This is a genomic window from Congregibacter litoralis KT71 (assembly GCF_000153125.2).
Classification (GTDB): domain Bacteria; phylum Pseudomonadota; class Gammaproteobacteria; order Pseudomonadales; family Halieaceae; genus Congregibacter; species Congregibacter litoralis.
Genome location: NZ_CM002299.1, coordinates 468,389 through 581,983, shown reverse-complemented (window position 1 = coordinate 581,983; position 113,595 = coordinate 468,389). Strand labels below are relative to the sequence as shown.

General features: G+C 58.8%; 112 protein-coding genes and 1 tRNA gene (2 of these 113 only partly in view). 70 read left to right on the top strand and 43 right to left on the bottom strand.

Annotation, left to right across the window (positions count from 1 at the left end; translation table 11 throughout):
• The 13 genes from KT71_RS02730 to KT71_RS02675 form a co-directional block, all read left to right on the top strand.
• A protein-coding gene (locus KT71_RS02730) for an adenine deaminase (protein ID WP_023659860.1) crosses the window boundary here: on the top strand, positions 1–533 show its final stretch. The gene continues 1,363 nt to the left of window position 1, outside the view; the window shows 533 of its 1,896 coding nt (coding positions 1,364–1,896); its start codon lies off the left edge, out of view; the stop codon is at positions 531–533.
• An 89-nt stretch (positions 534–622) separates the two neighbouring features.
• The gene (locus tag KT71_RS02725; protein WP_202962384.1) at positions 623–1,708 is read left to right on the top strand and encodes a HupE/UreJ family protein; all 1,086 of its coding nucleotides are present in this window, start codon (positions 623–625) and stop codon (positions 1,706–1,708) included.
• Between the two features lie 77 nt (positions 1,709–1,785).
• On the top strand, positions 1,786–4,029 hold the full coding sequence (locus tag KT71_RS02720) for a PQQ-dependent dehydrogenase, methanol/ethanol family (protein WP_008293014.1): 2,244 nt from the start codon (positions 1,786–1,788) through the stop codon (positions 4,027–4,029).
• Positions 4,030–4,079: 50 nt separating this feature from the next.
• Positions 4,080–4,475, top strand: coding sequence for a nuclear transport factor 2 family protein (locus tag KT71_RS02715; protein WP_008293015.1), 396 nt, complete (start codon positions 4,080–4,082; stop codon positions 4,473–4,475).
• A 25-nt stretch (positions 4,476–4,500) separates the two neighbouring features.
• Positions 4,501–5,478 carry an SDR family NAD(P)-dependent oxidoreductase gene (locus KT71_RS02710; protein WP_008293016.1) on the top strand — a complete coding sequence of 326 codons (978 nt, stop codon included), beginning with the start codon at positions 4,501–4,503 and terminating at the stop codon, positions 5,476–5,478.
• Positions 5,475–6,287 carry an amidohydrolase family protein gene (locus KT71_RS02705; protein WP_008293017.1) on the top strand — a complete coding sequence of 271 codons (813 nt, stop codon included), beginning with the start codon at positions 5,475–5,477 and terminating at the stop codon, positions 6,285–6,287. Before KT71_RS02710 ends, KT71_RS02705 begins: the two co-directional genes overlap by 4 nt.
• Entirely contained in the window at positions 6,259–6,708 is a 450-nt protein-coding gene (locus KT71_RS20845; RefSeq protein WP_023659858.1) for an amidohydrolase family protein, read from the top strand. The genes KT71_RS02705 and KT71_RS20845 overlap by 29 nt, the downstream gene beginning before the upstream one ends.
• A 110-nt stretch (positions 6,709–6,818) precedes the next feature.
• Entirely contained in the window at positions 6,819–7,544 is a 726-nt protein-coding gene (locus KT71_RS02700; protein ID WP_008293019.1) for a hypothetical protein, read from the top strand.
• A 430-nt stretch (positions 7,545–7,974) separates the two neighbouring features.
• On the top strand, positions 7,975–8,127 hold the full coding sequence (gene pufB, locus KT71_RS21300; RefSeq protein ID WP_008293020.1) for a light-harvesting antenna LH1, beta subunit: 153 nt from the start codon (positions 7,975–7,977) through the stop codon (positions 8,125–8,127).
• 10 nt (positions 8,128–8,137) lie between these two features.
• Complete coding sequence (locus tag KT71_RS02690; RefSeq protein ID WP_023659856.1) at positions 8,138–8,281, top strand: light-harvesting protein; 144 nt, start codon at positions 8,138–8,140, stop codon at positions 8,279–8,281.
• Positions 8,282–8,359: 78 nt separating this feature from the next.
• Positions 8,360–9,793 (top strand): PucC family protein, encoded by a 1,434-nt coding sequence (locus KT71_RS02685; RefSeq protein ID WP_023659855.1) that lies wholly within the window; start codon positions 8,360–8,362, stop codon positions 9,791–9,793.
• Positions 9,794–10,303 (top strand): peptide deformylase, encoded by a 510-nt coding sequence (def, locus tag KT71_RS02680; protein ID WP_008293023.1) that lies wholly within the window; start codon positions 9,794–9,796, stop codon positions 10,301–10,303.
• Positions 10,304–10,345: 42 nt separating this feature from the next.
• Complete coding sequence (locus tag KT71_RS02675) at positions 10,346–11,269, top strand: beta-keto acid cleavage family enzyme (RefSeq protein ID WP_008293024.1); 924 nt, start codon at positions 10,346–10,348, stop codon at positions 11,267–11,269.
• 5 nt (positions 11,270–11,274) lie between these two features.
• Here the strand turns inward: KT71_RS02675 and KT71_RS02670 are convergent, their stop codons facing one another.
• Positions 11,275–12,060 (bottom strand): hypothetical protein, encoded by a 786-nt coding sequence (locus tag KT71_RS02670; RefSeq protein ID WP_008293025.1) that lies wholly within the window; start codon positions 12,058–12,060, stop codon positions 11,275–11,277.
• 177 nt (positions 12,061–12,237) lie between these two features.
• Here KT71_RS02670 and KT71_RS02665 point away from each other — a divergent pair, with 177 nt between their 5' ends.
• The gene (locus KT71_RS02665) at positions 12,238–12,750 is read left to right on the top strand and encodes a DUF427 domain-containing protein (protein WP_008293026.1); all 513 of its coding nucleotides are present in this window, start codon (positions 12,238–12,240) and stop codon (positions 12,748–12,750) included.
• A 22-nt stretch (positions 12,751–12,772) separates the two neighbouring features.
• On the opposite strand, the gene egtD is transcribed toward KT71_RS02665, so the two are convergent.
• From egtD to KT71_RS02640, 4 genes are all read right to left on the bottom strand, one after another.
• Positions 12,773–13,750: an L-histidine N(alpha)-methyltransferase gene (egtD, locus tag KT71_RS02660; protein WP_023659854.1), complete on the bottom strand. Its 978-nt coding sequence runs from the start codon at positions 13,748–13,750 to the stop codon at positions 12,773–12,775.
• A gap of 39 nt (positions 13,751–13,789) precedes the next feature.
• Positions 13,790–15,031: an ergothioneine biosynthesis protein EgtB gene (gene egtB, locus KT71_RS02655; protein ID WP_008293028.1), complete on the bottom strand. Its 1,242-nt coding sequence runs from the start codon at positions 15,029–15,031 to the stop codon at positions 13,790–13,792.
• Positions 15,021–15,896, bottom strand: coding sequence for a PhzF family phenazine biosynthesis protein (locus tag KT71_RS02650; RefSeq protein WP_152025159.1), 876 nt, complete (start codon positions 15,894–15,896; stop codon positions 15,021–15,023). Before KT71_RS02650 ends, egtB begins: the two co-directional genes overlap by 11 nt.
• Before the next feature lie 150 nt (positions 15,897–16,046).
• A complete protein-coding gene (locus KT71_RS02640) occupies positions 16,047–16,601 on the bottom strand; it encodes an outer membrane protein (protein WP_008293030.1) in 555 nt (184 codons plus the stop codon).
• Positions 16,602–16,647: 46 nt separating this feature from the next.
• Between KT71_RS02640 and KT71_RS19975 the strand changes: the two genes are divergently transcribed.
• Entirely contained in the window at positions 16,648–16,860 is a 213-nt protein-coding gene (locus tag KT71_RS19975; RefSeq protein ID WP_008293031.1) for a DUF1272 domain-containing protein, read from the top strand.
• 5 nt (positions 16,861–16,865) lie between these two features.
• Positions 16,866–18,518: an acetolactate synthase large subunit gene (locus KT71_RS02635; protein WP_008293032.1), complete on the top strand. Its 1,653-nt coding sequence runs from the start codon at positions 16,866–16,868 to the stop codon at positions 18,516–18,518.
• Here KT71_RS02635 and KT71_RS02630 read toward each other — a convergent pair.
• Complete coding sequence (locus KT71_RS02630; protein ID WP_008293033.1) at positions 18,515–20,746, bottom strand: cation:dicarboxylate symporter family transporter; 2,232 nt, start codon at positions 20,744–20,746, stop codon at positions 18,515–18,517. The genes KT71_RS02635 and KT71_RS02630 overlap by 4 nt on opposite strands.
• Before the next feature lie 40 nt (positions 20,747–20,786).
• On the opposite strand from KT71_RS02630, the gene KT71_RS02625 reads away from it, so the two are divergent.
• Positions 20,787–21,221: a DUF2141 domain-containing protein gene (locus tag KT71_RS02625; protein ID WP_023659852.1), complete on the top strand. Its 435-nt coding sequence runs from the start codon at positions 20,787–20,789 to the stop codon at positions 21,219–21,221.
• Between the two features lie 36 nt (positions 21,222–21,257).
• On the opposite strand, the gene ppk2 is transcribed toward KT71_RS02625, so the two are convergent.
• Entirely contained in the window at positions 21,258–22,037 is a 780-nt protein-coding gene (gene ppk2 / locus KT71_RS02620) for a polyphosphate kinase 2 (protein ID WP_008293035.1), read from the bottom strand.
• A gap of 76 nt (positions 22,038–22,113) precedes the next feature.
• On the opposite strand from ppk2, the gene KT71_RS02615 reads away from it, so the two are divergent.
• Positions 22,114–22,187, top strand: a tRNA-Gly gene (locus KT71_RS02615).
• 4 nt (positions 22,188–22,191) lie between these two features.
• Here KT71_RS02615 and KT71_RS02610 read toward each other — a convergent pair.
• From KT71_RS02610 to KT71_RS02600, 3 genes are all read right to left on the bottom strand, one after another.
• On the bottom strand, positions 22,192–22,647 hold the full coding sequence (locus tag KT71_RS02610; protein WP_023659851.1) for a DUF6265 family protein: 456 nt from the start codon (positions 22,645–22,647) through the stop codon (positions 22,192–22,194).
• Between the two features lie 87 nt (positions 22,648–22,734).
• Positions 22,735–24,279 carry a phospholipase D family protein gene (locus KT71_RS02605; protein WP_202962383.1) on the bottom strand — a complete coding sequence of 515 codons (1,545 nt, stop codon included), beginning with the start codon at positions 24,277–24,279 and terminating at the stop codon, positions 22,735–22,737.
• A 1-nt stretch (position 24,280) separates the two neighbouring features.
• The gene (locus KT71_RS02600; RefSeq protein ID WP_008293039.1) at positions 24,281–26,113 is read right to left on the bottom strand and encodes a DUF3604 domain-containing protein; all 1,833 of its coding nucleotides are present in this window, start codon (positions 26,111–26,113) and stop codon (positions 24,281–24,283) included.
• Between the two features lie 139 nt (positions 26,114–26,252).
• On the opposite strand from KT71_RS02600, the gene KT71_RS20740 reads away from it, so the two are divergent.
• Together KT71_RS20740 and KT71_RS02590 are read left to right on the top strand one after the other, a co-directional pair.
• Entirely contained in the window at positions 26,253–26,615 is a 363-nt protein-coding gene (locus KT71_RS20740; protein WP_023659850.1) for a hypothetical protein, read from the top strand.
• Positions 26,555–26,953: a diguanylate cyclase domain-containing protein gene (locus KT71_RS02590; protein WP_008293042.1), complete on the top strand. Its 399-nt coding sequence runs from the start codon at positions 26,555–26,557 to the stop codon at positions 26,951–26,953. Before KT71_RS20740 ends, KT71_RS02590 begins: the two co-directional genes overlap by 61 nt.
• 7 nt (positions 26,954–26,960) lie before the next feature.
• Here the strand turns inward: KT71_RS02590 and KT71_RS02585 are convergent, their stop codons facing one another.
• Positions 26,961–28,250: a hypothetical protein gene (locus KT71_RS02585; protein WP_023659849.1), complete on the bottom strand. Its 1,290-nt coding sequence runs from the start codon at positions 28,248–28,250 to the stop codon at positions 26,961–26,963.
• Between the two features lie 93 nt (positions 28,251–28,343).
• Between KT71_RS02585 and cysK the strand changes: the two genes are divergently transcribed.
• The 3 genes from cysK to KT71_RS02570 are packed head-to-tail and all read left to right on the top strand — an operon-like array spanning position 28,344 to position 32,566.
• Positions 28,344–29,414: a cysteine synthase A gene (gene cysK / locus KT71_RS02580; RefSeq protein ID WP_008293044.1), complete on the top strand. Its 1,071-nt coding sequence runs from the start codon at positions 28,344–28,346 to the stop codon at positions 29,412–29,414.
• 9 nt (positions 29,415–29,423) lie between these two features.
• A complete protein-coding gene (locus tag KT71_RS02575; protein ID WP_008293045.1) occupies positions 29,424–30,125 on the top strand; it encodes an SIMPL domain-containing protein in 702 nt (233 codons plus the stop codon).
• A gap of 8 nt (positions 30,126–30,133) precedes the next feature.
• Positions 30,134–32,566, top strand: a complete 2,433-nt coding sequence (locus KT71_RS02570; RefSeq protein ID WP_008293046.1) for a putative bifunctional diguanylate cyclase/phosphodiesterase — start codon at positions 30,134–30,136, stop codon at positions 32,564–32,566.
• A gap of 8 nt (positions 32,567–32,574) precedes the next feature.
• Here KT71_RS02570 and KT71_RS02565 read toward each other — a convergent pair whose 3' ends face one another.
• The 5 genes from KT71_RS02565 to KT71_RS02545 form a co-directional block, all read right to left on the bottom strand.
• A complete protein-coding gene (locus KT71_RS02565) occupies positions 32,575–34,785 on the bottom strand; it encodes a xanthine dehydrogenase family protein molybdopterin-binding subunit (RefSeq protein WP_008293047.1) in 2,211 nt (736 codons plus the stop codon).
• Positions 34,778–35,317, bottom strand: coding sequence for a (2Fe-2S)-binding protein (locus KT71_RS02560; RefSeq protein WP_023659848.1), 540 nt, complete (start codon positions 35,315–35,317; stop codon positions 34,778–34,780). Before KT71_RS02560 ends, KT71_RS02565 begins: the two co-directional genes overlap by 8 nt.
• 98 nt (positions 35,318–35,415) lie before the next feature.
• Complete coding sequence (locus KT71_RS02555) at positions 35,416–36,030, bottom strand: START domain-containing protein (protein ID WP_008293049.1); 615 nt, start codon at positions 36,028–36,030, stop codon at positions 35,416–35,418.
• A complete protein-coding gene (gene yghU / locus KT71_RS02550) occupies positions 36,027–36,869 on the bottom strand; it encodes a glutathione-dependent disulfide-bond oxidoreductase (RefSeq protein ID WP_008293050.1) in 843 nt (280 codons plus the stop codon). Before yghU ends, KT71_RS02555 begins: the two co-directional genes overlap by 4 nt.
• A 134-nt stretch (positions 36,870–37,003) precedes the next feature.
• Positions 37,004–37,822 (bottom strand): PaaX, encoded by an 819-nt coding sequence (locus KT71_RS02545; protein WP_008293052.1) that lies wholly within the window; start codon positions 37,820–37,822, stop codon positions 37,004–37,006.
• Between the two features lie 84 nt (positions 37,823–37,906).
• On the opposite strand from KT71_RS02545, the gene KT71_RS02540 reads away from it, so the two are divergent.
• The 4 genes from KT71_RS02540 to KT71_RS02525 all read left to right on the top strand — a co-directional run bounded on the left by KT71_RS02540 (position 37,907) and on the right by KT71_RS02525 (position 43,757).
• Positions 37,907–38,845: a fatty acid desaturase family protein gene (locus KT71_RS02540; protein WP_008293053.1), complete on the top strand. Its 939-nt coding sequence runs from the start codon at positions 37,907–37,909 to the stop codon at positions 38,843–38,845.
• A 210-nt stretch (positions 38,846–39,055) separates the two neighbouring features.
• On the top strand, positions 39,056–41,047 hold the full coding sequence (locus KT71_RS02535; protein WP_023659846.1) for a sodium-translocating pyrophosphatase: 1,992 nt from the start codon (positions 39,056–39,058) through the stop codon (positions 41,045–41,047).
• A 47-nt stretch (positions 41,048–41,094) separates the two neighbouring features.
• Positions 41,095–42,441 (top strand): amidohydrolase family protein, encoded by a 1,347-nt coding sequence (locus tag KT71_RS02530; protein ID WP_008293055.1) that lies wholly within the window; start codon positions 41,095–41,097, stop codon positions 42,439–42,441.
• 2 nt (positions 42,442–42,443) lie between these two features.
• The gene (locus tag KT71_RS02525; RefSeq protein WP_008293056.1) at positions 42,444–43,757 is read left to right on the top strand and encodes a nucleobase:cation symporter-2 family protein; all 1,314 of its coding nucleotides are present in this window, start codon (positions 42,444–42,446) and stop codon (positions 43,755–43,757) included.
• On the opposite strand, the gene KT71_RS02520 is transcribed toward KT71_RS02525, so the two are convergent.
• Entirely contained in the window at positions 43,732–44,301 is a 570-nt protein-coding gene (locus tag KT71_RS02520) for a phosphoribosyltransferase (protein WP_008293057.1), read from the bottom strand. The genes KT71_RS02525 and KT71_RS02520 overlap by 26 nt on opposite strands.
• A 190-nt stretch (positions 44,302–44,491) precedes the next feature.
• Between KT71_RS02520 and KT71_RS02515 the strand changes: the two genes are divergently transcribed.
• Genes KT71_RS02515 through KT71_RS02490 form a run of 6 tightly spaced genes read left to right on the top strand, consistent with a single transcriptional unit; the run spans position 44,492 to position 48,434 of the window.
• Positions 44,492–45,634, top strand: a complete 1,143-nt coding sequence (locus KT71_RS02515) for an amine dehydrogenase large subunit (protein ID WP_008293058.1) — start codon at positions 44,492–44,494, stop codon at positions 45,632–45,634.
• Positions 45,635–45,637: 3 nt separating this feature from the next.
• Positions 45,638–46,174 (top strand): MauE/DoxX family redox-associated membrane protein, encoded by a 537-nt coding sequence (locus KT71_RS02510; RefSeq protein ID WP_023659845.1) that lies wholly within the window; start codon positions 45,638–45,640, stop codon positions 46,172–46,174.
• A complete protein-coding gene (locus tag KT71_RS02505; RefSeq protein WP_008293061.1) occupies positions 46,164–46,772 on the top strand; it encodes a thioredoxin domain-containing protein in 609 nt (202 codons plus the stop codon). Before KT71_RS02510 ends, KT71_RS02505 begins: the two co-directional genes overlap by 11 nt.
• Positions 46,769–47,368: a methylamine dehydrogenase light chain gene (locus KT71_RS02500; RefSeq protein WP_008293062.1), complete on the top strand. Its 600-nt coding sequence runs from the start codon at positions 46,769–46,771 to the stop codon at positions 47,366–47,368. The genes KT71_RS02505 and KT71_RS02500 overlap by 4 nt, the downstream gene beginning before the upstream one ends.
• 32 nt (positions 47,369–47,400) lie before the next feature.
• On the top strand, positions 47,401–47,823 hold the full coding sequence (locus KT71_RS02495; protein WP_008293063.1) for a c-type cytochrome: 423 nt from the start codon (positions 47,401–47,403) through the stop codon (positions 47,821–47,823).
• Positions 47,820–48,434, top strand: a complete 615-nt coding sequence (locus tag KT71_RS02490; RefSeq protein ID WP_008293064.1) for a phosphoribosyltransferase — start codon at positions 47,820–47,822, stop codon at positions 48,432–48,434. Before KT71_RS02495 ends, KT71_RS02490 begins: the two co-directional genes overlap by 4 nt.
• Before the next feature lie 84 nt (positions 48,435–48,518).
• Here the strand turns inward: KT71_RS02490 and KT71_RS02485 are convergent, their stop codons facing one another.
• Positions 48,519–51,788, bottom strand: coding sequence for a WD40/YVTN/BNR-like repeat-containing protein (locus KT71_RS02485; protein ID WP_008293065.1), 3,270 nt, complete (start codon positions 51,786–51,788; stop codon positions 48,519–48,521).
• Between the two features lie 236 nt (positions 51,789–52,024).
• On the opposite strand from KT71_RS02485, the gene KT71_RS02480 reads away from it, so the two are divergent.
• Both KT71_RS02480 and KT71_RS02475 read left to right on the top strand, forming a co-directional pair.
• Positions 52,025–52,999 carry a HupE/UreJ family protein gene (locus tag KT71_RS02480; RefSeq protein WP_040362658.1) on the top strand — a complete coding sequence of 325 codons (975 nt, stop codon included), beginning with the start codon at positions 52,025–52,027 and terminating at the stop codon, positions 52,997–52,999.
• A gap of 67 nt (positions 53,000–53,066) precedes the next feature.
• A complete protein-coding gene (locus tag KT71_RS02475; protein WP_023659842.1) occupies positions 53,067–54,995 on the top strand; it encodes a DUF3604 domain-containing protein in 1,929 nt (642 codons plus the stop codon).
• Between the two features lie 4 nt (positions 54,996–54,999).
• Here KT71_RS02475 and KT71_RS02470 read toward each other — a convergent pair whose 3' ends face one another.
• The 4 genes from KT71_RS02470 to KT71_RS02455 form a co-directional block, all read right to left on the bottom strand.
• On the bottom strand, positions 55,000–55,506 hold the full coding sequence (locus tag KT71_RS02470; protein WP_008293068.1) for a DUF4124 domain-containing protein: 507 nt from the start codon (positions 55,504–55,506) through the stop codon (positions 55,000–55,002).
• Between the two features lie 601 nt (positions 55,507–56,107).
• The gene (locus KT71_RS02465; protein ID WP_023659841.1) at positions 56,108–58,300 is read right to left on the bottom strand and encodes a hypothetical protein; all 2,193 of its coding nucleotides are present in this window, start codon (positions 58,298–58,300) and stop codon (positions 56,108–56,110) included.
• A 24-nt stretch (positions 58,301–58,324) separates the two neighbouring features.
• Complete coding sequence (locus KT71_RS02460) at positions 58,325–59,881, bottom strand: arylsulfatase (RefSeq protein WP_023659840.1); 1,557 nt, start codon at positions 59,879–59,881, stop codon at positions 58,325–58,327.
• A 109-nt stretch (positions 59,882–59,990) separates the two neighbouring features.
• Positions 59,991–62,690 carry a M14 family zinc carboxypeptidase gene (locus KT71_RS02455; RefSeq protein ID WP_023659839.1) on the bottom strand — a complete coding sequence of 900 codons (2,700 nt, stop codon included), beginning with the start codon at positions 62,688–62,690 and terminating at the stop codon, positions 59,991–59,993.
• Positions 62,691–62,806: 116 nt separating this feature from the next.
• On the opposite strand from KT71_RS02455, the gene KT71_RS02450 reads away from it, so the two are divergent.
• Genes KT71_RS02450 through KT71_RS02430 form a run of 5 tightly spaced genes read left to right on the top strand, consistent with a single transcriptional unit; the run spans position 62,807 to position 66,289 of the window.
• On the top strand, positions 62,807–63,349 hold the full coding sequence (locus tag KT71_RS02450) for a nuclear transport factor 2 family protein (RefSeq protein WP_202962381.1): 543 nt from the start codon (positions 62,807–62,809) through the stop codon (positions 63,347–63,349).
• Positions 63,350–63,354: 5 nt separating this feature from the next.
• Positions 63,355–63,927, top strand: coding sequence for an acyl-CoA thioesterase (locus KT71_RS02445; RefSeq protein ID WP_008293075.1), 573 nt, complete (start codon positions 63,355–63,357; stop codon positions 63,925–63,927).
• A gap of 3 nt (positions 63,928–63,930) precedes the next feature.
• Complete coding sequence (locus tag KT71_RS02440; RefSeq protein WP_008293076.1) at positions 63,931–64,119, top strand: CPXCG motif-containing cysteine-rich protein; 189 nt, start codon at positions 63,931–63,933, stop codon at positions 64,117–64,119.
• The gene (locus KT71_RS02435; RefSeq protein ID WP_008293077.1) at positions 64,116–65,324 is read left to right on the top strand and encodes an NAD(P)/FAD-dependent oxidoreductase; all 1,209 of its coding nucleotides are present in this window, start codon (positions 64,116–64,118) and stop codon (positions 65,322–65,324) included. Before KT71_RS02440 ends, KT71_RS02435 begins: the two co-directional genes overlap by 4 nt.
• A complete protein-coding gene (locus tag KT71_RS02430) occupies positions 65,321–66,289 on the top strand; it encodes a nucleoside hydrolase (protein ID WP_008293078.1) in 969 nt (322 codons plus the stop codon). The genes KT71_RS02435 and KT71_RS02430 overlap by 4 nt, the downstream gene beginning before the upstream one ends.
• Here KT71_RS02430 and KT71_RS02425 read toward each other — a convergent pair.
• The gene (locus tag KT71_RS02425) at positions 66,269–67,111 is read right to left on the bottom strand and encodes a 2OG-Fe(II) oxygenase family protein (RefSeq protein ID WP_008293079.1); all 843 of its coding nucleotides are present in this window, start codon (positions 67,109–67,111) and stop codon (positions 66,269–66,271) included. The genes KT71_RS02430 and KT71_RS02425 overlap by 21 nt on opposite strands.
• Before the next feature lie 47 nt (positions 67,112–67,158).
• A complete protein-coding gene (gene tsgA, locus KT71_RS02420) occupies positions 67,159–68,343 on the bottom strand; it encodes an MFS transporter TsgA (protein ID WP_023659838.1) in 1,185 nt (394 codons plus the stop codon).
• Between the two features lie 127 nt (positions 68,344–68,470).
• On the opposite strand from tsgA, the gene KT71_RS02415 reads away from it, so the two are divergent.
• Positions 68,471–69,325 carry an SDR family oxidoreductase gene (locus KT71_RS02415; RefSeq protein ID WP_008293081.1) on the top strand — a complete coding sequence of 285 codons (855 nt, stop codon included), beginning with the start codon at positions 68,471–68,473 and terminating at the stop codon, positions 69,323–69,325.
• A gap of 60 nt (positions 69,326–69,385) precedes the next feature.
• Here the strand turns inward: KT71_RS02415 and KT71_RS02410 are convergent, their stop codons facing one another.
• On the bottom strand, positions 69,386–69,973 hold the full coding sequence (locus tag KT71_RS02410; RefSeq protein ID WP_008293082.1) for an HD domain-containing protein: 588 nt from the start codon (positions 69,971–69,973) through the stop codon (positions 69,386–69,388).
• A 208-nt stretch (positions 69,974–70,181) separates the two neighbouring features.
• On the opposite strand from KT71_RS02410, the gene KT71_RS02405 reads away from it, so the two are divergent.
• From KT71_RS02405 to KT71_RS02395, 3 genes are read left to right on the top strand one after another with little or no spacing between them, the layout of a single operon-like run.
• On the top strand, positions 70,182–71,072 hold the full coding sequence (locus KT71_RS02405) for a DUF1295 domain-containing protein (RefSeq protein WP_008293083.1): 891 nt from the start codon (positions 70,182–70,184) through the stop codon (positions 71,070–71,072).
• 6 nt (positions 71,073–71,078) lie between these two features.
• Positions 71,079–71,999 (top strand): lysophospholipid acyltransferase family protein, encoded by a 921-nt coding sequence (locus KT71_RS02400; protein ID WP_008293084.1) that lies wholly within the window; start codon positions 71,079–71,081, stop codon positions 71,997–71,999.
• Positions 71,996–72,658: a DJ-1/PfpI family protein gene (locus KT71_RS02395; RefSeq protein ID WP_008293085.1), complete on the top strand. Its 663-nt coding sequence runs from the start codon at positions 71,996–71,998 to the stop codon at positions 72,656–72,658. Before KT71_RS02400 ends, KT71_RS02395 begins: the two co-directional genes overlap by 4 nt.
• 9 nt (positions 72,659–72,667) lie before the next feature.
• On the opposite strand, the gene KT71_RS02390 is transcribed toward KT71_RS02395, so the two are convergent.
• On the bottom strand, positions 72,668–73,477 hold the full coding sequence (locus KT71_RS02390; protein ID WP_008293086.1) for a polysaccharide deacetylase family protein: 810 nt from the start codon (positions 73,475–73,477) through the stop codon (positions 72,668–72,670).
• A complete protein-coding gene (locus KT71_RS02385; RefSeq protein WP_008293087.1) occupies positions 73,474–74,409 on the bottom strand; it encodes an ELM1/GtrOC1 family putative glycosyltransferase in 936 nt (311 codons plus the stop codon). The genes KT71_RS02390 and KT71_RS02385 overlap by 4 nt, the downstream gene beginning before the upstream one ends.
• A gap of 69 nt (positions 74,410–74,478) precedes the next feature.
• Between KT71_RS02385 and KT71_RS02380 the strand changes: the two genes are divergently transcribed.
• A complete protein-coding gene (locus KT71_RS02380; protein WP_008293088.1) occupies positions 74,479–75,417 on the top strand; it encodes a patatin-like phospholipase family protein in 939 nt (312 codons plus the stop codon).
• On the opposite strand, the gene KT71_RS02375 is transcribed toward KT71_RS02380, so the two are convergent.
• Positions 75,414–75,830: a YidB family protein gene (locus KT71_RS02375; RefSeq protein WP_008293089.1), complete on the bottom strand. Its 417-nt coding sequence runs from the start codon at positions 75,828–75,830 to the stop codon at positions 75,414–75,416. The genes KT71_RS02380 and KT71_RS02375 overlap by 4 nt on opposite strands.
• 192 nt (positions 75,831–76,022) lie before the next feature.
• Between KT71_RS02375 and KT71_RS02370 the strand changes: the two genes are divergently transcribed.
• The 6 genes from KT71_RS02370 to KT71_RS02345 all read left to right on the top strand — a co-directional run bounded on the left by KT71_RS02370 (position 76,023) and on the right by KT71_RS02345 (position 82,609).
• A complete protein-coding gene (locus tag KT71_RS02370) occupies positions 76,023–77,846 on the top strand; it encodes an alkyl sulfatase dimerization domain-containing protein (RefSeq protein ID WP_008293090.1) in 1,824 nt (607 codons plus the stop codon).
• Between the two features lie 32 nt (positions 77,847–77,878).
• Positions 77,879–79,216 (top strand): MFS transporter, encoded by a 1,338-nt coding sequence (locus KT71_RS02365; protein WP_008293091.1) that lies wholly within the window; start codon positions 77,879–77,881, stop codon positions 79,214–79,216.
• 37 nt (positions 79,217–79,253) lie between these two features.
• Positions 79,254–80,033, top strand: coding sequence for a trans-aconitate 2-methyltransferase (tam, locus tag KT71_RS02360; RefSeq protein ID WP_008293092.1), 780 nt, complete (start codon positions 79,254–79,256; stop codon positions 80,031–80,033).
• Between the two features lie 79 nt (positions 80,034–80,112).
• On the top strand, positions 80,113–80,943 hold the full coding sequence (locus tag KT71_RS02355) for an ion transporter (RefSeq protein ID WP_023659836.1): 831 nt from the start codon (positions 80,113–80,115) through the stop codon (positions 80,941–80,943).
• Positions 80,940–81,380, top strand: coding sequence for an acyl-CoA thioesterase (locus KT71_RS02350; RefSeq protein WP_008293094.1), 441 nt, complete (start codon positions 80,940–80,942; stop codon positions 81,378–81,380). The genes KT71_RS02355 and KT71_RS02350 overlap by 4 nt, the downstream gene beginning before the upstream one ends.
• Positions 81,377–82,609 carry a hypothetical protein gene (locus KT71_RS02345; RefSeq protein ID WP_008293095.1) on the top strand — a complete coding sequence of 411 codons (1,233 nt, stop codon included), beginning with the start codon at positions 81,377–81,379 and terminating at the stop codon, positions 82,607–82,609. The genes KT71_RS02350 and KT71_RS02345 overlap by 4 nt, the downstream gene beginning before the upstream one ends.
• Before the next feature lie 33 nt (positions 82,610–82,642).
• On the opposite strand, the gene KT71_RS02340 is transcribed toward KT71_RS02345, so the two are convergent.
• Positions 82,643–83,200 carry a DsrE family protein gene (locus KT71_RS02340; protein WP_008293096.1) on the bottom strand — a complete coding sequence of 186 codons (558 nt, stop codon included), beginning with the start codon at positions 83,198–83,200 and terminating at the stop codon, positions 82,643–82,645.
• Positions 83,201–83,309: 109 nt separating this feature from the next.
• Here KT71_RS02340 and KT71_RS02335 point away from each other — a divergent pair, with 109 nt between their 5' ends.
• Positions 83,310–84,224, top strand: a complete 915-nt coding sequence (locus tag KT71_RS02335) for an alpha/beta hydrolase (protein WP_202962380.1) — start codon at positions 83,310–83,312, stop codon at positions 84,222–84,224.
• A gap of 22 nt (positions 84,225–84,246) precedes the next feature.
• Positions 84,247–84,753 (top strand): hypothetical protein, encoded by a 507-nt coding sequence (locus KT71_RS02330; protein ID WP_008293098.1) that lies wholly within the window; start codon positions 84,247–84,249, stop codon positions 84,751–84,753.
• A 31-nt stretch (positions 84,754–84,784) separates the two neighbouring features.
• On the opposite strand, the gene soxB is transcribed toward KT71_RS02330, so the two are convergent.
• The 8 genes from soxB to soxC form a co-directional block, all read right to left on the bottom strand.
• Complete coding sequence (gene soxB, locus KT71_RS02325) at positions 84,785–86,548, bottom strand: thiosulfohydrolase SoxB (RefSeq protein ID WP_023659834.1); 1,764 nt, start codon at positions 86,546–86,548, stop codon at positions 84,785–84,787.
• 73 nt (positions 86,549–86,621) lie between these two features.
• Complete coding sequence (locus tag KT71_RS02320) at positions 86,622–86,933, bottom strand: hypothetical protein (protein ID WP_023659833.1); 312 nt, start codon at positions 86,931–86,933, stop codon at positions 86,622–86,624.
• Between the two features lie 25 nt (positions 86,934–86,958).
• Entirely contained in the window at positions 86,959–87,795 is an 837-nt protein-coding gene (gene soxA, locus KT71_RS02315) for a sulfur oxidation c-type cytochrome SoxA (RefSeq protein ID WP_023659832.1), read from the bottom strand.
• A 19-nt stretch (positions 87,796–87,814) separates the two neighbouring features.
• Positions 87,815–88,126 (bottom strand): thiosulfate oxidation carrier complex protein SoxZ, encoded by a 312-nt coding sequence (gene soxZ / locus KT71_RS02310; protein ID WP_008293102.1) that lies wholly within the window; start codon positions 88,124–88,126, stop codon positions 87,815–87,817.
• A 24-nt stretch (positions 88,127–88,150) separates the two neighbouring features.
• Positions 88,151–88,603, bottom strand: a complete 453-nt coding sequence (gene soxY, locus KT71_RS02305) for a thiosulfate oxidation carrier protein SoxY (RefSeq protein ID WP_023659831.1) — start codon at positions 88,601–88,603, stop codon at positions 88,151–88,153.
• 25 nt (positions 88,604–88,628) lie between these two features.
• Positions 88,629–89,006 carry a sulfur oxidation c-type cytochrome SoxX gene (soxX, locus tag KT71_RS02300; protein WP_023659830.1) on the bottom strand — a complete coding sequence of 126 codons (378 nt, stop codon included), beginning with the start codon at positions 89,004–89,006 and terminating at the stop codon, positions 88,629–88,631.
• A gap of 11 nt (positions 89,007–89,017) precedes the next feature.
• On the bottom strand, positions 89,018–89,968 hold the full coding sequence (locus KT71_RS02295) for a c-type cytochrome (RefSeq protein WP_023659829.1): 951 nt from the start codon (positions 89,966–89,968) through the stop codon (positions 89,018–89,020).
• Positions 89,952–91,262 carry a sulfite dehydrogenase gene (gene soxC, locus KT71_RS02290; RefSeq protein ID WP_008293106.1) on the bottom strand — a complete coding sequence of 437 codons (1,311 nt, stop codon included), beginning with the start codon at positions 91,260–91,262 and terminating at the stop codon, positions 89,952–89,954. Before soxC ends, KT71_RS02295 begins: the two co-directional genes overlap by 17 nt.
• A 112-nt stretch (positions 91,263–91,374) precedes the next feature.
• Between soxC and KT71_RS02285 the strand changes: the two genes are divergently transcribed.
• Positions 91,375–91,680 carry an ArsR/SmtB family transcription factor gene (locus KT71_RS02285; RefSeq protein WP_008293107.1) on the top strand — a complete coding sequence of 102 codons (306 nt, stop codon included), beginning with the start codon at positions 91,375–91,377 and terminating at the stop codon, positions 91,678–91,680.
• A 177-nt stretch (positions 91,681–91,857) separates the two neighbouring features.
• Positions 91,858–93,225, top strand: coding sequence for an OmpP1/FadL family transporter (locus tag KT71_RS02280; RefSeq protein ID WP_023659828.1), 1,368 nt, complete (start codon positions 91,858–91,860; stop codon positions 93,223–93,225).
• 262 nt (positions 93,226–93,487) lie between these two features.
• Here the strand turns inward: KT71_RS02280 and KT71_RS02275 are convergent, their stop codons facing one another.
• Positions 93,488–94,456: an MBL fold metallo-hydrolase gene (locus tag KT71_RS02275; protein ID WP_023659827.1), complete on the bottom strand. Its 969-nt coding sequence runs from the start codon at positions 94,454–94,456 to the stop codon at positions 93,488–93,490.
• Between the two features lie 96 nt (positions 94,457–94,552).
• Between KT71_RS02275 and KT71_RS02270 the strand changes: the two genes are divergently transcribed.
• The 4 genes from KT71_RS02270 (at position 94,553) to KT71_RS02255 (ending at position 98,181) form a co-directional block, all read left to right on the top strand.
• Positions 94,553–95,086, top strand: a complete 534-nt coding sequence (locus KT71_RS02270) for a YeeE/YedE thiosulfate transporter family protein (RefSeq protein WP_008293110.1) — start codon at positions 94,553–94,555, stop codon at positions 95,084–95,086.
• Entirely contained in the window at positions 95,086–95,616 is a 531-nt protein-coding gene (locus KT71_RS02265) for a YeeE/YedE thiosulfate transporter family protein (RefSeq protein WP_008293111.1), read from the top strand. The genes KT71_RS02270 and KT71_RS02265 overlap by 1 nt, the downstream gene beginning before the upstream one ends.
• Before the next feature lie 108 nt (positions 95,617–95,724).
• Positions 95,725–97,539 (top strand): cation:proton antiporter, encoded by a 1,815-nt coding sequence (locus KT71_RS02260; RefSeq protein ID WP_008293112.1) that lies wholly within the window; start codon positions 95,725–95,727, stop codon positions 97,537–97,539.
• Between the two features lie 90 nt (positions 97,540–97,629).
• Positions 97,630–98,181 (top strand): HNH endonuclease, encoded by a 552-nt coding sequence (locus tag KT71_RS02255; protein ID WP_008293113.1) that lies wholly within the window; start codon positions 97,630–97,632, stop codon positions 98,179–98,181.
• 18 nt (positions 98,182–98,199) lie between these two features.
• On the opposite strand, the gene gcvT is transcribed toward KT71_RS02255, so the two are convergent.
• Positions 98,200–99,312, bottom strand: coding sequence for a glycine cleavage system aminomethyltransferase GcvT (gene gcvT, locus KT71_RS02250; RefSeq protein WP_008293114.1), 1,113 nt, complete (start codon positions 99,310–99,312; stop codon positions 98,200–98,202).
• Between the two features lie 106 nt (positions 99,313–99,418).
• On the opposite strand from gcvT, the gene KT71_RS02245 reads away from it, so the two are divergent.
• Positions 99,419–99,937 (top strand): shikimate kinase, encoded by a 519-nt coding sequence (locus KT71_RS02245; RefSeq protein WP_008293115.1) that lies wholly within the window; start codon positions 99,419–99,421, stop codon positions 99,935–99,937.
• Positions 99,938–100,353: 416 nt separating this feature from the next.
• On the top strand, positions 100,354–100,572 hold the full coding sequence (locus KT71_RS02240) for a PA3496 family putative envelope integrity protein (protein WP_023659826.1): 219 nt from the start codon (positions 100,354–100,356) through the stop codon (positions 100,570–100,572).
• A gap of 181 nt (positions 100,573–100,753) precedes the next feature.
• Here the strand turns inward: KT71_RS02240 and KT71_RS02235 are convergent, their stop codons facing one another.
• Entirely contained in the window at positions 100,754–101,593 is an 840-nt protein-coding gene (locus KT71_RS02235; RefSeq protein ID WP_008293117.1) for a hypothetical protein, read from the bottom strand.
• Positions 101,594–101,597: 4 nt separating this feature from the next.
• A complete protein-coding gene (locus tag KT71_RS02230; RefSeq protein WP_008293118.1) occupies positions 101,598–102,944 on the bottom strand; it encodes a glutamine synthetase family protein in 1,347 nt (448 codons plus the stop codon).
• 184 nt (positions 102,945–103,128) lie between these two features.
• Between KT71_RS02230 and KT71_RS02225 the strand changes: the two genes are divergently transcribed.
• The 5 genes from KT71_RS02225 to KT71_RS02205 all read left to right on the top strand — a co-directional run bounded on the left by KT71_RS02225 (position 103,129) and on the right by KT71_RS02205 (position 108,848).
• Positions 103,129–104,409 (top strand): NAD(P)/FAD-dependent oxidoreductase, encoded by a 1,281-nt coding sequence (locus KT71_RS02225; protein ID WP_008293119.1) that lies wholly within the window; start codon positions 103,129–103,131, stop codon positions 104,407–104,409.
• Complete coding sequence (epmB, locus tag KT71_RS02220; protein ID WP_008293120.1) at positions 104,406–105,443, top strand: EF-P beta-lysylation protein EpmB; 1,038 nt, start codon at positions 104,406–104,408, stop codon at positions 105,441–105,443. Before KT71_RS02225 ends, epmB begins: the two co-directional genes overlap by 4 nt.
• Before the next feature lie 217 nt (positions 105,444–105,660).
• Positions 105,661–106,419, top strand: coding sequence for an outer membrane beta-barrel protein (locus KT71_RS02215; protein WP_008293121.1), 759 nt, complete (start codon positions 105,661–105,663; stop codon positions 106,417–106,419).
• 32 nt (positions 106,420–106,451) lie between these two features.
• Entirely contained in the window at positions 106,452–108,005 is a 1,554-nt protein-coding gene (locus KT71_RS02210; protein WP_023659824.1) for a tetratricopeptide repeat protein, read from the top strand.
• Positions 108,006–108,029: 24 nt separating this feature from the next.
• On the top strand, positions 108,030–108,848 hold the full coding sequence (locus KT71_RS02205) for an SDR family NAD(P)-dependent oxidoreductase (protein ID WP_008293123.1): 819 nt from the start codon (positions 108,030–108,032) through the stop codon (positions 108,846–108,848).
• A 116-nt stretch (positions 108,849–108,964) separates the two neighbouring features.
• Here KT71_RS02205 and KT71_RS02200 read toward each other — a convergent pair whose 3' ends face one another.
• Both KT71_RS02200 and KT71_RS02195 read right to left on the bottom strand, forming a co-directional pair.
• Positions 108,965–109,369: an SgcJ/EcaC family oxidoreductase gene (locus tag KT71_RS02200; RefSeq protein ID WP_008293124.1), complete on the bottom strand. Its 405-nt coding sequence runs from the start codon at positions 109,367–109,369 to the stop codon at positions 108,965–108,967.
• 44 nt (positions 109,370–109,413) lie between these two features.
• Positions 109,414–111,075: a SulP family inorganic anion transporter gene (locus KT71_RS02195; RefSeq protein ID WP_008293125.1), complete on the bottom strand. Its 1,662-nt coding sequence runs from the start codon at positions 111,073–111,075 to the stop codon at positions 109,414–109,416.
• A gap of 141 nt (positions 111,076–111,216) precedes the next feature.
• Here KT71_RS02195 and KT71_RS02190 point away from each other — a divergent pair, with 141 nt between their 5' ends.
• From KT71_RS02190 to KT71_RS02175, 4 genes are all read left to right on the top strand, one after another.
• Positions 111,217–112,146, top strand: a complete 930-nt coding sequence (locus KT71_RS02190; RefSeq protein WP_008293126.1) for a hydrogen peroxide-inducible genes activator — start codon at positions 111,217–111,219, stop codon at positions 112,144–112,146.
• Between the two features lie 128 nt (positions 112,147–112,274).
• Positions 112,275–112,814 (top strand): hypothetical protein, encoded by a 540-nt coding sequence (locus tag KT71_RS02185; RefSeq protein ID WP_008293127.1) that lies wholly within the window; start codon positions 112,275–112,277, stop codon positions 112,812–112,814.
• Between the two features lie 48 nt (positions 112,815–112,862).
• A complete protein-coding gene (locus tag KT71_RS02180; protein ID WP_008293128.1) occupies positions 112,863–113,573 on the top strand; it encodes a crotonase/enoyl-CoA hydratase family protein in 711 nt (236 codons plus the stop codon).
• Positions 113,573–113,595: the start of a tRNA-(ms[2]io[6]A)-hydroxylase gene (locus tag KT71_RS02175; RefSeq protein ID WP_008293129.1), read on the top strand. Its footprint extends 601 nt past the window's final position; only the first 23 of its 624 coding nucleotides appear in the window; it begins with the start codon at positions 113,573–113,575; its stop codon lies off the right edge, out of view. The genes KT71_RS02180 and KT71_RS02175 overlap by 1 nt, the downstream gene beginning before the upstream one ends.

The window sequence follows — 113,595 nt, the reverse complement described above, 5'->3', positions numbered from 1 at the left end:
ACACGCTCGCCGTCACCGACGGTGAACTGCACGCCGACCCTTCACGGGGCATCAGCAAAGTCGCCATGATTGATCGCTATCACGGCGATGCGGCACTCTCCACCATGTTTTGGCGTAACGTGGGACCAGTCTCTCCCCGCTCCGCCCTGGCCAGCTCCCAATCCCATGATCTTCACAACATCTGGGCCCTGGGCAATGACGATGCGGCTATGGCGTTGGCGGCAAACACCGTCGCCGAGATGCAGGGTGGCTGGGCGCTGGTGCACGATGGTGTTGTCGTCGCCAAGGTTCGTCTGGAAGTTGCGGGCCTGGTCTCCCAGCGCTCCGTCACGGAAGTAGGCGCCGAAGTAGAGGCGCTCTTCAATGCCGCTGATCAGATGGAGTGGATCGGCAATCCGGGTTTGCCGGAGCGCATGCGCTTTGCGTTTTTAACCGCATCGCCCTGGAAGTGGCAATTGGTAGCGCCCTACGCCGATAACCCCGGCGGACTCGTGAACATCACTACCGGCGAGACACACCCCGTCGCCTGGTGATGCGCCTGGTCCCGTTTCTGGGGCAACCTCTTGCTCTATTGCTCGCTCTGCTTCTCGCAGCAGGCAATGCCCAAGCGCATCTGCTAAACATGTCCCGATCCTCGGTGTCCCTGGAGGCAGATGGCAGCATCACCGCCGAGCTCACCCTGGACCTGCTGGCAACCGCCGGCAGTCGCGAGTCCTACTGGTCCTGGAGTCAGAAAAGCCAGCCCCTCGCCGACAGTACCATCGCTGCAGCCCTGGCGCCCCTCCCGGCAGCCCTGGCGCTTACCGCTAATGGCGAACCCGTCAGCCTCACGCTTGCGGAACTGCGACTGCCCGATGCCTCCCGGGAAGAGTTCCTCGACCCCCTCGGCTGGCCGCGCAGTCAACTGCGGCTTGTGGGTACCCTGCCCGAATCCGTTCGGGCACCGATCACCCTGCGAATTACTTACCTCGAGAACTTTCGATTTGAAGAGCCCATCGCGAACACGCTGATTGATGCGGTGAGTGGTCGTAAGCAAACGCGGTGGCTGGTCACGGGTCAACGCTCCCCCGCCTTTGTGATTCCCAGCATGGACAGCGAGGCGACAGGAGCCGAGCCTACGGTCACCAACAATATGACAGACAACGCTGCAGAAGCCCGAGCCGTGTTTACCGATCTGTTTGTTACCGGGTTCCGGCACATTTTCCCGGACGGTGTGGATCATCTGTTATTCGTGGCTGCACTGTTTTTCGGGTCCGCATCGTTTGCGGGACTCGTGGGCATCGTGACGCTGTTTACCCTGGCGCACTCCCTGAGCCTCGCCCTCACGGCACTGGGTTGGTTCAGCGCACCGGCAGCCATCGTCGAACCCCTGATCCTGCTCAGCATTCTCTGGGTGGCCATCGCTAATCTCCGGGGCCGCGCAAGAGCTCACACCCGCTATCCCCTGGTCATTTTCTTCGGACTCATCCACGGACTGGGCTTTGCGTCAGCCCTGCGCGACATCGGGCTTCCCGCCGACTTTCTTGTCACGGGCCTTCTGGCATTCAACCTTGGTGTGGAGGCGGCCCAGGTGTTTTTCCTTCTCGATCTGGGCATCCTCGGACTGTTACTCCCGCGTCTGCTATCTGGCGACGTGAAATGGAAACAGCTCGGCTCTGCACTGGTCATCATCGCAACCCTGGGTATTGCCGTGATGCGTTTTTTTTAGGGCCGCAGATGGCACTGTTCAAGAGACGATTGTCATCCTAGACTGGCGGTCTAACTAACAATAAGGTCGATTTCACCATGTCCATGTTTTGTCCGTTAACGCCATCCGCCGCTGCCAATCCGGGTGCTTCGGCCTCCACCGGCAAGCAAAGCTCATCCATCGCAAAAACCGCCGCCCTGATTCTGCCGCTTATCGTTATGGGTGGCTGTAGTAAACAGAGCGAGGAGGTTGCCGTTGCGCCCGCAGAGGCTCCCGTTGAGGCCTTTGCAGATGTCACTACCCAACGCATCATCGACACCGGCGCCAGCGAGGAATGGCTGACCTATGGTGGCAGCTACGACGAACAGCGCCACTCATCACTCACGAATATTGATCGTGAAAATGTAGCGGACCTGGGCGTTGCCTGGACCTACGAACTCAAAACCAATCGCGGCGTAGAGGCCACGCCCATCGTGGTCGACGGCGTTATGTACGTCACCTCCGCCTGGTCCCTGGTATACGCCCTGGATGCCGAAACGGGAGAGGAGCTTTGGGTCTATGACCCCGAGGTGGACAAGGCCGTGGGCGTTAACGCTTGCTGCGACGTCGTTAACCGTGGTGTCGCGGTGTATGAGGGACAGGTATTTGTAGGCGTCATTGACGGACGTCTCGAAGCGCTGGATGCCAAAACGGGAGAACGCAACTGGAGCATCGTCACCGTCGATCAGTCCAAACCCTATACGATCACCGGAGCACCCCGCGTAGTCGACGGCAAGGTGCTCATCGGTAACGGTGGCGCCGAGATGGGTGTGCGCGGCTATCTCAGTGCTTACGATGCAAACTCCGGCGAGAAAATCTGGCGTTTCTATACGGTACCGAATCCCAACAAAGAGCCGGACAACGAAATTTCTGACGAGGTCTTTGCCAGATTTGCCAATGACAGCTGGGGCGACGAGGGTCACTGGGTGACCGATGGCGGCGGCGGCACTGTCTGGGACTCCATCGTCTACGATGAGGTCAACGATCAGATCATTTTTGGTGTCGGCAATGGCTCCCCATGGAACCGCGACTTCCGGGATCCCTCGGGCGGCGATAACCTGTTCCTGTCCTCCATTGTCGCTGTCGACGCCGAGACAGGCCGCTACCGCTGGCACTTTCAGACAACTCCCGGCGACAACTGGGATTACACCGCAACCCAATCAATCATCCTTGCAGACCTACCTCTCGGTGAGTCCGGAGCCCCCTTGCGGGTCGCCATGCAGGCACCCAAGAATGGCTTCTTCTACGTCGTCAATGCCGAGACCGGACAGTTCATTTCCGGCAGCGCTTTTGGCCCCATGACCTGGGCGACAGGCCTGGATGAGGCCGGACGTCCCATAGAAGCCGAGGGTGCGCGCTACGGTGCAAATCCCGTGGTGCTTTTGCCGGGACCGCTGGGTGCGCATAACTGGCATCCCATGGCATTTAACCCGACGGAGGGTCTGGCATACATCCCGGCTCAGGAAATCCCCCAGGCCTACGGTGCAGATTCGCGCTACGCAAACAACACTACGGGCTGGAACACCGGTGCAGACTTCGCTGCCTTAGTACCGGCCGAAGTGAGGTCGACAGATATCAAGGCGGCGAGAGCGACCCTTAAAGGTCGGCTCATTGCCTGGGATCCCAAAACACAGCAGCCCCGATGGAGCGTGGAGCATGCCAACGCCTGGAATGGCGGGGTACTGTCCACCGCAGGAGGATTGGTCTTTCAGGCGCGCCTGGATGGAGAATTTTTTGCCTACGACGCAGCGACCGGTGAGGAGCTCTGGTCCTACAACCTGCAGTCGGGTGCGAATGCCGGGCCAGGCACCTACGCCATTGATGGCGAGCAATACGTGGCGATCACCACGGGCTGGGGCTCTGCCTTCGGTCTGACCGCGGGCTTTGCCTATGACGATAAAGTAACGGCCAAGCTCGGAAAAGTCGTCGCGTTCAAGCTCGGCGGCACAGGCGAGATACCCGCCCCCGACCTACCCCTTGTTGACCGCATGACGACAGCGGTTGCTTTCGGCGACGAGGAGACCATCAATGAAGGTCTGGTGCACTACGCGCGCAATTGCTCTGTGTGCCATGGCCCCTTCGCCATCAGCTCCGGCGTTTTACCTGATTTGCGCTGGTCCCCCATCGCTACCAACGCCGAAGCCTGGAAAAGCGTGGTACATGATGGAATTCTCGCAGAGAAGGGCATGGTGTCCTTTGCCGATCACCTCACCGAGGAAGAAATCGAATCAATCCGTGCCTATGTGATTCTGCAGGCAAGAAACGATATGGCTGAGCGCGAGATGGCGTCAGCGACCGACTGAACCCGGATCACAGAACAGCCTGAGCAAACAACGGACATCGGAGAGCCAAGGTGACAAATACGGAAGTCTGCGAAGCCCTGTTTGCTGCTTTTGAAAGCGGCGACCAGGACCGTGCCCGCGCCCTTTGTGCGCCGGACTTAAAAGCCCGACAGAACAACGGCCCGGCCATGAATCTCGACAGCCTCCTGGGCCTGTCGGCGATGATCGTGGGCGCCGTGAAAAACTTTCGCTACGAAGATGCCAAACGCTCTGCAACGGATACGGGCTTTGTAGAGGAGCACAGCGTTCGCGCCACGCTTCCCGATGGCAGCGCACTGGATATGCGGGTCTGCGTGGTCGCCGATGTTGTCGACGGAAAGGTGCAGAACCTTCGGGAGTACCTGGACACGGCCGCTGCGGCATCCCTGATTGAAGCCCTGTCCTTAGTGTCCCCGCCTTCGCCATAGTCCCCAAAAACAGGATATTCCTTGCATGACTACAGCCCAGACGCCCATCGCCTCAGGTTTTGACGGCAACAACACGGCGCTGGAGGTCATCGACGGCATAGACCTCTCGGGCAAGCAGGCGGTCGTTACCGGCGGCTACTCCGGACTCGGCCTGGAGACGACCCGCGCCCTGGCCACGGCGGGCGCGAAAGTGCTGGTGCCGGCACGACGGCCGGAACACGCGAAGGCCGAGCTTGCGGCCTTCGCTGATCTGCCCGGCGAAATAGAGATCGACATCCTCGATCTGGGCGACCTTGAGTCGGTCCAAGACTTTGCCAATCGCTTTTTGGAACGCGGCAGAAGCATCGACATGCTTATCAATAATGCCGCGATTATGGCCTGCCCCGAGACTCGCCTCGCGCAGAACCGCGAAGCGCAGTTTGCAACGAATCACCTCGGGCACTTCGCCCTGACCATGCGTCTCTACCCTGCACTCAAAGCCAGCGGCGGCGCGCGGGTCGTATCCCTGTCGTCCACGGGACACAAACTATCGCCTATCCGCTGGGACGACCTGATGTTTGATGAAGACGAGTACAACAAATGGATTGCCTATGGTCAGGCAAAAACCGCCAATAGTCTGTTTGCGGTGGAATTGGACGCTCTGGGAAAGAGCGATGACGTCCGCGCCTTTGCCGTTCACCCCGGCGGGATCATGACACCTCTGCAGCGTCATCTACCCAGGGAAGAAATGATCGCCATGGGCTGGATCGACGAAGAGGGCACGGTAAACGCTATTTTCAAAAATCCCGAGCAAGGCGCCGCAACCAGCGTCTGGGCAGCTACGGCGCCGGCGTTAGACGCCCACGGCGGCGTGTACTGTGAAGACTGTAACATCGCCGCCGAAACCGTAAAAGGCAGTGATAAGGCGCGTTTCAGCGGTGTCGACGCCCATGCCATAGACTCCGGCGAAGCGAAGAAACTTTGGTCGCTGTCAGAGTTGCTGACGGGAACCTCTCTGGAATGACCAACACAGCGGACCTGACGCGCAGGCGATTTCTCGGCGCCACCGCAGGTGGGTTTGCCCTGTCCCTTGTTCCGGGATGCAGCGATACGATCCCTCCCGGGCGCTACACCCAGGCCGATATTGACCTCCTCGCTAAGCAGCGAATAAAGGAAGCCGAGAAAAAAGGCAAAGGCCCCTATGGCGAACAGCGCTATGCGGGGTATCGCGGCCTGGCGACGCTCCCCTGGTTTGATATCGACGACCGTGGGCAGCTTGTCTGCATCGATGACAGCCTCCCTGGCATCGTCGACGTGCACGCACACCTGGGCATGTCGATTCTCTTCAAGCCTCAATTGGACCTGCAGGCAGCGACACCGCGGACGCGACATCTGCTGGATTGCGACGGGAGCACCCCACCCTGCGAGCTTGATCTGGATATCTACATCAACGGCAATTTCTCACCGGAGGCGCTCAAGGACAACGAGAGAGTACTCACCACCCAGGGCCTCTGGGGCAACGATGTGGTTCGCAGCCACACCATCCCCAATCTCATCGCAGAAATGGATGCCATGGGCGTGGCGCATTCCTTTGTCCTGCCCATTAAGCTGGGACTGCCCTTTGGCGACGACCTGACAGAACAATGGCAAAACGCCATTACGCGGGCAGAGGTGAGTGATCGTCTGACCACCGGCTGCTCCGTACATCCCCGCGATGAGGATCGCGTGGAACAGTTGCGTCGCTATGCCTCCGGGGGCTCAAAGCTCGTGAAACTGCACCCGACGGTGCAAAAGTTCTATCCCGATGATCCCAGCCTCATGCCCCTTTTGTGAAGAAGCCCAGCGCCTCGGCATCGTGGTGTTTTTTCATGGAGGGCGCGCAGGGATCGAGCCGGAGTCCAGCCAGCCTTTTGCCGTACCGCGACACTATGCCCGGGTACTCGAAGACTTTCCGCGCTTGCAGGTGATTCTGGGTCATGCAGGAGCACGGGACAGTGACGCCATGGTCGATCTCGCAGCAAAACATGAAAATGCCTGGATAGGGATCCACGGCCAGGGTGTCACGAGCCTGGATGGGATCATTAAAAAAACGGGCGGGGAACGCCTGCTCTTTGGCACCGACTGGCCCTGGTACCACCTGGGCGCGACCCTGGCCAAGGTGTTGATCACCACGGATAGCCCCCAGCGATCGTCCATACGTGACGCTATTCTTCGCAAAAACGCCGCGACTTTATTTCCTGAATTACTGAGCTAATCTTCTGTGGGAAGCAAAAAAAGTTTTTGTCCAACTTCGGTCCAAATTTTGAAAGCCGGCGTATGCTTCTCTAGAAAGGCAAAACAACCTGCGAAAAGAGGATTCAGGTGATGTTAGTAGCGCGTTTGTATGATGATGAAGGTCGGGCACGAGCTGCAGCACAGGCTCTGGTAGAAGTTGGTTATAGCAGCAACGACGTTGCGGTCATGGAAGGCCCCAAAGCCGCCCCGCAAATGACGGGGGAAGCGAGCGCTGAGGAGGCTCCCGCAGCATCTCCGGACACCCGGGCGGTAAGCCATGCGGTACGTGTGGGCAGCATGCTCGGCGAGCACGCAGAGTTTTACATGAGCCGACTCACGGAAGGGCGCACCCTGGTGATCGCGACGCCTCCCTTTATTGCATCGCGTATGGTCGAGGTGATTCTGGATGAACACGACCCGCTCCCGGACTCCCACGTGCCGGCTCCCGAGCCCTTTGTACCCCTGAGCGAGCAGGCCACTCCCCTGTCCAACATGCTGGGCCTGCCTACCCTGGCGAACGGCACCATGTCCGAGGCCCTGGGTTTCAGCCTGAAGCAGGATGGTCTCAGTCACCTGTCCCGCTGGTTCAAGCCCCTGGCGTCGGACTTCACCTTTTCTTCCATGGTCGGCTGGAAGATCAAGAGCAGCAGCGACACGCCCCTGTCGTCACTGTTGAAGCTGCCCCTGAAGAGCAATCGCCTGGAAGGCAAGAACAGCTCCTTTGGACTGCCACTGCAATCCAAGAGCGACACCCCCCTCTCGTCGATGCTGGGGCTCCCCCTGCTCTCCAAACGGGATCATTACCTGTACAGCTAACAGCGGCAACGCAACAGAAAGTTGCATGGGGCCTTTATGACGGGCTTTCCTGCGGCATCCATGATCGGCACACAAGGCAGTCATGGTCCGCTCACGATCGCTGAAAACAACCCCGGAGCTCTCTCTGACTCCGGGTTTTTTTTATGCATATTCAATCACTTAGCCTCTGTCTATTTCTCTATCGCGCTCTTCGGCATCGCGACGAATAGCCGCGCCGCAACGCTGCTAGCAGCTGCCGCCCGAAAGTTCGCCCCAGGCACCCGTTCCACGCCTTGAGCCCTGCGTCAATGTGTAAGCCAATCTTTACACATACATATGACAAATAATCTTGACAATAGATGAACGACTTCCTAGTCTGATTGATACGGGAAAAGTTGCCTCCGGGGCAATGATCCCGCCATCACTGTGATAGGTAACGAGGTAGCAAAACGTGGAAAACGGAGAAAAGGTGTTCCCCACCGGCTTGACCATCAGGGAATCAGAAGAGGTGCACAAGTACATCATCGATGGTACGCGTGTATTTTTCGTCATTGCATTGGTAGCGCATGCCCTGGCATACACACTAACCCCCTGGTTGGGCTAAGGAGTAAACCATGAATAACGGAAAACTTTGGACTGTGGTGAACCCGACTGTCGGAATCCCCCTGATGCTGGGTGGCGTGGCAGTTATCGCACTCACCGTGCATTTCGCCATCCTGAACAACACAACCTGGTTTGCTGCCTATTGGGGTGGCTGAGATCGCGTGAGCGGTTTTAAACAAAACCTTTCGGGGCGGCTCAGGTCGCCCCGAACTATTTCTAAGGATTGAGTAACGGTGAACCGCTTCGACCGAAAACTCATTTCTCTGTGGTCCTCCTTGGGCTCGCACTGCATGCCCTTTGCAGATGTCGCGACGCCTGACCTGCCCTTGCGGCGGCTTCTAAGACTGTCCCTGTTTCAGATATCCGTAGGCATGGCGATGGTGCTTCTCGTGGGCACGCTCAATCGCGTCATGATTGTAGAACTCAATGTGCCCGCATCCATCGTCGGTGTCATGCTGGCAATGCCCCTGATCTTTGCGCCCCTTCGGGCACTCATCGGCTTTCGCTCAGATAACCATCAGAGTGCCCTGGGTTGGCGCCGCGTACCCTTCGTCTGGAAAGGATCCCTTGCACAGTTCGGCGGCTTTTCCATCATGCCCTTTGCCCTCCTGGTGCTTGCTGGCGAGGGGCTCTCCGGCAGCGTGTCGCCCTGGGTCGGCCAGGTTGCAGCTGCAGCCTCCTTTTTACTGGTTGGTGCCGGCATACATACCGTGCAGACGGCCGGGCTGGCCCTGGCCACGGACCTGACGCCCGAAGAATCCCATCCCCGGGTGGTAGGTCTTATGTATGTCATGCTCCTCGTCGGCATGATGATCAGTGCGCTGATCTTCGGCACGGTGCTCATCGACTTCAGCCCCGGACGCCTGGTACAGGTGATCCAGATGGCCGCTCTCCTCACCCTGGTTCTCAACGTAACCGCCGTGTGGAAGCAGGAAGCCCGACGACCCCAGCGCGGCGCCGTTACCGTCGCGCCAGACCCAAGCTTTAAAGAAGCGTGGCTCAAGTTCTGCGAGGGAGAGCACACCTACCGCAGGCTCGCCATTGTCGGCATGGGCACCATGGCCTTTGGCATGGCGGACATACTCCTGGAGCCTTTTGGCGGCCATGTTCTGAACCTCTCCGTGAGCTCCACCACCCTGCTCACCGCGCTGTTTGCCGTGGGTGGCCTCGTGGGCTTTGGCGCCGCGTCCAAAGCCATCGGCGACGGCATGGACCCTTATGTGGCCACGCGGATCGGGGCCTTCATCGGACTCCCGGCCTTCGCCCTTGTCATCACCGCAGCCCCGCTACTCAATCCCTGGCTTTTTGTTATCGGCAATTTCCTCGTGGGCTTTGGCGGCGCACTCTTTGGCCACGGCACGCTGACATCCACCATGAGTCGCGCCCCCCGGGAACAAGCGGGTTTGGCCCTGGGCGCCTGGGGCGCTGTACAGGCAACAGCGGCGGGTATCGGCGTGGCGATGAGCGGCGTTATTCGTGACACGGTCAACACCCTGGAGGCAGGCTCCCTGAGCGCCGGTGCCAGCAGCGCCAGCGCCAGTGGCTACATGACGGTCTATGGCATTGAGATCGCATTACTTCTTATCACCCTGATTCTCATTGCCCCGCTGCTTCGCCAGGAGCGCTTTGCCGTGAGACAGGGAAGTGCAGCGGAGCATGCCGTCTAAATGGCCATCCTGGATATTATCGAGGTACCCGATGAGCGCCTGCGTGAGCACTCCGAGGCGGTATCGCGCTTTGACGAAGCCCTGCAACAACAGGTCAACGACTTATTCGAAACCCTGGGGCACTCCGGCGCCATTGGCCTCTCCGCCCCTCAGACGGGCATTTTCAAACGCATCATCGTTGTTCACGTACCCGATGATGATTTCGGGGCCCGGGTCTATATCAATCCCGAAATCCTCAAGCGATCCAAGTCCCGCTATGTCGAAGAAAGCTGTCTGTCGGTGCCCGGCATAGAAGGTAATGTCGTGCGCTGCATACGGGTAAAGCTCCGCGCTCAGGATATTCACGGCAAGCTTTGTGAGTTCGACGTCGATGACCTTCACGCCGTGTGCGTACAGCACGAAGTCGATCACCTCGATGGGATTCTGTTCACGGACCGCCTCTCATGGTTCAAGAAACTACGCCTGAGAATGGCGTCGGGCGGCAACACAGGTCTTTCCCGCGCAGCCTGAGTAACGCAAACTGGGCATTCACAAATTCTCTCTGGAAGCCCTATGACCAGCCCCTCGGTAGCGGGAAAACCGCTCATCATTGAAGCCTCCCTGAATGGCGCCGCCAGCAAGGCCCTGAACCCTGCGGTCCCCTATAGCGACGACGAAATCGTTGCGGACGCGGTAGCCTGCATGGAAGCCGGTGCGGCGCTGATCCACAATCACAGCGATGAACCGATCATCGGCGGCTCCGGCGAGCTCGACACAGAGCGCTACGCCCGGCCCTGGCGCAGACTGCTGGCGTTACGGCCCGATGCGATTCTGACCCCCACCATGCCCGTCGGCCAGGAAGGCGTCCCCGTGGAAACCCGCTACAAGCACGTGGAAGAAATGGCGACGGAAGGCTTACTGGCCCAGGGCCTGGTGGATCCCGGCACTTTTAATCTTTCCCTGCTTGATGAAGAAGGTCTCTTTGCACCCAGCGAGTACCTGTATCGCAATGACATGACAGATTCCCGGTACTACGTAGAGGCCTGCAGGCGCCACAACATCGGCATGAGCGTATCGATCTTTGAGCCGGGCTTTTTAAAATTCATCCTTGCCTATCATCGGGCAGGAAAACTGCCCCGCGGCAGCATGATCAAGCTGTACTTCGCCTCCGATGAGCTGCCCTTTGGCATGCCGCCCACGGCCACGAGTCTCGACGCATATCTGGGCATGCTTGGCGACTGGGAAGTGCCCTGGCTGGTATCGAGTTTCGGCGACGACTGCGCAGGCTGCGGCCTCGCCGAGGCCGCCATTGCGCGGGGCGGACACGTGCAGGTGGGTCTGGAGCCCTATGGGGGAGAGCGCACTCCGACCAACGTCGAACTGGTCAAGGAGGTCGTAGAAATTGCCAGGCGCTATGAGCGTCCCATCGCCACCCCCGCAGAAGCCGCGAAGATGCTCGATCTACCCACCTATCCCGTGAGCTTCAGGCAGCACTAGCACCCTTAGGCCAGGCTGATTACGAGGGCTTTCCCCAAAGGACTCAGAGCGACCAGTCCGGCAATACTGTTAAGTACAAAAAGTATGGCAATGGCGGTGACCGTCGCGCGATGAGCCCTGTGGAGCGTGAGGAAGTCATAAACTACGATCGCCAACACCAGCCCGGCCAGACCCAGGGGAATGAGAGGGCCCTGCTCCGTTTCCAGAACCATACGCGAAATTCGCGCCAGCCCCGGGGCAATAATCGACAAGGAGGCAAACATCACATAGCGCTTGTGATGTTCTCGCCGCTCTCGCCAGACAACCGCCATAGCGAGGAGCACAACGAAGCCCACCACCGACGCAATATTGAAGGACAGCAGCGCTGCGGCGAACTCCCCGAAGGGCAAGCCCGAGGCCTGCAGAGGGTTCACGTCTCCCATATCCGACGCGAGAGTGAATCCCCGTTCGAGCTCCCGTCCCACATAGTTCAACGTCGCCATGAGGGCCGCCACCGCCACCACCGCCGCATAGGCCATGAGATAAGGGCCCAGTTTCTGATGAATGACGCGACGCTGGCCTCTGATTAAGGAAGCTTGGAGGCAGAGGATTACAAACCAACCCGTCAGCAAAGCTCCGTGGAAGTGCAGGTAGAGAGGGAGCGGCGCTTCCTCAGTAAAAAAGCGTAAAAAGAAGGACGGCGCAAAGCCGATCACCACAATGCCCAGCAAAGCAAACGCCAGATACTGAAAAAAACGACCGCTTTCGGTTTGCGCAGATTGGGACGGTTGCACAGATTGCGAATGATTCATTGATCAGGCGCTGTCATCGTCAAGCTTAAGGCTCGGGGACTCCCATTCTAATCAAGCTGCGCCGATACCGGGGACGCGGAACCGATAAGGCTAAGCCCCTGTCTGCACCTCTAGTCCTGCAACGATCCCGGATCCCGGAACATCGCTGCGACGGCAAAGAAGCGCTAGAGTAGACGCATGTGGAAATATACCGGCAGTGAACATCCTGACTTCGCCATCGAGCCCGGCCCCGGTCAGGAGTCCGTATGGGACTACCCCCGCCCGCCTATTCTTGTCTCTAGCGATGAGCTTGTTGAGGTGAGCAGCAGGGAAAATCCTATTGCCACATCCCGGAGGGCACTCAGGGTTCTGGAGACTGCGAGTCCACCCACCTACTATTTGCCCGAGGACGACATCGACTGGTCCCAACTCCGGGAGATAGCCCACCGCAGTTTCTGTGAATGGAAGGGACAGGCAAGCTACTTCGCCCTCGCCGATGATCCCCGGGGAGTTCCCGTCGCCTGGCTCTACGCCAGACCCTCAAAAAGCTTTGCCGCCATCGATCGCCATGCGTCCTTCTATCCATCAAAGGTGCAATGCAGCGTTGATGGTGAGCGCGTGCGGCCGCAACCCGGGGAGTTCTACGGCGGCTGGATTACCGACCGCCTGGTGGGACCGTTTAAAGGCGAGCCCGGTACCGGACACTGGTAAGGGTCGGTAACAACTCCGGGGTTTAAGCCGCCGCGCGCAGGTAGTGGAGACTGAACAAGGCCTCGTCATCCTGCCAGGTCTCAGCGATATCGAAACCTCCTGAGCCTGCTAAGGCCGCAAAGCCCTCAAGACTGTATTTGTAGGAACACTCCGTGTGGATGCTTTCGCCTTCGCGAAAGTCAATGCTGCCGCTGGCATGGCTAACCTCTTGGGCGCAATCGCTGACCAGGTGCATTTCTATGCGACGCTGGTTTTCGTTATAGAACGCACGGTGGCTAAAGCGGGACTCATGGAAATCCGCATCCAGAAGTTCGTTCATGCGACGGAGGATATTCAGATTGAAGTCGGCGGTGACACCCGCGCTATCGTTGTAGGCAGCGTTGAGGCGCTCCGTGGACTTGTGGGTATCGACGCCGATAAGCACGCCCCCATCAGGCCCCACCATGTCCCGCAAACTCTTTAGAAAGCGCTGCGCCATGTCAGGCTCGAGATTGCCGATGGTTGAGCCGGGATAAAACACCACCCGCGGCGACGGCGGCAGCTCATCGAGAAAACCCCAACCACTGTTGAAGTCCGCGCACACCGCATGGATATCCAGCCAGGGATATTCTTCCCCCAGGGCCTCGGCGGAATCCTTGAGAAAAGATGCCGAGATATCGATGGGAACATAGACAGAGGGTTTGAGCGTATCCAGGAAAATACGCACCTTCTCACTGGACCCGCTGCCCGGCTCAATCAACACACAATCGGAACCGCAAATCCGGGCAATGGCCTCCCGGTGTTTTTCCAGAATCAGGACTTCCGTACGCGTGGGGTAGTACTCGGGCAAGCGGGTGATTTCGTCAAAAAGCTCGGAGCCGCGCTGATCGTAAAACCACTTGGGATTGACGCTCTTCTGGGGGAGGGACAGCCCTTTGAGTATTTCCTCCCGGCCATCGCCGAGATCCGGATGCTCATCCCGAAAGCTCACACGAGTTACTTTGCCCAACGGTTCGTTCATAACGTTCAGTGGTTCCTTGCTCTGCTTCCGAGGTCAGCGCTATCTGGCGAGACGAATACCGCTGAACTGCCAGCGATCCCGGGGATAAAAAAAGTTGCGGTAGGTCGGCCGCGCCTGACTCGGCGGCGTGACACAGGAGCCCCCGCGCAGGACCCACTGATTGCTCATGAACTTGCCGTTGTATTCACCGATGGCGCCGGCCGAGGCCGCAAAGCCCGGATAGGGACTGTAGGCACTCTGGGTCCACTGCCAACACGCACCATAAAGCTGCTGCAGCTCGGCGCCTTCGGCGGCTTTGGGATGAAACGAGTCCATGGAGAAAGCATTCGCAGCTGTTTCCCGGCTAGCGGCTACCCGTTCCCATTCAGCCTCCCGAGGCAGACGCGCGCCCGCCCAGCGCGCGTAGGCATCCGCCTCGTAACCACTGACGTGACTGACCGGTGTCCCTGCCTGCCGCGGCTGCAAACCCGCCAGCGTGAACTCCAGGGCCTCGCCGTCACGATCCACCCAGTGGAGAGGGCCCGACCAATGGCTCTCCTGCACCGCAGCCCAGCCATCCGCCAGCCACAGCTCCGGACGCTCGTAGGCACCGTCGTCCACAAAGGCCTGATACTCGCCATTGGTCACCAGCCTGTTGGCCAGTTCGAAAGCTTCGAGAAAAACCCGGTGCCGGGGCAGCTCGTTATCAAAGCAAAACTCCTCGCCGCTGTGCCCGACCTCCACAAGCCCTTCTTCGAAGCGCGTCCAGGAAAGAGGCGCCGACGTTTGCTGTGCCTCGATTGCGGCCGGAACATAAGCGGGATACAGCGGATTAGCACTGAGGGAAAATTTCAGATCGGTAAAAAACAGCTCCTGATGCTGCCGCTCATGCTCAATACCCAGCACGGTTCTAGCTAGAATGTCCTTCCCGGAGGCGTCCCCGTCGGCACGCTTGAGCAAAGACAGCATCGCCCGATCTACGTGCTCCCGATAGGCGAGCACCTCATCCAGGGTCGGGCGGGACAGGAGACCACGCTGATCCCGGGGGTGCTGATCACCGATACCGTTGTAATAAGAGTTAAAAAGCACTTCGTACAAAGGCTCCAAAGGCTCGTAGTCCGCAACAAAGGGCTTGAGGAGAAAGGTTTCAAAAAACCAGGACGTGTGGGCCAGGTGCCACTTGGGGGGACTGGCAAAAGCCGCTGCCTGGAGACCGTAATCTTCGACCTCTAAAGGCTCACAAATGGCCAGGAATCGCTGCCGCGTTGCCACAAAGCGATCGGTGATGGATTCACTGCCCACTCCGGGACTCCCCCGCATGTTCCGTAACCCGTCCGCCCACCCAGGTGAGGTCACCGCGGATACGGCTGTGCAACTCGCCACCGTAATGAGAGCACTGCTGCGCCCTCAGCTGGTCACTCAAATCCCGATTTCTCCAGTAAGTGGCAAGCACACGCATGGCTGAACCCGTTGCGGTATCTTCCGGCACGCCATGTTGAGGCGCGAAATAGCGCAACTGTATGTCGAAGTGAGGGTCACTGACTCTTGCGGTCACAATGAGCGCGCGACGGGTGCGGCGATGCAAGGCGTAGCGGGGAACAGATAGACTCCGTAGATCAAAACCCTCGGGCCACTCGAGAATTAAATAGCCGTCATCGTCCCCCGCTTCCGCTGCCCGCCAGGGCGGAACAGAGAAAAACTCGCCAATCCAGTGAGGAACCCGGCAGGCCGCGCAGCTGATGGAGGGGAGGCCAATCCAATACTTATCTTCGTCGGCGTGAAAGGCCGTGCGCAGGCCGTTCATTTCCAGCTGACTCAGGGTCTGACCCTCGCGGAGCCAGGCGGCGCCACTGCACAACATGCCGTGACCGCAGAGCTGGATTTCGCGATCAGCGGGAGACCAGCATCGGAGCGCGCAGACATCATCGTCGAGGCGCCAACTCAGGCACCGGGTGTCACAATCGGGGATGGGCGCTTCCGTCGGCGCCGCGGTGAGAAGGCTCAGCTGGCAGGGATTGCCCCGGGCACCTCCCTCACGAAGGCCACGCCCTCGCACTTCATCGCCGCCAGCGAATGCATACAGAACCAGGCTTGGAGTTTGAGGGTCGATAAGCGCCTTTTCTTTTTTTGGGGCGACATCCAACTGCCGGACAGTTGTGCAAAGCAACTGCGAGCTACCATTCGAAAACTCTAACAGCTTTTTACTGGCAGAGCATGACAATGGGAAGGAAAGAGGATCAGAGCGTCCGGGGGGATCTGCTGTAGCCACTCACAGCCATTCAAAGTGCCGCGACCGCTCTGGCGACCACCCCGTGCCTCAAAAGAAATCGAAGCGAATACCCACACCCACCATCTGGGAATTGATGGTGTTATCGAACTGAAGATACTCGGCGTAGATGTCGACGGTGTCAAAAAAGTCCAGCGCTACGCCGGCGCCGATAAAGGTTTCCGTGTCGTCGTCGGTGCGGGGTATATCGGCAAAACGCGACTTCACCTCTACCGCGGCAAAACCTGCCTTTGCATACACCTCAAAAAAAGGCCCCAGGGGGACATAGGCAACACCGGCCACGGTCAGCGCGCTGGCATCCACGGAGTAGCGGACGTCATCAAGAGTCCCGGACCAGGCACCCAGGTCATAGTATCCCGCTTCTGCCGACAGCATGAGCACATTACTGTCCAGAAACTGGTAACCGATAAAACCCGCCGGCGTGATATCGTCCTCACCACCCACGGAAAGCTCTACATCGGTAAAGTAAGCACCGGCACCCACGTATAGGGAATCCGCCCGGGGAGCGGCGCAGGCCAAAGCAGTAAGCATACCCAGCATGGCAATCCAAAGGGCTTTATCCGTGACTTTGCCTGGCGTGAGCATGACACTTCCTCCTTAACGACGTGATTCCAGTATAAGCGAAGCCACCATGCTTGAAATGAAAAGCGCGTGTGAAAACTGCCAGCAAGCTCTGGCGCAAAAGGCTGAGGCTTACATCTGTTCCTATGAATGCACCTTTTGTAGGAGTTGCACGGACAACTTCGATACCATCTGCCCCAACTGCGACGGCCTGTTAACGCGTCGCCCTCCCCGCCCCGCGCCCAGGGCGGACAGCTCATCCACGGCATCATTGGGAGAATAGAGGGAATGAAAGCTTCAGACTTATTGGTTAAATGTCTTGAAACGGAGGGGATCGAGTACATATTCGGTGTGCCCGGCGAAGAGAACGCTGACTTCATGATGAGCCTGGAGAAGTCCTCGGACCTGCGCTTCGTTCTCTGCCGCCATGAGCAGGGCGCCGCCTTCATGGCAGAGGTTTACGGTCGTCTCACGGGCACGCCGGCGGCCTGTCTCAGCACCCTGGGCCCCGGGGCAACCAACCTGATTACCGGGGTCGCGGACGCCAATATGGACCGTGCGCCCATGCTCGTGCTCACGGGCCAGGGAAGCACAAAGCGTCTGCACAAAGAATCCCACCAGATCATGGATGTGGTGAAGATGTTTGAGCCGGTCACCAAATGGGCGGAGACGGTGGTTCATGCTGACACCATTCCCGAAATCATCCGCAAGGCCGTGCGGGTAGCGCGCACGGAAAAGCCCGGGGCGGTGCTGGTGGAGCTCCCGGAGGACGTCGCAAAACGGGACACGGCGGCAAAGCCCATCTCACCCATCCGCTACCGACGTCCGCAAGCGGCGCCCGAGGCCGTAGAAGAATTAGCGAACCACATTCGCCGTGCCCGGCGGCCGGTCATTCTTGCGGGTAACGGCTGCGTGCGAAAACGCGCATCCAACGAGCTCCGGGAGCTGGTGAGCCTCACGGGTATCGGCGTGCTCAATACCTTCATGGGCAAGGGCGCCGTGGATCCCGACGCGCCGGAGTGCCTGTACACCATCGGCCTGGGGACAAAGGACATCGGCACCTGCGCCATCGACGCCGCGGACCTGGTTATCGCCATTGGTTTTGACATGGTGGAGTACCACCCCCACCTGTGGAACCCCGAGGGTGACAAGCCGGTGGTGAGCATCGACTTTCTTCCCGCCGAGATCGACGAGCACTTCAATCCTCAATGCGAGCTCGTGGGAGACATCGCGGACAACATTGCAGCCCTGGTAAAGGCCTTTAAAGAGGAGGCCGCGCCGGATTTTGATCTGCGCCAACAAGCCGCTACGCGCGGCGATATGCAGGCGGAGCTTTTGGAGCACGCAAGTAACGATGGGGAAGGCCCCGTTAAGCCACAGAAAGTGCTCCACGAAGTGGAAAAACTCTACGGCGACGACGGTCTGCTTTTATCGGACGTGGGGGCCCACAAAATGTGGATTGCACGTCACTATCACTGCAGAACGCCGAACGGTTGCCTTATTCCCAACGGATTCTGCTCCATGGGCTTCGCCCTTCCCGGTGCCATCGGAGCATCCATGGTAGACCCGGAACGCGACATCATCAGCATCTGTGGTGACGCCGGGTTTCTTATGAACGTGCAGGAAATGGAGACCGCCAAACGTCTGGAGAGCAATATCACCGTCATGATCTGGGAGGATCACGCCTACGGACTGATTGCCTGGAAGCAGGACCAGGAATTTGGCCACCACACGGACCTGGCGTTCGGCAACCCGGACTGGCGTCAGCTGGCGGCAGCCTTTGGCTGGCACTATCAGCAGGTCGAAGCCGGCGGTGAGCTGCCGGGAGTTCTTCAGGCGGCCCGGGAACACCGTGGGCCGAGCCTGATCCTGGTTCCCATCGACTATCGGGAAAATCAAAAACTCACGGAACGCCTCGGCGAACTCACCTGCTCGATCTAATCAAGCTCCCATCCCAGCACATCCCGGGCGATGGACCACCGCGGTGTGCCGGGCACCGCCCCTCCGCCGCCGATCCAGTGCTCAAACAGGGCATCAACCGTGCCATCGCGGCGCTTCAGTTTGACCCACTCGTTCACGTAGCGTGCCCAGGGGTCATCCCCCGGAGGCACCATATAACCACCGGTAAGGCGGGCAAGTACCGGCTGCGGCACGACCACGGAGAAGTTGGGATAAAGGAGGGTCCAGGCGGCACCGCCCTCGGCGGAGTAGAGAACCGCATCCAGCTCCGGCGCATTGCCCCGTAAAAACGCCCGGGGACTCTCCACCGATTGGATAGTCGCGTGGGGCAACAGCTCTTTGATCTGTCGCTGAAACGCGGGGTCCCGCTGCACCACGCCAATGGTGAGCGCCCGGCGGGCACTCAAGGCCTCGCTATCGGCAAAGGCTTTTCGCTCATGGTCCGGCACCAGGAGACCCAGGGTGAGCTCAATAGGCTCTCCCGCAAAGCGGTAGTTTCTCAGGCGGTCTGCTGTTCGTCCCAGTCCCGACATCACGATATCAATATGTCCCCGGGCAAGACTGGTGCCGATATCCGGCTCCCGCAAACGCACGAGTTCCAGGCTGACATCAAGATCCCGGGCGAGGGCATTGGCCATCTCCATATCAAAACCGGTTTCTATACCCTGTTGATTGCGAAACGCCCAGGGCAGGGAATCCGGCAGATAACCCACACGCAGGGTGCCCCGCTCGGCGATACGCTCCAGACGCAGAGGCGCATCGTCGGGCGAGACGCTGGGAAGCTCGTCGCTATAGCTGCGAGCCACCACGGGACGCGCCATCCACTGAATCTGCATGAGCTGCTGATCACCGTCGTAGCTGCCCACCACCGTCGCCTGCAGCCAGAAGCGCGTCGCAAACAGGGCGGTGCCGACGGCGAGCACCGTGAGCGCCAGGGCAATGGCCAGTTTGCGGAAGTCGGGACGGAAAACGTTGCGGCGCAGGGCCATCACCACGACGGTCAAAGCGATCAGGTGCATGGCGCCGAGGACCACACGGATACGATCCGTATACACCGTGGACACGACAAACAGCTCCATGACATCCGCCGGCAGCTGAAGCAGATCCAGCAGAAATGGAATGCCGACAATAGGTGCCACAAAGCTGGAAAAGAACGAGGACGCCTCCAGAGACAGGGTGTCCGCAAAATCCAGGGGCCTGCCGAGATACCAGCCGGCAAAAGCAACGAAGGATAGGATCAGGTAGGTGCCGAGATTGGGAAAGGGATAAGCCAGGGGCATGAGGATGCCTGTGCCATGCTCGACTTCTTCATCCAGAAGATCGTGCCGGCGAAACAGCTCCTGCACGTTCTCAATGAGCTGGGGCATGAGCACGATGATTTTTGCTGCGGCAAAAATGGTGATCAATGAATCCCGGGGGACCGTCAGCAACTCTTTTGCAGAAAACGGCGTAACAGCGCTCACCAGTAACGGCAGGGCAACAAAGGTCACCGCTGCAACGAGCAGGGTGTAGCTGATAAGAAATCCCTGCAATCTCCCCAGCTCATCAAGGGACATGGTGCCGGCGGTTCCCGCTGCTATGGCAAAAACACCCGCCGGGGTCAGCTTGATAACCAGCTTGTTGACACGATTGAGCGCTTCCGTCAGGGCGTCGAGTCCCTTCAGCAGCCCCCCGCTGTGCGCGGCACCGCTGAGTCCGATGCCCAGAAGAATACTGAACAGCACCACCGCCGGCACCAGATTGTTCGCCATGGCCGCAAAAGGGTTCGCGGGCACATACAGGCCGACAAAATCGATGGCCTCGGGCACTTCGATGAGCGTCCGGCTAAAAAAACTGGCTGCATCCGCCGGAGGAAACGCCAGGGGGCTGAGCATAAGAATCGCACCGCCACCGAGGAGAAACACCAAAAACACCGCGCAGAGACTGGTCAGGAGACCGCGACTCTCGCTCCAGCTGATACGCCCGAGATTCGCAATGAGAGACAGCATGATGTACGGCAGCACGGTCATTTGCAGGAGGCCGATATACACATCGCCCACGAGGGACAGGCCACCGACGCTTTCGCCAAAGAACAGACCAAGGAACACCCCGGCCAGCAGGCCAAGAAGGATTTTTCGCGTAAAAGTCATGGCGCGATTGTAACCCCAGGCGCGTCGCCATAACCCCGGTTCCATGTCGACGGATAAAAGATGCATGAAACGGCGGCGCATACTACCCTTGTCGTCTGTGGAAGCTTCAAAAGGACCAGGGATGTCAGACAGCACGCACACAAACAAATGGGCGATTGCAATTTTGTGCCTGGGGCTTGTGTTGGCTCTCCCGGGCAGAGCAGACCAGTTGATCGTCGATGTGGTCGGCATCAAGCGCATGGGCGGCGCGATGATGGTAGCGGTGTTCAACTCCCCCGAGGGCTGGGAAGACAGCCAGGGTCCCGTCGCCACCGCCAAAGACAGCGTTGCAGGGCCCAAAGTCCGTCTTGTCTTTCCGGATCTGAGCCCGGGCCCCTACGCCGTCAAGCTGTATCACGACGAGAACACCAACGGCGAGCTGGATACCAATATGCTGGGCATACCCAGCGAGGGTTACGGCTTTAGCAACTATCAGCGGACGCTGGGGGAACCGGACTTCGAAGAATCCATGTTCATGGTGGATGGCGAAACGCTCATCGAAATCACCCTGAATTAAGGCGCTCTCAATACGACCTTTGGCCTTAATACGACCTTAGCCATAGTGATCTTTCACCCAGCGTCGTTCAGCGATGCTGGCGCTGTCGTCGTAGGCATCACTCATGTCCCGCGGCGGTAAATCAATGGGTGGACGATCTTCTTTCTCGTAGGGCACCTGTGACAAAAAGTGGCGGATCATGTTCAAACGCGCCCGCCGCTTGTCGTCGGAGTTGAGAATATTCCACGGCGCGAAGTCCGTATCCGTGGCCCGGAGCATGTCGTCCCGTGCCCGGGAGTACTCATACCAACGCTCCCGGGAGGGTAAGTCCATGGGAGACAGTTTCCATTGTTTGACGGGGTCATCAATGCGATCCTGAAACCGCTGCTCCTGCTTCTCTTCGCTGACCTCCAGCCAGTATTTGAAGAAAAGCACACCGCTGTCCACGATCATGCTGCGCTCAAAATTCGGGCATTCCTGTAAGAAACGCTGGGATTCCTGCTCGGTGCAGAACCCCATGACCCTCTCAACACCGGCGCGGTTGTACCAACTGCGATCGAACACCACGATCTCCCCCGCCGCGGGAAAATGAGAGATGTAACGTTGGAGATAGATCTGGCTTTTTTCGCGGTCCGAGGGCTTGGGCAAGGCCACCACGCGAAAAACCCGAGGGCTTACACGCTCCGTGAGCGCTCGAATACACCCGCCCTTGCCTGCGGCATCACGCCCCTCAAAGACCACGATGACCCGCTGGGCGGTATCCTTGACCCACTCCTGCAGCGCCACCAGTTCGGCCTGCAATTGACGCAATTCGTGCTCGTATTGCTTGCGCTTCATCTTCTCGCCTCCCGGCTATTCATCGGTAGACTCACAGCTGCCTTGTGATTATTGTGTCGGTGTCTGACTCGGCAGCGCGGGTGTAGTTTAATGGTAGAACCTCAGCTTCCCAAGCTGATGACGTGGGTTCGATTCCCATCACCCGCTCCAACTGCTAACGGCAACTTTCCTGGGTAAAAGACAGTCGTCTCCCGCCGTTCAAAAGAGAAATCGCCGCGGTGAGCGCATCGCCCTCCCGTTCATAGACGATACGCTGGGGGTAATCGTGCTGCGGGTTCTCGAAGACCAGTCGCTGCTCGTCACGGTCACTGATCACGAATACAGCAGGGTTCTGACCCGAGGGATGGGCCGTGTAGGTCAACACGCCGCCAACTTCACGGATATACAGGAGCTCATAGAAAGCGATGTCGTTACGCTCGATGGAGGCACTGAAACCCAGGAGAGTGCCGTCCGGGTTTTTCACCCAAACCTCCTTGCTGTAATTCTCAAAAGACTCCCAGCAGCCCACAAGCCAATCGAGGTCCTGGGCGTGGCTCTGTGGGGTCACCAGCGTTGACAGCATCATGAGCAGCGCAGTCACACTCCGGGCCCCGCATTTTCTTTTTGTCATAGCACTCCCCAGTTCGAGTCTGCCTGATTTTGCGCCAAGTCCCCGACCCGACCAATCGTGTTGCAAATGGGGCTTCCTCAGCCGCGACTACATCTGACCCTCAATAGGCAGATGCGCAAAAAACCAATCCTCAAGGCGCTGCATAAAGCTCGCAGCGGGCTGCTTGGACAGCGTCTGCCCCTCGGCAACCCACACCACGCGATTTGACTCGTCCAGCTGCAGACTCCAGGCATTCGCCTGACTCAGATCCGGCTCAACACTCTCTCTGATCCGCTCATTCAACGCTTCGCTGCGGACCAGTAGACCTACCTCAGTGTTGATTCTCATGGAGCGTGGATCCAGGTTCGGGCTCCCCACAAATACCCGGTCTCCATCAATCACCAAAACCTTTGCGTGGAGCGCCAGTGCCTTCTTGTCCACCGGCGAGAGCATATAGCGTGTTCGGTTCCCCGCATCGATGCGCACCTCGTGGAGCTCCGCGCCGTCTTCCATAAGCTCGCCAATATGATTGCGGTAGGCACTGTGCGCCGTGATGTGATTGTTTGAGCGTATGGAGTTAGTGAGGATACGGATGCGCACGCCGCGACGCGCAGCCCGCTCGACGACGGCTTCCAACCCCGGTGATGGTATGAGGTAGGCCGATATCACGATGACCTCCTCCCTGGCGCTGTCAAAGACCTCAATCAATTCCTGCGCCAGCTGCATCGGGGCACTGGATTCTGCCGTGATGTCTGCAGGTGGCGGCGTATCCACCAGAAGCTCCGGCTCCCCGGGCAGGGCGTCTTTTACCGCCGTGCGCCAGCGGAGGAGCAAGGCAGGCTGCTCAGACTCGCTATGCGCCAAAAGCTCCGGATCGCGAATACGCACCGTATCGGAGAGACGTTCGTAATTCGGCCCCCTGTGGGCAAGCGCCTCGATGGGCACGGACCAGAGATCATTCCAGTAGTCATCGAACACCGCGCTCAAACTAGGAACGATGTCACCGCCCACCAGCAGCTCCATATCACGAAAATTCGCCTCCTCATGCAAACCGAAGTACTCATCGGCCAGATTCCGGCCGCCAACAATGGCGACGCGGTTATCTACCAACATGACCTTGTTGTGCATGCGATGGTTGAGGCGATCGAAATCACCGAGGTTCATCGCTTCCCGGGTGGCAAAGCCGTCCTGCCGTCTTTTATACGGATTAAACACGCGGTAGGCGATGTTCGGATGCTCCGCGAGGGCGAGGAGCAGATCGTCCTCGCCCAGAAGGAAGGAATCATCCACGAGGAGCCTGACCCGCACACCACGATCCGCCGCCGCCAACAAATGATTCAGCATGGCAGAGCCCACGCGATCCAGGGACCACAGGAAAGTCTGGAGATCGAGACTCTGCGTCGCCGAATCGATGGCGGTAAGGCGCCAGTCCAGCGCCGTTGCGCCATCGTTGAGGAGGATGTTCCAGTTATCCCTGCGGACTTCTTCCACCTCGGTCCACAGCGGCGCCGTCGCGGGAGGGCTCGCCGTTTCAACCGCCCTCGGCTCCGCCGGCAAAGGTGGAAGAGAAGAAAAGGAGGAGCAGGCCTGCAAGGCTGACACTGCGACGGCGACCACGGCGGATCGCCAGAGATCTACCCCGATCTTGCGCACCTCAGGGCACATACCAGATGGGAGAGCTCCAGGCCCGCTCCTGTATCGTCGAGGGCACGTCATCGAGCAGCGCTTTTCCAAAGCGCACGGCGTCGTAGCTTGTCCATCGCGGCGTGGGAATTTCCAGGGTGCGGGTGTAGTAGAGCGCAGGCTGCGCGGGATCAAAGTCAGGATCCGACCATCGGGCCATGAGCTCGGAAGCACCGATGGTGTTTGCGTAGGTCGCTGTAGCGAGGTCTACGGTGTTGCCCACGGTTACGGTGCAGCGCCCATCGTCATTGATGGGCCGATCATCGGAGACCGCAACATCGTAGATGCGCTCCCGGGTGACTCCCTCGGCGTCCACCCAACCTTTGACAATCTGGATACGATCGAGATTGGCCCCCTCAGGATCTTTCATGGCGTGAACGTAAAACACCGGCGCCTTAGACAGCGCCGACAGTGTGGAACCCATGGGCTGACCGTCGGCGTAGCCTCGGGCCACCAGCTCCCCCGCATCCCTCGGATCGACCGGCAAGCTGGCGCCGCCATAGAAACGGGGCTTTATCCTCGGCCCCGAGGTAACAAAGGTTTCCCGTGCCCGAAGGGCGTCGTAAATATCCTCGCGTGTATTGGCCGTGGCGTACACACCAGTGATGGAACCGGGGCTGGATTCTCGCGCCAGGATCCAGCCGGGAATATCCTCCACCTGGCGGCGTTCAACGGAGCCATCCGCTGCCCCGTGGCTGCCGACGTAGCTATCCTCCGCCACATCACTCGGCGTACCGTTGTGACTGTCCGTACCTCCCACAAAGCCCAGTTTGTAGGGATTGATGCCCAGGCTTTGCTCGTAGCCCAGGCCCTCTATTACCGCTGCCCGGACAAAGCCTGATTTTTCAAAACGGCGCTCACTGTGCGTCTGAATGCTGTCGCCATTCTCAAAATCAGCAAACTCATCCGCCGGCCAGAATTTGCGATGCACCTCGGAATTACCCTTGATCTGCATCATCTCGATCAGCGGCTCGAAGTGGCTGCGCAGACGGGCATATTCGGCATCGATGGGGTCACCCGAGTTATCCACGGGCTCAAACATAAAGCCCTTGCTGGCGTTAGAGTTATGGGGAATTGCCAGGAGAGTCGAACCCAGGGCCTCCTGCTCTCCCATCCAGGCCCACAGGTCTTCCTCGTCCGGTGAGTCAATAGAGGAGAAAGGCAGAGCCGGGACCTTGTCATCCCGGAAGATGACGTTGCGATGCATGTTGCCGCCCTGGGGCGCAGAGGACCACTCGTAAGCAATCAGCGTGGTAAAGGACCCGGGCTCATAGTGCGCATTGGCGGTATCGATCATCAGCTGCCAGGCGCTTTTCTCCGCGAGCTCACCGGGATAGAACGCGGTGTGCTTTGGCCGACCGCCTCGGGAGTTGGCCACCACCTCGCGAAGGAACCACGCTTCCTGCTCCTCATAGGAGCTGAGATTTCTCAGCTCGTCGAGCTTTTCGTTGTCATAGCCGGGTGTCGCCGCTACCTGCGTCGCCTGCATTTCTCCGAGGTACTCCGCGTGATCGGTGACGGCGGCAAAGTCCAGAGGCCGCCCAATGCTATGCGGCTGGCCATTCACGCTCATCGCTTCTCCCTTGGCAAAGCGATAGGCCATGGAGGGCGTAAGGCGCGTCCCGCCGATGTAGGCATCCAGGGAGTAAGAGGTATGCAGGTGCAGTTCGCCAAAGTAAGCCTGTTTGTACTCCGCCGAAGCGTCATGCTCAGCGGCGCCTGCGAACATTGCGGATCCCATCACCACCGCAGTCAGAATTTTGTGGCGCCGCGCAAGCGAACTCAAGGCTTTGGTAGCTGTCATCTTTGAGACCTTTGATGCGGACCACGAGGCCCCGTGCCAGGGGGCCGCCCCTATAAGAAACAGGGTTAGAATATCGCTGTAGCTTGCTGAATGCACTAAGCTGCAATTGCGAATATAGCTTTTTAGGGGTTTACTATCGATGCTTTATCCACGCCCCGACCGCCCTCACATCGAGCAATGGCAGTCTACTGTGGAGCTCCTTGTAGACAGCACCGAGGCCGAGCAAAGCCTGTCACGGGTCGCCTATCCCACCACCACAGAAATCGTAGCAGCAGCGCCGGGCGACAACAGCCTGTTTACCATCGGGCATCGCGAACACCGAAACACCCATCAGTACAGTGAAGCAACCTTACAGTCGCGCCGCACAGTCACCATCCCGGACGCTGATGCGGACGCTCGCTGGGATGGATGCAACGAGCGGCGCAACGGTTATCGCGCCTATTGCGGCACGGCGGCGAACTCTGGCTACTGCTGTGGACCATCGATGAGCTTGCCGCGCTGAATGAGGGGCCTGATAAAGACAGCTTGCTCCGCGCCGTGACCGAGCGGGTGCGCGGCTGCATCCGCCAGTCCGATACCCTGGCGCGGGTCGATGAACTGCGTTTTGCGATTCTGATCGACGACGCCAATGAGTTTATCGCCGCAGCCGTGGCCGACCGGATCCGACGAAACATCCGCCGGGTTTCCCTGGGCAGTGCCGAGGATCCGTCGCCAGGCTTTAGCGTCGGGCTCACAGCCTTTCGGGGTGATGAGAGCTTTGACACATGGACGCAGCGGAGTGAAAGCGCCTTGAGCGCATCCGTGGCTGCGGGACGCAATCAATCCCTGGTCAAAAGCTAAGGCGGTCTTAGTCCAGCAACCGGAGACGTTGCCCACGAAGTTCTCCCGCCGCGCAGGCACCGTCTGCGATGCCAGGTCGTGCATGGGAATCCCGCAACCAGCGGGCAACACGACCTGCCAGTCCACTACTGCCCTCGTCCTCAATCACCGCATCTACCCGGGAAATATCTCCCCGTGCGGATACGCGAAAACCCGCAACGATGCTCGCCTTAACGGCGATGTCCGGGTTCAGGAGTGATGCCCACAAACCTGTGTCTTCCGGCAACAGCGCGGGTCTTGCCAGCTGCTTGCGCAGCGCCTCGCTGCCCTTGCCGGTAGCGAACTCCCAGGCCAGAGCATAGCTATCGCAGGCCTGGCCCCACTTGGCATTCCACTGCTGCCAGTTTCCCAGCCGCAGATACAGACGGGCGCGGGTCAGGGGAGGTTCGTTCTGGGCCTCTTCTATGAGCTCTTCGAGCAATACCCGTCCTTTGCCGTAGGTCAGCATCTGACTACGCTGTAAAAAGTCCGCAGCGGGACTGGCGGCATCGGCGGACAGACTGGACGTCACGGCAAAGTCCGTGCCCAGGAGCAGGTACAGGTTGCGCAGATGACTCACGGACAGAGCCTCGCGAGTGGCGTAGGCAAGGTCATCGCGCTCGAGCTGCGCTTCAAGCATATCCTCGTTGTCATTGAATGCCTCAAAGAAAAGGCTGAGCTCACCGCGGGAGCGCGGATCGATAAAGATAGCCCGCGCCCGGGCAAAGTACGCCAGACTGTCGCGCAGGGCGGCATCGTTGAGCTTCCCCCGTCCCATACCGTGAACCCGGAAAACAGAACGGAGGCTCTGCTGCGCAGAGGCGAAGTCACCGATAGCCTGATAATCATCGGCAAGGGCACGGAGATAGGGAATCTGCGCGGGGCTCAAAAGCCCCTCGTTAACACGCACGATCTGCAGAGCATCGCGGTTGGCTTTGAGAGCCGCCGGATGATTGCACAGGGTGCTGTAAAGCTTGCCCAACTCGCCGATGGGATCCGCCAGGCTCGGACTGTAAGCACCGGCATCGAGCACCGCATCATCCAGACGATCTTTTAGAGCATCGGCGGTTTTGCGCGCGTCGCGATCAGCGCTTTCACAGGCGGCGGCCGGTGGCGTCAAAGCATCGATGACCTGCACATATTTGCGGCCGAAGTATTCCGGGAGATGGGCCCTGGATTCGTGGCCTGTCCCGAGAGCAATAAGAAGCAGACACAGGGGCCACCGGGATCGTCGACCCCGGGCCACACTGGGCTTCCCATTGTTGTAAGCTCTGAACAACTTCTTCGCTCCGGGCTTTGGGCAGAAGACCCGCCGCTTGCGGCGGCAACTTGGCTGGAGCGCACAGCTTACAGACTCAGGGAGAGATTCTCGATGGACATCCGAAAGACCCGGGGCCGCGGCCACCTCTATGACAATGTGCTCGATACCGTGGGCGACACGCCCTGTATTCGCCTCAATCGTATCGCACCGAAGCATGTGGATGTGTACGTCAAAGTCGAAGCTTTTAACCCCGGCGGCTCGGTGAAAGACCGTCTGGCCACCAATATCATTGAGGCAGCCGAGCGCGAGGGCCGCCTGAAACCCGGCCAGACCGTTGTCGAGGCCACCTCAGGAAACACGGGCATCGGCTTGGCCATGGTCTGTGCCGCCAAAGGCTATCCCCTGGTGATCACCATGGCGGAGAGCTTTTCCGTGGAGCGTCGCAAGCTCATGCGCTTTCTGGGCGCTCAGGTGGTGCTGACACCCAAGGAAGAAAAGGGTCTGGGCATGTACAACAAGGCCCGGGAGCTTGCCGAGGCCAACGGCTGGTTTTTCGCCCGACAGTTCGAAACGTCTGCGAATGCGGACATCCATGAGCACACCACGGGACAGGAAATTCTTGCGGATTTTGAGGGAAAGAAGCTGGATTACTGGGTCACAGGCTACGGGACCGGAGGTACGGTCACCGGGGTTGCGCGAGCGCTCCGCGCAGCACGTCCCGAGGTCAACATCATACTCACAGAACCCGCCAACGCTGCCATCGTGGCATCCGGCATCGCCCAGGAACGAGATGACCAGGGCTCACCGGCCGCCAGTCACCCCGCCTTTGAACCCCACCCTATTCAGGGCTGGACCCCGGACTTCATTCCCCTGGTGCTCCAGGAGAGCCTTGACAAGGGGTTTTACGACAAACTGCTGCCCGTCTCCGGCGCCGACGGTATGGCCTGGTCTCGACGACTGGCCGCGGAAGAAGGTATTTTTACGGGTGTCTCCGGTGGGTCTACCGTCGCCATCGCGATGGAGGTAGCTGAGAGTGCACCGGAGGGCTCGGTCTTTCTGGTGATGCTTCCGGATACGGGGGAGCGTTACCTCTCTACACCGCTTTTTGAGGGCATCGCCGAGACCATGACCGACGAAGAAATCGCTCTTTCCCAATCAACACCGGGTTACCAGATTAAGTAAGGGGTCTCCATGAACAACACCATCATCGCCATCGTGATCGCCGCAGGACTGGTCATGGGAGGCGCATTGATTGGCGATGGCCTGGAACGCTTTCGCATGGCGGATCGCAGCATTGTCATCAAAGGTTTGGCGGAGCAGAGCGTCGACAGCGATTACGTCACCTGGCCGCTCACGGTACGGCGCGCCGGGGACAGTTTTCAGGCGGTGCAGAAATCCCTGGCGGCGGACCGCGACAAGCTTGTGGAGTTTCTCCAGGGACTGGGCTTTACCCGCACAGAAATGGAAATTCGTCCTTTGGTGGTCACGGACGCCTACTCACGGGAATATGCGTCGTCGAACAGTCCCACCCGCTACAGTGGTTCCGCTCTTGTCATTGTCAAAAGTGAGCGGGTAGAGGCCGTCGCCTCCGCCGCCCTGGCGACGGACCCCCTCATTGCTGCCGGGGTGCAGTTGGATCTCGGCGGAGGCCCGCAGTATGCCCTGCGCGCCTTTAACGATGCCAAAGGACCACTGCTGAAGGCGGCCACGGAAAACGCCCGCGCCCAGGCGGAAAAATTTGCCCGGGAATCCGGCGCCAGCCTGGGGAGTCTCAAAAGCGCCAATCAGGGTATTATTCAGATCAGCGGCACCGGCGGAAACCCCTACGACAGCGCCTCCAGCCGCGAAAAACGCCTTCGGGTGGTGAGTACTTTCGTTTATTACCTTGATTGAGGGCTTCCGTGGTAGCGGCCAATCTTCAAGTAGACAGTCGGCTTCAGGTTTACGAGATTTGCGATGATGTAAGTCTGGGTCTCGATTTGCAGGGCGACGGGCCAGGCGAGTACGGTGAAGCCTTCCTCAAGGCCCTGCACCCCGAAGACAAAGCCCTTTTTGAGAGACTCATCGTCGGCGATACCGGGTCTTCGCTGGATACTGATACTCACCTTCGTGTGCGCGATGCCAGCGGCCGCTATCGTATATTTCTCGCTAACTTGCACCCAGGTGATGCCCGGTGGGGCGAGGACAATAAACGCCTGGAACTCATAGACCCACGACAAACCGAGAAACCGCGCTACGAACTCCCCGACGCCATGATCCGCACGATCATGACCTCCACGGACGACTACATCTTTTTTAAAGACACGCATCATATGCTCCTCGCAGGGAGTGAGCGCATGGCAACGCTCTGCCAGAGCATCGATCGCTGGGAGGAGTTCGCCGGTAAGGCGGACTACGATGTTTTTCCTGAGCATCTGGCGGATATGTATTACGCGCTGGAGGTCGAGGTCTACGCTGCCAAGGGCATGGCCAAGGCGATCCAGCCCTACACGCATCGCGATGGCAGACGGGGCTGGGTCGATAATCGAAAGTACCCGATTCTGGATCAGGAAGGCAGGCTTCTCGGTTTGTATGGCGTCGCCAGGGACGTCAGCACCGAGATAGACGCCCAGCGCCGTCAGGCTCTGGTGACCAGTGTTTTTGCCAATGCGGCGGAAAGCATTGTGATTCTCAACGGCAACCACGAGATCGTGGATGCTAACAAAACCTTCGAAAGCTTCACCGGCCTTTCCAGAGAAGAGGTGTTAGGGAAGTCCTTAAAAGCCGCAAAGCACGCAAGGGACGATAGCGGCGAATTCGAGGCCTTGTGGGACACCCTGCTCCGCGAGGGATCCTGTTCCGGCGAAGTCACCACCTTTGACGCCAGAGGCCATAAAAGGTCGGAGCTGTGTCGTATTACGGCAGTGATCGACGATCAGGGCGAAGCCCATCACTTTGTATGCCTTTACTCTGACATCACTCCCTTAAAGGAGCACGAGCGCGAGCTGGAGACCATCGCTCATTTCGATCCCCTGACGGGCCTCGTCAATCGCTCGCTGTTTGAAGACAGGCTCTATCAGGCCGTGGCAACGAGTGAGCGTCAGGGGACCTTCCTTGCGCTGGCTTACATCGATCTCGATGGCTTTAAACTCGTGAACGATTCCTTCGGTCATGCGGTGGGTGACCGCTATCTCATTGCAATCGCCGACAACATGAATGAGGCGCTGCGTGACACGGACACCCTGGCTCGCATTGGCGGTGATGAGTTCATCGCTCTGATTAGCGACCTCGATGACCCCGAAGGGTTCGCTCCGGTGGTGGAGCGCCTTCTCCAAGCCACCAGCAAACCGGTGATGCTTGAGGGGCAAGAGATCCCGGTCTCAGCCAGCATTGGCATTGCTCGCTTTCCCCTTGACGGTCTGGAGCCCGGCTCCCTGGTGCGCTGCGCGGATCAGGCAATGTATGAGGCGAAGCGTCAGGGGAAGAACCGCTTCTATGTGTTTGATCGGGGGCTGGTGGGGAACGAAGGGGCAAGCGGAGACGTTCGACGGGCACTGGCGGATGAGGAGTTTGAGCTTTTCTACCAGCCCAAGGTCAACATGCTAACGGGCGAGTTACTCGGGGTGGAAGCGCTGGCGCGATGGAGACATCCCCATCGGGGACTGCTTCAGCCCCCGGAGTTCCTGCCCCTGATCGATCGAGAAAACCTGCAGATTGAATTTGGAGAATGGGTGCTTAGCGAAGCTGTTGAGCAAATACGTCAATGGCGCGGTCAGGAAATCGCCACCCAGGTCAGCGTGAATATCGCGGGTGTTCACCTGCTCCAGAGTAATTTTCTCGAGTCTCTCGGCTCGGCCATCGCCCGGTATCCGGACCTCCTGGCAAAAACACTGGAAATCGAAATTCTGGAAACCAGCGCCCTCAATGATGTTGCCCGCGTCGCCAAAATTATCGAATACGCCCACGCCTTCGGTGTTTCTTTTGCGCTAGACGACTTTGGCACGGGCTTCTCTTCCCTCACCCATCTACGCCGGCTTCCCGTGAGCACAGTGAAAATTGATACCAGCTTTGTGAGAGACATGCTCGAAAGCTCTGAAGACACCGCCATAGTGTCGGCCATGGTGGGGCTGTGCCGGGGCCTTGGTCGTCAGGTCATCGCTGAAGGTGTCAGCACTCCCGCTCACGCCCAGGCCCTGGTCAATATGGCGTGCAACTTCGGCCAGGGCTATGCAATCGCAGCACCCATGCCGGCGAAGGCACTCGCCGGGTGGATAGAAAACTGGCAGCACAGGGGGCTGTGGCGGGATATGGTCGCTCCACCGCTGCCTACCAGCGGTGAATCTGGCACTGCATAAGCAGCCTCTTAAGAAAAGTCACTGAAGTCCTGCTTCGACAGGGGCAGCTCCCTCACCCGCAGCCCCGTGGCATCGAACACCGCATTAACCAGGGCCGGGGCAATTCCCGGCGTACCAGGCTCCCCCGCTCCACCCCAGGCTTCGCCGCTATTAATGATGTAGGTTTCGATAAGGGGTGAGTCGCCCATGCGCACCATGGGGTAATCATGGAAGTTGCTTTGCTTTACGGCACCGTCCTCGATGGTGATTTCACCGTAGAGCGCCGCTGTCAGACCGTAGTTCACTCCCGATTCCATCTGAGCCGTCAAACCATCGGGAGAGACGGCAAAACCCGCATCCACGGCAACGACCACCCGATCCACGCTGATCGCGCCGTCGCTCACGGTCACATCAACGACCTGCGCCACGAGGGAGCCAAAGGACTCCTGCAGGGAGATTCCCCGTCCCCTGCCTTTCGGCAAGGTCTCACCCCAGCCCGCTTGCTCTGCGGCGGTTTGCAGCACCTTTTGGTGCCGGGGCCTGTCCCTGAGTAAGGCCATGCGGTATTCGTAGGGATCTTTACCCGCGGCGACGGCAACCTCGTCGAAAAAAGCTTCGGTGAAAAATCCGTGCTGCGAATGGTCAACGCTGCGCCAGGGGCCAAACGGCACGTGGGTGGGACTCTCCACATGATGAATTTTCTGGGCACCTACGGTGTAAGGAATGGTGGGGGCCTCTACGGGTTCATGCTTCTCGTGATAAACATTTTCCCAGGCGCTGATGTTGCCGCCGTCGTCCAGGGCCGCCCGGAAGCGTGATGCCACCGCAGGACGGTAGTGATCGTGACGGACATCCTCTTCCCGGGACCAGATCAGTTTTACGGGCTCTCCCGCTGCCCGGGCAATCCTGGCGGCCTGCACCGCAGTATCTGAATTTGATCGCCGACCGAAACCACCACCCATGGGGTGCTGGTGTATCTGCACCTGCTCCACATCCATATCCAGGGCGTCGGCAACTTCGTAGCGAAACCCTAGGGGATTCTGTGTGCCAATCCAAACCTCACAGCTGTCGTCGGTGACCCGGGCCGTGGCGTTCATAGGCTCCATGCAGGCATGGGCCAGATAAGGCACCCGGTAGGTCGAATCGAGCGTGGCGGCTGCGCTTGCCAGCGCTCCCTCCACATCCCCATCATCGACATCAGCCTTACTGCTGCCGCCCTCAATGCCCCGGGCAAGATCCTGATCAAATTGTTGAAACAGAGACTCACTGCTCGCGTCATCATAGTCCGTTTGAGACCACTGAACCTTGAGGGTTTTCAGGGCCTCGCTTGCCTGCCAATAGCCATCGGCCACCACGGCCACGGCATCCTCAAGGGACACTACCTGGGAAACACCGGCCATGGACTCAGCTTTACGGGCATCTACGAAAACGAGCTGTGCGCCAAAAACCGGGGCAGCCATAATCGCCGCATGCTTCATGCCCGGGACCTGGGCGTCTATGCCAAAGACGGCCGTGCCATCAACTTTTGCGGGAATGTCACGCCGCGGTGCGCTTTTGCCCATGATTCGGAACTGATCCGGGGTCTTGAGCGTGGGAGAAGCCGACGGCGCAGTTTGCGACGCCGCCAGGGCAAACTCCGCGAAGGGCGCCCGCTTGCCCGTCGTGGTATCAACAATATGCGTATCCCTGGCGTCCAGCTGAGAAGCAGGTACGCCCCAGGCCTCGCTCGCGGCGTTAATCAGCAGCTCGCGGGCGGCGGCGCCCGCGGCGCGTACGCCGTAAACGCCGGTGGTACGAATCGATAGGCTACCGCCGGTAATCTGCATCTTCATGGCTTTGGCCACCTGCAGCATGGCGCCATCGATGGTGGGCACCAGCACCTCGGGGATATCCGCATCGCCAATGAGATAACCCTTACCCAAAGCCCAGTTGGCGTACTCATCGATAGCCGGGGCTTCCATAAAGGCGGTGTCTTCCCAGCGGGCATCGATTTCATCCGCCAGCATCTGGGTGAGGGCATTCTGCGCCCCCTGCCCCATTTCACTGTGGGGTGCGATGAGCGTGATTTTGTTTGATGGATCGATCTTGACCCACATGCTCACCAGAACTTCGCCGTCCTCCGTCACCTCTCCGGCAACTTTTGGTGCACGGTGACCCGGTCGAATCGCGACGCCGACGGCCAGGGCACCCCCCGCCAGTACGCCCGTGGTGATAAAAGCCCGTCTCGTCCACTTACCCATGAGCTTTCTCCCCTACATCGTCTTCCGCATTGACCGAAGCGCCGGGATCAAAACTCTGCACTACGGCGCGATTCTGAGAGGCGGCGTGCTTGATGGCGCTTTTGATGCGCGAGTACATGCCACAGCGACAGACATTCCCCGCCATGGCAGCATCGATTGCGGCGTCATCCGGATTGGGGTTGCTGTCCAAAAGTGCGGCGGCACTCATAAGCTGCCCCGACTGACAGTAGCCGCACTGGGGTACCTGTTTTTCGATCCAGGCCGTTTGCAGCGGGTGGAGGCCCTCACCGGGTGTCCGGTCAGCCAGACCCTCGATGGTGGTGACTTCCCCACCCTCCGCAGCGGACACGGGCGTCACACAGCTTCGTATGGCCCGGCCATTGAGATGCACGGTACAGGCGCCGCACTGGGCAATGCCGCAGCCAAATTTGGTACCCGTCATAGCCAGGTTTTCCCGAAGGGCCCAGAGCAAAGGCATGGCCGGGTCAACATCCAGCTCCCGGTGCTCGCCGTTTACGCGCAGACTGATCATGGTAGGCCTCTTGTCGCTGAGTACGTCTTTTTCTGTGTATGTGCCGGGTAAAACCGGACGCTTGTTTAGCGTGTCTGTCACGCCACCTGTTCGAAAGCTTAGCGCCTATTTGCGAAGTGCGCCTGAAGCGCCTGGAGGGCGCCCTTGGGCGTCCCGATGACTCGGGCGTTCACCAGACTGCCGGGCAGATTCCCGCCGGGCTCCGCATGGAACTCCCAGTGAATCGAAGTACCGCCATCACTGGCGACGAGCTCCCAGCGCCCCGCAGCGGCCTGAATACGCACGGCATCTTTGGACTCTGGCAGCGCATCGGGAGACACTCCCACAATAATGCGCAGGTTCTCGCCATCACGCTCCAGGCGCTGCGTGTAGATGGCATCGCGATCTTTTACGGGCCAGGGCGCGTCGGTGCGCACGTAATGGCTCCAGCTATCGCCCTGCGCCTCAAGACGCCGCGCCTCAATGGTGTTTGGAAACCAATCGGGATAGCTCTCCGTGTCCCGAAGCCGCGCAAGCACTGCTTCGGGAGATGCTGCCACGACGGCCTGAGCACGGAAGGCCTGATACGCAGACTCATCGACGTCGCGTGTGTCGACGCGCACGCCGCCTTCATCAAACTGCGTTTCCCACTCAGCGGACAGTGCGCTGCCCGCCCAGGTGATGCTGAAGAGTAATGCCAGTACGTGGACAAGCATCGGAAGAGCTCGCTTCATCGCTTAATATCCGCGGCGCTGTGCCGCTCGAGAACCTGATCCTCTTCGGGACCCCAGGCACGGTTAACGCAGCGACCCCTCACAACGCCGGGGCGCTCGAAAATCTCTTCGGCCCAGCGAAGCACATGTTTGTAGGACGAGACATCCAGAAACTCTGCCGCGTCATAGAGCTTGCCCATGGCCAGGGCGCCGTACCAGGGAAAGGTCGCAATATCCGCGATGGTGTAGTCGTCGCCGCAGAGATACGCACGGTTCGACAGATTGCGATCGAGCACATCCAGCTGCCGCTTTACTTCCATGGCGTAGCGGTTAATGGGGTATTCGTATTTCTCGGGAGCGTAGGCGTAAAAGTGCCCGAAACCACCGCCCAGAAAAGGCGCGCTACCCATCTGCCACATGAGCCAGGAGTAACACTCCGCCCGGGCGGCGAGATCGTCCGGGAGAAACGCATTAAATTTTTCGGCGAGGTACATGAGCATGGCGCCGCTCTCAAAAAGACGCACGGGCGTGTCCCCGCTGCGGTCCACCATCGCGGGAATTTTTGAATTGGGATTGACGTCGACAAAGCCGCTGCCGAATTGCTCGCCCTCCTGGATATTGATGAGCCAGGCATCGTATTCCGCCTCAGCGATTCCCAGCTGGAGGAGCTCTTCGAGCATTACCGTGACTTTTACGCCATTGGGTGTTGCCAGGGAGTAGAGCTGAAAGGGATGCTCGCCCACGGGCAATTCCTTGTCATGGGTCGCTCCCGCAATGGGTCGATTGATGCTGGCAAATTTGCCGCCGCTTTCCCTGTCCCAGGTCCAGACCTTGGGGGGTTCGTATTGCGTATCGCTCATAATGTGAGGGTATCCCTTTGATTTATCCTGTTTGTCGTGAAAACCGCTGCTCAGCGTCCTCGATTCTCGAGACGGCAGACTTTAGCTTTAGGTTCAGCTTTAACTGCGAACCCCGGACAGCTCCCCTCGACAGCTCATTGAGCCCCGGGGGCCTGAAAGCGTGCCCAGGCATCTCGCCCGAAGGCCTCATACGCTACCATCGTTTCGTGCATTTTTCGTCGCGCGGCAACATCCACCATGGCATCGGGCAACAGGGGGTCGCCATTGATCTGGCGAATGACCGCCTCGCCGAGGAGGAAGGTCTCCCTAGCGAGAGCTTCTTTGCCGGCATCCGTATCATCGGCGTCGCCCCGGGCCATGCTGTCTATCATGGCCTGGGTAAGGACTGCGTAGGCCTCTTCGAGCGCCTGCCGGGGCCAGAGCGCCGCAAGTTCCCGGGTTTCCAGGAGCAGACTGTCTGCACGCAGGATGATCGCCTCTTCTCCAAGCCCCAGCTCCCGAAGGCGCGCCCGGGTTTCTGCCGAGGACTCCCGATAATTTGCCGGGCGACACCAGAGGCCGCTGCGCAGCTCGGCAAATCCCACAAGCTGCAACGCTCTATCCCTGAGCTTTAAGGCGCTTTGATCGCGGCGCCCGAGATGCGCGGTGTGCACCATCAACCAGCGACCATCCCAGGCGCCGACCCGCTCCTCTGCGGACACCCAGCGCCGCGCGGTTTCGCTGAGAACCCTGCCCCGGTCGCCAATGGCATAGCGACCCCGAACCACGCTCCGCAGAAAACCGGCCTTGACCAGACGCCCGAGAGCGACCCGCATCGCCGTGGGATCGATATCAAAGAGCCTGCCCCACTTCACACACTCCCGGGCGCCGATCTCCTTGAGTTCAGGCGAGCTGAGCAGCGATAGCACCAGGCGCTTGGGCGTGGGCCACTTATAGTCTGTCGGATCAAACATGGGCGAAGCTTAGCACCGATAAATATAACAAAAAATTACACATTGTTTATTTTTGTGTTACTTTTGATAAAAGAGGTCGCAAGCATGAAAGCATCGGATTATCTCAGCCGCGAAGAGATTCAGGGCTACACCCGCCGCAGTGACGCCATGGGCCTGTGGCTGATTGTTAAAAGCTGGCTGTTAATCGCGGCAGTGCTTGCCATGGCCGCGCTGTGGACCAATCCCCTGACCATCGTCCTCGCGATTTTATTGCTTGGCGGCCAGCAGCTGGGTTTATCGATTCTCATGCACGAAGCCGGTCACAAAACACTGTTTAAAAACCAGCGCCTGAACCAGATTCTGGGACAGTGGCTGGGTGCCTACCCCGTCCTCGGCGACTGCAACGCCTACGGCGCCTCACACCGCGAGCATCACCGCCTCGCGGGCACGGATCAGGATCCCGATCTGCCCAACTACCGCAAGTACCCCATCGCCGCGGACAGTTTTCGACGAAAACTCCTTCGCGACATCACGGGACAAACGGGCATCAAACAGTTAACCGGACTCCTCAGCGGTGCCGGCAACCGCATCATGATGCGCAAGGGGGAGGGTAACAACGTCCTGCGTCAGGGACTCATCGCCAACGGCGTTCTATTTTGCCTGCTGTGGCTGGGCAATGCGTCATGGCTCTACCTCCTGTGGGTCGCAGCCTATCTCACCAGCTACCCTCTGGTTGCGCGCATCCGCCAGGTGGCTGAGCATGGCAATGTCACGGCGCTTTACGAGCCCGATCCTCGCGGCAATACCCGTACCACCCGCGCCAACTGGCTGGAGCGTCTTGTCCTCTGCCCCCACAACGTGAACTTCCACATTGAGCATCACCTCCTGCCCAGCGTGCCCCTGTGGCAACTGGAAAAACTCCATGACACCCTCACACAGCGTGGCTTTTATGCGGACTATCCCGAAGCCGTGGCCGACGGTTACTGGAGCGTTATCAAGCGTGTGGTGCCGGAACTGGATCGCGGCGCGGCCGCAGCCGCCTAGGATCACTTTCACGGTGTCGTCTTTTCAGACGGCGCCGCCCCACAGCGTCTTCTCGCGGCGTGCTCTTGCGCTGTTTATTCGCGAACTACTCTTACCGCGTCCCTTCATGGCGCTTCTTCATAAATAGTGGACAGGGGAATCAGTTTTCCGCTCGGGCCTCTTCTTTCCTATACTGAGAGTGCATCACAACAATAAGAAGGAGTACGCAACGTGTTTTTTGACTACTTGCTCTATCCCCCGATGCTCGGCGCTGCAGGACTCGTCGCCGCGTTCATCATCTACCACATCATGATTCGCCATAACCACGGCGACGGTACCGTCAAGAAAATCGGCGACCAGATCCACCTCGGCGCGATGGTCTTTATGCAGCGGGAATACAAAATGCTGGCGATGTTTGCCGCCGTGCTGCTGCTGGGCATTTTTGTATCCCCCCTGGGTACGGATACCGCCATCGCCTTCACCGCGGGCGCAATGTCCTCGGCCACCGCTGGCTTCCTGGGCATGTTCGCGGCCACCAAGGCCAATGTGCGCACCGCCGTGGCAGCACATAATCATGGCCAGGCCCAGGCATTGACGATTGCTTTTTATGGCGGCTCTATCATGGGCCTCTGTGTGGCCTCCCTGGGCCTCATCGGACTCGGCAGCCTGTACTACTACTTCGGAGGGGACCCGGAAACGGCGCATGCGATTCACGGTTTTGGCATGGGCGCGTCCGTAGTCGCCCTGTTTTCCCGCGTGGGTGGCGGCATCTTCACCAAGAGTGCCGATGTCGGTGCGGACCTGGTGGGAAAGGTCGAAGCCGGTATTCCCGAAGATGATCCGCGAAATCCCGGCGTCATCGCCGACAACGTGGGGGACAATGTGGGTGACATTGCGGGTATGGGCTCGGACATCTTCGAATCCTATTGCGGCTCCATGATCGCCTGCATCGCCATCGCGTCCACCATGGCCATCGACAAGCAGGCGGAGATGATGTTCCTGCCTCTGGCCCTGGCAAGCATCGGACTGCTGGCATCCCTCCTGGGAATATTGATTGTTCGCGTACGCTCCAGCGCCGCGCCCGAAGCGGCGCTCCGCACAGGGACCCTCATCGCTCCCGCGGTCTTCGCCGGGATGGCCTGGCTGATGATGGACGCCATGGGGCTGAACATGAATATCTGGTGGTCCGTGGTCGCCGGTGCTGTGGGCGGTGTCCTCATCGGCCTCATCACCGAGTACTACACGGGAGGGTCGCCGGTACGCAAAATCGCCAAAGCGGGCGATACGGGCGCGGCAACGGTAATGATCAGCGGCCTGGCCGTGGGCATGGAATCCGTGGTGCTGCCGGTGCTGTTTCTGGCGGCCATCATCTGGGTATCCACGGAGCTTTCGGGCCTCTACGGTGTGGGCATTGCCGCGGTGGGCATGCTGTCCACCGTAGGCATCACCATGGCCATCGACGCCTATGGTCCCGTCGCCGACAATGCGGGGGGCATTGCCGAAATGGCGGGCATGGGCGAAGACACCCGCAAAATCACCGATGGACTGGATGAGGTGGGCAACACCACCGCGGCTATCGGCAAAGGCTTTGCCATTGGTGCCGCCGCCCTTGCGGCCCTGGCGATTATCGCCGCCTTTGTGCAGACGGTGCAGGTCAACAATCCGGGGTTTTCTCTGGAGCTCTCAGATCCGACGGTCCTGGTGGGACTGTTTATCGGCGGCACCATTCCGTTTCTTATCGCATCCATCACCATGACCGCGGTGGGTGATGCGGCCTTTGACATGATCAACGAGATCCGCCGCCAGTTTCACGAAATCCCCGGACTGCTGGAGGGCACAGCGGAGCCGGATACGGCGCGCTGCGTAGACATCGCCACCACCGCAGCCCTGCGGCGTATGATTTTACCCGGTGCCATCGCCGTATCGGCGCCTGTAGTGGTGGGCATGGGTCTGGGCGCGGCCTCTCTGGGTGGCATGCTCGGAGGTGCGCTGCTAGGCTGCGTGCTTATGGCTCTGATGATGGCAAACGCCGGAGGCGCCTGGGACAACGCCAAGAAGTACGTCGAGAAAGGAAATCACGGTGGTAAAGGCTCACCCACGCACTCTGCCTGCGTGGTGGGCGATACCGTGGGAGACCCCTTCAAGGATACTTCGGGTCCGTCCATGAATATCCTGATTAACGTAATGGCAATTGTGAGCCTGGTGATTGCTCCTTTGCTGTAGGAGCCGCTCGGGCGGCACGGGCAATCCAGCAGAGGAAGCTTGCCGCCATGATTGAGGCTGATCTCGCCATTACCGGCGGCGAAATTCTGACCATGACCCCGTCGTCCGAGGCGGGTTTCCTGGCGGTGCCAGACGGCACCGTCCTCGTTTCCGGCAATCGAATACTTGCCGTGGGCGACGCTACAGCCATCGGACCCTACACCGCCGCAAAAACCATCGATGCCCGGGATCAGGTAGTGATGCCCGGTTTCAGCAACTGTCACACCCATATTGGCTCCAACGTGCTACTCCGGGGCCTCAACGAGGATGCCAAGCTCTTTGAATGGCTCCAGAGCATGTGGCGGCTCAAACAGAACTTCGACCATGAGACCCTCCGTCTTGCCGGTCTCGCAGGCCTTGCAGAGATGGCCCTGTCGGGCATCACCAGCTTTAACGAACACTTTGATGCCTACTCCGTCACGCCGGAAATCACGGCTCTGAACACCATCCCCCTGCGCGCCACGCTGGGTTATGGCTTTGCGGATATTGGTCTCTACGGCGATCTTGCGGACTGGTCGTTCGCGGCCCTGGATGGCTTTGGCGACATCGTCGACCGCCACCACAACACCCTGGATGGCCGTCTGCGCGTTGCCCTGTCGCCCCACGCCACCTACTCCTGCACGGAAAAGCTATGGCGCCGCTGCGCCGAGGTGGCGGCAGAGCACGAGCTCACTATTCATACCCATCTTTCCGAGGGACTGCAGGAACATCAGTTTGTCGCGGACCACTATGACCAGACGCCCACGGCCTGGCTCCACAGCATGGGCCTACTGGGTCCTCATCTTACCGCCGCCCACTGCACAACGCTCACCGACGATGACATCGAGCTCATGGCCGCACAGGAAGTTAAAGTTGCGCACTGCCCCATCAGTAACGCCAAGCTGTGTTCGGGGATCATGCCCATCCGCAAGCTCCGATTGGCGGGGGTGACCGTGGGGCTTGCCACTGACGGTCCGGCGAGTCACAACACCCTGGATATGTTCCAGGAGATGAAGTTCGGCGCGATCACCCATAAAAACCACAATCTGGACCCGGAGCTGTTAACGGTGAGCGAAATGCTGGAAATGAGCACCCGGGAAGCCGCCCGCGCCATGCATCTGAATGACGCCGGCACCCTCGCCCCGGGGCAGCTTGCAGATATTATCGTCGTGGATATCAACAAGGCCCACTGCGCGCCCCGCTACGATTCTCAAGCCGCTCTGGTGTATTCCAGTCGCGCCGATGATGTGGTCCACACCATCGTCGACGGGCAAGTGGTGGTGGAGAACGGCGTGCTTCAGGGGCTCGATCTCCCGGCCATGCTGGGAGAACTTCGGGAACGCGCGAGTGATCTTCGCCAGCGAAGCGGTGCCTGAATATGCAGGATAACGACGCAAGACATCCGGTCAACGAATGGCTCCCCCTGCGCTGGACTCTGCCCCTGGGCTTTCAGCAGCTCCTGGCAGCCTACGCAAGCATCATCATCGCACCCCTGGTGCTCGCCAGTGCCCTGGGCTGGCCCCAGGAGCAAACCACGTTTTTATTGGCCTCGGGGTTATTCGGCAGCGGCGTCGCTACGCTCATCCAGTGCCTCGGCATACCGGGCTTGCCCATTGGCACGCGCCTGCCCGTGGTACAGGGCACCACGGTGGCGGTCATACCGCCCCTGATTGCCATCGGCGCCAATGGCGATCTCACGGCCATGTTTGGCGGCACGATTGTCGGTGGCATCGTATGTCTGGCCCTTGCCGGGTCCTGGAGCAAGCTCCTGCGCTTTTTTCCACCTCTGGTGACGGGCACGGTCATCACCGTTATCGGCGTCAGCCTCATGCCGGTGGCCGTCATGTGGCTAAGCGGTGGCCGGGGCTTTGGCGCCCAGGACACGAGCATGGCCGAAGTCAGCCTGGGTCTAGGCACCCTGTTGCTCGTGCTACTGGTAATGCGCTTTGGTCACGACTTTCTGGCGCGCACATCGATACTTGTGGGACTCATCGCCGGCGGCGTTGCCGGCGCGTTTATGGGCATGTCTGACTTCAGCGGCGTCGGCACCGCAAGCTGGGCAAGTATTCCCCTGCCCTTCGCTTTCGGCCCCCCTACCTTCACCGTCGCCGCCTGTGCGGCGATGACCGTCACCATGCTGGTGACCATGGTGGAATCCACGGGAGACTATCTGGCCATCGGTGAAGTCTGCGAGCAGGAAGTAGACGAAAAACGTCTGGCAGCAGGGCTGCGCGCCGAGGGACTGGGCACCATCATTGGCGGACTGTTTAACGCCTTTCCCTTTACCACCTTCTCCCAGAACATCGGCGTGATTCGTGTATCCGGCGTGCGCAGTCGCTATGTCGTCGCCGCCACCGGCGTAATGCTGATACTCCTGAGCCTCGCACCCAAGGCGGCGGCGCTGGTCGCCAACATTCCCACTCCCGTGCTCGGTGGCTGTGGTCTGGTGCTCTTTGGCTCCATCGCTGCCACGGGGATTCAAACCCTGCGCCGCGTTGACTTTGAAAATACGGGGAATGTGCTCACCATGGGCATCAGCCTGAGTGCGGCAATGCTCGTCGTCGCCAATCCCATTTACTTTTCCGCCCTGCCCAAGGCCGTCGCGGACATCCTGAACAATCCCATCACCCTGGGTGCCGTGAGCGCGGTGACGCTGAACCTCCTGTTCAACGGTTCAGGTAAGGCTCAATAATCTCGTAGAGCGCCGGTCGCTCCTTCGCCACCTCCGCAGGGCTCAGTCCCTCCAGGGAATGGGGATACTTCAACCACTGCTCCGTCTCGTGGAGGTAATAATCGGGGACACGATTCGTGAGGTTTCGCGCGGGCTTGAAGTAGGGCACGGCCACGCGGATATCCCTGGGGGTGTTGAGTCGCGCCTTCTCCTCAATGTAGTTAATCACCGCGTCGATGGTGCTGCCCGTATCGAACACGTCATCGACAATGAGGAGCCTGTCCTCATGGGTGAGCTTTTTGATGAGGTAGTTCATGCCATGGATACGGATCTCCGAGGAGCGGCCGTCGATCTCGGGTTTGTAGAGAGAGGTGCGAATGGCGATGTGGTCCGTCTCGATACCGCAGTAAGCGAGAATCTCCTGCACGGCAACGCCCACGGGAGCACCTCCACGCCAGATGGCAATCATCATGGTCGGTTTAAAACCACTGGCTACCACCTCAGCACCGAGGCGAAAGGAGTCTTCCAGAAGTTCCTGGGCGGCGAGATACACTTTTTCTGACATGGGCTTCTCCTCCGCCTGGGCCGGGGCAATGCTGCGGCCTTGCCGTCCCGACAGTCTATCGATGCTTAACGCATTGCGCAGCTGCGGCCCCTTGGTATACGATCAAAACAACCCTCGCGCGGTCGCAAGGTACATATTACTACTACAATCCCGCAAGCCACCGACCGCTTATCCCTCACTGGGAGGTAGCATGAAACACTACCTGGCCGCTGTATTGCTCTGCGTCACGCAGGGCCTGGCAGCACAGCCTTATGGTTCTATCGTCGGTGATGCCCTGAAACTCGGCACACCCAATGACCACTGGTTCTCTGCCCGGGGCAAACAAATCGCCTATCTCATCGATGGCGACAAGGGCAGCGTGGAAGCGACCCTTACCCTGTCCATGTTCTCGCCCGCGATTGAACCTCACCTCGATGCGGGCCGCATTTACTCCTACGGCAGCTTCTACACGCGCACCTTCTATGGTGATCGCACGGATGTCGTGCTGGTCTTCGATCTGGAAAATGCGCTCCCCATTAAAGAAATTGAGATTCCTCCAAAATCCGCGGGCATCGGACACGGTGGCATGATCGGCCTGGTGGAGGAGCGTTTCATCGGTGTATGGAACATCACTCCCGCCATGTCCGTGAGCATCGTAGACACCGCTGACGATCGCTTTGTGGGCGAGATATCCACCCCGGGATGCGCCGGGGTATATCCGGTGGATGCGGGCTTCCTCATGGCCTGTGGCGACGGCCGCATTCAGTACATCCGCCTGGATAGCGTTGGCGAAGAGGTAGATCGCATACGTAGCGAGCCCTTCTTTTCTGTGACTGAGGATCCGGTTTTTGACTACGCGGTGCCGACGCCGGAGGGATGGATGTTCCTCTCCCTGGAGGGCCAGGTTTATGAAGTCACGGTGGCGAATTCCGAAGTGCAGGTCAGCCAACCCTGGTCTATCAATCCGCAGGATGCCGAAGATGCCGTAGACCTCAACGGTGTGCCTATCGACGCGGATGACGATTGGCGCATCGGTGGCCGACAGCCTTTCGCCTATAACGCCGAGGCCGGTCTACTGGTCACGCTCATGCACCAGGGCGGTGGCCAGGAAACCTTTGAAGACCCCGGTACACAGGTTTGGGCATTCAGTACAAAGACGCGCCGCAGGGCCTATGTTTTGGAGCTTGATGAGGAGACCAAGGGCAGTTCCGTCGAACTGACTGCCGATGGTGAGCCGCTGTTGCTCATCGCACCGGCGAACGGGGGCGAGCTACTCATTCACGATGCCCTAAATAGTCGCCTGCTTCGCACCGTGCCCGAGATCAACGCCAGCACGCTGCAAAGGCTGGAGTAAGTGGTGATCGATCCGCTCCTTGAGCTGACCCTCGCGCTTTCGCTGTTCCTGCTGTTTGTCAGCGCCGGTCAGCATAAACGCTGGGAAGCGCGACGATTTCAGGCGCAGTTGGACGCCTATAAATTGCTGCCGGCGAGCCTGTCTCCCATTGTTGCGAAGAGCCTGCCGCTGCTGGAGCTTGCTGTGGCGCTTGCGCTGCTCGTGCCCCTGAGTCGCAGTGCGGCAGCCTTTGCTGCCATGATGCTTCTGGTGATGTACGCGTTGGCCGTGCTTCTAAACCTTGTTCGTGGCCGTCGGGATATTGACTGCGGCTGCGGAGGCACACCGCAGCCCCTGAGCTACTGGCTCGTCTTTCGCAACATCATGCTAGCTGCGGGGGCGCTTATTGTGATGCTGCCGACCACGGAGCGAGCCCTAGGCGCAATGGACGTCGGGACAATGATTTTTCTGACTACGTTGCTGGGACTCTGTTACCTGACCATTGACCAGCTCCTTCAAAACCAGAGCGCCCTCACGGGCTGGAAACCCCATGAGCATTGATTCCCTGGCGGTTGCGGTACTTGTTCTGGGCGTCGTCGTCGCGCTGCTCGTCATCGTAGTGCTGGCGCTGGCACGACAAATCGGGGTGCTTCACACCCGCCTGGCGCCGGCGGGAGCACTCATGAATACCGCGGGCCCGGAGGTGGGCTCTCCAGCCCCCAAACTGTCGCTGCAAGACATCGACGGTGCGGCGGTCACCATCGGGGGTACCACGGCATCGGCGACTCTGCTGTTGTTCGTCTCACCTTCCTGTCCTATCTGCAAAGAACTGGTGCCCGTGGCCTGTTCCATGGCCCGCTCTGAGAAGCTTCGCCTGCTGTTTGCCAGCGATGGGGGGGAATTACCCCAGCATATTGAGTACATCGAAAAAATGGGCATCGCTGACTACTCCTATTTGCTCTCCTCAGAACTTGGTCTCAAGTTTGCGGCAGGCAAGCTTCCCTATGCGGCGCTGATTGATCGTGAGGGCGTCCTGCGTTCCAGAGGTCTTGTGAACAGCCGGGAGCATTTAGAAAGCCTGGTCGAAGCCATGCTGAGTGGCTATGACTCTCTCCAGGACTACCTCGTAAAAGAACAGCAATTGGAGCAAGCCTCATGAGCACGCAGAACCACCTGCTGAAGCAGCTTCTTGACGATATCGATGCCGCCACAACCGGCGCAGTGCGCTTTTTTGCCGGGCGCACGTCCCGCCGCTCGTTTTTAGGCAAGCTCGGTGCCGTGGCGACGGGTATGGGGGCCTTTCCATTGCTCCCCATGGCGCGTGAGGATGCGGGACCCATGCAGCCGGAGAGCGGCAGCAATGCCCTGGCGGCACCGGCAGCCGGCACGGAAGACGCCATCCCCGAGATGGGCGACAATCAAAGCTGCGATTACTGGCGCTACTGTGCATTCAGCGGACAGATTTGCAGCTGCTGCGGCGGCAGCATGACCCAATGCCCTCCGGGCTCAGAAACAGCCAGCGTGGCCTGGGTCGGCACCTGCCACAATCCCCTGGACGGTCAGGACTATCTCATCTCTTACAATGACTGCTGCGGTAAATCCGCCTGCGGTCGCTGTGGCTGCCATCGATCCGAGGGCGATCGTCCGGTTTATTTCCCCTCCAAATCCAACAGTATTCTCTGGTGCTTTGGCTCCAACAGTCACGCCTATCACTGCACCCTCGCAAGAGTCGTGGGCAAGGCCGACGCAGGCTGAGTTGCAGCGCTTTGCCTTTAAACACCTCTTTTTTGGCCGTTCTGCTTGCTGTCCTGTTTACTGCGCTGCTTGCCAGGGCGGCCTCAGCGGACCCCCGGGCTAACTATTTACTGCATTGCGGTGGCTGCCACCTGGAAAACGGTGAAGGCACCCTGCCCGAAGTCCCGGATTTACGCCATGACCTGGACTGGCTCGCGCAAACGGCCGAAGGGCGCTCGTACCTCACCCGCGTACCGGGAGCCTCACAGGTCCCCTTGTCAGACGAGAAGCTCGCCGAGGTTTTTAATTGGATATTTGACACCTTCTACCCACCGGAGAGCGTGATTCCACCCTTTAGCGGCGAAGAAATCTCGCACACCCGGGGCTTACCGCTTTGGGATCCCTTAAGTGCTCGAGACGCCTTGTCCCGTGCGCGATATCAAACGCCTCAGTTAAGTGCAGAATTCACAAAATGACAGAGCAATCCGCCCCGCTCAAAAAAACCTTTGTGGAAGAAGAGTCCCTTCTCCAGGACGCCTACCGCCTCGCGGTGGCGGTGTACGACAGCGGTTTTCGTCCCGATTTTATCGTGGGTGTTTGGCGCGGTGGATCCACCGTGGGTATCTACGTACAGGAGTGTCTTCAGTACCTGGGCGTGAAGACTGACCACATTGCCATCCGAACGTCCTACCGCGGCATGCAAAGCTACATCAGCACGGTGGAAAACCCTGAGCGCATCCGGGTGCACGGGCTCCAGTATCTCTACGAGACCATGAACAAAGACGACAGGCTGCTCATCGTGGACGACGTGTTCAGCAGTGGGCAGAACATAGAAGCGGTGATTCAGCGCCTGCGATCAAAATCCAAGCGCAACATGCCCGATGATGTCCGCATTGCCGTGCCCTACTACAAGCCCGCCAAAAACCGCACGGGACGCGTGCCGGATTTCTATCTGCACGAGACCGACGACTGGCTGGTTTTACCCTACGAGATAACGGGTCTGAGCGAGGCGGAAATCGCCACGCACAAACCCTGGCTGGCGGAGATATTAAAAGGGAGCCAACGGTCTCCCGGTGGCTCCCTCTAAGAACAGCTAATGGCTTTCTTTAAGAGCGGCTAATGGCTCTCTTTAAGACAAGGCAGGGCCCTCGGCGAGGGCTCGCTTTTTTCTTTAGAGAGCGGGTACGGGCTGGCCGGGACCCCAGGGAGCACCCGCGGCCTGCAGCTCCTCACGGAGGGCCGGAATCTCCGATTCCATCACCGCTTTGAGGCGCTCTCGAACCGGCGCGAATACCTCTTTTGCATACTCAAGACTCTGTCGATGCTCTGGCGTCGGGCCATAGCTGGAGCTGGATACGCCGCGTGAGGCGTGGCTCAGCCAGTTGGTAACACGGTGCACTTCATAGTTACCCACCGCCTGGACAGACTTGTTGCCGTTGAGGGCTTTATCAATGTCATAGAGCTCCTGATGCAGACTGTGGAGACGCTGATCCAGCTCACCGGGAGCCACCGCCGTCGCCGCCAGCATCTGCTGCATCGTTGCAATGGTATCCATGGCATCGCCCAGGGCGTAGCGAGCGCCACTCACCTGACCGTAAACCGCGGAGTACTCTTTCCAGAAGGCGTCGACCTCTTCCATAGATGCACCGGCGAGCGCGGGCTCATACATGCGCTCAACCTCAAAGGTGACGGGCTCGTCCAGCAACCGGCTCTCACCGCTCTTGAGAAGCACGAGCTCTGCGCTGTAGGTGCCGGGTCGTACCATAAAGCCCCGGGGAGGAATCCCCTGCCAGTTGGGCGGCGTCTCTACTGAACCGTAGTAGGGATGACGAAGATCCCAGGCGAGACGATGGAAGCCCTTATCCGCGGGGGCATCGAGACGACGAATCACATTGCCGCTCTCATCGCGGATCACCATTTTCAGGGCGGGCGGTGCTTCGCGCCGCTCCGCTTCCACGGCATCCCAGCCTTCAAACTTCACCTGCCCACCGGCTTTGAGGACTTCCTTCTCAGCATCCTGACGGGTTTTCTCCAGCGTTTTGAAGCCATCGGCCAGGTGGTAGGTCAACACCGCACCGAAGGGAGGATTCTCGGCGACGTAGAGGGAGTCACCCTGGGAGCCGCGCTTTCGGGCACCCAGCACCTTGCGGGGGAAGTACCAGTCGGCATCGCGGGGCGCAAACAGAGCCGCCTCCTGACTCAGGGCATCTTCGCTCACCTCGCGCAGGGCGGAATAATCATCCATGACAAAAAAGCCGCGACCGAAGCTCGCTGCCACCAGATCATTCTCCCGACGCTGAATCTGGATATCGCGAATGGGGATGGTGGGCATGCCGGCACTGAACTTCTCCCAGCTCTTGCCGCCGTTGAGCGTCATAAACACGCCGAATTCCGTGCCCGCAAACATCAGCTCTGCACGCTCGTGATCCTGCACGAGACGCCAGACGAGGTGGCGGTCAGGAATACCATCGGTGATGCTGGTCCAGCTGCGACCGCGGTTGCGACTGACCAGAATGTAGGGCTTGAAGTCGCCGTACTTGTGGTTATCCATGGCGACGTACACGGTGTCTGCATCGTGCAGGTCCGCACGGATATCGTTGACGAAAGCGGTCTCGGGCACGCCGGGCAGGGAACCCACCTCTACCCGTCGCCAGCTATCGCCACCGTTCTCGGAAACCTGAATCAGACCATCGTCTGTCGCGGCATAGAGCAGACCCTCCTCCAAAGGCGACTCGGCCAGGGAGGTGATGGTGTTGTAATCCGACATGGCAAACATGTCCCAGGGCGCGTCCCAGCTCCAGGTCTGATCCATAAGCGGCATGACCATGCGGTCTTCATTGCGGGTCAGATCGCCGGAGATCGCGGTCCACTCATCACCACGGTTATCCGATCGCCAGACACGCTGGGAGGCGAAGTACAGCCGCGTCGGGCTATGGGGGCTCACGAGAATCGGCGAGTCCCAGTTAAAACGCTCGGGGGGTTCACCGGGCGCCGGCTGAGGCTGGATAAAAACGGTTTCTCCGGTTTTCATGTCCACACGACTGAGATGCCCCTGCTGGGACTCGGCATAAATGATGTCGGGGTTTCCGGGCTCCGTCGCCGGCTGATGGCCGTCGCCGCCCAGCACCACTTCCCAATCCGCATTGCGAATGCCGTTAACCGTATCCGTGCGCGACGGACCGCCCTGGGTGTTGTTGTCCTGGGTGCCACCGTAGATGTTGTAAAACGGCTCCGCATCATCCAGGGCCAGCTTGTAATACTGGGTCACGGGCAGATTGCTCATGTAGCGCCAGGTCACGCCCAGGTCAAAGCTCTCATACACGCCGCCGTCGGTACCCATCATGATGTAGTCGGGGTCCTCGGGATCGAACACGATAGCGTGCATGTCACCGTGTTGCGTGGGATGGGGCATGGGCTCAAAGCTCAGACCACCGTCTTCCGACTTGAGCACCGTGGGTCCGACCAGATACAGCCGGTCATGCTGATGCATGCTGGCGGTCAGTTCCTGGTAGTAATGCGGCCCGGTTCCGCCGCTCACGGCGTCGGCGCCCTTAACCCAGCTTGCACCGCGATCCTCGGAGCGCCATACACCGCCTTTGCGACGATCCAGCTCGATAGCGGCATAGACAACGTCGGGGTTCTGCAGAGAGATAGCCAGACCGATCTTGCCCATATTGCCCGTGGGCAGCCCCTCAGTCAGTTTGGTCCAGGTTCTTCCCCCATCCAGGGAGCGATGAAGCCCGCTCTCAGGGCCACCGCCCATATAGGCGGCGACCGTGCGCTGATGCTGCCAGGTCGCGGCGTAAAGAACATCGGGATCCCGGGAATCGATCACCACATCGGTAACGCCGGTCCACTCTCCGCCACCCAGAGTCTTTTCCCAGGTCTGGCCGCCGTCGGTGGTCATGTACAGACCTCGGTCACCGCCCTTGGTCCACAGGGGACCCTGCACGGCAGCCCAGACGGTATCGGAATCCTCGGGATGCACGATGATGGTGGAGATGTGCTGGGAGTCGGGAAGACCCATATTTGTCCAGGTCTCTCCCCCGTCGTCGGAGCGGTATATGCCGTCACCAAAGCCAATGTGGCGACCGCCGTTGTTTTCGCCGGTGCCTACCCAAACCGTGTGCGGATTGCTGGGGTCGATGGCCAGGGCGCCGATGGAGTAGGCGCTCTCGTCGTCAAATACCGGGGTGAAGGTGACGCCGGCGTTGCTGGTCTTCCAGACGCCACCGGAAGCCACACCGACGTACCAGGTGCTGGAATCCGTGGGGTGACGGGCGATATCGCCGATACGGCCGGACATAAAGCCCGGTCCGATGTTGCGCCATTCGAGGCCATCGTAGGCCGATGTCGCTGCACCTCCCTCTGCGCCAAGAGCAGACCCTGCCATGGACAGGCTCAGGCCCACGCTCAATACGGTACTCAATAATTTCTTCATGCCGAAAAAGGTCTCTTACGGAAATTCGGCCCGCAAGACTAACAAAGCGTGATGGCGACGTCTTCTCTGCACAGGAACCGAGACCCGGGCTGACGACAAGGCGCGGAGCCGCTAGACTCCCAAGTCTCATTTACTTGTGGCAGTGCTGCATGCCGACTTTTTTTGTTATGCCGCAGGCGCTTTTGTTTGAGCCGCAGGCGCTATTACCAAAGCCGGGTACACTCGCACGCGGGCTCATGGTTCTCTGCTTTCTGCTTTTGAGCCAGGGGGCGGCTGCGGATATTTTCCGACCTGCTTATCTCGAGCTCTCGCAGCTGGATGCCGAGCGCTATGAGGTGCTATGGCGAGTTCCGGCCCTTCCGGACAATCGACGTCTGGCGGCGCGGCTCGTGTTTCCAAAAAACACGGAACGCGTCGGCGAGTCACGTAGCGCCATTATCAATAACGCCTGGGAAGAGCGCTACGAGATCAAGGCCGCCGGGGGCCTCACGGATCAAGAAATCACCATCGATGGCATTCTTGGTGGCGCCACGGACGTCATCGTACGCATTGAGCGCCTGGACGGCACCACGCAACTCGAGCGACTGCAGCCCGCTGAGCCGCGGTTTACGGTGACCGCTTCGCCGGGCCCGGGCGAGGTAGCCCTGGCCTATTTCCTATTGGGCGTCGAGCATATTCTCGGCGGCATCGATCACCTGCTCTTTGTGCTGGCACTGCTGCTCCTGGTCAGCAATCTGCGCCGCCTGGTCTTGACCATCACGGCCTTTACCGTGGCGCACTCCATCACCCTGGTCTGCGCGACCCTGGGTTGGATCCGTCTGCCGGGCCCACCCGTGGAGGCGGTGATTGCGCTCTCCATTGTGTTCGTCGCTGCGGAAGTCATCCATGAGCAGCAGGGGCGCGCCTCTATCACGGCGCGGTCGCCGTGGATCGTGGCCTTTGGCTTTGGTCTTCTGCATGGCCTGGGTTTTGCCGGTGCCCTGCAGGAAATCGGCTTGCCCGACACTGCGATACCCGTCGCGCTCCTCATGTTTAATGTGGGCGTCGAGGCAGGCCAGCTTTTGTTTGTCGGGGGCGTTGTGATCTCAGCCACCTTGCTAAGCCGCGTAGCGCAGGTACCATCGGCACTGGTAAAGCGCGTTGTCAGCTACGGTATCGGGAGCATTGCAGCGTTCTGGACCATCGAGCGGGTTGCTGCTTTTATCCCCTGAGCGGCGCCTCCTAAAAAATAAGAATTCCGCGGCGTGGACCAGCGCCGCAAGAAAAAGGATAGCTACCATGGCCCCAGGAATTTCAGCGGCTTCCAAGACCCGACGGCGCCTCGCCACCGTGCTTCTCTGCGGCGCAGTCAGCGCTGCCACGAGCGCGCTTACCGTCGCTGCCGAGGCTGATACGCCCTACTCCCCCTATGTGAGCGAGAGCCCCCAGCGCCAGGTCTATTTTGGCGATACCCACGTGCACACGGGGCTGTCCGCCGATGCCGGGGGCTCCGGTACGCGACTTATGCCTGAAGATGCCTACCGCTTTGCCCGGGGTGAAGAAGTGCGCTCCAACACCGGACAGCCGGTAAAGCTCAAACGTCCCTATGACTTTTTTATGATCACGGACCACTCTGATGGCATGGGGCTGATATCCGATCTATTGGAAGGCACACCCAATGTCATGGAAGATCCCTCGGGTCGGGCCTACCACGAGGACTTTAACGCCGGCGGTCAGCAGGCCGCCGATGCCATGTTCCGTCTCATTGCGCAGTTTGCCCAGGGTGAAACACCGCCGGCACTCCTCTACCAGCCCGGCGTTCCCGCTTACCGGGCGGTTTGGGAGCGCCTCGTACAGGCCGCCGAGGAATTCAACGATCCCGGACAATTCACCACCTTCATCGCCTACGAATGGACCTCGCTGGTGAAAGGCAACAATCTGCATCGCAATGTGATTTTCCGCGATGACGCCGACAAGGCCCTGGAGGTGGTTCCCTTCACCATGATGCCGCCCATCGGCAGCCAGAACCCTCAAGACCTCTGGGCCTGGATGGCCGCCTATGAAGAAGAAACCGGTGGCGACGTGACGGCGATTCCCCACAATGGCAATCTATCCAACGGCATGATGTTCCCGCTCCGGGATGATTTTGCCAACGGTAAGGAGCTTGACGCCGCCTACGCAAAGAGCCGCATGACCTGGGAGCGTCTCTACGAAGTCACGCAATACAAGGGTGATGGTGAGGCCCACCCTTTGCTATCGCCCGATGACGAATTCGCGGACTTCGAAACCTGGGACTTCGGCAATCTGGATGTATCCGAGAAAAAGACCGACGCCATGCTGCCGGGGGAATACGCGCGCTCGGGTCTTCTGCGGGGGCTGCAGCTCCAGCAAACCCTGGGCGTCAATCCCTACCAGTTCGGCTTTGAAGGTGCCACCGATACTCACACGGGTCTCTCCACCACCGGCGAGGATAATTTCTTTTCTAAATTCACTACTGTGGAGCCCGATGGAGAGCGCATGACCCACGCTGGAAGCAGCAATCCCGATATCGGCATCGAGGGTTACACTGGCGCCATGTATAACGCCGCAGGCCTGACCGCGGTATGGGCCGACGAAAACAGCCGAACAGCGATTTTTGATGCCATGGAGCGTCGGGAAACTTATGCCACCACGGGCACCCGCATCACCCTGCGATTTTTTGCGGGTTGGGACTTCGACGAAGAAGACGCAAAAGCACCGGATCTCGCCCGGAGGGGCTACGCAGGTGGTGTGCCCATGGGCAGCGAACTGCCCAGAGCCGACGGTGATGCACCGCGATTTTTGATTTCCGCCCTTCGCGACCCCATGGGCGCCAATCTGGATCGCGTGCAGGTAGTGAAAGGCTGGGTAAACAGTGACGGCGAAGCGCAGGAGAAGGTCTACAACGTCGCCTGGGGCGGTGACCGGAGGGTGGATGATGAAGGCAAGCTACCCCCCGTCGGCAATACCGTTGATCTGAGCGTTCCGACCTGGAGTAACAGCATCGGCGTCGGAGAGCTCTCCACCGTCTGGCAGGACCCGGACTTTGACGCCTCGGACGCTGCGTTTTATTACCTTCGGGTGCTGGAAATACCCACGCCGCGCTGGACTGCCTACGATGCCGTACGTTTTGGGGTAGAGGTGCCGGAGGGCGTACCCCTGATCACTCAGGAGCGCGCCTACAGCTCGCCGATCTGGTATACACCCTAAACTCCTAGCGCCGCGACGACACAATGGGTCGCATGAGCTGAGAGTTACCCGGCTGCATCACGGACCAGCCGGGGACGCTTTGGGGTTCTGGCAGAGGGGTAGGACGAACCGGCTTACCCGGCCGATGTGGCGGTCGCGGGCGGGGTAAGAAAGGACGTCCAGAACCAGGCCAGTAACTGTTCTGCCAACCGGTAGTCATAGAACCCGTGGCCGGCTGAGGAGCGCTGGTTTGCGCAGCTGCCTGCTGAAGCTCCCTCATCTCCGCACGGTGCTTTTCCCGCTCCCGACGATCATTCGCCATGCGATCGGTGGTGTCACGCATCGCCGCAAGGCGCTCCTCAAGCACGTCGTCCTCTGCCGCGGGCGGCACATCAATGGTCATCACTTCGGCAGGCCCGGTTTCCGGAGGGCTATCACTGAATGTCGTGACGCCATCTTCCACCGTTTTATAAACCGTCTGCGCAGAAAGCACCGGCGACAGCAAAAGGGCAAGAACTAAGATTCGCTTCATGGACTGAGTATAGGACAGCTATGATTCAATCCAAGTCACGCCTGACGGGGAGGAGCCCTGTATGGATACACCCCTGATCATCATCGTCGCCGGAGCGACCTTCGTGTTTTTTGGATTGCTTACTTATAAGGCCTGGTGGTTTATTCGTAAGGTGCAGAACGCTCCGGAGGGGACGGACCCCTCCCGGGCGCACGGCGTCGAGGAAGCGCCTTCTCCTAGAGAAGCTCAAGGAGAGCCAGAGCCAGACCCGCCACGACAATAGCCGTAACGAGGCGGCGCAGAAGCACCTCTCGATCAAAACCATGGGAACTACGCATCGCGATGACTCCCTGTTAAATGATGAATGTCACAAAAATAAAAGTAGGCCCGGAAGCCCCAGAATGTGGGGACCTTCCGGGAAGCCTTTGATTTCTTTAGCTTTAATGTACTGCACAGTGCCAAGTCTGAAGTGATTGACGATGTGTATACGACACCATCCCAATAGGGGATTACCCTCTCCTAGGCGCCCGCTCAAAGACGCTCCCAAAGGCTCCCTCTCGGAGGCTCCCACTGCGACCACCGTAAACCGTGAGTAGGAGCGTCCGACATCACCGCATGAGCGCTAACGCCGTCGTCCGCGACGCGCTCGCTCTCGCGACCCGCCCATGTTCCGCGCACGATGGGCACGATCCATTTGCTGTCGGTTAAAGCTATTGCTTGAGCTACTGCGTTGCTTTGTCATATCCCGCGTCGATGTTGCCCGCGAGCCACTGCGATCACTGCGGTTGTTCGCCGTGCTGCCGAGCTTAGTGCTCAGATCCTTGCCCGCAGTCTCGCGATTCCACTGCCCCTTGTCCCGGGACTCCCAGCCATTGTCGACGCGGCGGGCCACATTACCCTCCCGATCCGCAAAGACATTGTTCGCCCGCTGGGTCGCCGGTCGAGCCTGCTTCAGCTGATCCCGCTGGCGCTGGTTGGCCAGACGGTCTCGATTCTCCGGGCGCTGATAGAGATTATTTTTTCCGCCCCGGTCGCCCAGAGACAGATTGTTGTCGCCTATGCGGTTTTTAATCTCCGTGCGATTGCCGATATTGATGTTGTTGCCGATGTTGATATCACCGGTATTAATCACCACGGGTCGCCGATAGCCGCCACCGTACCAGCCTCCACAGCAACCCCAGGGCCGGTAAGCACCGCCGTAACCACCACCCCAGCTCATGCCGATGCTCATAAAGCCGTTGCTCCAGCTCATGCCAAAGTTCCACCCGGTCCAGGGGTTGTAGCCCACATGGAGGCCCCAGGTCGGCGGACGGGGGTAGTAGTAACGACCCCAGTACGGCGGGTAATACCAGCCGGTGCCATAGACGGGCACTCCGTAATAGGGATAGGACCACATATAGCCCGGTGTATAGCCCACATAGACTACCTCCGGCGTGGCCTCATACACGTGGACATGGGTGACGTTATAAACCGGTGAGCTGGGCGGGATCTTGGCGATCTCGCTCTCGGGCACGCTGTCTGCAACGGTCCAGGGCCCCGTGGGCGTTGCGGCGACAAACCAGACGCCGTCGTCCACCGCGTAATACTTTCCATCGATGCGTAGTACCTGCGCGCCGGTATTCACCGCGTAGGCAACGACAGTGCCTTTGATGTTTTCAAATTTGGGGTCCCCGTCGTACTCCACCGTCAGACTGGCTTCAGAGCGGACAATAGCGGCGGTTTGCGGTATCGCCGCATCCAGCATGGCCTGTTCTGCTTCGTCGGTGCCCGCCACCGAACTTCGAAGGCCACCGATATCAGAGTCCGGCGGTATCTTTGCGAAGGCGGGAGGCAGCTCCGTCGCGGGGACAAAGGTCCAGGGGCCTTCCTGAGACTTGGAGCGGAACCAGCGCCCCGACAGCAGTAGGTACATATTGTTCGTAGGAAGATCGCGGAGCCACGGCGTCTCGGTATTCTTGACGTAGAGAATCTCGCCCCCGGTCAGGGCCTGCCAGTCGGGCTTGCCATCGGTGACCACCAATTCCGTAGGCTCCGTGGCGGCAACAATCGCAGGCACGCGATCGCTCGTTGGCGCGTCATCCATAGCACCGCTCTCCGCGACGGCCTTGGCCAGATCCTTCGGCGGCGCCTCCGTCAAGTTCCAGGGCCCCAGGGGATCTTTGGCGGCGTACCAATAACTTCCGTCACTGAGATAAGCGGTTCCGGACTTATCCCGGGCGACTAAAAACGGCGTATTCAGGGCGCGCTCGTAGGGGGAGTTCTCTACGGCCTCGAAACGGGGATTTCCGTCATACATGAGGAGTACGGCGAGTTCTTCGGAGAACAAAATAACCGGGGGATCGTTCTTCAGGTCTTCGAGACTCTGCCGCTCGATATCCGCCGTCTCCAGGGAGGCCGACAGGCGCTCATAGCTCAACGTCAATCCGTGATCAGGGAAGGCTTCCTGCACAACCTGCATGAGGCGCTGCTCCCCCGCATCTTTGGAGTCAGGCCAGGTCGCCTTGGTCACCCTGATGTCCAGGATATCCACGGTGCCCGCATCCAGATCCGTCGCTATGCGCGACTCAAACCACATGGCACCGAAAATCGGCTCCTCCCGGTCTGGCAGCTCAATGGATATCGCCGTTCGCGCACTGAGCTTGTCGCCTTTAAGAGCTTCCGGTTGCGGCTGATAGATCACCAGCGTGCCTTCCGGCCCGGTAACTTCCTTGGGCCAGGAAAGCTCCTGGGCGGTCACAGCCGCCGACAAAATCATGCCTAGCAAGAAAACGAGAGGCAGCACAAGGGCCGCCAAAGAGCTTGGGTACTTTTGCATCGTCACTGCCTCTCTTGTGTTGCTTTACTCGGGCTTGGGTCGGTAGAGGGATTCCATGACCTGATCCACGGTAAAGGTACCGGGACGCTGCCGGGGCGGAAACGCCTGCAAGGATTGCACAAAGCGGGTCACCGCGATGCGTGCCATGCCGGCTGCCGGCGCCACTTTATGATCCCACCAGACGTTATAGCTGTTGGAATCCGTGTCGGCACGCTCGAAGGGGTCGCGACGCAAATGAAAGACCTTGGGAATACGCAGGGTGACGAAGGGATCCCGCCATACGTCAAAACGTTTAGCCCGCTGCTCCGCAAACACCGTTTTCCAGTCGCCGATGCGCGCGGACACGAGCACGCCGTCATCACTGAAGTAAAAGAACTCCCGGCGGGGGGTCTCCGCGACTTCTCCTGTCAGATAGGGCAGAAAATCATAGCCATCGAGGTGCACCTTGAAGTTCTTACCGGCGGCGCGATGACCTGCCTTCAGCTTATCAACCATGCCCGGCTCTCCCGCCGCGGCCATGAGGGTCGGCACCCAATCCAAATGGGACATGACCTTGTTACTGATCTGGTTGGGCGCAATTTTGCCCGGCCAGCGCACCATGGCAGGCACACGGAAGCCGCCTTCCCAATTCGTGTTCTTCTCACCGCGGTAGGGTGTGATCGCGGCGTCGGGCCATTGATTGTAGTGCGGGCCGTTGTCCGTGGAGTAAACAACAATCGTATTGTCCGCAATACCAAGCTGGTCGAGCTTCGCCAGGAGTTGCCCCACGTGGCCGTCGTGCTCAAGCATGGCATCGTTGTAAAACCCCTGCCCCGATGCGCCGAGCTGCTCATCCTTAACATGGGTGTAATAGTGCATACGCGTGGAGTTAAACCAGACAAAGAACGGCTTGCCTTCACCGTGGGCCTTGTCGATGAACTTCAGCGCTTCCCCCAGAAACTCCTCATCCACGGTCTCCATGCGCTTTTTAGTCAGTGGTCCCGAATCCACTATCTGTCCGTCCGCCGATGATCGAATCACGCCGCGAGGGCCGAGGAGCTGGTTGAACATGGGATCCTTTGGCCAATCCGGATCTTCGGGATTCTCCTCGGCATTGAGGTGATAGAGATTGCCAAAGAACTCATCAAAGCCGTGATTCGTCGGCAGAAACTCATCTTTATCACCGAGGTGGTTCTTGCCGAATTGGCCGCTGGTGTATCCCAGGGGCTTTAACAGTTCCGCCAGCGTAGGGTCTTCGGGCTGAATGCCGATATCCGAGCCCGGGATGCCGACCTTGGTGAGTCCCGTACGCACGGGATGCTGACCGGTGATAAAGGCAGAGCGCCCCGCGGTGCAGCTCTGCTCACCGTAGTAGTCCGTAAAAACCATGCCCTCGTTGGCAATACGATCGATATTCGGGGTCTGATACCCCATCTGCCCCATGCTGTACCGGCTGATGTTCCACATGCCGATGTCATCGCCCCATATCACCAGAATATTGGGGCGGTCCGCCGCGCTGACGGAACCGACAAAGCACAGGAGCACCGCGGCAAGACCCAGGGCAGACGCGGGCAGCTTCAAAAGGAAAGAACAAAATGGCATGGGAAGCTCTCTCAAGGTTTTTTATTTATGAGAGAACCTTATACCAACTTCCCTTCAGGAATCACCGTTAACTTGGTGACAATTGCTCTGATGGATTACCGCGGAATCGTCAGCGAAGGGGCCGAGCGTGGGCCGCGCCGCGGAAAATCGCATTGGCCACAATCACGTTCAGCCCCTCCTGATAGGCGCGCACCGTAGGATCCTGGGTAAAGGCAATCACCTGCCCCTTGCCCAGTTTTCGGGCCATCGCAAAAGGCTTGTAGGCCAACTGATTTTTATTGCGTTCCCAAAGATGACCGCTGGCGAGAATGTCATCGGCGTCGGCGAAGGTCACTACATTGGTCCCCTCATTCAAGCGAAGGGGCGTGTAGACATCGGATGTTCTTGCCAGCACGTGCAGCTGGGGCGCAACCCCTGCTCCCAGCCAGTGATCTCCATCCACATTGGCAAGGAGCTGGGCACCACCAATACCATCGGGCGCTGCCTCTCGGGACTCGGTAGCCGTTTCGAAGGCCTCCTTGTCCAGCGCGGTTCCGGGCACCCGGGCCTCCTCGCCATCCGGCGTTTCTTCCTCGGGAAGTAGCTCCAGGCGATATTCGCGACGACTTGCCAGCAAATCAGCCTCGGGATCTGCCAACAGGCGCGTAGCCCGCGCAAGGCTGATGAGCACACCGCCCCGTTCGACCCAATCTCGGAGATGCGCCTTGCCGCTCTCACCCAGCGCGTCGGCATATCCGTCATAGGTGTCCGGCAGCACCAGCACCTGATAGCGCGACAAATCCTCCTTACGCAGCTCTTCAAAGCGGATCGCCGTAACGGGATAACCAAACTGTCTCTCCACCACAAAACGGAAATTACCCGCGGAGTAGCTGCTGGTTGGTTCGTCCCAGGCAAGAGCAATGCGCGGCGCATTCATGCGAACGACTTTACGACTGCCAAAGCTGGGACCTTCCGTGACCCAACTGTCGTTTACAGCGACAACGCGGGCCCGGGTAGCCTTCACGTAATCGACCAGATGCTCGTGAAGGTTCTCGGAGTTGTCGGCCACATCGATGATGAGGGTGCCGCCGGGATAGGTCTCACCGCCATGCACAAAAGGCTTATCACTGCTCTTAACGGCCAGCCCATCGCGCAGGGCATGGCTCAGGAGCTGGATCGCGCTGCGCTCGCCCCAGGGCACCAGATAGGACACGCTAGCCTTGGCGGGCAAATCCGGCGTAGGCACTGCGCCGGGGGCAATCATGTCCACCGTGGCCGCCACGCGCTCCTTGCAGCTTACGGACTCTATATTCAAAAGCAGCGGCAATGACCAGGCCGTGATGTCATACATCTCGTCGGGGAGGTTTTTTGCGTTGAGACGTTCCTGCTCGACAACAAACTGTGGGTCCATGGGTGTTTCTCTATCCATGAGCGTGCGCAGAAAACGCTTTGCCGGTTGATCGAGATTGATCACCAGGGAGTTGGCGTCAAAGTCGGCGCCACAGGCTTTAAAACTCTCGGAGGCCCGCCCCACCTCGACCCCCTGGGACGCCAGCAGCGCACCCAGACGGTCTACGGCATTCTGATCATTCTGCGCCGGCACCACATAGGCCTGCACCTCGCCCCTGGAGCCTTCACTCACCGCCGTGCGTTGGTAGTTGTAAAAGTCCCGCAGGAGCTTTTCCCGATTGCTGGCGACGGTTTCCAGGGTTCCCAGGGAGGTCAAAAAGTGATTTCTCACCGTATCCGCGTAGGGCAGTTCGACCCCGTCGTACTGGCGCACGATAAGGCCCCGAGCAGACGCCTGCTCATAGGTCATGGCGACGCTGCCGAAGTAGGCCGGCCAGCTCGCGCCATAACCGGGATAAAAAGCGTCGTAGACCTCACGGGTAAAGTAATCCAGACCGAATTCATCAAACCATTTGGCGTTGGTGCGGCCAAAAAGCTCGAGACTCGCGCGCTGATCGGCGGCGAGATGGGGGTTGTACGGTACGGCCTCCGGCGCAAAGTAGTAGGTGGAATCCGACCCCATCTCGTGCAGATCCACGAAAGCCACGGGCAGCCACTCAAACACCGCATCGGCATGGCCCCGGGTTTCCGGCTGACTGCGGATAAACCAGTCACGATTCAAATCAAAGAGATAGTGGTTTGTCCGCCCGCTGGGCCAGGGTTCATTGTGCTCCGCCGAAATGCGATCACTGCTGGGCTCGAGCCCCAGGGCACTCTCAAAGCGGTGAATAAAGCGATCCCGACCATCGGGATTCTGCATGGGATTGAGGATGACCGTGGTGCTGTTCAAAATCTCCGGGACCCGGGGATCCTCCCGGGATGCAAGCAGATGATAAGCCGTCATCATGGCGGCATCCGTAGAGGAAATTTCGTTGCCATGTACGCCATAGGCCAGCCATGCGGGGGGCGCCAGCTCGCTGATAAGACGCTCTGCCTCGGTCGACGATGTGCCTCGAGGATCTCGCAGGGCATGCATGCCCTCACGCGTGGCGTCCGCGGCAGCGATGTTGTCCGGTGAAGAAATCACGACGTAAAAAAGTTCACGACCTTCCCAGCTGCGTCCGTAGTCGATAATGCGCACGCGCTTCGGGGCCGCCATGGCCAGGGCATCAAAGTACCGTCGCACATCATGGGACCAGGTGATGCGCTCACCGGTGCTGTAGCCCAGCACACCCTCTATGGTGGGGATCGCAGGATCATAGTCATCGGCGGGCCAGTTCGTATCAGCAAGACCTGCCCGTGCAAAAACGAGGCTGAAGATCAGGAGCGCTGCGCGGACCGCACCACGCTTGGATACCGCAAAAAACATTGCAGAGGTCATGAGGGGTTTTCCTAGATGGGTATAAGGCCTATGTTGGCGATGTATATTTCTTCGCACAAGACCCCCAACAGGATTCTCCTATGCAAAAACCCATCACGGCACCTCGGACTCATTTCATGCCTGGCATTCTTTATGCCCTCTGCGCCTTATGCGTCCTCAGTGCATTGTTTGCCTTTCCCGCCCTGGGAGACACCCCGGCAGAGGACAGCCCCCGGCACGCCATCAACAGCCTCCTGGATGACTTCCATCAGGCCGCTGCTGATGCCGACGAGGATCGTTATCTGGGCCATTTCAGCGCCGACGGCGTATTTATGGGCACGGACGACTGGGAACGCTGGCCCCTGCCCGCGTTTCGCGACTACGTTAAAGAGCGTTTCTCGGGAGGCACGGGCTGGAGCTATGTGTCCGAGGAGCGCCACATTACTCTCGGGCCGGCGGGCGCCAGTGCCTGGTTTGATGAGATTATGGTCTCCGAGCGCTGGGGACGGTTCCGTGGCACGGGTGTGCTGGTCAGGGAAGATGAGGCGTGGAAGCTTGCTCACTACTCGTTGACGGCCCTGGTGCCCAACGAACGCTTTGCTGACGTTGCCGACGTAGCAACCGAGGGTTTCAGGGCTCGAGCAGCCGAGTCAGACCAAAAAAATGATGATGAGGGATAAACCGCATGGCAGAGGCGCAACTGAGCGAAGGGCACACGGTCAGCTACTCGCAAACCACTATCACGGAGCTGATGATTCCCGCCTACGCCAACTTCGGCGGCAAGATACACGGCGGCACCCTCCTCTCGCTCATGGATAAGGTGGCCTACGTCTGCGCGAGCAAACACGCCGGCAACTACTGCGTCACCGTGTCCGTGGACAACGTGCACTTTCTCGCACCGGCCGAAGTGGGAGACCTGGTATCGCTTATCGCCTCGGTGAACTATGTGGGCTCAAGTTCCATTGTCGTGGGTATCAAGGTGATTGCCGAGAACGTGCAGACAGCGACGGTGGTGCATACCAATACCTCCTATTTCACCATGGTGGCCAAAGGCCAGGGCGGCGAAAAAGCCGTCGTACCGCCGCTCATACTGGAGAGCGTTGAAGATATTCGCCGTTTCGCGAGCGCCCTGCGACGACGACGCCTGCGCAGTTACATGACGGAGCGCATGGTGGAATACAAAAAAGATTTTGTGGTGGACGATGAGACTCGCGCGTTTCTTGCCAACGAGCGCTGCATCATCCGCCTCGCGAGCTAAACCATGGAGCTGCAGGAATCTCAGGTTTTTTGCCCTTACTGTGGGGAGCCCCTCACCATCCTCCTGGATAGTGAGGACAGCGACGCGGAATACATCGAGGATTGTCAGGTGTGCTGCCAACCCATGGTGGTTACCCTGATGAGTGAAAGCGACGGCAGTCTCAGCGCCAGCGTGCGCCGCGAGGACGAATGAAAAAACCCAGCGTGATCATCGTGGGGGGCGGTTTCGCCGGGCTTGCCTGTGCCAGGGAGCTGCCATCGAAGGATTTTGCGGTCACGCTGATTGATCGAAAAAGCAGCTTTGAGTTTCTTCCCAATATTCACGAGCTTGTCTCTGGCGTAAAAAAACCCAAGCAGGTGCAGCTTCCCTTTCGAAGCAATCTCCGGGCCGCCGGGCATCGCTTCGTGCAGGGGGATGTCGTGGCGATCGATCCCGATGCGCGGCGCGTAACCCTGGAGGCGCAAAAACACTATGAGGCCGACTATCTGGTGATCGCCCTCGGGAGCAAGGATGCTGACTACGGTGTTTCCGGTGTCAGTCAGCATAGCTACGGCTTTAAATCCGTGGCCCAGTGCCAGGCAATTCACAAGCGCCTGAACGCTTTAAGCAGGAGCGGGGGCAAGGTCGTCATTATCGGCGGTGGCCTGGAGGGCATTGAGGCCCTCGGCGAAATGCTCCGCCGTTATCGGGACACACCCCTGAAACTCACCCTGGTGGAAGCCCGGGATCAGCTGTTGCCGGGCGGCCCACAGGCCGTCGGTGAGCTTATCGCGAGACACTGTGAGGATTGGGAAGTGGAGTGTGTTATGGCGGACCCCGTGGAGCGCATCACGGCGAAAACCGTCCTCCTGTCCAGCGGCCGCAGACTGCGCTCGGACCTCACCATTTGGACCGGCGGTCCGGCGCCACCACCGCTGCTCGCGTCCTCCGGTCTGGCTGATGCAGAGTGCTGGGCACCGGTGGATGCCTTTCTCAGTCATCCTGGCTATCGCAATGTCTACGTCGCCGGTGATGCTGCAGAGCCGGAAAACCCCATCAGCAAGCAGGCCTACCACGCGCTGGATATGGGCCGGCTCATTGGGGAAAACATCCAGAGACAGACTAAAAGAAAGCGACTGCGCCGCTACAAGCCCTCGCCAAAACCGACCCTGTTGGCCTTTGGCGACATCGACAGCGTCCTCATCAGCGACAAGCTCACGCTGGCGGGACCGCCCCTGGGAGCGGCAAAAGAGCTGGTCTTTGCCACCGTCATCGCGGATCTGGATATGCGCCCGGGCAAGGTCAGGCTGAATGCCGTCGTCAGGCGGGGAAAGCAGGCGACGGAGCAGTTACTATGGCCCACGCTCAGCAACTGGCGAGCCCTCAAGAAGCAGACACAGGTGCGTAAACTGTCATGAAACGGGTCATTTTTGACACAGATATCGGCATCGACGATGCCATGGCGTTGCTGTTCTTACACTACGCACCCGGTGTTCGCATCGAAGCTATCACTACGGTCTCCGGGAACGCCAGCATCGCCAATGTAACGCGTAACGCCTGCCACGTTCGGGAGCGCTTTGGCATCGATGCCCGCATCTTTCGTGGCGCTTCGGGCCCCCTGGGCCCTGCCCTTGGCCAGGGCTATCCGGACTTTGTTCACGGCAAGAATGGCCTGGGCGATATCCAGTTCCCCGACCCCCGGCAGGACGCGGAGCTGCAATCCGCGGCCGAGGCTATCGTCGAACTGGCGGAGGCCTATCCCGGTGAGATCACCGTGGTGGCCGTGGGGCGTCTCAGCAATCTGGCCAAAGCCCTGGACCTCTGTCCGCGACTGCCCGAGCTGTTAAAGGAAGTCGTCGTTATGGGTGGGGTATTTATGCGCCGGGGACATCAGGGCAATGTTTCCCCCGTCGCCGAGGCGAACATGGCGGGAGATCCCACGGCAGCAGACCGGGTGCTGGGCAGCGGGCTGGCCGTCACCATTATAGGCCTTGATGTCACAGAGGAAACGATCATGGACGAGGCGTTCATCGACAGCCTCCGCGCGCAGGCGGGCGAAGCGGGAAGCTTTATTTACGACATTACGCGCTTCTATTTTGATTTTTACGAGAGCATCAACAGTGAGCGGAGCTGCCCGATTCATGATTCCAGCGCCGTTGCCTACCTTCTGGCGCCGGAGCATTACCATGTGGAGACAGGACCTACCCGGGTGGTTTGTGATGGCGTTGCCATGGGCCAAACCATTCTTGGACTGCACCCGGAGCGCTACGCCAGTGACGCCTGGCTGGAGCGCCCCGACTGTCGCATCTGCACCACGGTAGATGCAGCAGCTGTGAAAAAGCTCTATCTCGACACACTGGCCCTAGCGGGCCAGGAGATCTAATCGCTCGCGGAGATAGCTCCCCGCCGTGTGTTGCGGAGACAGCTGGATATCCAGGTCCGGCGCCAAAAAATAGGGCATGGAAATCCGCGAGAGGTTACTGTCCGCATCCGGTGGATTAATTACCCTGTGGGAGGTCGAGGGTAGCTGCCGCCGGGACGCTTCCTGGAGCATATCGCCGGAGTTAACGATGATGTCCCCCGGTATCCCGGGAACATCGGTCCACTGCCCGTCCCGACCCAGCACCTGAAGACCCGGCTCCGAGGAAACCGGCAGCAAGGTAATCAGGTTGATGTCTTCGTGAGCAGCGGCCCTCACAGCCCCCGGGGGCTCATCACCGGTGAGGGGAGGATAGTGAAGAATGCGCAGCAGGCTATCCGCCGGCGACAGGCTCTCGGCCAGTTGCCCGCGCAGGCCCGGGCCCAGGGCACTGCCCATGTGAATATCCAGCCAACCCAGAAGCAGCCTACCCAACACCTGGACTTCCCCCAGGTGCGCCTCGGCATCATCCGCAAGGGCCGCGGGCAGAATGGTGTCAGGCACAATGTGAAAAAACTCTTTGAGATCTTTGCGATCGTGGCCCACAGCGGTTTCTGACACGTCCGGAGGAATATAGCCGCTGGTGTTTCCCGAAGGGGTCTCCTCCGCCAGGTACTCCCACTTCTCCTCACCGTAAAAGAAGTCCCGCCAGTCGTCTGCCATTTTCAGCATGCGCCGGGCGTCCAGAGGAGGGTTTCGCAAGACCGCAAAGCCGGTGCGCCGGAGCGTCTCCACAAACGCCATTTCGGCCTCGGCGCTGAACATATCGACCACTGCGACGGTCATGACCCAAAGTTCCTCAAGCTAAAACTCCTCCACCCTAAATCGTTTAATCAAGCCACGGTTGCAGGAGCTCTTTCTGCACCGCGCTGCATGATCCACCAGGCGCCAAACACCAGCGCTGCCAGCACAAGATAGCAAAGGGAACCAAACTGAAGAACTACCCGGGCATCGGCCGCGGTCGCAATGAGGCTGGTGACTGTGGGACTTATGGCCGTACCCGATGTGGCACCGAAGAGCAGGGTAGCCACCAGGCGTGGGCTGGGGTTGGGAACCGCCAGGGTCGCAAAGGAAATCACAATCTTCAGGAGCCCCAGGTTGGCAATACCCCAGAGCAGGGACAGCCACGGCAGCAGACTCAGGGATTCACTTAGCCACAGGGGCAGGGATCCCAAAAAAGCGCCGCTCACGCAGAGCAATACCAGGCGGCGGGCTCCGATGCGCAGCACCCACCAGGCCACGAACAGCTGCGCGATGAGCATCCCCGTCCAGAACCGCGCCACCACCGCGCCCGCCTCGTCCCGCGGGGCATTTAATGACGCCTCAAGATAGGTGGGCAGCCACCATAAAAGAGAGTATTGCCCCAGAGTGTAAAGAAACAGGGCGCACACGCAGAGCCAGACGGGCAGTGGCCACGCGCCTTTCTCGCTTCGCTGCAGCTGCGGGTCACCGGTAGCGGGAAACCGCGCCGTGGCCACCAATAGCACCACAGCAGCCGCCACCGCGGCGACGGCCAGATAGGGAGCTGACCAGTGAAAGTCCGCTGCTACGAGAGACACAGCCAGCGTTGAAACAACGATACCCGCCACGCTGAAAGAACCATCGGTAATCACCAACATCGATGCGCGATGATCCTCGGCATAGAGCTGGGTAATGGTGCTCGCTGCCGCGGCAAGGCCAATACCACAGGCGGTCCCCACCACGCCCAGGGAAAGACGGAGGGCAAGGAGAGAGTCATTCAAACGCAGGGTGAGGAGCGCTATCACGACCGCGAGATATACCAACAGGATCCAGATGCGCAGGGTCAGCACATCAAACACCAGCAGCGCCAGGGCAGACCCGAGGAGTATGCCCAGGGTGAGCCAACTGAAGATCGGTGCCACCGCCGCCACGGGCTCGCCGAGATAGTCGGCCAGGGGTGGCAGCACAATGCCAATGGGCGCCAGCATCCCGGACATCACAAAATAGGCTAAGAAACAGGCCAAGGTCACGCGGACCGTATTACTTGAGTTATCCAAGAAGCTTGACGCCTGTGCGGTACAAAGAAGAAGCTGGGGAGCTTAGCAGTGCAAGCTTGTCCCGGGCCAGTGAATCCCCACGACCGCCGGCGACTCCTTTCGTAACAATTCCAAAGGACCTAACACGATGAAAACTGTTGTCATCACCGGCGTATCCACAGGCATCGGCTACGCGGCCGCAAAGATCATGATCGCCCGGGGCTTCCGGGTCTTTGGATCCCTGCGCAACGAGGCGGATGCCCAGCGGGTGCAGAGCGAGCTGGGAGAGCATTTTTCACCGCTGATCTTCGATGTGGACGATGCCCAGAAAATCGCCGAGGCCGCCGACTGCGTTCGCGAAGCCCTGAAAGGCGAGACCCTTGCGGGGCTGGTGAACAACGCCGGTATCGCCGTGTCGGGACCGCTTCTGGAAGTCCGAGAAGAAGATTATCGCAAGCAGCTGGAGGTCAATCTTGTGGGGCCGTTCCTGGTCACTCAGGCCTTTGCGCCCCTTTTGGGCGTCGATGCTGAACTCCGGGGCGAACCCGGACGCATCGTGAATATCAGCTCCGTATCCGGGATCCGCGGCATGCCGTTTCTGGGACCCTACTCGGCTTCCAAATTCGGTCTGGAGGGATACTCCGAGTCTCTGCGCAGGGAGCTTATGCTCTTTGGTATCGATGTCATTGTTATCGGACCGGGGCCCGTGAAAACCGCGATCTGGGATAAAGCCGAGGAGGTGGATATGGAGCAATACGGCGCCTCTCCCTACCTGCCCATGCTTCAGCGCTTCCAAAAGGTGTTTATCAGCCAGGGCCGCGACGGTTATCCGGCGGAACTACTGGGGGAGATGATCTGCACGGCACTCACCATCGCAAAGCCCAAGGTTCGCTATGCAGCGGTGAAGGGAACACTGATGGAGAAACTACTGATGCGGGTAGCCTCGGCGAGAACCCTCGATAAGGCCATCGCCAAGATGCTGGGACTCAGAAAACCGGCCTGAAACGGGGGGAGCACTGCTCCCCCGTCGTGGCATCGATCCCTTTGATCACTTCGATCAGGCTCACTCCATCGCCGCCTTGTACAGAGAGGCTTTGGGCGCCGCAAATACGCGACGAACCATAGGCTCGAAAAACTCCAGGGAGTAAGTCTCAGCCTTCGGATCAAAGGCCGGAGCGTCGTACTTCTCGATAAACTCCTTGGTGTAATCGTAATAGGGGTGGGACTCGAACTGCTTGTGCTGATCCCGGTCCAGACCGATATGGTGGAAAAAGTAGTAGCCCTGGAAAATCGCGTGATGCTTGACCATCCAGTAGTTTTTCTCGCTTACGAAAGGCTCCAGATAAGTCGCCGCGATGTCGGCGTGATTGTAGGGACCCAGAGTGTCGCCGATGTCGTGGAGCAGCGCGCAGACCACGTACTCTTCGTCCTTACCATCCTTGTGCGCCAGGGTTGCCGTCTGGAGGCAGTGCGTCAGGCGATCTACCGGGAACCCACCGCAGTCGCCGTCCAGAACGCGAAGGTGCTCCAGCATGCGATCGGGCAACTGTGCCGCGGCCACCTTGAACTCCTTCATGATTGCCTGCCAGTCTTCTGCAGTGCCATCTTTCATATGATGAAACGTGGCGCGTTCGGGTAATGCCGTATTCATAGAATCTCCTTATTAGAAACCGCCCTGTATCAGGGAGCGTAGATGCACACACTGATCGCCACACTGAAAAGTAACGAAGGTCCGCGACAAACCGTCGAGACCTCTGTCGAGCGCGTCAATCGACCACTCCATTATAGTGCAAGCAAGGAAAAAGGCCTGAGCCCTGCGCTTGCGTTAGACTAACGCCCCTTTAGGGGGAGACACTGTCATGAATGAGACTGTTCCGGGGCCACCGGCCAGCAAATCTCTCATCGGTATTGCCATCGCTGTCGCTATTGCCGCCGGCATGGCCCTTGCCGGTAGCTACCAGGGGCAGGCACTCCACGGGTTTCCGGTTTTTGCACTGATCGCGGCCCTGGCCTTTGTGATCCAGTGGCTGGTCTTCATCCCCGCGTATCTCAGCCAGTCCGAACGCTACTACGACTTCACGGGATCCGTAACCTATGTCACGGTCGTCGCCTGTGCCGTCACCGTCAATAACGACCCACGATCCCTGCTCCTGGCGGCCCTCGTGGCAATCTGGGCCCTGCGCCTTGGCAGTTTTTTGTTCCTGCGGATACGTGACGCCGGCTCGGACCGGCGTTTTGACAGAATCAAACCGTTCTTCTTCCGCTTTATGATGACCTGGACGCTCCAGGGCTTATGGGTGCTGATGACCGCGGCCGCAGCCCTCGCCGCCATGACCTCCGGCAGCACGCCCGAACTCGGCGCCCCGGGGGTTATAGGGCTGGGATTGTGGCTTGCGGGTTTCGCTATCGAGGTGGTTGCTGACAAGCAGAAACGCGATTTTCGGCGCGACCCGGCAAACAGTGAGCGGTTTATTCAGCACGGACTCTGGGCCTGGTCGCGACACCCCAACTACTTTGGTGAGATTTTACTGTGGTGCGGTATTGCGATTATTGCGGCGCCCGCCCTGCAGGGCTGGCAGTACGCAACGCTCATATCCCCCGTGTTTGTTTATCTGCTGCTTACGAGAGTCAGCGGCATCCCCATGCTGGACGCTCACGCCCTCAAGAAGTGGGGCCATGAGGAGGCCTATCAGGCCTACAGGAAAGCGACGCCACCCCTGTTTCCGAAGCCACCTAAGGCATCTGCCTAGTTCGCCATGAAGGGGTTCCTGAAGGTACTGGCGTCTGTTCCCTTGCCCGTGGCCTACGCACTGGCGGGCCTGCTGTATGTGATGCTCTACCATGTGATTCGCTACCGGCGGAGCACCGTGGACGACAATCTCCGCTGGGCCTTTCCCGACAAAAGCAATGAGGAGCGAAAGACCATCGCCCGGAAATCCTACCGGCATCTGTGTCACCTCTTTGTGGAGATACTGCTCTCATCGCGCATGGCCCAGGAAGCCATGTCCGAGCGCTTCCACTTTACGAATCTGGAACTTCTCGCCGAGGCTACGGAGAACTTTGAAAAACAGGCCATGGTGCTGCTCATCCACCAGGGCAACTGGGAGTGGATGCTCCACGCTGCCATGGACCAGATGAACACCTCCGTCGATCCCGTCTACAAGCCGCTCCACAGCCTTTTTTGGGATCAGTTCATGCTCGATGCGCGTTCCCGTTTTGGTGCAAACCCCATGGCGATTGATCGCGTGGGTCGCGAAGTGATCCGGGGCCGCAAACGCAAACGCCTCATCGTTATGCTTGCCGACCAGGCGGGACCCAGGGCATCAGGATACTGGCGCAGCTTTCTGAATCGTCCTGCCAGTTTTTACCGTGGCGCTGACAAGTTGGCGCAAACCCTGAATATCCCCGTCATGTTTGCCAAGTGCCGCTGCGTTGCGAAGGGACGTTATGAAGTGGAGTTTCAGGAGATCAGCGCGCCACCCCATGACGCGAACCCCGAAGTGATACTGGAGCGATATGTTCTTGCCGCCGAGGCAGCGATTGCAGAACAACCGGAGACCTATCTCTGGACCAACAGACGCTGGAAGAAGACACCGCCGGCGTCTTTTATCGACAAACAGGCACTGACGCCGGTCGCCGCTGAACCCGACGCCCAGAACAAGGAGCTATCTCCATGAATGCAAAACCCCTGCAGCTGGGTGCGGTCCTCTACCCCGGCTTTGAAATGCTGGATTACTTCGGGCCCCTGGAGCTGTTTTCCGTGCTGGGTTCTTCCTTGATCACCATACACACCGTCGCCGAAAATACCGGCGCCGTGGCGGCTGCCATCGGCTCCGAGGGCGCCGTCGGCCCCAAGGTGGTTGCCGACTACAGCTTTGCGGATGCTCCCGCTTTTGACGTGCTCCTGATCCCCGGGGGGAGCGGTACGCTTACGGAGCTGGAGAATCCCGCCATGTTGGAGTTCCTTCGCCTCCAGTCAGAAAGAGCCCAATGGGTCAGCTCAGTGTGTACCGGTTCTGCCCTCCTCGCAAAAGCGGGCCTCCTCGATGGCCATCGTGCAACATCCAACAAACAGGTGTTTGCCATTGCCAGCATGCAGTCAGACAAGGTGGACTGGGTAGAAGCCGCGCGATGGGTGGAAGATGGCAAATTCTTTACCTCATCGGGGGTATCCGCGGGGATGGATATGAGCCTCGCAATTATTCAGAAGCTCTTCGGTGAAGAGGCGGCAGAAACCGCAGCCAGCTATACGGAATACACCTGGCACCGCGATGCAGACCATGACCCTTTTGCCAATGAGCTGAACGTCATGGCCAAACAGCTGGGGATCATTTAGGCCCGATGCCTAGAGGCCGCGGAACCCCGTGCGCATACGGAGTTTAAAGGCCAGCATGGAGTCCTTGCCGCTGACCTTGATACGCGGCAGTTCCATGGCCTGGGCGCTGATATCCTCGGGAATCCCTTCCTCGGTCGTCACCGCGGTGGAGAAACCTGCTGCCCTTGCCGCGGCCACATCCTCAGCGCCGTATATACCGAAGGGATAGGCAAAGCTGTCCACGGGCACCGCAAAACGCCGGGCCAGGGATTCCCGGGCAGCTCCAATTTCCGTTTTCCGCTGGTCCGCATCGAGGGTCGAGAGGTTGGCGTGGGTGCGGGTATGCCCGCCCAGCTCCCAGCGACCACTGGCAATCATCTGCTCCAGCTGCTCATCGCTTAACTTGGCCTCGCGCATCAGCTCACCACTGTCGTGGTGGGCCTTTTTGCTCGTGGACCAGTCGCGATCAAAACGATCCTCCACCACATAGAGCGTTGCCCGGGCGTCATGACGCTCGAGCACCGGCGCCGCGTTGAGCAGGTTGTCTTCGTAACCGTCGTCGAAGGTAAGAATCACGGTCTTCGCGGGGAGGCTGGCGGGAGGCTGTAAATCGCTCATGAAGGCAAAATGCCATCCCTCTTTCCTGAGCCAGCACAGCTGCCTCTCAAAATTTGCCGGTGTCACCCGGAGCTTGTTGAATTTGGCGCCCGGACGCGGCTCACTCACCATGTGATACATGAGAATCCTGGGGCGCCGGTAATCCACGCTGGAGCGCCACCACGCGTAGCGATGGCTGAACACCAGAGCCAGGACAATGAGCACGGCCATGAGCACCGTCATAGCCAGCCCCGGTCAAGAATGCGCTTTGCCATGCGGTCTGCTTCGGCAAAGGGGGTGTTCGGCGGCGTCGGCACGGTGCCCGATGCAAATGCCTCAAACGCCGTGAGTTTCTCCTGAGCGAGCAAGCCATCGATGGCCTTCACCACCCGACTATTCTTCGAGGGAGAAAGCTTGAAAACTCCCACGGCGCAACCGGCAGTGAGGGCCTCATAGACCATGGACGCACTATCGGGGCTCACCCAGCATTCTGCCGCCCGGGGAAGATTCTCGGCAAGCCACCCGGGGGGAAGGGCACTGGCCTCATGCACGGTCAGTCCCGGTCGCGTCAGGTCACGGAGAGCGTTCATCAGGGATTCCGGTGTGCGGCGAGACCCGCTCAGCTGCCAGGAGCGGCGGCCATCGCACAGGGCCGTCACCTGATCCACGATGGTACGGTCATCCCAGTGAAAATGCGGCGAGGGCCCGCCAACAAGGATGAGCCCTTCTTCAGATCGAATGTTTGCCGGCTGCATGCGGTTCAGGGGGCCTTCGCTGATCCAACAGCGGGGTGTTTCCACACCGCCATCGTGGCGGGGCTCTATGCGCAAATCAAAGAAGGCTCCGGGAAGACTGGGTCGCATCAGCACGATGACAGGGCAGGCGTGGGCACGGCGTAAAGCCAGGAGGCTGAGATGCGTTGCATGTCCCGCGGCGATAAGCAATCCCAGGGCCTGCGCTGGTTTTCCCGGCGCGATGAACTCGGCAACGGCCTGCCCCGGAGACATGGCGGCAATTTCCTGCACCGCCAGGCCGGGGCAGAGACGCTGCAAGGCATCTGCCAGACCGAGGCTCTGATTGAGATGCCCCGGTTTGCCATCACTCACGATGCCAATGGCTGACTGACTGCCTGCACTCTCTCGTGCGCTCTCTCGTGCGCTCTCTCGCGTATCCACCTACTGATCACTTCAACAATGAAGAACTGAGAGTATAGTAATGCGGTGCAAAGCCAAGGTGTATCGGCAATGGCAGATACCATCGACAAGCAAAGCAGTGGATTGCAAGGCAGCGATATCCGGGACCTTCAGGATCGCGTCGCCGACCGCAACGCGACCGCACACATCGTACCCGTGCTGGCCGGCGGCGGGGCTCGCTTGCCCGCGCACATCGGTATCCTGACGGCTCTTGAAGAACTGAAGATTGATTTCAGGCAGATGGTCGGGGTATCCGGCGGGAGCATCGTCGCCGCCCTGTTTGCCGGTGGTTATGACCTCGCTGACATCCGACAGATTTCCGATGACACGGACTTCTCCCAGTTTTTGGGGCAAAACTTCATTTCGCTCCTGAGAACCGGCGGTCTTTCCAGCGGAGATCGCTTCGAACGCTGGATGGATGAAAAGATGCAGGGGCGACGATTCTGTGACCTGGCTATGGACCTCAGCGTAGTAGCTACGGACGTGCGTTCAGGCAAGGCCGTGATCTTCAACAGAGACCTCAGCCCTGAGATGCGGATTTCCGAGGCCGTGCGCTACTCCATGTCAGTCCCACTGCTCTTCAGCTTCAAAACCCTGGGGGAGCAGGTGATGGCAGACGGGAGTATTCTCGCCGAAGAGGCGCTGCGCAGAGACTGGTCCGGGGCGGGAACACCGGTCGTTGTTTTTAAGCTCCGGGGTTCCGGCGGCCTTAACCTCAAAGACCGCAAGCCTGTCATTCCCCTCAGTAACTACCTGGCGATGCTCATCCACACCTTTATGACCACCCTGTCTCACGAGTACATCAACGAGGCGTTCTGGCTGTCGACCATTGTTGTGGAGACCGGCGACGTTTCGCCGGTCGCGTTTACCTTGGGGCCGGAGCTCAAAGCGGAACTGTTTGAAGCGGGCTACCGAAGCACTCTTGATTTCCTGCCGCCCAAACTCGCGCAAGGCGGCCTCAATATCCCTAAACCGTCAACGCAGGTTTAGCCAAACAGGGACTTAGCAGCGCCCAGGAGTCCACCGGCACCGCCGGCCATATCGAGAAGGCTCCCGCCACTGCTGGACTTATCCATCATCTGGGGTAATACATCCGCCAAACCGCTGGTGGCCGTCTCTGCGTCGGTGCCCAGCCTGTCTGCAAACTCCGCGAGCTTGTCACTGCCAAAAATCGACGAGAGACTCTCCGCCGAGATCGGTGAATTTTCACCATCACCCAACCAGGAGCCGACGATCGCGCCGAGATCGCCGCTACTTGCCATCTTGCTGGCAATGCCTGCAAAGTCGATCTGCCCTTCCGCATTCGACAGCAAACCGCTGAGCGCCGAACCCACGGCACTGGGATCCAGGTCAATACCTAACTTCTCGGACAGCATTGACGCGCCCAATTCCATAATATCCATAGCTATTCTCCAGCTGTTATCGTTGGTCTAAAGAAGCAAAAGTATAGCTCGCGATTACGAGTTGCGCGCGCGAAAATTCAGGCATCGACCGCGGCCTGAACACCATCGCGTCAGTAACGCCGATAACGCCAAAAACTCTAACAATATCAACAACAATTACCTTAACAACAACCCGAATCCGAGGTACCACGCATGAACACCCCAAAGCTGACGATCAGCAGCCTGCTGGCTTTTTCTCTCCTGCTTACCGGCTGTGGCAAAGAAAAAGGTGGAACGGATGTCGCGGTTACCGTCAACGATGGCGAAAATCCCTACGCCGTACCCTTCAGCTCGCCGGATTATCTGAAAGCCCATGCCCGCTATCTTGAGGAAGAGCTCTTTCAGATTGGCGACACACCGGTCTGGGACTACAACACCCCCAACCGAGGCTTTGGAAACGTCATCATGATCGAGGGGGACGACGGTCTCATCATTATCGATACCACGACAGCGACGGCCCACGCCGCCGTCGCCGAACGCGCCTTCCGCGACATCTCTGACAAACCGGTGAAGGCTGTGATCTATACCCATCATCACGCGGACCACATCAGTGGCGCTGGCGCATTTATCGACAGGAAAGATGCCGAGTCTGGTGCCGTGCAGGTCATCGCCTCCGAGAACTTTCTCCGGGAGCTTGAGGACGAGAACCAGGTAACGGCGCCGATTATGGGCGTCCGTGCCCTGTATATGTATGGTCAGCTCCTCGATCCCGTTACCGATGGTCGGGATTACCATATCTCCTGCTGCGGCTACACGCTCGGCAGCGAGCTCGCCTCCTACGTACCGCCGAATCACTTTATCCGCGGAAGCCAGGAGCTCACCATCGCGGGTATCCGCATGGAACTCTTTCAGACCGGTGGCGAGTCCGCCAGCCATCTGGCGGTGTGGCTCCCGGACTATCGGGTGATGCTCTCGGGCGATGAAATTCAGGGGCCGAATTACCCCAACCTCCACTCCCTTCGGGGAACCAAACCCCGGGACGCCATGAAATGGATTAGCGCCATTGATCGTATGCGGGCCTATGACGCCCAATATCTGGTACCCAGCCACGGTCAGCCCGTGGAGGGACGGGACGACATTCAGGATGTGCTGACAATTTATCGGGACGCCATCCAGTACACCCATGATCAGTCCCTGCGCCTGATCAACAAAGGCTATACGCCCGACGATCTGGCCAACGCCATTGCGCTACCGCCGTCCATGGATCGCGACCCCTGGACCCGGGAAATGTACGGCACGGTGAAACACAATGTCCGGGAGTTCTACGTGGCGTACATCAGTTGGTGGAATGGTGATCCCGCCGAGCTCGACCCCCTTCCCCGCCTGGAAAAAGCCCGGCGGCTGGTGGAACTCATGGGCGGCCGGGATCGCGTACTGGCTGAGGCCGAGAAGGCTTTTGAGGCAGAAGACGATCAGTGGGCCGCGGAGCTCACGGCCTATCTTGTGCGTATGGACCGCGAAGACATGCAGGCCCGTTATCTCAAAGCCGCTGCTCTGCGACGCGTTGGCTTCAACACCGCCAACACCAACTGGCGGGGATTTTATCTCACCGCAGCGAGGGAGCTTGAAGGCTCTGTAGTACCCCGGGAGGTACTTATCGGCCTGCAGAAAAAACGTTTCAATCCGTCACAGCTGAACACCGCGCAGCTTCTGAGCCTCCTGCGCTTTCGTGTTGATGCCGAAGCTGCCGAGGGTAAAACCGTCAGTGTTGCCTACGAGCTGACGGACACCAACGAGGTCTACACGCTGCAGCTGCGCAACAGCATCCTCGACATTCAACCAGTGCTGGCCGCCGACGCCGACGTCACCCTGCGACTGGATCGGGCACTCCTTGATCAACTGTTCATCGGCGACATCAGCTATGCCGACGCGATCAGCAATGATCTCCTGGCTGTGGAGGGTTCAAAGCTGAAATTACGCAGCTTTGGCCAGGCCTTTGATCGGGATCCGGGACACCCCTATCTGAGCCTCCGCTAGGGTCCAATTCGCCGCGGGTGCGTATAACTCGCATGGACAACACAAACACACAAGACAGCGGTACCGTGCCGTCCCTGGGCGTTCTCTTCGCCTACGGTTCCCTGGCTTTTCCCATCGCCGGCGCATTTATTGCCCTGCAGGTGATCGTTCCCACCTACTACGCCCAGTCCCTGGGACTGAGCCTGTCCGCCGTGGGAGGCATTCTCCTGGCAGCGCGACTCTGGGACCTGATTACGGATCCCGTGGTGGGTTATCTGTCGGATCGCACACCCGCAGCCTGGGGACGCCGCAAAGCCTGGGTGGTGGGTAGTGCGCCTCTGATCGCAGCCGCCGTCTGGATATTGTTTAATCCGCCGGAAAGTGCCGGAAACACCTTTCTGCTGCTGGCTACTTTGACCATCTACGTCGCGGGCACCATGAGTATTGTGCCCATGAATGCCTGGGGTGCTGAGCTCAGTGCGTCCTATCATCAGCGCAGCCGTATCTCCGGCGCCCGGGTGGTGTTCGGCCTGGCGGGCACCCTTGCCGCACTGCTTCTTGTGGACAACAGCGACAACAGCGCTCTCGCGGACTCCCTCTTTGCTATCACGGTGCTGACGATTGCGGGACTTGTGATTAGCACGCCCCTCGCCGCCATAATGGTGCCGGACCGTTCCATCGTGGACAGCCAGAGCAGTTCCCTGCGCGAAGCCATGAACCTTTTAGGGCGTCCCTCCCCCTTTCGGCGCCTGCTCCTCGCCTTTTTGCTCAACGGACTGGGCAATGCTATCCCCGCCACCCTGTTTTTGCTCTACGTGACCCATGTTCTCGAAGAGCCGGGCATCGCAGGCCCCATGCTCTTTGGCTACTTCGTGTGCAGCGCTATATCTGTGCCCGTCTGGGTGGCCATTTCCAAGCGTCTGGGGAAACACCGCAGCTGGTGCATCGCAGTCCTGGGTTCCTGTGCGTTTTTTGCCCTGGCCCCCTTCCTCGGCAGTGGTGACGTAGTCCTATACACCATGATTGTCGTTGGCACGGGGCTGATGATCGGTGCTGATCTGGCACTACCCACGGCAATCAACGGGGATCTTATTGAGTGGGATGCGTTGGAAAACAACCGGCGTCGACCCGGGCTCTTCTTTGCGCTCTGGGGCACGGCATCCAAACTGGCCTTCGCGCTGGCGGTGGGCCTGATCTTTCCTGCACTGGAGTGGGCGGGTTTTGACGCCACCATCGAAAACTCTGCCGACAACGTCCGTCTCCTGGCGGTGCTTTACGCCGGGCCCAGCATTATCTTCAAACTCTGCTCGGTGGCCATGATGTGGCGTTTCCCCATAGACGAGACCGAGCATCGGCGCATTCGCGCCGCACTGGACGCCCGCGGTATCTGAAGGCAGTCTTTAACTCCCCGAGTCATGAGTCCAAGCCGTGAGCGATTGGAACGCAGCGCACTACGACTATTTTGCCGACCAGCGGCAGCTGGCGGTGAGAGATCTCATCGCTGCCCTGGCAGACGCCCGGCCCCGAAGCATCGTGGACCTCGGCTGCGGGTCGGGTCTGTCCACGGCGCTCCTCGCAAAGCGCTGGCCTGAGGCGACTGTCCAAGGTATTGATCAGTCGTCTGCGATGCTGGCTCGGGCTGCCACGCGGGTACCCCAAGCCCGCTTCAGCGAGGGAAACATTGGCTCCTTTACCCCTGAAGAGGCGACCGACATGCTCTTTGCCAATGCCAGCCTCCACTGGCTGCCCGAGCACCGCGCACTACTTCCAAAGCTCATGGCGACCCTAGGCCCCGGGGGAGTGCTGGCAGTGCAAATGCCCAATAATCTCGGCGAGGCGAGTCACCGGCTGATGCGCGAGCTTGCCACCTCGCCGGATTACGCGACCTACTTTGAGGGGTTTCAATCAGAACGCGGCGAGCTGCCGACGCCCCGGGAGTACTACGAATACCTCTCGCCCTTCAGCGAATCCCAGCGCATCTGGGAAACCCAGTATCAGCATTTGCTCGCGGGACCCCGGGACATTGTGGCCTGGTTCAAGACCACGGGACTGAAACCTTTTTTGGATAAGCTGCCGGCCGGTAAACGCGATGCTTTTGAATCCGATTACCTCGAGGCCATCACAAGGGCATATCCGAGGTTGTGTGATGGTCATGTGATGCTGCGATTACCGCGGCTTTTTATCGTTGCTGTCAGGAAAAGTCCCTGAGACTTTGCCCGAAGGATGGATCTACACTGTCCCTTGTGACTTATTGAACCTCGGATGAACCTTTCTCGTGGAGGCCGGTATGACTGACCAGCAAACCCTGGCAAAGCTTCGCAGTATCCTGGAGCAGCCCCTGTTTCAACGCGTAATCACCGTGCTCATAATCATTAACGCTGTGGTGCTGGGCCTTGAGACCTCGCCGGAGTTTATGACGCGCTATGGGGTGATGATTCACGAAATAGACACCGTCATATTATTTATTTTCGTCCTGGAAATTGCCGCGAGGGTCATTGTCTATGGCAAAAAATTCTGGCGTGATCCCTGGAGCGTGTTCGACTTCGCTGTGGTTGCTATCGCACTCATCCCCGCGACGGGCCCCCTCGCCGTACTGAGAACCCTGAGGGTTTTACGAGTATTGCGACTTCTGACCCTTGCGCCCTCCATGCGCAAGGTCGTTGGCGCCCTCCTCTCCGCATTGCCGGGCCTGGCATCAATCGGCGTGGTTCTCATCATTCTTTACTATGTTGCCGCCGTTATTGCGACGGGGCTCTTCAGCACTGACATGCCCACAGAGTTTGGCAATCTGGGGCGAACCTTCTTCACTCTTTTTCAGGTAATGACCCTGGAAAGCTGGGCATCCCAGATCGCCCGACCCGCCATGGAGCACAGCCCCATGGCCTGGCTGTTCTTTGTCATATTCATACTGGGTACGACCTTCACCATGCTCAACCTGTTTATTGGCATCATCGTCGACGCCGTGGAACACTACACCGAACAGGAAGTGCTCGATGCCCGAGACAGCATTGCCGCAGGTCAGGACCAGCTTCGCGAGGAACTCGGCGAGGAGTTGGAATCCATTAGCCGGCAGATCAGCCGCCTGCAGGAATTAGCCCAGCAATTGAAAAAGGAATGACCGTGCACACGGCTTACATAGACAGCTACAAAGAAATCATGCGTGTTCGCTTTCGAGACACGGACGCCCAGGGGCATATGTTTTTTGCCAACTACCTGGTCTTTGCCGATGAGGTCGCGGGTAACTACATGCGCGAACTGGGTTTTGACTGGAGCGACACCGCCAAGCTTCCCTCCTATGTGTTTACCGTTAACGCCAGCTGCGATTACATCCATGAATGCCATGCCGGCGACGAGGTGGAAGTGGAAGTAGGTTACGAGAAACTGGGTAACACCAGCGCAACTCTGGGGTTCTCTATGCGCCGCGTCAGCGACGGCGAGGCTTTGGCGAAGGGGAGTTTTATCCAGGTGTTTGTGAACCGCGACAGCCGCAAACCCATGCCGGTGCCTGACTCCGTACGCAAGATCTTAAACGCGAGCGCCGATAAAAAGACGTGAAGCGCGTTCTATCCCTGGCCACGGTAGTCGCCTTTGCGGCGGGGAGCGCCGCTACGCTGCTGCTGTTAAAACCGGAGCTTCGGGCACTCATCGCTCCGGACAAAGCGCAGGCCAATGCGGCGCTTTATGCACCGCGAGACTGGCAGCGACAAACGGCATCAAAACTGAACATCTCCGTCTTTGCCTTTAGTGACCGAAACCGGAATGGCATTTTTGATCTGGGCGATAAACCTCTCCACCGCATTGCCGTGCGCCTCACCCGTCCCGACGGGAGCACGCGTATTGAGCGTTCCAATATCAATGGTTTTACCAACTTCAGTATGCAGAAAGGGGGCGATGAGGCCGACATCCGTCAAACGGGCGTGAACTATCGCTTTAAGCTGCTGCCACCGCCCGGCTGGGAGGTCACTACGAAGAATGCCGCCCAGACAACAACATTTATTGACGTGCCCGGAGCCATCGCCGGCATTGGCGCAGAAAACCCGCCGGGGGTCGTCGGACTGGCGCCACCCCTGACCGTCCGTGGCTCCTTGGATGGAGCGGGTAAGCGCGCTGCTACCGCCCGGAAAGCTACGGGCGAAAGCCAGGAAATCTTCCTCAACAGGGAAGGGGGATTTGAGGAAGCTCTGTCCCCCGGTATCTGGCGCTTGTCGCCCCCAAGGGAGGTCGCCACAGCGGAGGTCGGCACGGGAAAGAGGGGCGAGAGAGTGGTTGATCTTGCCTACGCGCCCGTGGTGCTGGGCAGCGCCGTCCCCTCAGGAAGCACTGGGGGGCCGGGAGTCCCGGCGACTACCGTAGGCTTCGATGATCTGGACCGTTCCCCCATAGAAAAGATTGCCTCGGGTTACGCCGGCCTTGCCTGGGACTACCTCCTGGCGGTGGATAATCAGTTTTACAAGGGCCCGGGCTACATCAACGGGCTTATGAGCGGGTCTATGGTGGCCTACAACAGCTCCGGTCACCCGGTCACCATAAGCGCAAGAAAGGCCGGTGAAACTTTCGATTTTGTAGGCGGTTACTTTTCTATAGCCTGGCACAACGCTGAAGGCGAGACCTTGCACGTAAAGGCCTGGCGTGGCGATGAGATCGTCGCCGAAGACAGCATAAGGCTCAGCCATCTAACCCCGATTTACTTTCAAGCCGACTACGAAGGAATTACCCGGCTACAGCTTGCAACCGAGCACTACTGGCAATTCGTCGTGGACGATCTCAGGTTCCGGGTACCCTGAATCCAAAACCCGGGTAGTCCCCTTCCGGGGTTTCTAGAACGGAACGAGGGTATAGCCTTCCTGTTGCAAACGCACATGAGCCGTCATCGCTGAGAGCGACATGGTGACCGTAGGGCTGAACTCTTCCGGTGCCATGCCTCGAAAAGCGGCGGTTTGGCTGCAAAGATAAATGGGCACGTTCGCCGCGTGCAGCTCTTCGAGCAATGCCGTATTGGGGTTCGGTTCGTTATAGCGCTCCTCATAGGCCTCATCGGTCAACAGATCCTTGGCTGCCTTTCCGTGAACGATGAGAGCAAACTCGATGTTCTCTGCCGGTATGCCATTGCGGGCATGCATGTTCAAAAATCGTGCCGCGGATGTCAGGTGTCGATTCTGATCGCCGGGAAAATCCGGTGTGGTATACATATCCATGGACACTTTGTAGTGCACATTCGGATCAAGATTGAAGGACCCTGCCGGTGGCGCCATCACGGGGCCGAAGTTCGGCACGACGGGGCCGAGGGTAGGCTCTGCGGACCATGCATTACTGACCGTCATAGCAGCGGACACGAGGACAGGCAAAACAACGGCGTTGCGTAAAAAAGATCGCATCAAAAACTCCTGATTCAACTAATAACAAGTGCTGTAGCTGCGCAGCTGGCGTTCCACGCCACCCAGTACGTACAATGACTTTCTCTTACGAGTATCGGTGATGTTTGCCATGAAAACCAGTAGTTACCGGACCGTAGTGACGGCGCTTTTCACTCTCCTTGTCCTCTGCTTTGAGGGCACCGCTGCCTTTGCTGAAGAGATTCAGCTTAAGGATCTGCAACCCACGCTGTCAGGACGACTTTTGCGCAGTGCCACCTGGCCTGAGGGTGACGTCGCCCTGATCCTCCATGGAACCCTTTCTCATAGAGACACGGAGATCATCCAATCCCTGGAAACCCTTCTGGGTGATGAGGGTGTCAGCACCCTGGCCATAAACCTGAGTCTCGGTATCGACAACCGCAGGGGCGCGTTCGCCTGCGACAGTTTACACACCCACCGGGAAGACGATGCGGGCCAGGAACTCGCCCGCTGGTCCCGATGGCTGTTTAACGAGGGCGCCAGGAACATTACCGCAGTGGGTCATTCCCGCGGTGCCAATCAGTTAGCGCGTTATATAGAGGACAGCGAAGATCATCACCTGAAACGACTGGTGCTCATTGCACCACCGCAGTGGTCCTGGGAGGAATCCCGAAGAGCCTACATGACACGTCATAACGGTGCTTTGGAGGATCTTCTCGCCGAGGCCGAGACACGGATTGCGGCGGGGAAAGGTGACACAGCCATGCCCGGGAATGTCGGCTTACTCTATTGTGATAAGACGCAGGCGACCGCTGCCAGCTTTGCGTCCTACTACCGCAGGGATCCGCTCCGTGACACCCCGACGGTTCTTGCGCAGTTACCCATGCCGATGCTTGTCATTGCAGGAAGTGATGATCAAATTGCCGCAGGACTTGCTGCAGCGATGGCAGAACGAGCGCCGACGGTATCGGTACAGGAGATAGACGGTGCTGATCACTTTTTCCGCGATCTTTACGCCGATGAACTTGTGGAGATTGCCATAGACTTTATGCGGAGCGATCCATGATCAAGACTGCGAAAATAGCCCTATGAACCTTCCCAAGCCCGGCAAAGGCGCCTTCTTCCTAACGGCATTGTTATTAAGCACCCTGGTGTTGCCGGCGAGCCCCGGCTGGACGCAGACGCTGCCCAAACCCGAGGTTGTGGGGTCGTCCTGGGTTTACAAAACCCAGGGGCTTTATCACAACGTTCGCGATGATCTGGTACAGGCGATTCAGGATGAGGGGCTGGTGATTTCTTATACCGCCCACCTGGCGAGCATGCTTAGGCGCACCGCTGATGCCACCGGCGCTAAAAAGCAGGTCTATGAAAATGCCGAGTCCCTTCTGTTCTGTAGTGCAGAACTTACCTACGAGCTGACCCTGAGCAACCCCCATAACATCACGCTCTGTCCCTACAGCATCTCTATTTACACGCTCAGCGAGACCCCTGACACGGTGAATCTGAGTATTCGGGCCCCGGAACTGGAGCAGGCCGATTACGCGGCGGTGCACCAACTTCTGGAACAGATCATTGCCGGAACCCTCAGCTGGTAGTGACGTCGACGGGGCAGCGGGTAAAGATAGGTCAGGAGAAAGTGCCGCGGTAGTCCGCTATTCCGGGGTTCCCCCTGACGTTCATGAGCGTAGGGGACTCCAGGCGCTCGATTCGCACGGACTTTTGCGCGCGCAAATACCTCGCCACAACCTCCCAGACAGGATCACCGGTCGACGCAGAGCCCACGGTGGCCCAGCCGGCGACTTTATAAGATCCGCCATCCTGCATCCGCTTGCCGTTAGCCAGGGTCATGTCTGAGACCCGGCTTCCCATCGCAGCTTTAGGGTCCAGGCGATAGTTGAATCCGCCCGTGCGCACCATATCTCCCCCCTGCTGATAGTAGGGGTCGGCATTAAAGAGATTATCCGCGACGCTCTCGAGAATGTTCCTAAGCTCTGCACCACTCATCTCCCGCACATAGGTCTCCGGATACGTCATGCAGGTTTGATCAAGCAGTCGATCCATCGTGATAGCCTCGCCGGGCATCACCGTGGTCCCCCAGCGGAAACCGGGAGACAGGGCTATTTGCGCATCGAGCTCCTCGCGCATGGCATCCACAATGAGCTGGTCGAAGCTGCCGTTGAAATTACCCCGGCGGTATAGCAGGGAGTCCGCGACCGCCAGCTCCTCTTCCAATACCTCCCGGTGGGGCGCGCGCACAGCATTGATATGCGCCTGCATGGCGGTATTGGGTACCAGCAAGTCGGAAAACACCGGAAGTAATTTGTAGCGATAACCGCTAACCCCGTCGTTACCAAACTCCAGATCAAGCACGGCGACAAATTTTCCATTGCTCCCGGCGTTGGTCACGACGGTTTTGCCCCCGGAGTTTTCCACCTCTATGGGACGCGGCATACCATCATGAGTGTGCCCACCGAGGATAAAGTCGATACCCGACACGCGGCTTGCGAGCTTGAGATCAACATCCATACCATTGTGCGAGAGCAGCAGCACCGCGTCTGGTTTTTCTGAACTGCGAATACTGTCCACCAGCTGACTCAACTCCTCATCCCGGATACCGAAGGTCCAGTTGGGGATAAAGCGTTTGGGATTTGCGATGGGTGTGTAAGGGAACGCCTGGCCAATCACCGCAACGCGGCGTCCATTCATCTCACGAATCGTGTAGGGCTTGAACACGTGACCTGTGTCTTCATCGTAGACCGGCACGCCATCAAAAAGCGCATCCTCTGTGGCATAGGTGTTATGCGCCAGGAATTCGCCATTAAATGCCTCGATGTTCTCGAGGATCTCCTCTTCCCGGTAGGTAAACTCCCAGTGTCCCGTCATGATGTCGACACCGAGAAGGTTTGTGGCCTCCACCATATCGCGCCCGCGGGTCCACAGCGCCGTGCCGGACCCCTGCCAGGTATCCCCCCCATCAAGAAGCAAGCTGCCGCCATCGGCCACCGCTCCCCGGAGCTGATCCACCAGGGTTTTGAGATGGGCAAAGCCACCTACCCGACCGAACTTCTCCGCTGCCTGCACAAAGTCGAGGTAGGTAAAAGCGTGGGCATCCCGCGGGGAGATATCTCCGAGCTCTTTAAGCAGATTGCGGCCAACCACATGAGGCCAGCGTCCATGCGCCTCCCCCAGGCCAATATTGACATTGGGTTCGCGAAAGTAAATCGGGTTCAACTGCGCGTGGCAGTCTGTCATATGCAAAATGCGCGCACTGCCGAAACTCTCCAGGTCGTACAGGGCGCGGGCACTGGCCTGGGCACTGCCAAAATAGGCACTGGTTCCAGCGACAGCGGCACCCTGAAGCAATAGCTGGATAAACTCTCGTCGATTCACGGGCGACTCCTCAAGGAATGACTTAGGAGCGGCGCAGACGCGCGCCGCCGAACAAGGACGGGGCCAGGCTGCCTTAGCGACCCACCACGCGTGTCTTCCAGGCGGTCTTCTCGCTCTGAGCCTGCTTGAGCGACTGCTCAGCGACCAACAGAGCGCGGTCAGCAAGCATCTGGGCCTGCTCCGGGTCCCCTGCTTCCAGCGCCGCCCTCGCCTCTTCCATGAGAGGCTCCGTCACGGCCCATCCATGCTCCTCAGCCAGGGCTTGCTGATGGATATCCATCGCCCGCGCAAGGGTCTCCACGGGATCGCCTAACACCACGGCGGGGCTCAGCAGTAACGGCACTAACAAACCCTGTCTGATCACTGTATGTATTGTTTTATTCATTACAGCCTCTTTTCTTTATAGCTCGCTACTTCCGTGACGCCGGCCCATTGAGCGCCATACCGTTGCTCATATACGTCAGAAAATATTCAAGGTTTCGGTAAGACTCGCTCTGGGCCTCCAGGGGAACAGCCCGCACCTGCGAGTTGCACTCGATAAACCGCTTGTGCAAGGGGCCAACTTCCTTCCACTTCAGCCGGTACACGGGCCAGTGTGTGGCGTGCCCCAGGGCCGCACTCAGACGCTCTGCACGAAGGGCGTTCCCGACCATGGAAACGTGACAGCTGCTGCATGCGAAGTTGAGCTGCCCCCGACGGGTATAGAAAAACTCTTTTCCATCCTCATAGGCAGCCTGCGCCCGAGGGTCATCAGGGACTTCGATTGCAAGGGTCTCATCGCGGGATTCATAGGCAATAAATGCCATGAGAGAACTCATCCTGGTACCGAGATAGTCCCAGGGCTCATCACCCGCGGCAGTACGGCAGCTGTTGATTCGCTGCTCCAGGGTTTCTACCTGACCACTCTGTGCATCAAAGCGCGGGAAATGCTGCTTCACCACCGGCGCGCCCTCACCGAGACATTCGGCGTAGCTGCTGCCATCGGCGAGGGGCGTTTCATAGAGATCAGCACCGTCGTCGATGGCGATCTCGTAGGGAGGAAAATCCTCCATCTCCAGCCATTGCTCCCGCTTGTCCGCATCAAGGGCATAGGCGCCGTCAACGTGGGCATCAAGCTCTACCCCGGGAAAGCGCTGCTCATAGAATGCGCGCAGCGCGCTGCGGTCTTCTTCAGGACCTGCGATAGCCGCAGCCCCCATCGCGAAAATTAATCCCGCGTAAATACCCTGCTTCAAGTTACCTGGCATGGAGAGAACCCTCGCTGTCTCACAGAGTAATGTCACCGGAGGAAGTGTTGCCCAGGTTGTCTTCCCAGCGCACCTCAATAACGTCTCCCTCTTTTGCGTCAGCGACGACAAAGCCGAAGTAAGGGTCCTTGGATACTGATGCACCCCAATCGGCAGCAATAAAGACTTCGCCGTTTTTCGTACAGGTCACCGTCTCGATGAAGTGTGCGGGGATCTTGTTGCCATCAAGGTCTTTGCGCACGCCGGTTTCCATGGGATGGGGCATGAGGCATTTGACCGATGCTTTGCCGCCTTTGAGACGACCGCGAATCTTAATTGGTTTTACGTCCATGTTACTTCTCCGTCCTGTGCTTGTTTAACCGCCGCAACCGCCAAGGGTTACCTTGACGTTCTTGGTGGCCACATAAAGTGCATCAGCAGTTTCGATCACTGCGCGCACATCGGAGCTCTCGCCCATCTTGATTCGAGTTTTGAACTCGGGCACCGCACCGGGCATAAAGTGAAAACGCGCCGACAGGGGGTTGGGGTTGGCATCGACCAGCAGGGCAATGGATTTCACTCCCTCCATGTCTGTGCTAACTGTTACGGGAACAATAGATCCATCCTCCGCAATATCGGGCACTTTAAACTCAAAGTCGTCGCTCTCCGTCACCGGCTTGTCACCAAATAGTGAGGTGATCGCCTCGTCTGATTTAACGGCTTTGAAAGCCTCTCTGCTTCGCGCAAATACCTGTAGCGGCAAAGTCGCAAGCGCGGCGAAGGCCACTATCGCCTGACCGAAACGCCGTCTAGTCAATGTTCCCTGCATGGGATACTCCTGTGTGTTTTCTTACTTAAAGTGAATGAATGTAGTCGGTCACGAGATCCAACTCGCGCTCCGTAAGAATGCCGTGAGCGCCGTAGGGTGGCATCACGGTGTTGGGATTTCGATTTCGCGGATCAGCAATCTGGGCTTTCAGCACATCCCGGTCGGGGAATCGCAGCCGCATCTGCATCAGCGGTGGCCCACCGTTGCCGGTCATCTCTGCGCCCTCGACCATGTGACAGGAATAGCAGTTGCCGCGATTACGGTCCGCCGAGATTTCTTTTCCCTCGGCAATAGAAGCGCTGTCGGCAGCCTGAGCGCTAGCGCCATTGACGACCGCCAGAATCCCGATAATCAAAGCTGCGGCGGCCGGTAAAAACGGCATGGATGATTGCTGTACGGACATGGGACACTCCTTCATTGACTCTGCTCCACAATATAGTCCACAGCCAGACTGACTTCATTGTCGGGCAGATTCACAAACCCCCCTTTGGGCGGCATGATCCCATCTTCACCGGTGTACCCCTCTATGGCGTGGCGATACAGGACGTCGACGCCCTGTTCGATACGCCCTGCCCAGGCGCCGGCATCTCCCAGCATGGGCGCGCCGCCGATACCTTCGGCGTGGCACAGCGCACAGTGACGCTCGTAGACACCACCACCGGTCACCGTTGTCACGAGACCATCATCCAAAGCCTCTGCCTCGCTATAGAGGGCATCGGGCCCCCCTTCGGGTATGTACGCCGCGGCTTCGGAAGCCACCTTCACGTCGGCGGGATCTTTGCAGCGCTTCATGCACCGCTTGTTGCGTGTGTCAGGACGCTGATCGGGAATAAAATTGTTCTCATTGGGCAAATGAACGTCCGTGAGGTTATCCCGCGTCAAAACGAAATCGTAATCCACGATATCATTGAGATGCAGCACATAGGCGGTAATCGCATACACCTCGTCATCACTTAAAGACTCAGGCTGCGTGAAGGGCATAGCCCGATGAATGTAGTCCCAGAGTGTGCTCGTATAGCGCCAATAGCTGCCAACGGTCTTCTTGGGTCGGGGGTCCGTCAGGCTCCCCTCTCCCCCGGCAAGCGCCGGATACCCGCCTACGCTTTCACCAAAGGAACCGTGACAGAGGGCGCATTTTTCCTCGTAGAGCCACTCGCCATCTTCGACGGAGCCCTCCCCCGGCGGCAGGCCCTGTCCATCGGCACGCACATCAATATCCCAGCCGGCTATCTGTTCTGCCGTGGCGGGGCTGCCGTAGCCGAATCGTTCATTATCCGCGGCCAATGTCGCCGTACTGGCAACCAGGCAGGAGAAACTGGCTGCAGCGATAACAGCCCCACGGCATTGATTAAGCAAGTTGCGCATTGACGACACTCCCATCACCGTTGAGCTTCCAGGTATGGATCGCATTTTTGTGGTAGATCGATGAGGACCCCCGCGCATCACGCAGTTGCCCGTAGGTCGGCTGCACGTAGCCGGTTTCGTCTACGGCACGGCTCTGGAGCAGAGCCGGATTACCATTCCAGTCCCACTCAACACCGAAGCGGGTAAGGGCACGAGGTTCCACAACGCTGGTAAAGCGCGCCTCGCGCCAACTCACGCCGCCGTCAAAGGATACGTCGACATGTTTGATGCGTCCTCTGCCGGACCAGGCCAGGCCCTCTACCCAGATCTTGCCGGGTTTTGTCAGCGGCTTTTCGGGGCAGGGATTGGTCAGTACGGAGTTGGCCTCCTGCACAAACGTGAATTCTCTCGCTTTGCCACTGGGCAGCAAATCGGTGTACTTGGAGGTCTCTTCGCGGTGATACCAGGGCTGATCACCGACTTCTAAACGACGGAGCCACTTCACACAGGTATTGCCTTCCCAACCGGGGTTAATCAGTCGGACCGGGTAACCCTGCTCAGGACGCAGGGCCTCGCCATTCTGCGCATAGACAATGAGGGCATCGTCCATGGCTTTCTCCATGGGAATGCTGCGACTCATATGAGAGCCATCACTGCCTTCCGCCAGGATCCACTTCGCACCCTTTTGCACACCGCACTCCTGCAAAAGCGTCGACAGCAGAACACCGGTCCACTCACAACAGGACAACATGCCGTGGGAAAACTGTAATCGATCCATCTGCGCAGCGCGCCACTCCATTCCACCATTGGCGGGACACTCAAGAAAGCGAATCATGCTCACCGAGGGAAAACGCATGAGATCTTCCATGCTGAAGATCAGGGGACGATCCACCATGCCGTGAATCATCAGGCGATGCTGATTGGGATCAACGTCGGGCAGGCCCGCGTGATATCGCTCAAACACCACGCCACTGGGTGTAATGATGCCCTTGAGATCAGCCAGAGGGGTAAAGCTCACGGACGCGATCTTGTCCGCAGTCAGCCACTCCACCGTGCGGCGCTGAACATTGGACTCATGCGGCGAGGGCATACCATAGGGGTTGGTGTTAACTGCGGAACCCAGGCTGCGCGTCCACGATGGAATACCCGGCGGCATAGCCTGCGCCGCCGTGCCCGAGGCCGCACCAGCCAGTCCCGCCCCACCAAGGAGTGCGAGGCCGTTCTTGAGAAAACTCCGTCGTTCAGCGCCGTTAAGTTTTTCACCGGACTCGGCGACGGCCCGGACCCATTGATCCAGCTGCTGCTGTTTTTGCATTTTGGCTACCTTTCTTATATTTAGTGCTGCGAGCCGGTCGGTAGTAGACTCACCAACATCCCCACAAGCGTTAATATATTATAAATTTCTCATATAACAAACCCGGAAGATTATGAATCTCGAAAAAATGCACAGTGCAGCCTCCGATGTCAGCGATCTGCTGAAGCTTCTGGGGCATCCGGACAGGCTCATGGTGCTCTGTCAGCTGAAGTTCGGCGAGCAGTCCGTGGGAGAGTTATCGCGCAATTTAGGCGTCAAACAGTCACCGCTTTCCCAGCACCTGGCGCGTATGCGTCATGAAGGCGTGGTCGCCAGCCGCCGGGAAGCCCAGACGATGTACTACTTCATTACGGACCAGAAAATAGCGCAGGTCGTGGGCGTTCTTTATGATCTTTACTGTGCTGACGATGGCGGCTAGCCCTCGTTCCCTTTGAAAAAAAATACGACGCTCAAACGGGACTGCCTGAAAAAACCCTGTAAATAGTCGTTTACACCAGGCGAAAATCACAATATCGTAATATTCGAATGTAGCGCGGCGATCTCAACGTCGATGCTGCGGGGGACAATAACGATAAAATACAAAAAGGAACGAACCATGCGAGCAAACAAGCTCTTCGCGGGTGGTGCGATCGCAACCGCACTGTTTATTTCCGGCAACGCTGCCGCGACGAACGGTTACTTTACCCACGGTATAGGCACTCACAATAAGGCGCAGGCCGGCGCCGGCACAGCATCGCCGGAGCAGTCTATCGATGCGGCCAATAACATTGCATCGGGCGTTTTGGTGGGTGATCGCCTTGATGTGGGCATCGCCCTGTTTTCACCAAGGCGGAGCTACAACACCTCGGACAGCCAGCTGAACGGCCAGTTCGGTTCCTTTACTGTAAACGCTGACAACGTAGAGAGTGGTAGCGAATACTTCCCTATCCCCTACATCGGTAAAAGCTGGACACTGGAGAACGATCGCGCTCTCAGTCTGATTTTCTACGGTCGCGGCGGCATGAACTCCGACTATAAAGATGGCAGCGCCACCTTTGATCCCGATGGTCCCGGACCCGCACCGGTTATGACACTGCCCGGCACCTTTGGTACGGGCAATACCGGCGTGAACCTCAACCAGGCATTCCTGGAGTTGGGTTATAGCTTCAAGACCGGCGATTTTGCCTTTGGCATCGGGCCGGTAATCGCTATGCAGGCCTTTGAAATTGAGGGCGTCAGTGCCTTCGGTGGCTTTACCAAAACCTTCGCAGCCAGCGGCGGCACCCAACCCCCCACCGGCCTGAGCAACAATGGCACCGATTACTCCCTGGGTTACGGACTGAAGGTTGGGGCCATATGGGATGCCACGGACACCCTGGATTTTGCCGTGTCCTATCAGTCCCGGATGGAGATGCAGGAGTTCGATGACTATTCGGACCTATTTGCCAGGGGAGGCTCTTTCGATATTCCTGCTGTAGGACGCGTCGGCATGAGCTGGCAGGCGACGGAGCGCCTCAGACTTCATCTCGACATTGAACACGCGCAATACGGTGAGATTGAATCGATTGCGACACCGCTCCAGCGCATATTCGACTGCCCCACAGCGGGCCAGGGTGGCACCAATGTCGAGGCCTGCTTTGGCGGTAACCAGGGCGCAGGCTTTGGCTGGAGTGATGTCACTACGTACAAAATCGGTGGCAGCTACGTGCGCGGAGATGCGCCCTTCACCTATCGCTTTGGCTATAACTACAGCGAACAGCCCATCGACGAATCCGCCGTGGTGTTGAATATTCTTGCGCCAGGCACGGTGGAACAGCACTTCACCTTTGGCGTGTCTCGCAAGACCCAATCAGGCAACGAGTTCAGCGTCGCATTTATGTATGCGCCGGAGAACACAATCAGCGGGCCCAATGCCTTTGATCCTACGCAGACTATCGACCTGACCATGGATCAGTTTGAGATCGAGTTCTCCTGGAGCTGGTAGCACGTTTGGCCCTCAGCGAGTTTGAGAGTTGGACAGCTGACGCTGCTTACTCCACTCGCTAAGTGGGGGGGACGCTCGTTACGTAAACACCGTCAGCTGTCCTTCGTGTTACGCGTGAGGCGCCGCGTCGCGCCGAAACGAGGCAAGCTGGACTGATTCGCGGAGCGAGCGTCACCCATCCCAGCGAGTGCAGCGGATCGGGCCGGCTTGCCGCGTTCATGCCGCTACTGCCGTATTCATGGCCAGAGAGCCTTGTTCGGAATCAGAAGAGCTTCTCCTCCATCTGCCTGAACAGGCGCCCGGCATTCTTTCGGGCAAGCTCCTCGAAGGTATCCAGGTCACTGTAAGCGGACTGATCGATCTCGTAAGCGTCGCTGAGGTCACCGTCATCATCCAGGATAGCCTCGACCTCGTCCCGCAAAAACTTCAAATAGCCCTGAGTGTAGTAGCGGATCGTATCGATGTCCGTGGGCCCGCCGTGTCCCGGAATAACTTTCTCAGGTTCGAGGGTCGCCATGACGTCAAAAGAATCAATCCAGGCATCGACATCGGAATCAGGAAATATTCCCAGCAGGCGTTCATGGAATGCGATATCGCCGGCAATCAATAGGCGCTGCTCAGGAAGCCAGACAGATAGATCACCGGGAGAGTGGGCACGACCGAAACGGCGCAGTTCAATGCGCTGCCCCTCGAGATCCAGGATATAACTATCCTCCACGGCAATATCAGGCAACACGACCTTTGCGGAATCTACCGAAGCCCCCATGCGCTCACGCATCTGCGCCAGGGAACGCTCCCCGTGGGCTTGTATTTCTTCGATCGCAAGCCGCTGGGCAATGATCGGAACACCCAGCTCACTCCAGTAGCTGTTGCCCAGAAATGCGTGGCCCTGACCATTTTCATTGATGACGTAACGCACGGGCTTGTCCGTGCGTTCGCGGATGGCACGGTGCAATGCAGCAGCAAGTAAGGCATTGTCACCCCCGTTAACTACCACCACTCCGTCCCCGGCGATGATGAACGTCAGGTTGTTGTTGTGACCAAAATTCTCCCGTGAGGGCGCGGCCGTAGCGCCGATGGCGGAGAACACGGTATCGCTCACCCGGGTGATCTCCAGCTCCGGCAAAAAAGGGGATGTATCCGAAGCCCAAAGCTGTCGTCCCCCTATCAGCAGCAATGCCAGGCAGAGAAAAACTGAGAGGGTTCTTGAGCCCGATTTAAATGAACGCATGGGTGCGGCACCAAATAGTCGATTTACTTAATATTTTAATTTGCTAATATTCAATGACGTTACATCAACAACGATAAAATAAACAGGGAGAGCGCTTTGAACAAAGACTTCATTATTTCGTGGAAGGCCGCTGGCATTTCACTGGGTTTGCTACTCATCATTGCGACAGCCCTGGTAAAACCGCTGGGCGTCTCCTCGCAGTTTGTAGTCACCGACGGGATTGTTGCACATCAGGTGGCTCCCCAATTTGCCGAGTCCAACACCTATCTCTCGAAATACGGAGAGGAAAACAACTGGGGCGTGGGTTACGGCTGGATGCTGGTTTTCGGCATGGTAGTCGGGGGCGGCGTCACCTCCATACTCCTTCGCCGGCGTCAGCCGCAGGCGGACAAGGGCTCCATGCCCGAGCTTTGGAAAAACACCTTTGGCCCGTCACAGACAAAGCGCTATCTGGCCTCTTTCTTCGGCGGTGTGCTGCTGCTTTTTGGCGCACGACTGGCGGGAGGCTGCACCAGTGGTCACATGATCAGCGGCATCTCCCAGCTTGCCCTCAGCTCCTTTATTTTCGGCGTCATCACATTTGGAAGCGCCATTCTCATGGCTAAATTCCTGTATCGGGGGAGAGTGTGATGGCTACGCTAATCATCGGCTTTCTCATCGGCTGCGCCTTTGGCGCTATTCTGTATATGGGCGGTGCAACCAGTTACCGTCGTATTCTGGGAACGCTGCTTCTAAAAGATATGTGGATCATCAAGCTGATGATGACGGCCATCGGCGTGGGCTCTCTCGGCATCTACCTCCTCGATATGGGGGGTCTGGCGAACATGTCGGTCAAACCCGCTTATCTCTGGGGCATTGCCGCCGGCGGCGCCATCTTTGGCATTGGCTGGGCAGTGGCGGGTTACTGTCCCGGCACCTGCGTCGTGGGCAGCGCAGAGGGCAAAAAAGACGCCATTTTCACCCTCCTGGGGGCCCTCGCGGGAGCATTTCTGTTTTCTCTGGCCTTCCCCTTTCTGGAGTCCACGCTGATTCAACCAGCGAACTTCGGCGCAGTGACCCTCGAGTCATTGCTGGGTATCAATGGCATCTACATCGCTCTGCCTTTCAGCATCGCGCTGCTGTTTCTGGCGTTCTTTGTTCTCAAAGACCGCTACGACTAATGCCCACAGGCGCTGGGTTTTGTTGACCTTGATCCAGCGCCTTCCTTTCCATCGGGTCCCGATCACAGTAGGCTGAGCCGCTATTTTGCATGTGAGCTTTAGCCCTCTATGGATCAATCAGTTCTCTACACCATGGCCGCCGTGTTGGTACTCGGCGTCGGCGCCCAGTGGCTGGCCTGGCGGCTAAAGCTTCCCTCCATTCTTCCCCTCCTCGCCCTGGGTATTCTTGCGGGACCGGCCACGGGGATCCTCAATCCCGACGAGATGTTCGGCCCCATTCTCTTTCCCATGGTTTCTCTGGGCGTCGCCCTGGTCCTCTTCGAGGGCGGCATGACCCTCAGATTCCGGGACATACGCGGACATGGGGCAGTGGTCACCAACCTTGTGAGCTGGGGCGCAGTGCTCAACTGGCTGCTCATCGCCGCGGGAGCCCATTATCTGGCGGGCCTCTCGGGTGATATCGCCATGCTGTTTGCTGCCCTGATGATCGTCACCGGTCCCACGGTAATCAATCCCCTCCTGCGCACCATGCGTGCCGAGAACAGCGTGAGCCAGGTCCTGCGCTGGGAAGGCATCATGATCGATCCCGTGGGCGCTCTTATTGCCGTGCTGGTTTTTCAGTATCTGCTCACCGGTCAGAACTCCCTTCTGCTCTTTGCCGAAAGCGTCGCCACGGGCACACTTCTGGGTCTTGCGGGCGCCGGCAGTCTCGGCGTGGTGCTGCGTCGCCATTGGGTGCCGGAATATTTGCTGAACGTACTAACCCTCGCCTGGGTGGTGATGATTTTTGCGGTAAGCGATGCCTTTGTGCACGAATCCGGTTTGCTTGCTGTCACCATCATGGGTGTGCTCCTGGGCAATATGCGCAATGTTGCCGTCAACGAAATCCTCAGCTTCAAAGAAAGTCTCTCGGTGCTCATTATCTCCATGCTGTTTGTGGTGCTGGGCGCACGGGTGGATCCCGCAGAAATCATTGCGACCGGCTGGCAGGGCATCATTGTTCTCCTGGTGATTCTTGCCGCCCGACCCGTCGTGGTGTGGCTGTCTACCATACGGAGCGGTTATCGCTGGCAGCAGAAGGCATTGATCGCCTGGGTTGCGCCCCGGGGTATCGTCGCCGCCGCCGTATCGTCTCTGTTTGCCATTCGCCTGGAAGAAACCGGTCACGAGGGTGCATCAACGCTTGTTGCCCTGACGTTCCTGGTGATTCTCGCGACGGTGGTGCTCCAGAGCTTCACGGCGCGGCGTATGACCGCAGCCCTGGGACTGGCCGAGGCGGAGCCCAATGGCATGCTGTTCCTGGGGGCCAACAGCGTTGCCCGGGCTTTGGGAAAGGCGCTGCAGGAGGAAGGCTACCGCGTCAAACTGGCGGATACCTCCTACGAAGAAATTCGCGCCGCGCGCATGGCCGGCCTCGAGGTCTACTACGGAGATCCCATCTCCTCCCATGCTGATCAGTTTCTGGAGCTCTCGGGCATCGGGCGCCTGTTTGCCGTGAGTCGCCGCTCCCGGTGGAATACCCTGGCCTGTATGAAGTTTCGCAGCGAATTCGGTCCCCAGCGCGTGTTCAGCCTGCGTAACAGCGAAGATCGCAAGGAAACGGATCGCTCCCGGATTGCCGACGAATATGCCCCACCCCGCCTGTTCACCACCGATGTCACTTTCGAAAAGCTGGCCAGCCTGCTTGCGGGGGGCGCAGAAATGAAGACCATCCGCCTTGGAGAGGACTTCAGTCTCGAGGATTACAAGCGGGAAAGCGGCTCGAAACTGCTACCCCTGTTCAGCCTCGGTGAAAAGCAGAAACTGCGGGTCATCGACGATCCCGAGACTCTCGCCAATCAGACGGAGCCTCAACGGCTCATCGCCCTGGTGTGGAAAAACACCGAGAAAACGGCATCGGACAAACCCAAGGATAGCGCCTGATTGACGGGGCCAGCGAGGCAATTAGCGCCGGGGATTGTTTGCGCCGGAAGATTGCAGTAGCTTAGGGGAGACCTCTACGAGTAGGAACGCATGCAAGCGATCCTCAAGCTGGACCTGGCAGGACAACCTCGCGGGTGGTTGTCACTGCATGAAGCCATATCGGCCTATGCCCGAGGCGACGTCGTCTACGGCATCGGGGACGTGTTACCGCCGGTGTTCGGGGGTGTCCAGAGACTCTCCGGCGAACGCTCCCGTATCGACCTCCAACCCATCATTGCCCTTCAGGGCCGAATCGTACAGGGCTTCACGCCGCCCCTTTGCAACCGCACGCTGTTCCGGCGGGATGATCACCGCTGTCTCTACTGCGGCACCCAGTACGGTCGCTCGGATTTAACGCGGGACCATGTGCTCCCCGTATCCCGCGGTGGCCGCGACCGCTGGGAAAACGTTGTCGCGGCCTGTAAACGCTGCAACTGGCAAAAGGACAACAAGACGCCGGAAGAAGCGGGCATGCCCCTCCTCGCCATTCCTTTCAGACCCAATACCTACGAGTGGCACTATCTGGCCAAGGACCGCATCCTGGCAGATCAGATGCAGTATCTGTCCCAGCAATTCAAGGCGCCCCGGGACTGGGCGCACTGACCCTATTATTCTCCCGCTTCAGCCGCGATAGTAGCGCTGGGGTACCAGGGGGAGTTTGCACACCACCACGGCTAAGGCTTTACCCCGCACATCAACGCTGAGCTCTGTATCCAACGCGGCGTAGCTACTATCCACAAAGGCCATGGCTACGGGCGCATCCACGGTGGCGGCAAAAGCGCCGGAACTTACGGCGCCAATCACCTCACCTGCCGCATTGAGTACATTCTGCCCCTCGCGCACGGGACGCTTTCCCAACACCCGCATGCCGACGCGCACCCGGGAGGTTCCCTCACTCATCTCTCTGGCAATGCGTTCTGCTCCCGGATAACCACCGGCCTTCGCGCCGCCGGAGCGTCGGGACTTGCTGATAGACCAATTGAGTTTTGCCTCGATAGGCGAAATAGCCGGCGACAGCTCATGGCCGTAGAGACACAGCCCCGACTCCAGTCGCAGGGAGTCCCTGGCGCCGAGACCGATGGGAGCCACATCATCGTGGGCCAGTAAGCTCCGCGCCACGGCCTCAACCTGGGCCTCGGGCACAGACAACTCATAGCCGTCTTCTCCGGTGTAACCCGAGCAGGTGACGTAGATGGGCGCGCCGTTCAATTCACCATGAGCACCCTGAAGAAACGTCAGATCCTCAGCGAAAGGCAGGAGCTCCGCCAGCACCGCCCGGGCCTTCGGACCCTGTACGGCAAGGAGTCCCTGGCCTTCCAGTTCCCGAAGCGTCTGCCCCGGGGCGAGCTGAGACTCGATCCAGGCGCGGTCCTCGGCTTTGCAGGCGGCGTTCACCACCAGAAAAAATGTGTCGGGACCCCAGCGGGTAATGATCAGATCGTCGCGGACGCCGCCCTCATCATTGGTCAGGAGTGCATAGCTCTGGCGATGCTCACCCAGAGCCTCAAGATCAACGGGCACCAGAGACTCCAGGGTGGTCGTGATACCCGGCCCTTCGAGAATAAACTGCCCCATGTGTGACACATCAAACAGACCGGCACGTTCCCGGGTATGGCGATGCTCCGCAATGATTCCATCGCGATACTGTACGGGCATGTCGTAGCCCGCGAAGGGCACCATGCGTGCGCCCAGTTCCCGGTGAAGCCCGTCCAGCGGCGTGTGTTTGAGGCTCATGGCGCTTTTCCCTGGCAAGTCAGGGGGCGCACTTTAACACGCAGCTAAAGCACTTTGAGCCTCCCCCGGAAGTGAGGATAATGCACCTCCACAAAAGGAAAGCAGCATGAACAATATCCGGAGTCAGTTTCAGACCATCAGCCTCATTGGCATGCCCGGCGTTGGCAAAAGTACCGTGGGCGTAATCCTGGCAAAGCTCATCGGTCTGGAGTTTACCGACACCGATCTGTCTATCCAGGCCCGGGAAGGCAAGACCCTGCAGCAGATCATCGATAGCGAGGGTCACCTGCGACTGCGCGAAGTGGAAGAAGAGGTCCTCCTCAGCGAGCCCATAAAGGGTCGCGTACTGGCCACGGGAGGCAGCGTGATCTACAGCGAAGCCATCATGGCGCGTCTTCGCGCAGCGGGTCCCGTGGTCTATCTGCGCGCCGATGTGGCGACGCTCATTCAGAGAGTGGCGGCCAATCCCGACCGTGGCATTGCCAGCAGTGCAAACCAGACCTTTGAGGATATCTACAACGAGCGGACCCCTCTCTACGAACGCTTTGCCTCCCATAATGTAGATGCCGTGGGCGGCAGTGCGGATGCTGTTGCGGCTTTGATCGTTCAGGAGCTGTATTCCTAGGCTCAAACCATCGGTGATCCTGGGGCGAACGCGTTCGCGATACACCGCCAGTCACGTCCGCCTTGCAAACGCCCGCCGCCCCAGGGTGCCCAGCGCCGCCAAAAAGCACCGTTTTCCGCCATATCAGGGCTTTTTCGCCCTTCGATAGCAGTGGCATAGCCCTTGCAAACCCTCCCTTGTGTTCCCCCGGGGACGCACGACGAGGCTCCCGGACACGCAGCCTACGGGTCAGGCACAGGGATGTGCAGCGTGAATTCACGGAAGAAGCCCGGGATTGCCCGTCAACTTTTTGGTGTTTTTAACACTTTTTGATCGTAATTTTTCATGTAAATCAGGGGCCTGAACAGATTGACTCCCCCCCATCGCTGCCGGATATTGGCAGCTGTGGATGGCCCGTGATCATCAGGAGGTGGTTTGTGGGAGATCGCAATCAGGAATCCGTCAATGACGGTATGGACGAAATGTTCGAGCCCGTGATCGGAGAGTTTTCGGAGGAGGCCTACGAGGGTCTGAGTTCGGAACCTTCGGGGAAGCACCAACTGGCGGAAAAGCGCCGGCGTGCGGAGCAGCGAATCGAGGAGCTCAGGCTTCGCGAAGAGCTCGGCGATTACGACCTGGAGTTCGACGACTACTGAGCCAGCGCCTGGCGCTGTGTCTGGTATTCGTCACCCCGCTCCGCGGTATTCACGCGCGGCCTCTGTAGCTATCGCTTTTTTTTGCCGCTTTTTCGAAAGCGCTTTTTCGAAAGTGCTTCCAAAAGCACTTATCAAAAATCACCCGTTTGAAAGCTCTCTTTCAAGAACACGCTTTAAAGACTTAAAGGCGCTGTTCGACATCCTGCGTCTCCCGCTGCCAGTCGAAGACATTCAGCTCAATGAAGATAAACGCGAACAGCCACAGACTGGCGTCGTAGAAATCCAGAAATTTGCCGGCAATACCCCAGTACACCGCGGCGATAAAAAGCGTCGAATACAAACCGTATTTCAGGTAGCGGGTACCCTGAACCACAGCATCGGTCAGACTGCCTCGCAACTGTAATCGCACTTCGATCTCCAGCACCACCACCACCAGTATCCAGGCTCCGGCGTTAATCACATCGGTCCAGGCGAGATAGCGGGTAGCGCGGAGGGTTTCTGCATCGGCCACGATGTTGAAATCACTGATGCGTATCGCCGTATCGGCTACCACGGCACAGTTCTCGGCACTCAGGGGCGCGTATTCGTCCAGGCGCTCAAGGAGGGACCAGCCGTCCCCGAGCTGCGCACAGCCGTTCCAGGCCTCCAGGAGGGTCACCTGGTACAAGGTAATGAGCTCTGCACAGTAGCCGGTAAACGCCCAGACGATAGCGGCACCACAGAGCATACGCACACCGTGAATGGCGCGTTTGACAGAGCCGCGAATTTTTTCATCCTCAAGCACCGATGTTTCGAGCTCGAACAGCAGAAGCAGGACCACCCAGGCGGCGGTATCCAGGGTAGCGGCAAACACCTGCACATACTGACTGAGGGACAGGGCACCGCTAAAAGTGTGCTCGAGGGACTGGGTTTCTTCATGGAGGAACAGAAAGACGTTCCCCAAAAGAAGCAGATACGTCAGGTACTTGACCGCCGTGAACAGACGGCCACGCAGACCACTTCCAAAGACTCCGGCCTCCATGACCTTAGACCTGCAGAAGCAAGTGCTCCCGCTCCCAGGAGCTGATCACCCGGTTGAACTCCTCAAATTCGTCAAGCTTGACCGCGGCGTAGGCCCGTAAAAACAGGTCGCCAAACAGTGAGGACAATTCCGGCGTACTTCCGAGGTTTCGCAGACCCTCCTCCAGGGTTCGCGCCACCTCAACGCTATCCTCATTAGCTGTCCCCCGGTGAGGCTCTGTAGGTTTCAGGTTTTTCTGCATACCCACGAGACCACTGGCCAGGGAAGCGGCAATCGCCAGATAGGGATTGGCATCCGCGCCGGGAAAGCGGTTTTCAACCCGCGTGGCGGCCGTATCGCTCTGGGGCACGCGAAATGCGCAGGTGCGGTTGTCCAGCCCCCAGTTGAGGTTGATGGGGGCAGCGATTTCCGGCGCGAGACGACGATAGGAGTTTACATTGGGTGCATAGAGACTGATCAGCTCCGGCGTGTACTGCTGCAAACCAGCGATATAGCTCAGGAAGGCCTCGGAATGCTCACCCTGCTCGTTAACAAAAAGATTGTTACCCGAGGCATCAAGGAGACTCTGGTGGATGTGCATGGCACTCCCGGGCTCTCCCTTCATGGGCTTGGCCATAAAGGTCGCGTACATCTCATGCTTGTGAGCGGTTTCCCGCACCGTGCGTTTGAAGACAAAGACCTGATCCGCAAGGGAGAGGGGATCTCCATGACGGAAATTAATCTCCATTTGTGCCGCACCGTTTTCATGGATGAGCGTATCCACATCCAGAGCCTGGGCGTCGGCATAGTCGTACATGTCCTCGACGAAGTCTTCGAACTCCGCCACGGCGTCAATACTGTAGGAGAGCCGCGCCGTCTCCCGCCGGCCGCTTCGCCCTACGGGGGGGACCAGCTCGTAGTCTGAATCCTCGTTGCGGGCCACCAGATAGAATTCCATCTCCGGCGCCACCACGGGCTGGATCCCCGCTTCCTCATAGGCTGCCAGCACCTTGCGTAACACCGTGCGTGATGCGAGAGGGTGCAGCTCTCCCGCCTGGGTGTAGCAATCGTGAATGATCTGCGCGGTGGGCTCCCGCGCCCAGGGAACAAGACGCATGGTGGATTCGTCGGGGCGCAGCAACATGTCCGTGTCCGTGGGCTCCACAAAATCCCAGTGCTCATCGCTGTACTCACCGGTGACGGTCTGCACCAGAATGCTTTCTGGCAGCCGCGGGTCGCCATGGGAAATGAACTGGTGTGCCGGAATAAACTTTCCCCGTGCATTACCTGTCATATCCGGTACCAGGCATTCGATCTCGGATATCTGCTGCTGTTTGAGCCAGTCGCTGATAATCTTGTGGTTGGCGCTCATGGGGTTTGTCCTGCTGTTTGCAAAAGAGTATCGCAGTAGCCTTGGCGACCTAGCAATACCCGCGAAAGGGCAGCTTTAAAGAAGGCTGTCACAACATTCGGGCAATTCCCGGTGTCGCGACGATAATGGCGCTGCGCTACCATGGGCTCATTCAGGGTTTTTATCGGGATCACCGCCAAGCAACATGAGTGAAGGTCACACGAACTCCTGGTATGCCGCCACCGCTAACTTCCAGAAGCGCTTCCCCCCTCTCAGGGGCAGCGCGAGCTCCGATGTTTGTATTGTTGGCGGCGGTTACACCGGCTTGTCCGCCGCCATCCACCTGCGCAAACGGGGTTACAGCGTCACCCTGCTGGAAGCCCATCGCCTTGGCTGGGGCGCCTCGGGACGCAATGGTGGTCATGTAGGGACGGGACAGCGCGCCGACCAGGAGAGCCTGGAAAAGCTTGTGGGCAGGGAGCAGGCGAAGAACCTGTGGGAGTTGGGACTCGAGGGCGTTGCAACGGTCTGCGAGCTCATCGACGAGTTTGCCATCGACTGTGAGTTAAAAACCGGCAACCTCCACACGGCCTGCACCAGGAAAGCCGCTGAGGAACTGCGCGAAGAAGCCGCGCATCTACAAACGGACTATAGCTACGAGCACATCCGCTACGTCGACAGCGATGAGCTGACCACCATGACCTCGGCCCAGGGGTTTCACGGCGCCCTGCTGGATACCGGCGCGCGCCACCTGCATCCCCTGAACTACTGCCTGGGCCTGGCCCGCGCCGCCGAGGCCCTGGGCGTGGTGATGCACGAAGACAGCCGCGTCACCCATTACGACGAGAACACCCGGGTAAAGGTACACACCTCCCAAGGGCAGGTTCATTGCGAGCATCTCTTACTGGCCTGTAACGGTTACCTGGGGAAACTCGAGTCCCGTGTGGCAGGGCAAATCATGCCCATCAATAACTATGTGGTGGCCACCGAGCCCCTGGACGAGGATTTAGCCCGGCGTTTGATCCGCAACGACAGCTCCATGTCGGATTCGCGCTTTGTGATCAACTACTGGAAGCTGTCCGCGGATAAGCGGCTGCTCTTCGGAGGAGGTGAGTCCTACACGTCGCGCTTCCCGAAGGATATACCGGCCTTTGTGCGGCCCTACATGCTGAGCATCTATCCCGAGCTTGAGAACAGCAGAATCGATTACGGCTGGGGCGGCACCCTGGCAATCACCCTCAACCGCATGCCAGCCCTCGGCCATGTCTCTCCCCGCATTCTCTATGCTCACGGCTACTCCGGACACGGCGTGCCCATCGCTACCCTCGCGGGCAAGCTCCTTGCAGAATGCATCAGCGGAACCGCGGAGCGTTTTGACGTCATGGCCAGCGTGCCAACACCGAAGTTTCCCGGCGGCACACTCCTGCGCTGGCCGGGCCTGGTAGTCGGTATGTTGTATTACAGCCTGCGGGATCGCCTGGGATGAGCGCTGCACCCCAGACACTTCAGCTCCACAGCCGCCATAGCTGGCAGGAGCAGTTGCAACAGGCGATTCGCACACCTTCGGAACTGTCTGCGGCGCTGGGACTCACCCTTGAGGAACTGCCCTACTCCGCTGCGGCGGACGATGCTTTTCCCCTGCTGGTACCCGCCGCGTTTGTCGCCCGCATGGAAAAGGGCAACGCGTGGGATCCCCTGCTCCGGCAGGTCCTGGCAGTCCCCCAGGAGAATTTACCGGCGGAGGGCTTCAGTGACGATCCCGTGGGGGAGACAAGCCTCTATGCCGATACGCCCGGCGTGATTCAAAAGTATCAGGGACGCGCGCTACTGGTCGCCACCGGACAGTGCGCGGTCAATTGCCGATACTGTTTCCGGCGCAGTTATCCCTACGGCGATAACAGCCAATCCAGTAAGGAGCGCCTCGCCGCCATCGATACCCTGCTGGCAGATCCCTCGATCGGCGAGGTAATCTTAAGCGGCGGGGACCCGCTACTCCTCCCGGACGCGAGTCTCGCTGCCATCGCCCGGCGTCTTCGCGGCAATACCCGAGGAATCACTCTGCGCATTCACACGCGCCTGCCCATCGTCATCCCGGACCGCGTGACGGCATCGCTCATTGATGCCCTGATGCCCCGGGAACAGCGGGTCGTGGTCGTCGTGCACAGCAATCACCCCCGGGAGATTGATCACGACACGGCGCGTGCCCTCGAGCGCCTGCGCGATGGTGGCGTTACCGTATTAAACCAGTCGGTGCTTCTGAAAGGGATCAACGATGACGCCGACGTTCTCGCGGAACTAAGCGACCAGCTCTTTGCTGCGGGTGCCATGCCGTATTACCTGCATATGCTGGACAAGGTTGCGGGAAGTGCCCACTTTGAGGTGAGCGAACTCCGTGCCCGGCAAATACTGGGGCAGCTCGCCAGCAAACGTCCGGGCTATCTGGTGCCAAAGCTTGCCGTTGAGGTTCCGGGAGCCGACAGCAAACGTGAGATAGCGCCGGATTACGTCGGGGGATTCTGAAGAGGATCTGCAATACACCATGGAACTGGGGTAGGCGTAGCAATCCCCATCCTGACGGGCCGGGCGTATACTTGGCCCTGCACCGCCCAAAGACCGACAGATGATCAGGAGTACAATAACAATGCGGCCAAAAGCTATAGCCCCCTTCGTCTCTCGTACTGCCCTTTTTCCTTCTGTTTTTTGTGTTTTTGCCGGGTTCGCCCACGCTGAGGCCCCTGTGGATTATGCGTCCCGTTTTTTTGATGACAAACACAAGCTCTCCATCGGAGCGACGCGCCAGACCACGGAAATTACCATCGCTGCAACCACCGAGAACTTTGAGCCGACGCCGCTGACCCTGGATGATCTGGGTGTCAGCAACAGTGATAACTCCTACTTCATTGACTACCGCTATAAATTTAGCGAGCGATGGTCGCTGTTCGCTGGTGCCTATTCCTTTTCGGGGAGTGGCGAGAATGTATGGTCACGAGACTTTAATTTTGACGGCACGGAGTTCACCGCCAACACCCGCGTTCGGGCAGATCTTGAAATCGATACCTATATGGTCGATCTGTTGTACACCGTCCATCGCAGCGACAACGTCCAGGTCCTGTTGGGCGCGGGATTTCATGCTCTGGACTTTGGGATTGGCCTTCGCGGGCGCCTTGAGATCAACGGTGAGTCGGCCGAAGTTGCAACGGCCGGCACCACTCTGCTGGCACCGGTGCCCAATGTACGCGGCTCCGCGAGTTGGGCGCTCAATGACCGTATTTACGTCAGCCTCGTGGGCGGGTGGTTATCGGCCAACGTCGACGAGTACGAGGGAGACTTCGTCTATGCACACCTTCGGGGGTTTTATCGAATCGGTGAAAAATTTGGCGTTTCTCTCGGCTATCAATCCACAGATATTGACATAAAGCGCGTGAGGGCCACGGATACCGTCGACCTTAACGCACAGTTGGACGGGCCCACCGTCACGCTGACCTATAGTTTCTGAGTTACAAGTACGGGCAATCAGGCAAAAGTTCTATGGCAAGACAAATGACCAGCAGCGAGGCGATGAGCCAGGCAGCAGCGCAGGAAAAAGCCGGCAATATCGACGAAGCAAAGCGTCTCTATGCGCAGGTGCTTAACGTTGAACCGGGCAACAAGAAGGCCAAAAAGTCCCTGAAGGCCCTCCGGGGTAACAGCAAGGCGCCCCTCACGGCGGCGGACTTCGAGCGGGTGGCACAGCTCATCTCCGTGGGCAAGTTAGACGCGGCCCGTGCCGATATCAACAAACTGTGTCGACTTCATCCCGAACAGCCGGCGCTTCACAATCTTCGCGGCGTGGTGCTCAGCAGGTTGTCCGAGCCCGAGCATGCCCTGGAAGCCTACAAGGCGGCCTTGTCCCTGGAACCGGCCTTCTCCGAGGCCCTCAACAATCTTGCAACGGTCTACACGGATCTGGGGCAGTACAAAGAGGCCCTGGGCTGCTATCAGGAACTGGTGAATCGTGGTGAAGCTGACGCCGAAGTGTATGCGAATCTCGCCAGAGCCCTGAGAGGTGCAGGACAACAGGAAAACGCCCTCGAGGCGCTTCGACGTGCGTTGAAGATTAATCCCCTCTACACCGACGCATTTAATGACATTGGCAACCTGCTCAACGACATGGGCAAGCACGAAGAGGCGATAAAAGCCTACGAGAGCGCCTTGAACATTGAGCCGCGCCACCGCAAGGCACTTCTCAATCTCGCATTAAGCTACAGCTCTATGGGTAAACCCCAACTCGCAATTGCACTCTACCAAGAGTTAATCGAAATGCAGCCCGAAGATAGGCGAACCCTCAGCGGTATAGCTAACGCTCTTTTGGCCCTTGGGCGTGACAAGGATGCCATCCAGTATCTTGAACGTTTATTGAGGCTAAATCCGGAGGATAGACCAACCAAACATTTATTGGCCGCAGTCACCGGCGACAATTTGACACGCGGAGATACTGCCTATGCTCGAGAAGTATTTCAGGGCTACGCGGCGAACTTCGAGAAACATCTGACGGAGTCGCTCGAATACCTCGTTCCCCAAAAAATCCCTACTATTCTGGAAGAATTAGATGGCGAGAATGCCTGGTACCAGCATGCGATTGACCTCGGTTGCGGCACAGGTCTTGTCGGCCTGCAGGTCCGTGCTCATTGTGACCACCTCACCGGCGTTGATATTGCGCCTGCCATGCTGGACAAGGCTAAAGAAAAAGCGGTTTACGACCATCTTGTCGCGGGCGACATATCTGAAGTGCTGCGGGACTCCGACACGCGGTACGATCTGATAGTTTGCGGTGATGTGCTGGTTTATGTCGGCGCCCTTGAAGAGGTCTTTAAAAGCGTGGCGCTGCATTCGAATCCCGGCATGCGTTTTATTCTAAGCACCGAAAAGTGGGACGGCGAGGGGGTCAAACTCAGGAAGTCCGGGCGTTTCGCACACTCCAGTGAGTATGTACAGCGCTGTGGTGAAGACGCTGGTCTCAAGCTTATCCACCAAGAGGAAGCCAACCTTCGCAAAGAACGGGGCAAATGGATGCAGGGCGAGTTTTTTGTCTTCACACGGTAATCCTTTTTATACGAGCACCTAAACATGAATAACCTGAAACGCCTTTTGCTTATTAGCGTTGTGCTGAGTAGCAGCATCCTCAGCACGAAACTCTTTGCCATTGATATCGAGGACGCCAAGAACAAGGTGGCGATTATTACGGGGAGCAGCTTTGGTCTTGGACGGGAGCTGAGCCATCTCGCGCGAGATAGCGGGATGAAGCTGGTACTGGTGGATATGCGACCGGAACCCTCGGAAGCACTGGTGGACGAGATAACCGCAGCGGGTGGAGAGGCTATTTTCGTGGAGGCTGATCTGGCCATCGCGGAAGAACGTCCGCAAATTATTGAGCGCGCCCTGGAGGCTTTTGGACGTATCGACTTTTTGTTTAACAACGCGGGTTATGCCTATCTCGCCAGTCTCGAGGGTATGTCCCTTGACGACGCCCACCATATCTTCGAGGTCAACTACTGGGCCTATGCCGATCTGGCGCAGCGCGTTATTGAGCCCATGCGCAGCGTAGGCGGCGGCACGATTGTGAACACCGCCTCCATTTTGGGAGTGCGCCCCTCTCCGCCCACCTATGGGCACTACGGCGCGACCAAGCATGCTCTGCTGGGTTTGTTTCAAACCGCGGCGAAGGAGCTTGAGGCGGACAACATCAAAGTGATCATTGCGGCGCCCGCGGGCATGAAAACCAACATTGGAAAGCATACGAAAGGCCCCGCGGTGAAGCCGGGTTCAGACATTTCTCAGGATTGGGAAGATCCTGCCATCGCTGCTCAGGATATTTTTGATGCTCTGGACGGCGATGACATTGTCATCTATCCCGGGTACATCGGTCGGCAAATGCAGGGGCAGTAGGCTGAAGCATTAGCTGCGCGCACCATTGCCCGCTCTCATTACTTACTTACACGACAGGCATAAAAAAGGGCGGTCTGCCACGCAGAACGCCCCCTTCGGTTACCCAGACTGATTTATCAGGCTGCGGCAGACTCCTGATCTGACACGCTGGCTACCTCGGGCATGGCAGAACTGTGGTGCTCAACAATCTTCCAGTCGCCATCAATCCTGCGATAGAGGTAGGTGTAGCGCGCTGTCACCTGAGACTGATCGCCAAAGGTAAAGGTGTAAACACCCGAGTTGATCGCCAGGTCATCCGCGAGGAAGCGGATGTTCGCCTCGTCGATAACGCCCTTGGGCTCTTTCGCCAGGAAGTTCACGAAGTAATCGCGAATCTCTTCGTGATTGTGGCGCACCTGATTGGACACCGTCGGCAGAAGAATCGCATCTTCGGCGTAGAGGGCGGTTACCGCATCGGGGTTGCCCGTTGCCAGGGCATCGTTCCAGCGCTGAAAAAACTGCATTACGTTAACTTCGGTCATGTTGATCTCCTTTACGTGTCAACAAAGGGGTAATAAAAATATTCTCAATGGGCCGCAGCGGCCGAGACCAACCGCGCTGAGCGACCGCGATAATCAATGCCCGAGCGCTCGGCAATCGCCTGCAGGGCCTCCAGTCGGGTTTCAAAGTGAGCGTCATCGTGAAGGCTCTCATCGGACCCGAGACTGCTGAGGGTGTCTTGAATCGATTGCGCCATCCCGGTGATGTACACCCGCTTGCCAGCCTTATGTGCGTCATCGGCAATGGTTTCGACGGCTCGAGCGGCGGACACGTCCAGGAAGGGCACGCGGTTAAAGTCGAGGATGATGGAGTGTGTGGCCTCTTTGTAGCGCTCCCGAACGTGGTGACCCACATCAGCCGCGGCGCCAAAACTCAGGAGCCCACCGAATTCAAAAAGAGTTACCTGGTTACCCAGACGATCCAGCAACTCTCGTTCCTCTTCGGAGGTCTGCGCGTTCGGCCGTGAGGCGAGTTCCTCAAGCTGAATCTTGGCGACCTGCTGCACGTAGGCGAGTGCGGCAAGTACGACGCCAGCACCAACCGCAGTAATCAGGTCAACAAACACCGTGAGCCCCAGAACCAGCGCCATGAGCGCCAGATCCCAACGGGGACCGCGGTGCGCACGCTTGAGGTAGCTGAAATCGATGATGTCCATGCCCACCTTCACCAGCACGCCTGCGAGAGCCGCATGGGGAATGACGGAGGCAACGGAGCCCACACCCAGTACAACCGCAGCCAGTACCACGGAGTGGATCATCCCGGATAGGCGTGTGACACCCCCCGAGCGAATATTAATGACCGTACGCATGGTTGCACCGGCACCAGCGATACCGCCGAACATGCCGGCAACCGCGTTACCCACGCCCTGACCGATGAGCTCCTTGTTGGAGTCGTGGCGGGTTCGGGTCATGTTATCTGCCACCAGCGACGTCAGCAGGCTGTCAATCGCCCCCAGCACCGCAAGAATAAAGGCAGCTTCCAAAACCAGCGCCATTGCTGACTGATCAAACACCGGCATATGAAATGACGGCAAACCTGAGGGGATATCGCCCAGAATAGGCATTGCAGGCATAAAGAGGCTGAGCAGCGTACCAATTGCCAGCGCTGCGAGGGCGCCGGGTACGTAGGTGCCCCACTTTGTCGGCCACTTGTAAGCAACGGTCAGCGTAATCAGGCCTACGACCAGCGCCGAAAAGTTGATGTCCGAAAGCACGGTGGGTAAATGAGCCAGAGCGTTCAGGGTACCGGAGGGCGATTCGTGGCCGAAGAAGGCGTTAGCCTGAAGAATGATAATGATCACACCGATGCCGCTCATAAAACCCGAGACCACGGGATAGGGCACGAGGCGAATGTAGTTTCCCGCGCCAACGGCACCAAAAATGATCTGAAACACACCGGCGAGCATCACGGCGGTGAAGATCAGACCCACATCACCCGACAGGCTCGCAAAAAGACCGGCGAGAACCACCACCATGGGGCCCGTGGGGCCTGACACGTTCGTGGGCGTACCGCCAAACATCGCCGCAAAAAAACCGACGATGATGGCGCCATACATGCCCGCAATGGGCCCGAGTCCCGAGGCCACACCGAAGGCCAGCGCCAGGGGAATGGCAACGACACCGGCGGTCAATCCGCCGTACACATCACCGCGCAGGTGGCTTAAATCAAACTTTAACAACGATCGCATTTCCGGGTCCTTCCCCAAACTGCCTGGGAATCCTTTACCTGATATACGTACTATGAGCCCTGCTTAACGTAAAACAAATGCAAGCTAAGCTTTTCTGTTATAGTTTTTACCTATATAGCAGCCCCCTATGGTCAGCTCCCAATGGCAACAATCAAGCAGATTCAGTATTTTCAGGCGGTAGCGGAAACGCAGTCCATTCGCCGCGCCGCCGATAAACTGGATATTGCCCAGCCGACCCTCTCCACCCAGCTCGCTGCCCTGGAGAAAAGTCTTGGGGTGACCCTCTTTGAGCGCAGCCGCCGGATAACCCAGCTCACACCTGCGGGTCGACAGCTGCTGCCGGTGACCAAGCAGCTCATCGGTCAATGGCACGAGATGCAGGAGCTCGCCCACACCCTCTCGGATACCGCGGCCTCAACCCATCGTATGGGCGTGCCTCCCACGCTTGGCCCTTATCTACTCCCGAACATTGTCCCGGCCATCCATAAACAGTTCGATCGCCTGAAGCTCTACGTGCGCGAAGAACCTCCCAGCCAGCTGGAAGCGGGAGTAAAGGAAGGACGCCATGATCTGGCGCTAGTGCCTCTGCCCCTGCGATCGAGCAGCCTGGCCGTGGACGTATTGTTTCGCGAGCCCCTGCTGCTGGTTGCCTCAAAGGAGTCAGGCCTGGCCGTGGATGGCGTGCTTCAGGAGCAGGAACTGGCGGGCATGAGTATTCTGAGCCTTGACGAGCGTCATCAACTTCACCAGGAAGTCCAGCGCATATGCGAGCGCACAGGCGCGGTGCTGAACCGCGACTACGAAGGCACCAGCCTCGACACCTTGCGGCAAATGGTCGTTATGGGCATGGGCGTCGCCTTTTTACCGGCGCTGTACATCCGCTCGGAAATCCATCGTCCCGAGGAGCTGGATGTTATCCGCATCGAGGGGGCGCGGCTTTATCGGGAGCACGCGCTGATATATCGCAACGGAAGCCCGGTCAGACACCTCTATCAGGCGCTGGCGACGCTGATACGCGAGCGAATGACCGAGTCTTTCAGTGATGTGGTCACGCCGATTTTTGATCGCTGAGAAAGGGCTTACCAGTGCTCTTGCTCCGGCGCGGGGTCCGCTGCCATGCCCAACTTTTCCCGGGCTCTGATATCGCGTAGCATCCGGCTCCAAATACACAGCAAGTCCTTGTTTTGGAGTCATTTTTCATGAGCCGTAGTCTTTTTATTTCCATCCACCTGTATCTGTCGTCATTTTTCGCTGCGGTAGTAGTGCTCGTCGCCTTCTCCGGCGGCATGTATTTGCTGGGAGTCAAAGGCTCCCTCGACACAACACCGGTGGCACAGACCGATGGTGGTGTGGCTTTGATGGCCGATCCCAGTAAAGCAGCCGTGCTGGAAGCATTGGCAGAGGCGGGCGTCGACGACTTCAACTTCGACTACGTCATCACCCGTGGCGACACCCTCTACACCCGTCCCACCTCGCGCACCTACTACGGACTGACTGTTGATGGTGATAGCGTCAGCATCAGCCGCAACGAGCCCAGCTTCCAAAAACGCATGCAGGAACTGCATTTTGGTCATGGGCCCTCCATGTATCGGGAGTTTCAAAAAGTTTTTGCGGCGGGCATGCTGTTCATTATTCTGAGCGGCGTGTGGCTGGGCCTGTCCTCCTCACGCCTGCGAGTCAGAACGCTGATCGCGGCGGGGAGCGGCTTGCTCGTTTTCCTGGGTCTGGTGATGTCCTGATCAGGCCAACATCCTTTTACAACACCTATAAATCCAAGGACTCCAGACATGACAGAACTCGTCACCACGCAGGAAAACGAACACTACACCCTCATCACCATGGACGATGGCAAGGCAAACGCCCTGTCTTTTGACATGTTCGACGCCCTGAATGCAGCCCTGGATACTGCGGAGGCAACGGGCAAAGTGGTGATCATCGCCGGTCGACCGGGCAAGTTTTCTGCGGGCTTTGACCTGTCGGTCATGGGCGCAGGTGGTGAGCCCATGATAAGACTCCTGCGCACCGGCGCAGAGCTCTCCGTGCGCCTGCTGTCTTTCAGCACCCCCGTGGTGCTGGCGGTGAGCGGCCATGCCTTGGCCATGGGCGCACTCCTGTGCCTGTCAGCGGACTATCGCGTAGGCATGAAAGGGAATTACAAGCTGGGCCTGAATGAGGTCGCCATCGGTATGACCCTGCCATGGTTTGGCATCGAGTTGGCCCGGGCGCGCCTCGACGAAACGCAGATCAACGACGCCGTGGGCCTCGCTCATGTTTATGACCCCGACAGCGCCGTGAGTGCCGGCTATCTGGACGAGGCGGTGGAGGCCGATCAACTCATCCATCGCGCGGTGGAACTCGCCGAGGGTTTCAGCGCCTTAAACATGGCCGCTCACAAGGCCACTAAGGCGCGCGTCCGAGAGCCTATGATGGCGAGTCTAGAAGAAGCCCTTCGCCGGGACTTTGAGGCGGGCGACTCGGCCATCGCCGCGAGCAACTGATGGCCTCATCGCAGGCGCAACG

What these genes read in the sequence shown, in the direction of transcription:
- soxZ (WP_008293102.1), bottom strand. Translation starts at nt 88,126, where the DNA reads ATGGACGTAAAACCAATTAAGATTCGCGGTCGTCTCAAAGGCGGCAAA.
- KT71_RS02470 (WP_008293068.1), bottom strand. Translation starts at nt 55,506, where the DNA reads ATGAAGCGAATCTTAGTTCTTGCCCTTTTGCTGTCGCCGGTGCTTTCT.
- soxY (WP_023659831.1), bottom strand. Translation starts at nt 88,603, where the DNA reads ATGCAGGGAACATTGACTAGACGGCGTTTCGGTCAGGCGATAGTGGCC.
- KT71_RS02365 (WP_008293091.1), top strand. Translation starts at nt 77,879, where the DNA reads ATGGACAACACAAACACACAAGACAGCGGTACCGTGCCGTCCCTGGGC.
- gcvT (WP_008293114.1), bottom strand. Translation starts at nt 99,312, where the DNA reads ATGAGCCTCAAACACACGCCGCTGGACGGGCTTCACCGGGAACTGGGC.
- KT71_RS02640 (WP_008293030.1), bottom strand. Translation starts at nt 16,601, where the DNA reads ATGCTCACGCCAGGCAAAGTCACGGATAAAGCCCTTTGGATTGCCATG.
- soxC (WP_008293106.1), bottom strand. Translation starts at nt 91,262, where the DNA reads ATGCAAAAACAGCAGCAGCTGGATCAATGGGTCCGGGCCGTCGCCGAG.
- KT71_RS02540 (WP_008293053.1), top strand. Translation starts at nt 37,907, where the DNA reads ATGAAAGCATCGGATTATCTCAGCCGCGAAGAGATTCAGGGCTACACC.
- KT71_RS20740 (WP_023659850.1), top strand. Translation starts at nt 26,253, where the DNA reads ATGCTTTATCCACGCCCCGACCGCCCTCACATCGAGCAATGGCAGTCT.
- KT71_RS02185 (WP_008293127.1), top strand. Translation starts at nt 112,275, where the DNA reads ATGAGCCGTAGTCTTTTTATTTCCATCCACCTGTATCTGTCGTCATTT.
- KT71_RS02705 (WP_008293017.1), top strand. Translation starts at nt 5,475, where the DNA reads ATGACCAACACAGCGGACCTGACGCGCAGGCGATTTCTCGGCGCCACC.
- KT71_RS02205 (WP_008293123.1), top strand. Translation starts at nt 108,030, where the DNA reads ATGAATAACCTGAAACGCCTTTTGCTTATTAGCGTTGTGCTGAGTAGC.
- KT71_RS02350 (WP_008293094.1), top strand. Translation starts at nt 80,940, where the DNA reads ATGACCGTGCACACGGCTTACATAGACAGCTACAAAGAAATCATGCGT.
- KT71_RS02445 (WP_008293075.1), top strand. Translation starts at nt 63,355, where the DNA reads ATGGCAGAGGCGCAACTGAGCGAAGGGCACACGGTCAGCTACTCGCAA.
- KT71_RS02430 (WP_008293078.1), top strand. Translation starts at nt 65,321, where the DNA reads ATGAAACGGGTCATTTTTGACACAGATATCGGCATCGACGATGCCATG.
- KT71_RS02375 (WP_008293089.1), bottom strand. Translation starts at nt 75,830, where the DNA reads ATGGATATTATGGAATTGGGCGCGTCAATGCTGTCCGAGAAGTTAGGT.
- KT71_RS02710 (WP_008293016.1), top strand. Translation starts at nt 4,501, where the DNA reads ATGACTACAGCCCAGACGCCCATCGCCTCAGGTTTTGACGGCAACAAC.
- KT71_RS02370 (WP_008293090.1), top strand. Translation starts at nt 76,023, where the DNA reads ATGAACACCCCAAAGCTGACGATCAGCAGCCTGCTGGCTTTTTCTCTC.
- KT71_RS02665 (WP_008293026.1), top strand. Translation starts at nt 12,238, where the DNA reads ATGTGGAAATATACCGGCAGTGAACATCCTGACTTCGCCATCGAGCCC.
- KT71_RS02480 (WP_040362658.1), top strand. Translation starts at nt 52,025, where the DNA reads ATGGTTCTCTGCTTTCTGCTTTTGAGCCAGGGGGCGGCTGCGGATATT.
- KT71_RS02635 (WP_008293032.1), top strand. Translation starts at nt 16,866, where the DNA reads ATGAAAGCTTCAGACTTATTGGTTAAATGTCTTGAAACGGAGGGGATC.
- KT71_RS02610 (WP_023659851.1), bottom strand. Translation starts at nt 22,647, where the DNA reads ATGACAAAAAGAAAATGCGGGGCCCGGAGTGTGACTGCGCTGCTCATG.
- KT71_RS02380 (WP_008293088.1), top strand. Translation starts at nt 74,479, where the DNA reads ATGGCAGATACCATCGACAAGCAAAGCAGTGGATTGCAAGGCAGCGAT.
- KT71_RS02530 (WP_008293055.1), top strand. Translation starts at nt 41,095, where the DNA reads ATGATTGAGGCTGATCTCGCCATTACCGGCGGCGAAATTCTGACCATG.
- KT71_RS02275 (WP_023659827.1), bottom strand. Translation starts at nt 94,456, where the DNA reads ATGCGTTCATTTAAATCGGGCTCAAGAACCCTCTCAGTTTTTCTCTGC.
- KT71_RS19975 (WP_008293031.1), top strand. Translation starts at nt 16,648, where the DNA reads ATGCTTGAAATGAAAAGCGCGTGTGAAAACTGCCAGCAAGCTCTGGCG.
- KT71_RS02355 (WP_023659836.1), top strand. Translation starts at nt 80,113, where the DNA reads ATGACTGACCAGCAAACCCTGGCAAAGCTTCGCAGTATCCTGGAGCAG.
- KT71_RS02490 (WP_008293064.1), top strand. Translation starts at nt 47,820, where the DNA reads ATGACAGAGCAATCCGCCCCGCTCAAAAAAACCTTTGTGGAAGAAGAG.
- KT71_RS02410 (WP_008293082.1), bottom strand. Translation starts at nt 69,973, where the DNA reads ATGAATACGGCATTACCCGAACGCGCCACGTTTCATCATATGAAAGAT.
- KT71_RS02465 (WP_023659841.1), bottom strand. Translation starts at nt 58,300, where the DNA reads ATGCAAAAGTACCCAAGCTCTTTGGCGGCCCTTGTGCTGCCTCTCGTT.
- KT71_RS02545 (WP_008293052.1), bottom strand. Translation starts at nt 37,822, where the DNA reads ATGTTTGATCCGACAGACTATAAGTGGCCCACGCCCAAGCGCCTGGTG.
- KT71_RS02500 (WP_008293062.1), top strand. Translation starts at nt 46,769, where the DNA reads ATGAGCACGCAGAACCACCTGCTGAAGCAGCTTCTTGACGATATCGAT.
- KT71_RS02295 (WP_023659829.1), bottom strand. Translation starts at nt 89,968, where the DNA reads ATGCGCAACTTGCTTAATCAATGCCGTGGGGCTGTTATCGCTGCAGCC.
- KT71_RS02405 (WP_008293083.1), top strand. Translation starts at nt 70,182, where the DNA reads ATGAATGAGACTGTTCCGGGGCCACCGGCCAGCAAATCTCTCATCGGT.
- KT71_RS02280 (WP_023659828.1), top strand. Translation starts at nt 91,858, where the DNA reads ATGCGAGCAAACAAGCTCTTCGCGGGTGGTGCGATCGCAACCGCACTG.
- KT71_RS02485 (WP_008293065.1), bottom strand. Translation starts at nt 51,788, where the DNA reads ATGAAGAAATTATTGAGTACCGTATTGAGCGTGGGCCTGAGCCTGTCC.
- KT71_RS02455 (WP_023659839.1), bottom strand. Translation starts at nt 62,690, where the DNA reads ATGACCTCTGCAATGTTTTTTGCGGTATCCAAGCGTGGTGCGGTCCGC.
- KT71_RS02720 (WP_008293014.1), top strand. Translation starts at nt 1,786, where the DNA reads ATGTCCATGTTTTGTCCGTTAACGCCATCCGCCGCTGCCAATCCGGGT.
- KT71_RS02565 (WP_008293047.1), bottom strand. Translation starts at nt 34,785, where the DNA reads ATGGGTAAGTGGACGAGACGGGCTTTTATCACCACGGGCGTACTGGCG.
- KT71_RS02320 (WP_023659833.1), bottom strand. Translation starts at nt 86,933, where the DNA reads ATGAATAAAACAATACATACAGTGATCAGACAGGGTTTGTTAGTGCCG.
- KT71_RS20845 (WP_023659858.1), top strand. Translation starts at nt 6,259, where the DNA reads ATGATCCCAGCCTCATGCCCCTTTTGTGAAGAAGCCCAGCGCCTCGGC.
- KT71_RS02235 (WP_008293117.1), bottom strand. Translation starts at nt 101,593, where the DNA reads ATGGAGGCCGGAGTCTTTGGAAGTGGTCTGCGTGGCCGTCTGTTCACG.
- KT71_RS02515 (WP_008293058.1), top strand. Translation starts at nt 44,492, where the DNA reads ATGAAACACTACCTGGCCGCTGTATTGCTCTGCGTCACGCAGGGCCTG.
- KT71_RS02690 (WP_023659856.1), top strand. Translation starts at nt 8,138, where the DNA reads ATGAATAACGGAAAACTTTGGACTGTGGTGAACCCGACTGTCGGAATC.
- KT71_RS02625 (WP_023659852.1), top strand. Translation starts at nt 20,787, where the DNA reads ATGTCAGACAGCACGCACACAAACAAATGGGCGATTGCAATTTTGTGC.
- KT71_RS02395 (WP_008293085.1), top strand. Translation starts at nt 71,996, where the DNA reads ATGAATGCAAAACCCCTGCAGCTGGGTGCGGTCCTCTACCCCGGCTTT.
- KT71_RS02560 (WP_023659848.1), bottom strand. Translation starts at nt 35,317, where the DNA reads ATGATCAGTCTGCGCGTAAACGGCGAGCACCGGGAGCTGGATGTTGAC.
- KT71_RS02330 (WP_008293098.1), top strand. Translation starts at nt 84,247, where the DNA reads ATGAACCTTCCCAAGCCCGGCAAAGGCGCCTTCTTCCTAACGGCATTG.
- KT71_RS02670 (WP_008293025.1), bottom strand. Translation starts at nt 12,060, where the DNA reads ATGAATCATTCGCAATCTGTGCAACCGTCCCAATCTGCGCAAACCGAA.
- KT71_RS02425 (WP_008293079.1), bottom strand. Translation starts at nt 67,111, where the DNA reads ATGACCGTCGCAGTGGTCGATATGTTCAGCGCCGAGGCCGAAATGGCG.
- KT71_RS02555 (WP_008293049.1), bottom strand. Translation starts at nt 36,030, where the DNA reads ATGAAGCGAGCTCTTCCGATGCTTGTCCACGTACTGGCATTACTCTTC.
- KT71_RS02335 (WP_202962380.1), top strand. Translation starts at nt 83,310, where the DNA reads ATGAAAACCAGTAGTTACCGGACCGTAGTGACGGCGCTTTTCACTCTC.
- def (WP_008293023.1), top strand. Translation starts at nt 9,794, where the DNA reads ATGGCCATCCTGGATATTATCGAGGTACCCGATGAGCGCCTGCGTGAG.
- KT71_RS02435 (WP_008293077.1), top strand. Translation starts at nt 64,116, where the DNA reads ATGAAAAAACCCAGCGTGATCATCGTGGGGGGCGGTTTCGCCGGGCTT.
- KT71_RS02285 (WP_008293107.1), top strand. Translation starts at nt 91,375, where the DNA reads ATGAATCTCGAAAAAATGCACAGTGCAGCCTCCGATGTCAGCGATCTG.
- yghU (WP_008293050.1), bottom strand. Translation starts at nt 36,869, where the DNA reads ATGAGCGATACGCAATACGAACCCCCCAAGGTCTGGACCTGGGACAGG.
- KT71_RS02230 (WP_008293118.1), bottom strand. Translation starts at nt 102,944, where the DNA reads ATGAGCGCCAACCACAAGATTATCAGCGACTGGCTCAAACAGCAGCAG.
- egtD (WP_023659854.1), bottom strand. Translation starts at nt 13,750, where the DNA reads ATGAACGAACCGTTGGGCAAAGTAACTCGTGTGAGCTTTCGGGATGAG.
- KT71_RS02265 (WP_008293111.1), top strand. Translation starts at nt 95,086, where the DNA reads ATGGCTACGCTAATCATCGGCTTTCTCATCGGCTGCGCCTTTGGCGCT.
- KT71_RS02575 (WP_008293045.1), top strand. Translation starts at nt 29,424, where the DNA reads ATGAACAACACCATCATCGCCATCGTGATCGCCGCAGGACTGGTCATG.
- KT71_RS02475 (WP_023659842.1), top strand. Translation starts at nt 53,067, where the DNA reads ATGGCCCCAGGAATTTCAGCGGCTTCCAAGACCCGACGGCGCCTCGCC.
- cysK (WP_008293044.1), top strand. Translation starts at nt 28,344, where the DNA reads ATGGACATCCGAAAGACCCGGGGCCGCGGCCACCTCTATGACAATGTG.
- KT71_RS02180 (WP_008293128.1), top strand. Translation starts at nt 112,863, where the DNA reads ATGACAGAACTCGTCACCACGCAGGAAAACGAACACTACACCCTCATC.
- KT71_RS02700 (WP_008293019.1), top strand. Translation starts at nt 6,819, where the DNA reads ATGTTAGTAGCGCGTTTGTATGATGATGAAGGTCGGGCACGAGCTGCA.
- KT71_RS02725 (WP_202962384.1), top strand. Translation starts at nt 623, where the DNA reads ATGTCCCGATCCTCGGTGTCCCTGGAGGCAGATGGCAGCATCACCGCC.
- KT71_RS02675 (WP_008293024.1), top strand. Translation starts at nt 10,346, where the DNA reads ATGACCAGCCCCTCGGTAGCGGGAAAACCGCTCATCATTGAAGCCTCC.
- ppk2 (WP_008293035.1), bottom strand. Translation starts at nt 22,037, where the DNA reads ATGAAGCGCAAGCAATACGAGCACGAATTGCGTCAATTGCAGGCCGAA.
- KT71_RS02525 (WP_008293056.1), top strand. Translation starts at nt 42,444, where the DNA reads ATGCAGGATAACGACGCAAGACATCCGGTCAACGAATGGCTCCCCCTG.
- KT71_RS02390 (WP_008293086.1), bottom strand. Translation starts at nt 73,477, where the DNA reads ATGACGGTGCTCATGGCCGTGCTCATTGTCCTGGCTCTGGTGTTCAGC.
- KT71_RS02505 (WP_008293061.1), top strand. Translation starts at nt 46,164, where the DNA reads ATGAGCATTGATTCCCTGGCGGTTGCGGTACTTGTTCTGGGCGTCGTC.
- KT71_RS02190 (WP_008293126.1), top strand. Translation starts at nt 111,217, where the DNA reads ATGGCAACAATCAAGCAGATTCAGTATTTTCAGGCGGTAGCGGAAACG.
- soxA (WP_023659832.1), bottom strand. Translation starts at nt 87,795, where the DNA reads ATGCCAGGTAACTTGAAGCAGGGTATTTACGCGGGATTAATTTTCGCG.
- KT71_RS02245 (WP_008293115.1), top strand. Translation starts at nt 99,419, where the DNA reads ATGAACAATATCCGGAGTCAGTTTCAGACCATCAGCCTCATTGGCATG.
- KT71_RS02210 (WP_023659824.1), top strand. Translation starts at nt 106,452, where the DNA reads ATGGCAAGACAAATGACCAGCAGCGAGGCGATGAGCCAGGCAGCAGCG.
- epmB (WP_008293120.1), top strand. Translation starts at nt 104,406, where the DNA reads ATGAGCGCTGCACCCCAGACACTTCAGCTCCACAGCCGCCATAGCTGG.
- KT71_RS02630 (WP_008293033.1), bottom strand. Translation starts at nt 20,746, where the DNA reads ATGCGCCGCCGTTTCATGCATCTTTTATCCGTCGACATGGAACCGGGG.
- KT71_RS02520 (WP_008293057.1), bottom strand. Translation starts at nt 44,301, where the DNA reads ATGTCAGAAAAAGTGTATCTCGCCGCCCAGGAACTTCTGGAAGACTCC.
- KT71_RS02600 (WP_008293039.1), bottom strand. Translation starts at nt 26,113, where the DNA reads ATGACAGCTACCAAAGCCTTGAGTTCGCTTGCGCGGCGCCACAAAATT.
- soxX (WP_023659830.1), bottom strand. Translation starts at nt 89,006, where the DNA reads ATGTCCGTACAGCAATCATCCATGCCGTTTTTACCGGCCGCCGCAGCT.
- KT71_RS02460 (WP_023659840.1), bottom strand. Translation starts at nt 59,881, where the DNA reads ATGCCATTTTGTTCTTTCCTTTTGAAGCTGCCCGCGTCTGCCCTGGGT.
- KT71_RS02260 (WP_008293112.1), top strand. Translation starts at nt 95,725, where the DNA reads ATGGATCAATCAGTTCTCTACACCATGGCCGCCGTGTTGGTACTCGGC.
- KT71_RS02200 (WP_008293124.1), bottom strand. Translation starts at nt 109,369, where the DNA reads ATGACCGAAGTTAACGTAATGCAGTTTTTTCAGCGCTGGAACGATGCC.
- KT71_RS02400 (WP_008293084.1), top strand. Translation starts at nt 71,079, where the DNA reads ATGAAGGGGTTCCTGAAGGTACTGGCGTCTGTTCCCTTGCCCGTGGCC.
- KT71_RS02225 (WP_008293119.1), top strand. Translation starts at nt 103,129, where the DNA reads ATGAGTGAAGGTCACACGAACTCCTGGTATGCCGCCACCGCTAACTTC.
- KT71_RS02195 (WP_008293125.1), bottom strand. Translation starts at nt 111,075, where the DNA reads ATGCGATCGTTGTTAAAGTTTGATTTAAGCCACCTGCGCGGTGATGTG.
- KT71_RS02255 (WP_008293113.1), top strand. Translation starts at nt 97,630, where the DNA reads ATGCAAGCGATCCTCAAGCTGGACCTGGCAGGACAACCTCGCGGGTGG.
- KT71_RS02440 (WP_008293076.1), top strand. Translation starts at nt 63,931, where the DNA reads ATGGAGCTGCAGGAATCTCAGGTTTTTTGCCCTTACTGTGGGGAGCCC.
- KT71_RS02340 (WP_008293096.1), bottom strand. Translation starts at nt 83,200, where the DNA reads ATGCGATCTTTTTTACGCAACGCCGTTGTTTTGCCTGTCCTCGTGTCC.
- KT71_RS02415 (WP_008293081.1), top strand. Translation starts at nt 68,471, where the DNA reads ATGAAAACTGTTGTCATCACCGGCGTATCCACAGGCATCGGCTACGCG.
- KT71_RS02450 (WP_202962381.1), top strand. Translation starts at nt 62,807, where the DNA reads ATGCCTGGCATTCTTTATGCCCTCTGCGCCTTATGCGTCCTCAGTGCA.